Origin of the sequence: Nocardia sp. NPDC050710 (assembly GCF_040654375.1) — a bacterium.
Taxonomy (GTDB): Bacteria; Actinomycetota; Actinomycetes; order Mycobacteriales; family Mycobacteriaceae; genus Nocardia.
Genome location: NZ_JBFAHV010000020.1, coordinates 1 through 112,915, shown reverse-complemented (window position 1 = coordinate 112,915; position 112,915 = coordinate 1). Strand labels below are relative to the sequence as shown.

107 protein-coding genes, 3 tRNA genes and 5 pseudogenes (1 of these 115 cut by a window edge) are annotated in these 112,915 nt (G+C 66.0%); 50 read left to right on the top strand and 65 right to left on the bottom strand.

What is annotated here, in order from left to right:
* Positions 1-546 carry the 3' portion of a ferredoxin gene (locus AB0H61_RS28375; protein WP_357310356.1) on the top strand. The gene continues 33 nt to the left of window position 1, outside the view, so 546 of the gene's 579 nt are visible here — the last part of the coding sequence; the start codon falls outside the window, past its left edge; its stop codon occupies positions 544-546.
* A gap of 61 nt (positions 547-607) precedes the next feature.
* Here the strand turns inward: AB0H61_RS28375 and AB0H61_RS28370 are convergent, their stop codons facing one another.
* A complete protein-coding gene (locus AB0H61_RS28370; protein ID WP_357310354.1) occupies positions 608-1,555 on the bottom strand; it encodes a TetR family transcriptional regulator in 948 nt (315 codons plus the stop codon).
* A 515-nt stretch (positions 1,556-2,070) separates the two neighbouring features.
* Between AB0H61_RS28370 and AB0H61_RS28365 the strand changes: the two genes are divergently transcribed.
* Complete coding sequence (locus tag AB0H61_RS28365; protein ID WP_357310352.1) at positions 2,071-2,352, top strand: hypothetical protein; 282 nt, start codon at positions 2,071-2,073, stop codon at positions 2,350-2,352.
* 861 nt (positions 2,353-3,213) lie between these two features.
* Here AB0H61_RS28365 and AB0H61_RS28360 read toward each other — a convergent pair.
* Together AB0H61_RS28360 and AB0H61_RS28355 are read right to left on the bottom strand one after the other, a co-directional pair.
* Positions 3,214-3,693 carry a carboxymuconolactone decarboxylase family protein gene (locus AB0H61_RS28360; RefSeq protein WP_357310350.1) on the bottom strand — a complete coding sequence of 160 codons (480 nt, stop codon included), beginning with the start codon at positions 3,691-3,693 and terminating at the stop codon, positions 3,214-3,216.
* A complete protein-coding gene (locus AB0H61_RS28355) occupies positions 3,690-4,769 on the bottom strand; it encodes a dihydrodipicolinate reductase (RefSeq protein ID WP_357310347.1) in 1,080 nt (359 codons plus the stop codon). Before AB0H61_RS28355 ends, AB0H61_RS28360 begins: the two co-directional genes overlap by 4 nt.
* Positions 4,770-5,463: 694 nt before the next feature.
* Between AB0H61_RS28355 and AB0H61_RS28350 the strand changes: the two genes are divergently transcribed.
* Positions 5,464-6,675, top strand: coding sequence for a tetratricopeptide repeat protein (locus AB0H61_RS28350; protein WP_357310345.1), 1,212 nt, complete (start codon positions 5,464-5,466; stop codon positions 6,673-6,675).
* On the opposite strand, the gene AB0H61_RS28345 is transcribed toward AB0H61_RS28350, so the two are convergent.
* Positions 6,654-7,226 (bottom strand): NADAR family protein, encoded by a 573-nt coding sequence (locus AB0H61_RS28345; protein WP_357310343.1) that lies wholly within the window; start codon positions 7,224-7,226, stop codon positions 6,654-6,656. The genes AB0H61_RS28350 and AB0H61_RS28345 overlap by 22 nt on opposite strands.
* Before the next feature lie 456 nt (positions 7,227-7,682).
* On the opposite strand from AB0H61_RS28345, the gene erm reads away from it, so the two are divergent.
* Positions 7,683-8,486, top strand: a complete 804-nt coding sequence (gene erm, locus AB0H61_RS28340; RefSeq protein ID WP_357310341.1) for a 23S ribosomal RNA methyltransferase Erm — start codon at positions 7,683-7,685, stop codon at positions 8,484-8,486.
* Between the two features lie 187 nt (positions 8,487-8,673).
* On the opposite strand, the gene AB0H61_RS28335 is transcribed toward erm, so the two are convergent.
* Positions 8,674-10,695, bottom strand: a complete 2,022-nt coding sequence (locus tag AB0H61_RS28335) for an AMP-binding protein (RefSeq protein WP_357310495.1) — start codon at positions 10,693-10,695, stop codon at positions 8,674-8,676.
* Positions 10,696-10,979: 284 nt separating this feature from the next.
* Here AB0H61_RS28335 and AB0H61_RS28330 point away from each other — a divergent pair, with 284 nt between their 5' ends.
* The 4 genes from AB0H61_RS28330 (at position 10,980) to AB0H61_RS28315 (ending at position 13,703) form a co-directional block, all read left to right on the top strand.
* On the top strand, positions 10,980-11,201 hold the full coding sequence (locus AB0H61_RS28330; protein WP_357310338.1) for a hypothetical protein: 222 nt from the start codon (positions 10,980-10,982) through the stop codon (positions 11,199-11,201).
* On the top strand, positions 11,201-12,424 hold the full coding sequence (locus AB0H61_RS28325; protein WP_357310336.1) for a hypothetical protein: 1,224 nt from the start codon (positions 11,201-11,203) through the stop codon (positions 12,422-12,424). Before AB0H61_RS28330 ends, AB0H61_RS28325 begins: the two co-directional genes overlap by 1 nt.
* Positions 12,425-12,954: 530 nt before the next feature.
* Positions 12,955-13,302 (top strand): YcaO-like family protein, encoded by a 348-nt coding sequence (locus AB0H61_RS28320; protein ID WP_357310334.1) that lies wholly within the window; start codon positions 12,955-12,957, stop codon positions 13,300-13,302.
* A gap of 11 nt (positions 13,303-13,313) precedes the next feature.
* Positions 13,314-13,703, top strand: coding sequence for a hypothetical protein (locus tag AB0H61_RS28315; protein WP_357310332.1), 390 nt, complete (start codon positions 13,314-13,316; stop codon positions 13,701-13,703).
* A gap of 5 nt (positions 13,704-13,708) precedes the next feature.
* Here the strand turns inward: AB0H61_RS28315 and AB0H61_RS28310 are convergent, their stop codons facing one another.
* From AB0H61_RS28310 to AB0H61_RS28245, 14 genes are all read right to left on the bottom strand, one after another.
* Positions 13,709-14,464, bottom strand: coding sequence for an ABC transporter permease (locus AB0H61_RS28310; RefSeq protein ID WP_357310330.1), 756 nt, complete (start codon positions 14,462-14,464; stop codon positions 13,709-13,711).
* Complete coding sequence (locus AB0H61_RS28305) at positions 14,461-15,453, bottom strand: ATP-binding cassette domain-containing protein (RefSeq protein WP_357310328.1); 993 nt, start codon at positions 15,451-15,453, stop codon at positions 14,461-14,463. Before AB0H61_RS28305 ends, AB0H61_RS28310 begins: the two co-directional genes overlap by 4 nt.
* A 45-nt stretch (positions 15,454-15,498) precedes the next feature.
* Positions 15,499-16,254, bottom strand: a complete 756-nt coding sequence (locus AB0H61_RS28300; RefSeq protein WP_357310325.1) for a hypothetical protein — start codon at positions 16,252-16,254, stop codon at positions 15,499-15,501.
* Between the two features lie 8 nt (positions 16,255-16,262).
* Positions 16,263-17,990 (bottom strand): YcaO-like family protein, encoded by a 1,728-nt coding sequence (locus AB0H61_RS28295; RefSeq protein ID WP_357310323.1) that lies wholly within the window; start codon positions 17,988-17,990, stop codon positions 16,263-16,265.
* Positions 17,991-18,942: 952 nt separating this feature from the next.
* Entirely contained in the window at positions 18,943-19,821 is an 879-nt protein-coding gene (gene thpD / locus AB0H61_RS28290) for an ectoine hydroxylase (RefSeq protein WP_357310493.1), read from the bottom strand.
* 12 nt (positions 19,822-19,833) lie between these two features.
* Complete coding sequence (locus AB0H61_RS28285) at positions 19,834-20,229, bottom strand: ectoine synthase (RefSeq protein ID WP_357310321.1); 396 nt, start codon at positions 20,227-20,229, stop codon at positions 19,834-19,836.
* Entirely contained in the window at positions 20,226-21,536 is a 1,311-nt protein-coding gene (gene ectB / locus AB0H61_RS28280) for a diaminobutyrate--2-oxoglutarate transaminase (RefSeq protein WP_357310319.1), read from the bottom strand. The genes AB0H61_RS28285 and ectB overlap by 4 nt, the downstream gene beginning before the upstream one ends.
* Complete coding sequence (ectA, locus tag AB0H61_RS28275; protein ID WP_357310491.1) at positions 21,533-22,018, bottom strand: diaminobutyrate acetyltransferase; 486 nt, start codon at positions 22,016-22,018, stop codon at positions 21,533-21,535. Before ectA ends, ectB begins: the two co-directional genes overlap by 4 nt.
* Positions 22,019-22,241: 223 nt before the next feature.
* The gene (locus AB0H61_RS28270; protein WP_357310317.1) at positions 22,242-22,955 is read right to left on the bottom strand and encodes a response regulator transcription factor; all 714 of its coding nucleotides are present in this window, start codon (positions 22,953-22,955) and stop codon (positions 22,242-22,244) included.
* A 230-nt stretch (positions 22,956-23,185) separates the two neighbouring features.
* Positions 23,186-23,593: a hypothetical protein gene (locus AB0H61_RS28265; protein ID WP_357310315.1), complete on the bottom strand. Its 408-nt coding sequence runs from the start codon at positions 23,591-23,593 to the stop codon at positions 23,186-23,188.
* 501 nt (positions 23,594-24,094) lie between these two features.
* Positions 24,095-24,880 (bottom strand): RNA polymerase sigma factor SigF, encoded by a 786-nt coding sequence (locus AB0H61_RS28260; protein ID WP_357310312.1) that lies wholly within the window; start codon positions 24,878-24,880, stop codon positions 24,095-24,097.
* Positions 24,870-25,301: an anti-sigma factor gene (locus tag AB0H61_RS28255; RefSeq protein WP_357310310.1), complete on the bottom strand. Its 432-nt coding sequence runs from the start codon at positions 25,299-25,301 to the stop codon at positions 24,870-24,872. Before AB0H61_RS28255 ends, AB0H61_RS28260 begins: the two co-directional genes overlap by 11 nt.
* 134 nt (positions 25,302-25,435) lie before the next feature.
* Entirely contained in the window at positions 25,436-26,119 is a 684-nt protein-coding gene (locus AB0H61_RS28250) for a PAS and ANTAR domain-containing protein (protein WP_357310308.1), read from the bottom strand.
* A 69-nt stretch (positions 26,120-26,188) separates the two neighbouring features.
* On the bottom strand, positions 26,189-26,605 hold the full coding sequence (locus tag AB0H61_RS28245) for an STAS domain-containing protein (protein WP_357310306.1): 417 nt from the start codon (positions 26,603-26,605) through the stop codon (positions 26,189-26,191).
* Positions 26,606-26,784: 179 nt separating this feature from the next.
* Here AB0H61_RS28245 and AB0H61_RS28240 point away from each other — a divergent pair, with 179 nt between their 5' ends.
* Positions 26,785-27,999 (top strand): glycosyltransferase, encoded by a 1,215-nt coding sequence (locus tag AB0H61_RS28240; protein WP_357310303.1) that lies wholly within the window; start codon positions 26,785-26,787, stop codon positions 27,997-27,999.
* Between the two features lie 39 nt (positions 28,000-28,038).
* Here the strand turns inward: AB0H61_RS28240 and AB0H61_RS28235 are convergent, their stop codons facing one another.
* From AB0H61_RS28235 to AB0H61_RS28225, 3 genes and pseudogenes are all read right to left on the bottom strand, one after another.
* Complete coding sequence (locus AB0H61_RS28235) at positions 28,039-28,230, bottom strand: hypothetical protein (protein ID WP_357310301.1); 192 nt, start codon at positions 28,228-28,230, stop codon at positions 28,039-28,041.
* 246 nt (positions 28,231-28,476) lie between these two features.
* Positions 28,477-28,584: pseudogene (locus tag AB0H61_RS28230) on the bottom strand (SDR family NAD(P)-dependent oxidoreductase); the annotation flags it as partial.
* Positions 28,585-28,587: 3 nt separating this feature from the next.
* A complete protein-coding gene (locus AB0H61_RS28225) occupies positions 28,588-29,283 on the bottom strand; it encodes an NAD(P)H-binding protein (protein ID WP_357310299.1) in 696 nt (231 codons plus the stop codon).
* Positions 29,284-29,457: 174 nt separating this feature from the next.
* Here AB0H61_RS28225 and AB0H61_RS28220 point away from each other — a divergent pair, with 174 nt between their 5' ends.
* From AB0H61_RS28220 to AB0H61_RS28210, 3 genes are all read left to right on the top strand, one after another.
* Positions 29,458-30,354 (top strand): RNA polymerase sigma-70 factor, encoded by an 897-nt coding sequence (locus AB0H61_RS28220; RefSeq protein ID WP_357310489.1) that lies wholly within the window; start codon positions 29,458-29,460, stop codon positions 30,352-30,354.
* Positions 30,355-30,559: 205 nt separating this feature from the next.
* Positions 30,560-32,083, top strand: a complete 1,524-nt coding sequence (locus AB0H61_RS28215; protein ID WP_357310487.1) for a hypothetical protein — start codon at positions 30,560-30,562, stop codon at positions 32,081-32,083.
* A 70-nt stretch (positions 32,084-32,153) separates the two neighbouring features.
* Entirely contained in the window at positions 32,154-32,714 is a 561-nt protein-coding gene (locus AB0H61_RS28210; protein ID WP_357310485.1) for a DUF305 domain-containing protein, read from the top strand.
* A 3-nt stretch (positions 32,715-32,717) separates the two neighbouring features.
* Here AB0H61_RS28210 and AB0H61_RS28205 read toward each other — a convergent pair whose 3' ends face one another.
* The 13 genes from AB0H61_RS28205 to AB0H61_RS28145 all read right to left on the bottom strand — a co-directional run bounded on the left by AB0H61_RS28205 (position 32,718) and on the right by AB0H61_RS28145 (position 47,714).
* On the bottom strand, positions 32,718-33,221 hold the full coding sequence (locus AB0H61_RS28205) for an FHA domain-containing protein (RefSeq protein ID WP_357310297.1): 504 nt from the start codon (positions 33,219-33,221) through the stop codon (positions 32,718-32,720).
* Between the two features lie 180 nt (positions 33,222-33,401).
* Positions 33,402-34,688, bottom strand: coding sequence for a VWA domain-containing protein (locus tag AB0H61_RS28200; protein ID WP_357310295.1), 1,287 nt, complete (start codon positions 34,686-34,688; stop codon positions 33,402-33,404).
* A 22-nt stretch (positions 34,689-34,710) separates the two neighbouring features.
* Positions 34,711-36,015 carry a phosphatase gene (locus AB0H61_RS28195; RefSeq protein ID WP_357310292.1) on the bottom strand — a complete coding sequence of 435 codons (1,305 nt, stop codon included), beginning with the start codon at positions 36,013-36,015 and terminating at the stop codon, positions 34,711-34,713.
* A gap of 64 nt (positions 36,016-36,079) precedes the next feature.
* Positions 36,080-38,341 carry a tetratricopeptide repeat protein gene (locus AB0H61_RS28190; protein WP_357310483.1) on the bottom strand — a complete coding sequence of 754 codons (2,262 nt, stop codon included), beginning with the start codon at positions 38,339-38,341 and terminating at the stop codon, positions 36,080-36,082.
* A gap of 110 nt (positions 38,342-38,451) precedes the next feature.
* A complete protein-coding gene (locus AB0H61_RS28185; protein ID WP_357310290.1) occupies positions 38,452-39,627 on the bottom strand; it encodes a hypothetical protein in 1,176 nt (391 codons plus the stop codon).
* On the bottom strand, positions 39,624-40,604 hold the full coding sequence (locus AB0H61_RS28180) for a glutamate ABC transporter substrate-binding protein (protein WP_357310288.1): 981 nt from the start codon (positions 40,602-40,604) through the stop codon (positions 39,624-39,626). Before AB0H61_RS28180 ends, AB0H61_RS28185 begins: the two co-directional genes overlap by 4 nt.
* A gap of 84 nt (positions 40,605-40,688) precedes the next feature.
* Complete coding sequence (locus AB0H61_RS28175; protein ID WP_357310286.1) at positions 40,689-41,657, bottom strand: glutamate ABC transporter substrate-binding protein; 969 nt, start codon at positions 41,655-41,657, stop codon at positions 40,689-40,691.
* The gene (locus AB0H61_RS28170) at positions 41,654-42,925 is read right to left on the bottom strand and encodes a hypothetical protein (RefSeq protein WP_357310283.1); all 1,272 of its coding nucleotides are present in this window, start codon (positions 42,923-42,925) and stop codon (positions 41,654-41,656) included. The genes AB0H61_RS28175 and AB0H61_RS28170 overlap by 4 nt, the downstream gene beginning before the upstream one ends.
* Positions 42,926-43,071: 146 nt before the next feature.
* Complete coding sequence (locus tag AB0H61_RS28165; protein WP_357310281.1) at positions 43,072-44,961, bottom strand: CocE/NonD family hydrolase; 1,890 nt, start codon at positions 44,959-44,961, stop codon at positions 43,072-43,074.
* Between the two features lie 35 nt (positions 44,962-44,996).
* Positions 44,997-45,857, bottom strand: coding sequence for an SDR family oxidoreductase (locus AB0H61_RS28160; protein WP_357310278.1), 861 nt, complete (start codon positions 45,855-45,857; stop codon positions 44,997-44,999).
* Between the two features lie 108 nt (positions 45,858-45,965).
* Positions 45,966-46,631 carry a class I SAM-dependent methyltransferase gene (locus tag AB0H61_RS28155; RefSeq protein WP_357310276.1) on the bottom strand — a complete coding sequence of 222 codons (666 nt, stop codon included), beginning with the start codon at positions 46,629-46,631 and terminating at the stop codon, positions 45,966-45,968.
* Between the two features lie 38 nt (positions 46,632-46,669).
* The gene (locus tag AB0H61_RS28150; protein ID WP_357310274.1) at positions 46,670-47,191 is read right to left on the bottom strand and encodes a hypothetical protein; all 522 of its coding nucleotides are present in this window, start codon (positions 47,189-47,191) and stop codon (positions 46,670-46,672) included.
* Positions 47,192-47,261: 70 nt separating this feature from the next.
* Positions 47,262-47,714: an NUDIX domain-containing protein gene (locus AB0H61_RS28145; RefSeq protein WP_357310272.1), complete on the bottom strand. Its 453-nt coding sequence runs from the start codon at positions 47,712-47,714 to the stop codon at positions 47,262-47,264.
* 276 nt (positions 47,715-47,990) lie between these two features.
* Here AB0H61_RS28145 and AB0H61_RS28140 point away from each other — a divergent pair, with 276 nt between their 5' ends.
* On the top strand, positions 47,991-48,932 hold the full coding sequence (locus tag AB0H61_RS28140) for an acyl-ACP desaturase (RefSeq protein WP_357310270.1): 942 nt from the start codon (positions 47,991-47,993) through the stop codon (positions 48,930-48,932).
* Positions 48,933-49,009: 77 nt separating this feature from the next.
* On the opposite strand, the gene AB0H61_RS28135 is transcribed toward AB0H61_RS28140, so the two are convergent.
* Positions 49,010-49,909 carry an SDR family oxidoreductase gene (locus tag AB0H61_RS28135; protein ID WP_357310267.1) on the bottom strand — a complete coding sequence of 300 codons (900 nt, stop codon included), beginning with the start codon at positions 49,907-49,909 and terminating at the stop codon, positions 49,010-49,012.
* Positions 49,910-50,034: 125 nt separating this feature from the next.
* Between AB0H61_RS28135 and AB0H61_RS28130 the strand changes: the two genes are divergently transcribed.
* Positions 50,035-50,595, top strand: a complete 561-nt coding sequence (locus AB0H61_RS28130; protein ID WP_357310265.1) for a TetR family transcriptional regulator — start codon at positions 50,035-50,037, stop codon at positions 50,593-50,595.
* 33 nt (positions 50,596-50,628) lie between these two features.
* On the opposite strand, the gene AB0H61_RS28125 is transcribed toward AB0H61_RS28130, so the two are convergent.
* On the bottom strand, positions 50,629-51,528 hold the full coding sequence (locus AB0H61_RS28125) for a formylglycine-generating enzyme family protein (protein ID WP_357310481.1): 900 nt from the start codon (positions 51,526-51,528) through the stop codon (positions 50,629-50,631).
* A gap of 283 nt (positions 51,529-51,811) precedes the next feature.
* On the opposite strand from AB0H61_RS28125, the gene AB0H61_RS28120 reads away from it, so the two are divergent.
* Together AB0H61_RS28120 and AB0H61_RS28115 are read left to right on the top strand one after the other, a co-directional pair.
* The gene (locus AB0H61_RS28120) at positions 51,812-54,169 is read left to right on the top strand and encodes an arylsulfatase (RefSeq protein WP_357310263.1); all 2,358 of its coding nucleotides are present in this window, start codon (positions 51,812-51,814) and stop codon (positions 54,167-54,169) included.
* Positions 54,170-54,488: 319 nt separating this feature from the next.
* Positions 54,489-55,169, top strand: coding sequence for a hypothetical protein (locus tag AB0H61_RS28115; protein ID WP_357310260.1), 681 nt, complete (start codon positions 54,489-54,491; stop codon positions 55,167-55,169).
* Between the two features lie 19 nt (positions 55,170-55,188).
* Here the strand turns inward: AB0H61_RS28115 and AB0H61_RS28110 are convergent, their stop codons facing one another.
* Positions 55,189-55,809: a hypothetical protein gene (locus tag AB0H61_RS28110; protein WP_357310258.1), complete on the bottom strand. Its 621-nt coding sequence runs from the start codon at positions 55,807-55,809 to the stop codon at positions 55,189-55,191.
* Positions 55,810-55,881: 72 nt separating this feature from the next.
* Positions 55,882-56,325, bottom strand: coding sequence for an AraC family transcriptional regulator (locus tag AB0H61_RS28105; RefSeq protein WP_357310256.1), 444 nt, complete (start codon positions 56,323-56,325; stop codon positions 55,882-55,884).
* Positions 56,326-56,584: 259 nt separating this feature from the next.
* Between AB0H61_RS28105 and AB0H61_RS28100 the strand changes: the two genes are divergently transcribed.
* Entirely contained in the window at positions 56,585-57,496 is a 912-nt protein-coding gene (locus AB0H61_RS28100) for an alpha/beta hydrolase (RefSeq protein ID WP_357310254.1), read from the top strand.
* Positions 57,497-57,629: 133 nt separating this feature from the next.
* On the opposite strand, the gene AB0H61_RS28095 is transcribed toward AB0H61_RS28100, so the two are convergent.
* Both AB0H61_RS28095 and AB0H61_RS28090 read right to left on the bottom strand, forming a co-directional pair.
* Entirely contained in the window at positions 57,630-58,292 is a 663-nt protein-coding gene (locus tag AB0H61_RS28095; RefSeq protein ID WP_357310252.1) for a TetR/AcrR family transcriptional regulator, read from the bottom strand.
* Positions 58,289-58,894: a helix-turn-helix domain-containing protein gene (locus tag AB0H61_RS28090; RefSeq protein WP_357310249.1), complete on the bottom strand. Its 606-nt coding sequence runs from the start codon at positions 58,892-58,894 to the stop codon at positions 58,289-58,291. Before AB0H61_RS28090 ends, AB0H61_RS28095 begins: the two co-directional genes overlap by 4 nt.
* A gap of 578 nt (positions 58,895-59,472) precedes the next feature.
* Between AB0H61_RS28090 and AB0H61_RS28085 the strand changes: the two genes are divergently transcribed.
* From AB0H61_RS28085 to AB0H61_RS28050, 8 genes are read left to right on the top strand one after another with little or no spacing between them, the layout of a single operon-like run.
* Positions 59,473-60,348 carry an ABC transporter permease gene (locus tag AB0H61_RS28085; protein WP_357310247.1) on the top strand — a complete coding sequence of 292 codons (876 nt, stop codon included), beginning with the start codon at positions 59,473-59,475 and terminating at the stop codon, positions 60,346-60,348.
* Entirely contained in the window at positions 60,348-61,214 is an 867-nt protein-coding gene (locus tag AB0H61_RS28080; protein ID WP_357310245.1) for an ABC transporter permease, read from the top strand. Before AB0H61_RS28085 ends, AB0H61_RS28080 begins: the two co-directional genes overlap by 1 nt.
* Positions 61,178-62,260, top strand: a complete 1,083-nt coding sequence (locus AB0H61_RS28075; RefSeq protein ID WP_357310243.1) for an MlaD family protein — start codon at positions 61,178-61,180, stop codon at positions 62,258-62,260. Before AB0H61_RS28080 ends, AB0H61_RS28075 begins: the two co-directional genes overlap by 37 nt.
* Entirely contained in the window at positions 62,257-63,279 is a 1,023-nt protein-coding gene (locus tag AB0H61_RS28070; RefSeq protein WP_357310241.1) for an MlaD family protein, read from the top strand. Before AB0H61_RS28075 ends, AB0H61_RS28070 begins: the two co-directional genes overlap by 4 nt.
* A complete protein-coding gene (locus AB0H61_RS28065; RefSeq protein ID WP_357310238.1) occupies positions 63,276-64,289 on the top strand; it encodes an MlaD family protein in 1,014 nt (337 codons plus the stop codon). Before AB0H61_RS28070 ends, AB0H61_RS28065 begins: the two co-directional genes overlap by 4 nt.
* Position 64,290: 1 nt before the next feature.
* A complete protein-coding gene (locus AB0H61_RS28060) occupies positions 64,291-65,391 on the top strand; it encodes an MlaD family protein (protein WP_357310236.1) in 1,101 nt (366 codons plus the stop codon).
* 20 nt (positions 65,392-65,411) lie between these two features.
* The gene (locus AB0H61_RS28055; RefSeq protein ID WP_357310233.1) at positions 65,412-66,428 is read left to right on the top strand and encodes an MlaD family protein; all 1,017 of its coding nucleotides are present in this window, start codon (positions 65,412-65,414) and stop codon (positions 66,426-66,428) included.
* Complete coding sequence (locus tag AB0H61_RS28050; protein ID WP_357310231.1) at positions 66,425-67,396, top strand: MlaD family protein; 972 nt, start codon at positions 66,425-66,427, stop codon at positions 67,394-67,396. Before AB0H61_RS28055 ends, AB0H61_RS28050 begins: the two co-directional genes overlap by 4 nt.
* A 101-nt stretch (positions 67,397-67,497) precedes the next feature.
* On the opposite strand, the gene AB0H61_RS28045 is transcribed toward AB0H61_RS28050, so the two are convergent.
* Positions 67,498-68,187 (bottom strand): winged helix-turn-helix transcriptional regulator, encoded by a 690-nt coding sequence (locus AB0H61_RS28045; RefSeq protein WP_357310229.1) that lies wholly within the window; start codon positions 68,185-68,187, stop codon positions 67,498-67,500.
* A gap of 360 nt (positions 68,188-68,547) precedes the next feature.
* On the opposite strand from AB0H61_RS28045, the gene AB0H61_RS28040 reads away from it, so the two are divergent.
* Positions 68,548-68,976, top strand: a complete 429-nt coding sequence (locus tag AB0H61_RS28040; protein ID WP_357310228.1) for an organic hydroperoxide resistance protein — start codon at positions 68,548-68,550, stop codon at positions 68,974-68,976.
* 379 nt (positions 68,977-69,355) lie between these two features.
* On the opposite strand, the gene AB0H61_RS28035 is transcribed toward AB0H61_RS28040, so the two are convergent.
* Positions 69,356-70,354, bottom strand: a complete 999-nt coding sequence (locus tag AB0H61_RS28035; RefSeq protein WP_357310226.1) for a YafY family protein — start codon at positions 70,352-70,354, stop codon at positions 69,356-69,358.
* Positions 70,355-70,416: 62 nt separating this feature from the next.
* Between AB0H61_RS28035 and AB0H61_RS28030 the strand changes: the two are divergent.
* The 3 genes and pseudogenes from AB0H61_RS28030 to thrS form a co-directional block, all read left to right on the top strand.
* Positions 70,417-70,977: pseudogene (locus AB0H61_RS28030) on the top strand (DinB family protein); the annotation flags it as partial.
* Positions 70,978-71,001: 24 nt separating this feature from the next.
* Positions 71,002-71,394, top strand: coding sequence for a RidA family protein (locus tag AB0H61_RS28025; protein WP_357310479.1), 393 nt, complete (start codon positions 71,002-71,004; stop codon positions 71,392-71,394).
* A 230-nt stretch (positions 71,395-71,624) separates the two neighbouring features.
* Positions 71,625-72,842, top strand: coding sequence for a threonine--tRNA ligase (thrS, locus tag AB0H61_RS28020; RefSeq protein WP_357310223.1), 1,218 nt, complete (start codon positions 71,625-71,627; stop codon positions 72,840-72,842).
* Between the two features lie 188 nt (positions 72,843-73,030).
* On the opposite strand, the gene AB0H61_RS28015 is transcribed toward thrS, so the two are convergent.
* Positions 73,031-73,897 (bottom strand): hypothetical protein, encoded by an 867-nt coding sequence (locus tag AB0H61_RS28015; RefSeq protein ID WP_357310221.1) that lies wholly within the window; start codon positions 73,895-73,897, stop codon positions 73,031-73,033.
* Between the two features lie 18 nt (positions 73,898-73,915).
* Between AB0H61_RS28015 and AB0H61_RS28010 the strand changes: the two genes are divergently transcribed.
* Positions 73,916-74,113 carry a hypothetical protein gene (locus AB0H61_RS28010; RefSeq protein ID WP_357310219.1) on the top strand — a complete coding sequence of 66 codons (198 nt, stop codon included), beginning with the start codon at positions 73,916-73,918 and terminating at the stop codon, positions 74,111-74,113.
* A gap of 94 nt (positions 74,114-74,207) precedes the next feature.
* Here AB0H61_RS28010 and AB0H61_RS28005 read toward each other — a convergent pair whose 3' ends face one another.
* Positions 74,208-74,855 (bottom strand): pentapeptide repeat-containing protein, encoded by a 648-nt coding sequence (locus AB0H61_RS28005; protein ID WP_357310217.1) that lies wholly within the window; start codon positions 74,853-74,855, stop codon positions 74,208-74,210.
* A gap of 332 nt (positions 74,856-75,187) precedes the next feature.
* Between AB0H61_RS28005 and AB0H61_RS28000 the strand changes: the two genes are divergently transcribed.
* The gene (locus AB0H61_RS28000; RefSeq protein ID WP_357310215.1) at positions 75,188-76,147 is read left to right on the top strand and encodes a phosphatidylglycerol lysyltransferase domain-containing protein; all 960 of its coding nucleotides are present in this window, start codon (positions 75,188-75,190) and stop codon (positions 76,145-76,147) included.
* Positions 76,144-76,269: a hypothetical protein gene (locus AB0H61_RS27995; protein WP_357310212.1), complete on the top strand. Its 126-nt coding sequence runs from the start codon at positions 76,144-76,146 to the stop codon at positions 76,267-76,269. Before AB0H61_RS28000 ends, AB0H61_RS27995 begins: the two co-directional genes overlap by 4 nt.
* On the opposite strand, the gene AB0H61_RS27990 is transcribed toward AB0H61_RS27995, so the two are convergent.
* From AB0H61_RS27990 to AB0H61_RS27975, 4 genes are all read right to left on the bottom strand, one after another.
* A complete protein-coding gene (locus tag AB0H61_RS27990; protein WP_357310210.1) occupies positions 76,232-76,552 on the bottom strand; it encodes a hypothetical protein in 321 nt (106 codons plus the stop codon). The two genes, AB0H61_RS27995 and AB0H61_RS27990, sit on opposite strands and share 38 nt — an antisense overlap.
* Positions 76,553-76,603: 51 nt before the next feature.
* Entirely contained in the window at positions 76,604-77,500 is an 897-nt protein-coding gene (locus AB0H61_RS27985; protein WP_357310208.1) for a helix-turn-helix transcriptional regulator, read from the bottom strand.
* 200 nt (positions 77,501-77,700) lie between these two features.
* Entirely contained in the window at positions 77,701-78,816 is a 1,116-nt protein-coding gene (locus AB0H61_RS27980; protein WP_357310206.1) for an MAB_1171c family putative transporter, read from the bottom strand.
* A 166-nt stretch (positions 78,817-78,982) separates the two neighbouring features.
* Positions 78,983-79,222 carry a hypothetical protein gene (locus tag AB0H61_RS27975; RefSeq protein WP_357310204.1) on the bottom strand — a complete coding sequence of 80 codons (240 nt, stop codon included), beginning with the start codon at positions 79,220-79,222 and terminating at the stop codon, positions 78,983-78,985.
* A gap of 177 nt (positions 79,223-79,399) precedes the next feature.
* On the opposite strand from AB0H61_RS27975, the gene AB0H61_RS27970 reads away from it, so the two are divergent.
* The 5 genes and pseudogenes from AB0H61_RS27970 to AB0H61_RS27950 form a co-directional block, all read left to right on the top strand.
* Positions 79,400-80,566 carry a serine hydrolase domain-containing protein gene (locus AB0H61_RS27970; protein ID WP_357310201.1) on the top strand — a complete coding sequence of 389 codons (1,167 nt, stop codon included), beginning with the start codon at positions 79,400-79,402 and terminating at the stop codon, positions 80,564-80,566.
* Between the two features lie 276 nt (positions 80,567-80,842).
* Positions 80,843-80,919, top strand: a tRNA-Glu gene (locus AB0H61_RS27965).
* A 1-nt stretch (position 80,920) separates the two neighbouring features.
* Positions 80,921-80,991: transfer RNA gene (locus tag AB0H61_RS27960), tRNA-Val, on the top strand.
* Between the two features lie 41 nt (positions 80,992-81,032).
* Positions 81,033-81,105: transfer RNA gene (locus AB0H61_RS27955), tRNA-Lys, on the top strand.
* A gap of 374 nt (positions 81,106-81,479) precedes the next feature.
* A pseudogene (locus AB0H61_RS27950) lies at positions 81,480-81,741 on the top strand (hypothetical protein); the annotation flags it as partial.
* Positions 81,742-81,894: 153 nt separating this feature from the next.
* On the opposite strand, the gene AB0H61_RS27945 reads toward AB0H61_RS27950, so the two are convergent.
* Positions 81,895-82,668 carry an SDR family NAD(P)-dependent oxidoreductase gene (locus tag AB0H61_RS27945; RefSeq protein WP_357310199.1) on the bottom strand — a complete coding sequence of 258 codons (774 nt, stop codon included), beginning with the start codon at positions 82,666-82,668 and terminating at the stop codon, positions 81,895-81,897.
* A 168-nt stretch (positions 82,669-82,836) separates the two neighbouring features.
* Positions 82,837-83,124: a hypothetical protein gene (locus AB0H61_RS27940; protein ID WP_357310197.1), complete on the bottom strand. Its 288-nt coding sequence runs from the start codon at positions 83,122-83,124 to the stop codon at positions 82,837-82,839.
* Positions 83,125-83,194: 70 nt separating this feature from the next.
* Here AB0H61_RS27940 and AB0H61_RS27935 point away from each other — a divergent pair, with 70 nt between their 5' ends.
* A complete protein-coding gene (locus AB0H61_RS27935; RefSeq protein ID WP_357310195.1) occupies positions 83,195-83,650 on the top strand; it encodes a MarR family transcriptional regulator in 456 nt (151 codons plus the stop codon).
* 196 nt (positions 83,651-83,846) lie between these two features.
* Here the strand turns inward: AB0H61_RS27935 and AB0H61_RS27930 are convergent, their stop codons facing one another.
* Entirely contained in the window at positions 83,847-87,170 is a 3,324-nt protein-coding gene (locus AB0H61_RS27930) for a carboxyl transferase domain-containing protein (RefSeq protein WP_357310477.1), read from the bottom strand.
* A 50-nt stretch (positions 87,171-87,220) separates the two neighbouring features.
* On the opposite strand from AB0H61_RS27930, the gene AB0H61_RS27925 reads away from it, so the two are divergent.
* Positions 87,221-87,835 (top strand): helix-turn-helix domain-containing protein, encoded by a 615-nt coding sequence (locus AB0H61_RS27925; protein WP_357310193.1) that lies wholly within the window; start codon positions 87,221-87,223, stop codon positions 87,833-87,835.
* A gap of 61 nt (positions 87,836-87,896) precedes the next feature.
* Here AB0H61_RS27925 and AB0H61_RS27920 read toward each other — a convergent pair whose 3' ends face one another.
* The 4 genes from AB0H61_RS27920 to AB0H61_RS27905 form a co-directional block, all read right to left on the bottom strand.
* Complete coding sequence (locus AB0H61_RS27920) at positions 87,897-90,332, bottom strand: P-loop NTPase fold protein (protein ID WP_357310191.1); 2,436 nt, start codon at positions 90,330-90,332, stop codon at positions 87,897-87,899.
* 350 nt (positions 90,333-90,682) lie between these two features.
* Positions 90,683-91,567, bottom strand: a complete 885-nt coding sequence (locus AB0H61_RS27915; RefSeq protein WP_357310189.1) for a haloalkane dehalogenase — start codon at positions 91,565-91,567, stop codon at positions 90,683-90,685.
* 39 nt (positions 91,568-91,606) lie between these two features.
* Positions 91,607-92,035, bottom strand: a complete 429-nt coding sequence (locus AB0H61_RS27910; RefSeq protein WP_357310187.1) for a PPOX class F420-dependent oxidoreductase — start codon at positions 92,033-92,035, stop codon at positions 91,607-91,609.
* The gene (locus AB0H61_RS27905; protein ID WP_357310185.1) at positions 92,002-92,820 is read right to left on the bottom strand and encodes an NAD(P)H-binding protein; all 819 of its coding nucleotides are present in this window, start codon (positions 92,818-92,820) and stop codon (positions 92,002-92,004) included. Before AB0H61_RS27905 ends, AB0H61_RS27910 begins: the two co-directional genes overlap by 34 nt.
* An 88-nt stretch (positions 92,821-92,908) precedes the next feature.
* Between AB0H61_RS27905 and AB0H61_RS27900 the strand changes: the two genes are divergently transcribed.
* On the top strand, positions 92,909-93,298 hold the full coding sequence (locus AB0H61_RS27900) for a helix-turn-helix domain-containing protein (RefSeq protein WP_357310183.1): 390 nt from the start codon (positions 92,909-92,911) through the stop codon (positions 93,296-93,298).
* Between the two features lie 288 nt (positions 93,299-93,586).
* Here the strand turns inward: AB0H61_RS27900 and AB0H61_RS27895 are convergent, their stop codons facing one another.
* The gene (locus tag AB0H61_RS27895) at positions 93,587-94,600 is read right to left on the bottom strand and encodes a serine/threonine protein phosphatase (protein ID WP_357310180.1); all 1,014 of its coding nucleotides are present in this window, start codon (positions 94,598-94,600) and stop codon (positions 93,587-93,589) included.
* Positions 94,601-94,796: 196 nt separating this feature from the next.
* Entirely contained in the window at positions 94,797-96,308 is a 1,512-nt protein-coding gene (locus tag AB0H61_RS27890; protein WP_357310178.1) for an NAD(P)/FAD-dependent oxidoreductase, read from the bottom strand.
* A gap of 467 nt (positions 96,309-96,775) precedes the next feature.
* On the opposite strand from AB0H61_RS27890, the gene AB0H61_RS27885 reads away from it, so the two are divergent.
* Together AB0H61_RS27885 and AB0H61_RS27880 are read left to right on the top strand one after the other, a co-directional pair.
* Positions 96,776-98,191, top strand: coding sequence for an amino acid permease (locus tag AB0H61_RS27885; RefSeq protein WP_357310176.1), 1,416 nt, complete (start codon positions 96,776-96,778; stop codon positions 98,189-98,191).
* A gap of 158 nt (positions 98,192-98,349) precedes the next feature.
* A complete protein-coding gene (locus AB0H61_RS27880) occupies positions 98,350-98,757 on the top strand; it encodes a nuclear transport factor 2 family protein (protein WP_357310174.1) in 408 nt (135 codons plus the stop codon).
* A 167-nt stretch (positions 98,758-98,924) separates the two neighbouring features.
* Here the strand turns inward: AB0H61_RS27880 and AB0H61_RS27875 are convergent, their stop codons facing one another.
* Positions 98,925-100,310 (bottom strand): hypothetical protein, encoded by a 1,386-nt coding sequence (locus AB0H61_RS27875; protein ID WP_357310171.1) that lies wholly within the window; start codon positions 100,308-100,310, stop codon positions 98,925-98,927.
* A gap of 194 nt (positions 100,311-100,504) precedes the next feature.
* On the opposite strand from AB0H61_RS27875, the gene AB0H61_RS27870 reads away from it, so the two are divergent.
* Entirely contained in the window at positions 100,505-102,070 is a 1,566-nt protein-coding gene (locus AB0H61_RS27870) for an alpha/beta hydrolase (RefSeq protein WP_357310169.1), read from the top strand.
* 8 nt (positions 102,071-102,078) lie between these two features.
* Here AB0H61_RS27870 and AB0H61_RS27865 read toward each other — a convergent pair whose 3' ends face one another.
* Both AB0H61_RS27865 and AB0H61_RS27860 read right to left on the bottom strand, forming a co-directional pair.
* A complete protein-coding gene (locus AB0H61_RS27865) occupies positions 102,079-102,531 on the bottom strand; it encodes a pyridoxamine 5'-phosphate oxidase family protein (protein WP_357310167.1) in 453 nt (150 codons plus the stop codon).
* Positions 102,532-102,669: 138 nt separating this feature from the next.
* A complete protein-coding gene (locus AB0H61_RS27860) occupies positions 102,670-103,134 on the bottom strand; it encodes a hypothetical protein (protein ID WP_357310165.1) in 465 nt (154 codons plus the stop codon).
* Between the two features lie 100 nt (positions 103,135-103,234).
* Between AB0H61_RS27860 and AB0H61_RS27855 the strand changes: the two genes are divergently transcribed.
* The 4 genes and pseudogenes from AB0H61_RS27855 to AB0H61_RS27840 all read left to right on the top strand — a co-directional run bounded on the left by AB0H61_RS27855 (position 103,235) and on the right by AB0H61_RS27840 (position 106,089).
* Entirely contained in the window at positions 103,235-103,621 is a 387-nt protein-coding gene (locus tag AB0H61_RS27855) for a MerR family transcriptional regulator (RefSeq protein WP_357310163.1), read from the top strand.
* Between the two features lie 141 nt (positions 103,622-103,762).
* Positions 103,763-103,927 (top strand): annotated as a pseudogene (locus AB0H61_RS27850) (alkaline phosphatase); the annotation flags it as partial.
* Positions 103,928-103,967: 40 nt separating this feature from the next.
* Positions 103,968-105,413: an alkaline phosphatase D family protein gene (locus tag AB0H61_RS27845; protein ID WP_357310161.1), complete on the top strand. Its 1,446-nt coding sequence runs from the start codon at positions 103,968-103,970 to the stop codon at positions 105,411-105,413.
* 70 nt (positions 105,414-105,483) lie between these two features.
* Positions 105,484-106,089, top strand: coding sequence for an HAD hydrolase-like protein (locus AB0H61_RS27840; RefSeq protein ID WP_357310159.1), 606 nt, complete (start codon positions 105,484-105,486; stop codon positions 106,087-106,089).
* A 13-nt stretch (positions 106,090-106,102) separates the two neighbouring features.
* Here AB0H61_RS27840 and AB0H61_RS27835 read toward each other — a convergent pair whose 3' ends face one another.
* Positions 106,103-106,756, bottom strand: coding sequence for a TetR/AcrR family transcriptional regulator C-terminal domain-containing protein (locus AB0H61_RS27835; protein WP_357310157.1), 654 nt, complete (start codon positions 106,754-106,756; stop codon positions 106,103-106,105).
* A gap of 122 nt (positions 106,757-106,878) precedes the next feature.
* Here AB0H61_RS27835 and AB0H61_RS27830 point away from each other — a divergent pair, with 122 nt between their 5' ends.
* Entirely contained in the window at positions 106,879-108,027 is a 1,149-nt protein-coding gene (locus AB0H61_RS27830; protein WP_357310154.1) for an acyl-CoA dehydrogenase family protein, read from the top strand.
* Positions 108,028-108,077: 50 nt separating this feature from the next.
* Positions 108,078-108,830 (top strand): 3-oxoacyl-ACP reductase FabG, encoded by a 753-nt coding sequence (gene fabG / locus AB0H61_RS27825; protein WP_357310152.1) that lies wholly within the window; start codon positions 108,078-108,080, stop codon positions 108,828-108,830.
* 12 nt (positions 108,831-108,842) lie between these two features.
* On the opposite strand, the gene AB0H61_RS27820 is transcribed toward fabG, so the two are convergent.
* Positions 108,843-109,562, bottom strand: coding sequence for an SDR family NAD(P)-dependent oxidoreductase (locus AB0H61_RS27820; RefSeq protein WP_357310150.1), 720 nt, complete (start codon positions 109,560-109,562; stop codon positions 108,843-108,845).
* Between the two features lie 100 nt (positions 109,563-109,662).
* Here AB0H61_RS27820 and AB0H61_RS27815 point away from each other — a divergent pair.
* Positions 109,663-109,803: pseudogene (locus AB0H61_RS27815) on the top strand (transcriptional regulator); the annotation flags it as partial.
* Positions 109,804-110,276: 473 nt separating this feature from the next.
* Here the strand turns inward: AB0H61_RS27815 and AB0H61_RS27810 are convergent.
* On the bottom strand, positions 110,277-111,446 hold the full coding sequence (locus AB0H61_RS27810) for an SMI1/KNR4 family protein (RefSeq protein WP_357310148.1): 1,170 nt from the start codon (positions 111,444-111,446) through the stop codon (positions 110,277-110,279).
* 186 nt (positions 111,447-111,632) lie between these two features.
* Positions 111,633-112,586: an NAD(P)-dependent alcohol dehydrogenase gene (locus AB0H61_RS27805; protein ID WP_357310146.1), complete on the bottom strand. Its 954-nt coding sequence runs from the start codon at positions 112,584-112,586 to the stop codon at positions 111,633-111,635.
* Positions 112,587-112,915 lie beyond the last annotated feature (329 nt).

Sequence of the window (112,915 nt, the reverse complement as noted above, 5' to 3'; positions counted from 1 at the left end):
TCGGCATCGCTGAGGAATGCCGGCTGGGACGACGGCAGGCTGTTGGATCCCCCGGAAGATTATCTCCGCGGGATGTGGGAGAACCGGGATTGGCGTAACGTGCCCGGCCCGTTCTACGGCGCCCAGACCGACAACTGCTGGGCAGGTCGCCCGATCGCGCCCGACCACATCGTGTACGAAGACAGTTACGGCAGCGAGTTGGTGTTTCGTCAGCCACAGAACGCGTGGCAGACACAGTTGGTGCTGTCAGCGGCCTGGACAGACCCGTTCTTGTCGTATGCCTGTGATGGCGACGACCACTGGAACCTGGAACTGATACGCACATGGTGGGCCGAGCGCACGCAACTCCGAGCGTGGATTGATGCTGTCGAGAGCGGGTGGTCCGTCAGTCAAGACGCCCAGACCCGCGATGCCGCCAAGGGGCTGCGCGACTTCCGCGACTACTTGGACAACGGCCTTGAAACCCATCTGCGGGAATACGGATTCTGGCTCGAGAACCACCGACCTGCCCTGCCGGAGGAAACCCTACCTGACCTCGGTGACTGATCCCGATTGTCGAGCATCGCCTCAACCTCGAGGCGGGAATGCGTCACCGCTGTCGAAGTGGTCAGCGTATACCTCTGCGGGACTGCGGTATCGGTGGATCTTGTGGGGCGGGCCATGACGGCTCGGGCCGTGTGTGTCCGCGCATGATGTCGACGGCGAATTGCGCGTATTCGACGGCGATTTGTTGTTGAGAGACGGAGCCGCCCGGGTGGAACCACCGCGGCAGGGACGTGCACATGGTGGCGACAGCGCGGGCGGCTTCGCGTGGGTAGCGGGTGGTGAACTCGCCTGCCCGGATGCCGGCGGCAACTTGGTCATCGATCATTCGCTGAACGTCTATGCGCTGAGCAGCGACTCGGGAGCGGTTGGGTTCGTCGAGGCTGCGCATTTCGCTGGCCCCGATGAACGCGAGGTCACCACGGTACGCGTGGAACAGTGTGAGGGCTTCGACCATATTGGCAAATCGTTCGACCACGGTGACACCGTCGTCGCGGGCTGCCGGGATTCGCCAGTACAGATCGTCCATCCCGAGGTCGAATATGGCGACGAGTAGGTCTCGTTTACTGGGGTAGTAGTGGTAGATGCCGGCGACGCTCATACCGGCGTTGGCCGCGATACTTCTCATCGTCGCGCCGTGGTAGCCGGTCTGCAGAAGTGCTGCGATCGCCGCGTCGAGAGCAGGATCAAGTGTCAGGGGCTCGAAGGTGCGCCATGTCGGCCCGCTACCTGTCGACCGGGCGAGTGACGGGCCGGTGGCGTCGGCGGCTGATGGCGGCCGGGCGGCGAGGATGTCGACGGTGGCGACGCCGAGTTCGGCGGCGATCCGGTCGAGTCGGCCGACGGTCAGTGGTGTTTTGCCGTTCTCGATGGCACTGAGGGTTGCGGCGCTGACGCCGATATTGCGGGCCAGTTCGCGGAGCGAGACTCCAGCCGCCGTCCGAGCCCGGCGCACCAGATGACCCGCACCGGTGTCGCCGGGACCCTCGCTCACGATCGTATGTTCAGGCACACTGAACATGATACATCCCCCTTGCGCCGTCGTATTGCGGAAGTACCAGCGGATTGCTTGACATCCCCCCGAAGTGCAGTGACCATGGTCTCTACCTGAACGGCAACTTATCGAACGTACGGTGGATGTTCAGCTCACCTGGTACATGGAAGGATGCGTGATGGCCGAGACTCCGGCCCCGAGTGGTCTGCTGCTCGCCGATCGCGCGACCGCATCGGAGGTCGTCGGCCCGGCGGTCAACGCCGTGAGCGTCAGCGCGCCCGGCGCGTATGACTGGCGGTCCAGCCCTCTGCGCACAGGACTATCGCGATTAGACCTTCGCTACCATTCGCCGGTTCGCGCGCCACCGGCTTCGGAACGGCGGACACGTCGATCCAGTCCTCTGGCTTGCGGCGGGCCGCGGGTTGCCGGCGTCGTTCCTGGCGGGCAGGTAAATGCGATCCGTATGTTGCTGCCTCTTGCTATTACTGCTATCGCCGGAGGTGTCTCACACCAACTTGAATCAAGGATTGATCATGAATTCTCACGAAATAGATATCAACAGAGCCGGGTTTCATGCGGCTATGGAAGCCCTGATGATGGACGATCCCCACCCCGGTGATTACTTCGAAGACGCCAGTGATTACTTTCGGGATTGCCCATCACGATGGCTGCGGAGAGCGCTCTACGCGTATGAATGGGCAAAGCAGACCTACCTTACTCAGGATCCACGGCCGGGCGCCGCTCGTGAAGCTGTCCTACTTCATGAGGCTGGAGAGCTTCATAAGACTGGAGAGAAAGAAAGACGGACAGCGTGATGGCTGCGTGGAGTTGTTCGGTGTGTAACACCCGCATGTATGCGGAGTCCGACTACAGAAATGGTCATCATCGCGAGTGTGAGAATGGCATTGCCAAGCTGAATTCCGAAGATTTGGAAGCTCTGGCCCCGTGGCTCAATCCCCGCCCGTATCTCGATTCCCACCCGAGGGCAGAAATCGGGGGAGCCTAGGTCACGGCCCTGCGGCGCCAGTGGATGCCGAGCCGGTGGTAGCCGGACCGATCCTTGATGGATTCGACTCCAGGTGAGAGTGTGTGCCACTCTCGTCGTCCCGACAGTGGCGTCGGGTGGTTTACAACGGTGTGAACCTGGAGATGGCTCCGTTGGGGTGAAGCACGGAAGCCGGGCCGGTGGCATTCAGTCGGATCATCCGCAACCTCGAGCGAATCAGGGCGGACACAGCTGCGGGCGATCAATGCCGCGCGCAGACCTACGAAATCTTTGCCGGCTCCTGGGGAGCAATCGAAGAGATGCGCGCCCACCCCATCGGCGTGGCGTTGAATGAGACGCCCAAGTGCGTCGCATCGACCACGCTCACCGCGCCGCGCTGGGAGGACACGACCGTCCTCCCCCGTGACCTTGCGGCGGCCATCGGCAAGCTGAAGGCCAAGCGGGCGGGTGAGCTGCAGGTGCATGTACGACCACGACCCGCCCGAGACTCCCGACGACGAGCGGCTCCGGCTGATCTTCACCTGCTGTCACCCGGCGCTCGCGATTCAGGTTCGCGTGGCGGTGGAAGTCACGCAGGGGCGGTGGTCAGAAGAGTGTGTTGCGGACCCGACCACGTGCGCGGCCATCCGGGCGGGACAGGGGGCTGCGGCGGACGAGGTTCGCGCGGGCGTCAGTGTCCGGGCAGTACACAGGCGGTATCGAGTCCGAGTACGTGGTTGAGGCGGCCGAAGGCCAGCCAGGAGCCGATGCTCATGCTGAGCTCCACCACCTCGGTCTGGGTGTAGTGCTCGAACATCCGGCCCCAGAACTCTTCGTCCAGATTGTGGTGGTCGGTGGCGTAGCGCTCGGCGTATTCGGCGGCCAGCCGGGTGCGCTCGTCGAATAGTTCGGTGGTCTTCCATTCGGTCACGGCGTCGGCGAACTCCTCTTCGACCTTCTCGCCGTCGCGTTCGGTTCGCCAGTCCAGACAGAATATGCAGCCGTTGATCTGGGCGATGCGCAGCCGGGCCGCCTCGAATTCGCGCAGTCCGAGAGTGGAGTGTTCGTACACCGACAGCGAGAAGGCGGACGCTGCAATGCCGATGCCGGGCACCATTTCGCCCCAGACGTAACCGATCGGATCCTTGCCCTCGGGGAGGTCGATGATCATGGATGCTTCCTTCCGAGCTTGCCGACTGCTGGACGCAGTGGCACATCTAATGCGTCGTAGAGTCCGGGTTCGGCCTCGACCAGCCAGTCGATCGCGCTCACCAACCGGCCGACCGCCGTGGCGTTTCCGCCCGCGGAGCGGTTGCCGCCCTCGTCGGTGGCCTCCACGCTCACTTCTATGCGGGGACGGCCCTCGATGATCACCCGGTGCGCGCCGTCGCCGTCCGGCGGTGTCGGCCAGTCGGGCGCGCAGCTCGGGTGAATGCGGGTGACGTGTTCGATAATGATCCGGGGCTCGCCCTCGATAATGCCCTGCACCTCGAACCGCACCGCACCCTGCGTACCCGCCTCGAATTCACCCATATGCGCCGTCTGCACCGTGGCATCGAGTGCACGCCGGTCCAATGTCTCCCGGATCTCGTCGAGCTCGACGCCGAGTGCGCGGGCCATCAGTCGAATCTGCCCGCCCCACACCATGGTCGGCACCGACGGAAGCAGCATCGGCGGCTGATAGTCCATAGGCTGGCCCATGCCGACCAGGTAGCGCACCGAATCCGGCTGGTCGTAGGTGGAGTAGTCGAAGATTTCCTGGCAGCGGACGACATCGACGGTGCTGCCGAGTCCGCTGATCAGCAGTGGCAGCACATCATTGCCCCAGCCGGGGTCGACGCCGGAGACGAAAAGTGAACCGCCGCCCTCGGCGATGGCCGCCAGCACCGGGTCGCGCAGTTCGGGCGGGGCGCTGCGCGGATCGTAGAGCGCGTAGAGCGCCGGCGTCACCACTACCGCGCCCGCCCGGATGGCGATGAGGATATCGGCGAGTGCGGCGTCGGGCCGGATATCGCCGGAAGCCGCGTAGACCACCGCGCGCGGACCTGTCGCGAGCACCGCCTCGATGTCATCGGAGGCGGCGACCCCGAGTTCGTAGTCGAGTCCGGCCAGCGCGCCCGCATCGCGCCCGACCTTGTCGGGATTGTGTACCAGCACAGCCGTGAGTTCGAGCGCCGGATGGGCATCGACGGCACGGATGGCCGCACGGCCGACATTGCCGGTGCCCCAGACGAGCGTGGGGATCATCGAGTGAGCGTAGCAAGCGCTTGGTTTGGTGTCCGGGATATGTGTAATCCCACAGTGGCACTTCCGAACTCGGTGGGATCCACGCTGTTGTGTCGGACCGGATATGCCGCGAGGCGCACGACATCCTCGTCTTCCCAATCGAGGAGGCGCTCGGCAGAAGTCCTCGTCGATCGGCTACGCGATCGCACCCTGGCCGGTGCCTACGTTCCGAACCCGCGGCATCCGGAACTCCTGGTGGCCAAGGCGGATTCGGATACCACGGCCATGGCGGTGAACGCGCCTACCGCCATACCGGATCCGCGGTGTGTGCGCGGACCATGCGGCGGCCGAGGATGAGAAGGAGGAGGCCGTCGGAGTGTGACGCCCGAGTGGGCGCATCCGGGGATATGGGGTACAGTTAGCGTCCAGCACACCGCTCCTCGGTGTCCCGGCCGCTCGGCCCCTTCATTCTTTTCGGTAACTCACAGTTAGTGTAACTGCGGGTTACACTAACTGCGTCTCCGTGAATGTCTCTCGCGGCCACCCCGAAATCGCGTCCGGAGCTGGCGAAGAACTCATCTTCATAACAGTCCTGGTACCCAGGAGCCTCGGCGGCCGGATTGGGCACCCGAGTCGGTCCGCGGCGAGTAGGTTGTACCGCGCCGCACAGCGCAGACACGGGCGATTTGCATCGCGGAAAGGCGGGACGCGACCGATGAACGAGCCGTATTCACAATGGCGCGCCCGGAATTCGATCGACAACCTACCGCTCGCCGCCCGCTACCAGACCGCTGACCCGATCCGCTGGAACGGCAGCATGGTCTACCCGATGTACAGCGAGCAGTTCGGTCCGGAGCCCACGCTGCTCACGATGGCGCTGCTCTCCGCCGCACCGCCGACCGGGCTCCGGGGGCACGGGATCGGTCTGTCGGTGATCGACGGCTACATCGGCCTCGACGGCAGGCAATTGGGTGGGGTCGATGTGTGGGGTGACGCCCTGCACGGCGGTGTCACCTTCGAACTGACCCCGACCAGCTCCAACGCACTGTTCACGGTGACCCCGGTCTGGGTGGATGCGACGGGTGCGCAGAAATCGTGGACAGGCAATTACGGCATTCTGATCGAGGACATACCGGACGGCCGAATTGCCCTGTGGTGCAGCGTCGGAGAGGGTCCGCCGAACTTCGCCAACCTGGTCGTGGGGATGTCTACCGCCGCAACCCCGCCCGCGGTCGTCCCGCCTCGCCCGGTCGCGGTCGTCACACAACCGGCGATCCGTCAGGCCGCGCCGCCATCCCCGGGGCCCGCTAGAGATACCAACGGCAACCATCCGGTCGCCGCGTCATCGGATGAGCCCCCGGTTCCGGCCGGTGCCGCCGAGCGCAACATCTTCGTGGCCGAATCCGAATCCATTGCGACAATGCCGCATCGGTTCGGTGAGCAACTGCGGTCGCTTGCGGCGGCAACAGCCCCCGCCGTCTCGCAGACCAACGGTATCGCCGATGTGCTGACACCCGCGGATTCCCGGGCGCCCGAGCCCTGCGCCGCGCCACCCTGCGATGTGCAGCGACCCGTCGCGCCGTCGAACGAGCCGGACCCCGGTTATCGAGGCGCGCTCTACGACCTGGGTGTCGCCATGTACAGCCGCGGCGAAGAAGATCAGGCATGTGGTCTGTGGGCGCAGGCCGCCGCCGCCGGGCACGCCGCCGCAGCCTACGACCTGGGCGTGGTCCGATTCCGGCGGGGCGAAATGGATCAGGCCGAACATTGGTGGCGTACCGCCGCCGATCGACGGGAATCACGGGCGATGGCGGGGCTGGCGGAGTTGCTCGACCGGCAAGGCAACCACGCCGAGGCCCGGATGTGGCGCACCTGCGCCGCCGAGGAACAAGCCTCGGCGGCCGATCAGTCGGTGAGTTCGGGCTGAGCCGCCCGCAATTCGCCGCGCGCACACATCAACGCGAACCCGAGTAGATTCAGGCCGCGCCACTGCTCCGGGTCCGCGACGCGCGGATCGTCGGCGGCCAGCCCGATCCCCCAGATGCGGTCGACCGGGCTGGCCTCGACCAGTACCCGATCCCCGGTGCCGAGCAGATACTCGCTCAGCTCCGCATGCTGACCGAATTTGGCCACGCTGCCCGCCACCACGATCTCGAAACGGTGTGCGTTCCACGCGGTCTCGTCGAAGTCGCGAACCGTGCGCCCGAGATCTTTGGCCTGTTTGGGATGTTCCGCCGCGAGCACCTGCGCGGCGGTCTCGGTATCGCCGAACAGCATCGCCTTGCGCCACATCATGTAATGCTCGGCGCTGCCGAAGGTATTGCCCGACACCGTGAACGGCGCGGGCCACCACTGACTCAGACATCCCGGCCCGATGCTGCCGTCGCGCTGCGGTCGATGTCCCCAGAAATACAGATACTTCACCCGGTTACCCGCGTCGACGAAGTCGACCAGTTCATCGACCGAACGCACATTCATGGTCGGTAGTCTGCCCGATGCCAGGTATCGCGCGCCTCCCGATATCGTGACCCGAATAATCACTTTCGAATCGGAGCGAGAGCGCGATAGGTTGTCGGCATGGGTGGCAATCCAGGCTCGAACGGAGCGTGCGCGGTCTGCGCTTACTACGTGCGGCTGCGCACGGCGGCCTGGGCTCTGCCAGCGCACCGCACCGTTCCGATGCACCGCTGATCGAACACCGACGTAGGTCGGTGCGTCGACACCGGGCCGTGGCGTCCGTCGCATATCCCGATCCGTGAATATCAACGCCTGACGCATCTTCGACGCGACACCGAGGTCCGAACCGGATCGGTTCCGGACCGTCTCGCCGCGTCCCGGCTCTATTCGGACGGCTCCCGCCTTTACGCCGTGCTCTGGCATGGGTCCGGGCGAATCACACCTCCCTGATTCGACCACTCCATTCGGAGGACACCCATGTCCCGCAATCGTTCCCTTCCGCGTTCCCGCGCGCCGCGTGCCGGCAGCACCCGGCGGCGGCTATCCCAGAACTTCCTCACCAATCCGGCCATCGCGGCCCGACTGGTGCGTTCCTCCGGTGTCGGCCCGGGCGATCTGGTCGTCGAGATCGGTCCCGGCGACGGGATGCTGACCGGACGGCTGCTCGCCGCCGCGGGCCGTGTGCTGGCCTACGAAATCGACGGCCACTACGCGGCCCGGCTGCGCGGCCGTTACGCCAGTGACAGTCGAATCCGCTGCTACCACAGGGATTTCCGCTCGGTCGAGGCGCCACGGGAACCGTTCATCGTGGTGGCCAACGTCCCATTCGCGAGCACCACCGACATCGTGCGCTGGTGCTTCGCGGCGCGGCATCTGACCTCGGCGACGCTGCTCACCCAGCGCGAATTCGCCCGTAAACACGCGGGCGACTTCGGCCGTTGGAGCAAACTCGGTATCACCCACTGGCCGACCATCGCACTCGAGTTGGGTATCCGCATCGACCGTCACCACTTCCACCCGATCCCCCGGGTCGATGCCGCGGTCCTGCATCTGCATACCCGTGCGCAGCCACTGCTTCCGGCGCAGGCGCTGCCCGAGTATCGGCGCATGGTCGAACTCGGGTTCTCCGGCGTCGGCGGTTCGCTCGCAGCATCGCTGGCACGCGAATTTCCGTCCCGGTCGGTACGGGCGGCGTGCTCCGAGGCGGGGCTCGCCCTCGACGAGCCGGTGGGCCTGGTCTCGCCCGACCACTGGATCCGCCTGTATCGGGCACTGCACTGATCATGTCCGGTCCGCAATGGCCTGTGCTCGCCGACCTTCATTCCGGCCGAAGACATCCCCTCGGTCATTGTCGCGCTGCGTGTGCTCTGCGTCGGCAGCGCATCGGCCTTCATCGGCGTCTACTGGCTGTTCCGGATGCTGGAACAGGATCTGGCCGCATTCGAGCGCATTGCCGCGCGCTGATCCGCTACCCGGGCTGGACCAGGGTGCGCTTGAGGATCTTTCCGGTCGCGTTGCGCGGCAACGCATCAAGGAAGGTCACATCACGCGGCACGGAGAACCGGCTGAGCCGATGGCGGATGTAGTTGCGCACCATCTCGCGGTCCAACCCGGATCCCTCGCGGGTGACCACGAAGGCGGCGAGGCGCTGACCGAATTCCGTATCGGGGACGCCGACCACGGCTACCTCGCTCACCTGCGGCAAATGCGAGAGCGCCTCCTCCACCGGACGCGGGAAGACATTCTCGCCGCCGGAGATGATCATCTCGTCGTCGCGACCCGCCACGAATACCAATCCGTCGGCGTCGATGTAGCCGAGGTCGCCGGTGTCGAGCATGCCGCCGGATTCCGTGGGCGGGGCGGCGTCGGTGTAGCCGTCGAAGAGCATGTGGTTGTTCACAAAGATGCGTCCGGTTACCCCGCGCGGCACCGGGCGCAGGTCCTGGTCCAGCACCGCGAGTTTGGTGCCCAGCGGCGGCCTGCCCGCGGTGGTCGGCGCGGCCCGCAGGTCGGCCGGGTTGGCGATGGTGGCCCAGGAAACCTCCGTGGAGCCGTAGACGTTGTAGAGGATGTCGCCGAAGTTGTCCATGAATCGCAGCACGGTCGAACCGGTCAGCGGTGCACCGCAACTCGCCACGATACGCAGACTGGAGGTGTCGTACCTGGCCCGGATATGGACCGGGAGATCCAGAATCCGGTTCACCATGATCGGCACCACGACCATGGCGGTGATCCCGTGTTCGGCGATGAGCCGCAGGCACTCTTCGGCGTCGAAACGCTCGGTGAGTACCACACTCGCCCGGATCGGCGTGCTGATCTGCAACGCGGCCAGGCCCCAGGTGTGGAAGAGCGGGGCGGGGATCAGCATGATCTCGTCCATCCGGAAAGGTATGCGCGACAGCAGCGCGGCCACCGTGCCGAACCCCTTGGGCTGGGGCCTGCGGGCGCTTTTCGGCGTGCCACTGGTCCCGGAGGTGAGCACGATCAAGCGGCCCGGATCAGGGGGGCGGGTGAACGATGGTGCGTCCAGCGCTATCAGGTCGCCGACGGTGGCCGGACCGTGCTGGGTGGGTGGCGATGTGGAGTACCGGGGAATCTCCGGTGCGACGTACCGGAGCAGCGGATCGAACTCGTCGTCGCGGAAGATGCCCGCGAGTTCGTGCCGCTCCACCACCTCCCCGAGCTGGCGGGCCGACAGTCCCGTGTTGAGCAGTACCGCGTCGACACCCAATTTGCCCGCGGCGACCATACATTCGACCATCGCGGCGCTATTGCGCGACAGCAGTCCGATCGCGGTCCCCGTATCGAACCCCAGCGAGGCCAACGTCGCGGCCAGCCGGTGCGTCCGCTGATGCACCTCGGCGAAGGTGTAGCTGCCGTCGGCGTCGATCACCGCGGGCCGCTTCGGGGTGTACGCCGCGGCCGCCGCATAGCCACCGGCCAGGGTGAAGCCCCATTTGGCCAGTCCGCCCAGCTGTTTGAGTCCGCGGTCGGGTCGGTAGCTCCGCACCACACCGGTGCTCACCAATTGCCGCGCGATGCCGACCTGGAGCCGAGCCACCGAATCCTCGCCGTTGACCAGCACAGAGCTCGGCGCACCGAGGATGGCGTCGGCGATTCGGTCCAAACCGGCGCGGGTCCAGGCGATCACGTCGCTGCGTTCGCGCGCGGCGATGGCCGCGTGGACGCGGCTCGCGCCGATGAAGGTGACGGTGACGCGGGTCGCGTCCACCATGCCCTCCCCGACGCCGAGGACGCTGTCGCGCAGCCGGATCGAGGCGAAGCTGCCGACCCTCGGACACTGTGTTTCGAAAATTTCGTGTTCCCGCGCGACGACGAGATGGATAGGGGGTACGGTGATTTCGGTGTCGGAGACCCTCGCGCGAACCATCAGAACAACTTGCGTTTCTGTTGCTTCCGCGCGCTCGGAAGTCCCGACCCCCTGAAACATTCGCGAGTAGGTCGGCGGCTCCATGAGCAGATCCCACATCGCAACGCGGTCGACGGCGAATTCCGCATCGACAGTGATGACATCGGTAACCAACGGCGTGCATTTCTCCCTGGTCGGCCCGAAAGGCACGGGTCGGCTTGGTTCCGTATTTGTACCCATCGGTAACAGTAAGGTCAAGGTCCGGCCCGTTGCCGAAAGATTGCTATCCCTTCTTCGGTATTCACACCCCGATTCGGCCCCGTGACGCGGGTCGACCGGCACAATGTGATCTAGAAGGCCACGCCGCCAGTCGTATTGCCGTGGCCGCAGAACGCGGGAGAACCATGAGCGCCAGAGCCGAACTGGAACGCGAATTGGGTGGCCCGCTGGCCGCCCTCGACCTGCTCTCCGAGCAAGAGACCAGCGAATTGCTGGCCATGTTCCGGGACGCGCAGCGGGTCGAGACAGCCATGCTCACCGAGTCCGTCGACGGGCTGGTCGGCGCGCTGCCGTGGCCGTTGCGCACCGCGGCGAAGAAGATCATGTTCGGAAATCGGCTCGGCTGATGACCGAATTCGTCACCCGAGCGCAGATCGTGCTGCTGGCGCGGACACTGCACGTGCCGGCGGACCGACTCGCACATCTCGAGAAACTCGGCGCTACGCAGCTGCACGAACTGCAACAACGCATGGCGAGCGTGATTTTCGAAGAGCACGCCGCCACATTCAAGCGCCTCAGCATGTTGGTGCCCGTGGTGCCGCTGAGCATCTCGATTCCGCTCGTGCAGCGGATCGTGCCGCCGTTGATCGCGGGCCGAGCGGCGGGTGCGGTCGGTGTCGACCACCCGAAGAAGGCCGCGGATGCCGTGGGGATGCTGGATCCCGGTTTCGCGGCCGACTGCGCGCCCTATATCGACCCGCACACGGTCGGGGAACTGGCCGATGTGGCGCCACCGGAGCCGATCGCCCGCATCGCCGACGAACTGATGCGCCGCGCCGACTACGTCACCGCTGGACCGTTCCTCGCCTACGCCACACCGCAATTGATCCGGGCGGTGGAGACCGGCGTCCCGGACGACGAGGGCCTGATCCGATCGGCCGCCTACGCCTTCTCCGGCTCGAATATCAGCAGTATCGTGCGCGAGCTACTAGGCGGCCCCGCGCAACGGATCCCGCGGATAGCCCGAACCGTGCTGGCCGGATCCGCCGAGCTGCAGTTGGCCGCCGTCTCGGTCTTCGCGCGCTGCGATGAGGATGTGATCGCCTCGGTCGGCGATATCCTCTTCGATATCGGCGCTGCCGAGGACATCACCGCGATGGCGGCCGCCATCATCGATGCGGGCGCCGTCCCGGAACTGCTGCGCTTCGTGGGACATCTGAGTCCGTCCGCGCTCGATATTTTGGCCGCCAATCCGATCACCGCCGACGAGACCAGAATGGCGGCGGTGATCGCGGTGCTCGACGGCCGCGCCGAACCCGCGCTGTGGCGCGGTCTGGTGAATCTGTTGGAGCGCACCGCCGCCGGGCTGCAACGCGGCCTTATCCGGCAGGTTATCGCCCTGCCCGAGCCCACGCTGGTGGCGATGGCCGCGGCGGGTACCGCCGCCCACCTCTGGCCCTCGCTGCTACGCGTACTCGCCGACGCCGATATGGACTCGCAGACGCGCCTCGGTGAGATCTGGGCGAAACTGCCCCCCGAGGAACGCGATGCCGTCGAGCGGCGCGTCCACGAGCTACACCTCGATACGAGGCTGGCTACGCTCACCGTCACATTGAACATCTACGGCTGACCACCGCCGTGCGTGTTCCGAACGAGCGGAACGCGCACGTGCGGTCCTACACCAGGGTGAAGTCCCGGGCTGCGATATAGGTGGGACGCGGCGCCGGGGCCGCGAACGGCCCGCCATGGTGTTCTCCACTGGTCGAAACGCCAAGGGAAGGAAAGGATCTCTCGAGCGCAGAAGGGTAAGCATGTCCTGAAACGTCACGCGTCAGCGTTGGCGATAGCCTTTCACACCGCGTCCTCGCGTGGTCGCATCGCTCACCGGCAACTCCGGAAGCCGATCGGCCGCGCCCGGACGGCGCCGACGAGTTCTATCGCTCACGCGCGGACGGCCGGGTACCCCGCGCGCCACGCGAGCTCACGGCCGAACTCACGCCAGATCGAGCATATGCCGTAGGTCGCTGTCGAGATCTCGTGCGAACCGCGTGTGCGTCTTCCACGGCGGTGGAGGATGAAGCGTCGTGACAGCCCGCGTCTCTACCGACGCTCAACTCCTACACCGGTCGGATTCAGCCCGATGCCACTGCATTCAATCGATTGCGGTTCCTGACCGAACCTCGCACCACCATGCGCCCTGTTCCCGGACCGCCAGCGCGACTCCGCGACATCACCGATATGGCCGACGCGCTCACCACCATCGTGTCGATGCTCGAGGACAGCGGGATGGAAGCGATCATCATCGACATCACCGGCCCCGAACACACCGCGCAGGGCCTGCATTGTGCCCGAGCCATCGTCCCCGGTGCCGTTCCTCTGACGTTCGGCCACACCAATCGACGACTCGACGGAATCCCCCGGCTATTTTCCGCCCCTCACCGCCTCGGGTTCACCCAACGCTCCCTCACAACAGGAGAGCTGAACTCGGACCCGCACCCGTTCGCATGACACGAAGGACCATGATGCACTTCATCTTCCTCGGCTGGAAGCTCCACCAACTCGACCAATCGGTTACCTTCGACGAGCTCCGGCAGTGGGTGGCCGACAAAGCACGTGGCGACTTCACCGGCTTCCCCGGTGTCCGATTGAAAACCTGGGTGTCCAACGAAGACTCGGGTGTGTGGGGGGCGATCTACATCGTTGACGACCCCGACGCCGTGAGCATGGACAAACTGCCGCGGCTTCCCAACGGCAAGACCGGCCCGATCGGGGTGCCGCCGCACTTCTCGACCGGCTGGCTCGACGTCGAGACCACAGTCTTCGGCGGCAATGACCCCACCGAGTTGCCGCGGTTCGGGCTGGTGCCCGAAACCACGACTCCAGCGGATCGGTCATCACCCGAGAGCTGACGCTGTCAGGCTGCCACCCTGCGAAACGTGCGCGTTCCCCACCAGAGCGCAGCGCCCATGATCACGACCGCGAACGCACTTCCGCGGGCGATCACCTCCAGGTCGAAGGTCCCATCGAAACAGGTACGGACCGCATCGACGATGTGTTTGGTCGGCACGAGGTTGGCGATCACCTGCAGCCACGTCGGAGCCATCGTCATCGGCAGGAAGATGCCCGACAGGAGCACGAGGACCATATTGAGCCCCTGCGTAATCGGGGACATCGCGTTGGCGTCCTTCATCGTGAGCCCCAACGCACACGAGGCCGCGGTGACCGCCCCAGCCAACAACAGCACCAGCGTGAGCCCGGCCACGACACCGCCGAATGACGATCGCATACCCATCACGTAGCCGATCGCGATCAATGCCAATGCCTGGGCGGTCACCAGCGTCACTACCCGCAGTATCCGTCCGACCAACAGTGCGGTTCGGCTTGCCGGTGTCACTCGTTCCGCTTCGATGACACCGTCGTGCAACTCCGTGATCACGAGAAACCCGGCGAAAGTAGCACCGAAGATGGCTTGCATGACCAACATCCCCGGCACGAAGAACGCGTTCGGGTCGGTGGTGCCGAGTTGATCTGTCAGCGGTGACAGCAACGGGCCGAACGCCACCAAGTAGAGCGCCGGATTGCTCATCGTGACCAGCAGCCACCCCGGATAGCGCAACATGATCCGCAGCTGCCGCCGATAGACAATGAAACATTCACGGACGAATCTCATGCCGGCACACCTCCGGCCCGGTCCTCGCGAAGAGAGCGGCCGGTGAGCTGGAGAAACACGTTGTCCAAGGTCGGCGGGTGTATCGATACCGATCGCAATTCGACGCCAGCCTGCTCGAATTGCCGCATCAGTTGCTGCACGTTCGTCCGGCCGTGACCGACGCTGGCACGCACGCGATACCCCTCCACGCTGATATGGTCGCCGGACCCTGTGATGGTCGATATCACCGCTACCGTGTTCGCGACCATCGCCATGTCCATGACCTCCATATCGAGCGTCTCCTCTCCATGGCGGGCTTTTAGCGCTTGCGGTGTGTCGTCTGCGATGATCCGGCCATCGTCGATGACGATCACCCGGTCGCTGAGCGCGTCGGCCTCGTCCAGGTAGTGCGTTGTCAGCAGCACGGTGACCTGCCGCTCGGCGCGCAACCGGCGGATGTGGTCCCACAGGTTGGCGCGCGATTGCGGGTCGAGCCCAACCGTCGGTTCGTCGAGAATCATCAGCCGGGGGCCGTGCACCATCCCGATGGCGAGGTCGAGCCGACGACGCTGCCCACCGGACATGCTCTTGCACTGCCGGGCCTCCAGCCCCTCCAGATCGAGTTGCCCGAACAACACCCCGGCGCTTCGGTGCGCCTCCTTCTTCGAAAGCCCGTACAGCATCGCGTGATCGATCACCTCGTCGATCGCCGTGGCCGCGGCATTTGTCGCCCCGGCTTGGGATACATACCCGATGTTGCGGCGCACTTGACGAGAGTCGGTAGCGATGTCGAACCCGGCGACGAGCGCTTCCCCCGATGTCGGTCGAAGCAGTGTGGTCAGCATCCGCAACGTCGTCGTCTTCCCGGCCCCATTCGGGCCGAGGCAGGACACGATCTCCCCCTCCGCCACGTCGAACGTCACCCCTTTCACCGCATGGACCATCTCCGTGTCGTCACCGCGGCGCCGTCGGGGTTGGAAGATCCGTTCGAGTTCACGTGCCTTGATCATCGGCTGTCATTCCCCTCCATTCCTGGTTCATACGGGCTCGAGTGCTCAAAAGACGATGCGCGACAGCGCCAGTCGCCACGCCGTCCGCAGCACGGCTATGTCGGGCTCGGAGATGACGTTCCGGTCGAACCTCCAGCGAGCAGTCATCTCCGCTGCCCGGGCGTGCATCGTCACAGTCAGGCCGATGACCGGGACGGGGGCTCCCGTGCCTGCGCTTCGTGCCGCCACAGACCATTCGGACTCGCCCGGCGCCTGCTCACGATGGAATGTGAATGACACCGGCGGCTCGGGTAACGCTCGCAAGATCGGTCCCGTCACCGGATCCGTATTCCGCAGCACCTGGTACCCCACGCCCGCGTTGGGCACCTGGTCGAGTTGGCGGTCGATCTCCTCGATGACCGAATGAACGGCATACCGGTTTCCCCGGAATGCCGCGTCGACGTCGACGCCTTCCAGGACCAAGTTCACCGGGAACGTGGTGACACCGCCGATAACGGCGGTCCGGTCGGGATCACGGTGGTTGCCCGCGCTCGGGACGTTGATCACGATGGAAGCCTCTGCGGGCGCGTCAGTATCAGGTGTATGCCGCGACCGCACAATCGCCATCGTCAACGCTGCCAATGGTGCCCGCGACCCTGGCGTGACCTGGTCACGAGGCGACCAGGAGTAGGTCTCCACGTACTCGACCAGATCCGTCTCGGGTGCCCGCATGAACTGGTCCGGGGCGCACAAGGCGTGTTGCAGCAATGTAGCTGCCCAGTACGCCGACTCGTCGCGCCTGCTCGGTCCCTCTGCTGGCACCGACCCGATCACAAGCGGTTCCTCACGATTACGCGAACCAAGTGCGGCAGGACGGCGCTGACATGCGGGTCGTCGTCCAGTAACACGAACGCCGAGGTGTACCCATTGACGCGCAGGGTTCGAACCAGGTCGTCCTGCCGTACGGCTGCAGTCCGCTGGGGTTTTCGACGCGGTCCACGCAGGTGGGCGGGGAGGTCGGGCACCGTAGCGGGACGGTAATCCGGTTCATTGTGCTGGATCGACTGCTGATGCCTGGTCGCGCTGAGGATCCCGTCCTCGACCGCTTGTGCAAGGTCGACGCCGCATCCGTAGGCGACGGTGACCCCCTCCAGGAGGACCGCAACGACCGGTGCGCCGAGCACCTCCGTAAGGTCGAACAGCCGCACCGGCACACGCATTGCCCCCAGCGCCGACAGGCCGTAGCGGCCGAGCGCGCCGACCGATGCTGCGGCGTCGACCTCCGGGAACTGGTAGTGGTCGTGGCGGCTCAGTGACGCGATGGTGATTGAACGACAATGATCGAGCAATCCTGCGATGACCGCGTTCTCGAGGGTGTCACCATATGCGACACCAACCGGCGGCCGACTCGGAGTGCCTTCTGCTCCGACCTCGCAGGCAGCGGCCACGCTCATCGTGACCGGTGCCTGGTCGTCGAGGCTGTACGCCAACACGGACCCTTCGCGCGGAGCTGCCAGCGCGGCATACGTTCGCAACGCTGCACGCGCGGCGGCCAGACGCGCCGATCCGGTGTCCTTGCCGACACCGAAAACCCGAATCGATGCGCTGCTGGTCCCGGCCGGGTCGGTGACGAGCGATTCACTGATATGGAGGGGCAGTTGGGCGTGCGATCCCTCGCTGACGGTGCCGATGACACCAGCGCGGTCATCGATGATCGTGACGACCCGGCGAGCAAAGTCCTCGTCGTGCAACACAGGCGTCGACCGCACCGTTGCCAGGCGCTGCAGCAAGAATTCCGGATCACGCGGCCGCGGCGTCAGACGGAGTGGAAGGTGACGATGGGTTGTGGTCTCCAATGTTTCGGTATCGATCCGCGCGGGGCGGCAATCAGAACCGTCACGGTCGATCGATGTCGTGAACCGCGTCAACGTCCGGGACAGATAGGCGGCGACCGCGGCAACAGCAGCAGCCTCATAAGAACCCGACGGGGCCGCACAGTCGGCGGCATCCAACCGCGGACGTATTTCCATAAATGTGACACCGGGCGGGGCGATCCACACCCACGACCTTCCGACCGCCGCCAGCGTAAGTGGCACGTTCCGGCGTCGGCACCAGTGTTCAACAGCTGCGATGCTGTCGGTATCGGTGATCGGCAGGCAAGCAACCGCGCAGGCAGCGGGGAGGTCGACAGTGTCCAGCGCGGCGGTATCGACACACGTTGTCTCGATTCCGGAATCCCGGCAGGCCACAGCCGCCGCTTCGGCGATCGGACCAGTGCCGATGACGATCGCCGAGGCTCGCCGCAACGCACCGAGCACGGCAGTGGGGTTCGCATCGAAGTAGCCGATCAGATCGGATTCCGGATCATCGTGCGTGTGCATGTCGTCGGCTGCGATCTGTTGGACCAGCCCAAGGTCGACCAGCAGTGCAATCAGCTTCTCCGCGAAACGTCGATGTTGGTGCGGGAACGGCCTTGTGAGCTCACGTAGCGTGTTGTGCCCGTTGAGCAATGGGGTGAGTAGAGTCATCCAGTCGTCGGCGTCAGGGACGGTCCGCATGACGAATCCGCGGTGCGAGAGCACCGCGAGTCGATCGTCGGCGGCTACATAAAAGGCGTTCGTCCGCAGCCGCAACAGTGGTTCGCCTGTGCCGGTGTGGGATCGCGCTGTTTCGCGCTTCTCGCCTTCTCGCACTCCGGCTCGACTTGCCCTAGCCGTCATTTGCGCCTCGGCGCAGACATCCTGGGCTGCAGCTCCTCTGGTCTCCTCGTGCGCCCCGAACCGCGCGGGGGTGCCCCCAGTAGAGCTGTCGTCGGGAGATCGCCCGGCGTAATTCAGCACGTTCCCCTCCGGGCCGTCGCATCCGATGGTTCGCTGCGCCGCCTTCTAGCAATCCGCAGGGAACCAAACCCCAACTGGCGCATGTGGCCGACCACTTCATGGACATGGCATTGGTGCGGGGCTCGTCCGTCGTGCTGGCGGTTATCACCCGGTCCGGGGATCTGTCGTGCGTCGCGCCGCGCACAACAGACTTCTTCTCCAGCAGCGTGCCCTCCCACACCCGTGCCCGCACGACCTCGAGCCAGACGGGCACGTCTTCGCCGTCGAGAATGGGCGGGGCCGACTCGCGCCGCACGCATCCCCTGCAACGCCAGCCTGTGCTTCGCCGCCTCGACCGCCATCGCGTCCATGCTGACAGCTCGCCCCAAGCGAGCATCGTTGGTAACCAACGGTGAACCCCCCTCTGCTCCCCTCGGTCACCAAGCTATCACCGCCCACCGACATCGGCAGCTGAAATTTCTCGGGCGACGGGATCCCTCAGGTGGTGATCGCCCCTCAAAACCGCTGCTGTTCCTTGGCGCCAGAAGCGGGAGTTTCGGATCAACGGTGGATCCGATCTCGGTGTGGGCTAGTTGTTGCGGGTCATGACGTTGGTGACGCTCACCGTCACGTTGAACATCACCACGGCCGTGCGTGTTCCGAACAGACGGAACACGCACGGCGTGCGGTCCTACACCGAGGTGAAGTCCCGGGCCGCGATATAGGTGGGACGCGGCGCCGGGGCCGCGAACGGCTCCACCAAGGTGTTCTCCACGCTGTTGAACACCAGGAAGATATTCGAGCGCGGGAACGGCGTGATGTTGTTGGACGAGCCGTGCATGATGTTCGAGTCGAACAGCAGCGCCGAGCCGGCGCGTCCGGTGAACTGCACGATCCCGTGCCGGTTCGCCAGCTGCGCGATATCGGCCGGGGACGGCACCCCGATCTCCTGCTCCTGCAACGACTCCCGGTAGTGCTCCGCCGGTGTGCTGCCCTGGCACCCGACGAAAGTGCGATGCGAGCCGGGCATCACCATCAGGCTGCCGTTGACCGGATAGTTGTCGGTCAACGCGATGGACAGGCTCACCGCCCGCGGCGCCGGCATGCCGTCCTCCGCGTGCCAGGTTTCGAAATCCGAGTGCCAGTAGAAGCCGGTGCCGCGAAACCCGGGCATGTAGTTGATCCGGGTCTGGTGCAGATACACCTCCGAGCCGAGCACCTGTCTGGCCATTCCCGCGATCCGTGGTTCGCGGACCAGATCCGCGACCGCGGTGCTGAGCCGGTGCACCTCGAAGATCGAGCGCACCCGCCGTGAGGACTTCTCCACGATCAGCCGATCATCGTCGGTCAGGTCGGGATCCGCGGCGAGGCGGTCGATTTCGGCGCCGAACTCGGCCACTTCGCCCGGGGCCAGCAGGTCCTCGACGGCGGCGAAGCCATCGGTCCCGAACATCGCCAGTTCCGGACTCTGTACCGCATCCCACACCGTGGGATCGGGCCGCTCCAGGTGCGGACCCGGCTCACGCAGCCGGGTCGGATAGCGGTCGGCCACCTCGGACAACTGCTGCATTGTCATTCGCATTCACCCGGCCTGCGCGACGATCAGCGGGTAGACCCCGTCGCTGTCGTGGACCTCCTGCCCGGTGACCGGAGGATTGAACACACACATCATCCGCATCCGGGCGCGGGCGGTGAGGCGGTGTCGTTCGTGGTCGTCGAGCAGATACATCGAGCCGGGGGCGAGTTCGTAGGTGACGTCGTTGTCCAGATCGTGCAGCGTCCCTTCCCCCTCGATCAGCCATACCGCCTCCACGTGATGGCGGTAGTGGAACTCGTGTTCGGTGCCCGCGTCGATGGTGGTCTCGTGGAAGGAGAATCCGACGCCGTCGCCGCCGAGCACGATGCGCTTGCTGCGCCAGCCGCGCCCCTCGACATCGCGTTCGGTGCCGGTGATTTCGGCCGTGGTCCGTACGATCACGCCTGCTCACCGCCTTCCGCCGGGCCGCGGTGGTGCAGTCGGCCCCAGCCGGTGCTGACCGTGTCGATCGCGCCGGTCAACAGGTCGAGGCCGCGATCGATCTCCTCCTCGCTGACGGTCAACGGTGGCAACAGCTTCACCACCTCGTCGCTGGAACCGGAGGTCTCCACGAGCAGACCGCGTTCGAAGGCGACCTGGCACACCTTGCCCGCCTGCGACGGGTCGTCGAAGGCGATGCCGTGCACCAGCCCGCGGCCCCGGGTCGAGATGCCGGGGAAGTGCTCGGCGACCTGCGCCAGCGTCTGCCCGATCCGCATGCCCTTCGCCTCGGTCGCCGCTTGGAGCAGGTTATCGGACCAATAGTGTTGCAGCGCGGCCTGCGCGGTGACGAAGGCCGGGTTATTGCCGCGGAAGGTGCCGTTGTGCTCACCCGGCGTCCACTGGTCCAGCTCCGGCTTGAAAAGCACCAGCGCCATGGGCAATCCGTAGCCGCCGATCGACTTCGACAGCGTCACGATATCGGGCGTGATGCCCGCGACTTCGAAGGAGAAGAACGGACCGGTGCGTCCGCAGCCCATCTGGACGTCGTCCACGATCAGCAGGATCTCGCGCTCCGCGCAGAGCTCCGCCAGATGCCGAAGCCATTCCGCACGTGCGACATTCACGCCGCCCTCACCCTGTACGGTCTCCACGATGACTGCCGCGGGCCGGTCGAAACCGGAGGAGGAATCGTCGAGTACCCGCTCCATCCACTGGAAGTCCGCGGTGGTGTTGTCGAAGTAGCCGTCATAGGGCATATGCGCCGCGTGCACGAGCGGTACCCCCGCACCCGCTCGCTTGGCGGCATTGCCGGTCACCGAAAGCGCGCCGAGCGTCATGCCGTGGAAGGCGTTGGTGAAGCTCAGTACGGTCTCACGGCCGGTGATCTTGCGCGCCAGCTTCAGCGCCGCCTCCACCGCGTTGGCGCCGGTCGGGCCGGGAAACTGCACCTTGTAGTCCAGGCCGCGCGGGGCGAAGACGGTGTCGCGCAGCGTTTCCAGCAGCCCGCGCTTGGCCGCGGTCGACATATCCAGACCGTGCGTGATGCCGTCGCCCGCAATGTAATCCAGTAGCGGCTGTTTGAGCACCGGGTTGTTGTGGCCGTAGTTGAGCGCCCCCGCGCCCGCGAAGAAGTCGAGATATTCCTTACCGTCCTCGTCGCGCAGCCAGCTGCCCTTTGCGGTGGTGAACACCGCGGGCCACGCCCGGCAGTAGCCGCGGACATTCGATTCGAGCTGGTCGAAAATGGTGGTCTCGGCGGTGATCATCGACGTTCCTCCTGGTTGGGCGGGGTGATGCGATACAGGTCCTCGGCGGCGTGCCGGTCGGGGAAGACGCCCGGATCGAACAGCGGCTGCCGGGTCATCCGGGCGCCGCGGCGGCGGGCCACAGCGGCGAACATCGCGATCGACGCCGGATTGTCCGGCGAGACCGTGGTCTCGAGGGTCGAAACGCCGTGCGGGGCAACGGTGTCGAGAAGCTGTCGGATCAGTGCGGTCCCGGTGCCGCGCCCCTGTTCGGAGCGCTGGACCGCGACCTGCCAGACGAAGACCGTATCCGGCGACTGCGGACGCAGATAGCCGATGACGAAACCCACCACCCGGCCGTCCACCTCGGCGACCACGGAGGTGCCGGTGAAATCCCGGCACCACAGCAGGTAGGCGTAGCTCGAATTGGTGTCGAGCACATGCGAATCCTTCGCGATCCGCCAGATATCGGCGGCGTCGCCGACCCGTGGAGGTCGCAGCACCGTGGTGGCGAGCCGGTCGGATTCGAGCCTGGTCGAATCGATCGTTTCCGTGGACAAAGTTGGTAGTGACATACAACTCCCAGGTTGGGTCTGCAGTACTTGTCCAGGCTTACGAACCAACTTTGAGGTGAAGTGGTCGATCTCTTTGCGGTTGTATTACGAAATGATCACATCCGCAGGCGGCGGGCCATTTTTTGTGACGAGTTCAACGTTTGAAATGAGTTCAACGCTGAATGTCGAGTCGATATCCGAGTCCGCGGACGGTGACGACAATGCAGGGGGCGGAGGGGTCGCGCTCGATTTTGGTTCGGAGCCTGCGCATGTGGACGTCGACGATCCGTTCGTCGCCGAAAAATCCGTCGTCCCAGACTCGTTCGAGTAGCACCGTACGGCTCAGCACCCGGCCGGGGCTTTCCGCCAGTTCGCACAGCAGCCGAAATTCGGTGATGGTGAGCCGGATCTCCTCATCGCCGCGGCGCACCGCGCCGCCGTCGCGATCCAGTACCAGTGGCGCGTCGGAATGGGCGTCGAGGATGAGTTCCCTTGCCGCCGTTTCGCGTTCGGAGGTGAGCCGAGCCCGCCTGCGTAGCGCGCGCATCCGGGCGGAGATCTCCTTGATCTCGAACGGTTTGGTGACGTAGTCGTCGGCGCCCGCCTCCAATGCGGCCACCACGTCGTGGGTGTCATCGCGGGAACTGACCACGATGATCGGCACATCGTGTTCGCGCCGGATTTCGCGGATGCAGTCGAAACCGTCCATATCGCCGAGCATCAATTCGACGATCATCACATCGGGTGCGCCGTTGCTGCGCAGATGGGTGAGCGCACCTTCGGCCTCCTGGGCTTCGGCGACGTCGTAGCCCTCGTCTTCCATGGCCACCCGTAGTGTGCCCCGGACCTCTTCGTCGTCGTCCACGATCATCAGGTTGGCCGTCATGACCGCACCTCGCTGCGCACTCGAGACCTCATCCCTTGCAGACGCGCGGATGTGCGACGCGATGCGGAGATCGCATCCCCATACCGACGCGACATTCCGCTTTCCAGCAACTTGCCAAGCTACCGAATACCCGTACCGACCGTTCGGTAAACGGCGGGTATCGCCGCAGGTCAGCGCGGTGTGCGCGATGGGGCTATGGCCGAGGTTACACGATCGCGCAGTCCGGCTCATCAGTGGTCGGGTGGCCGTTCGAGTCGGTTGAAGTTGCTGCGACGGCCGTCGGGCCCCTGTTCCTGATATCGGAACTCGAGGCGGCCCGCATCGAAGGTGGCGAACCATTCATCCCAATCCACCGGCCGCAGCACGGCGCCGCCGTAACCGGGAAAGTCGAAGCGCAGGACACTGAGATGGCCGTTGTACTCGCTGCCCGGCATGGTGGCGGGTCGGGCGCCGCGCTGTTCGGCCCAGCGACGGATGACGTCGTGATTGCGGGTGACGTGGGTCCGGCCGGCATGCGTGGCCGACTCGGTGAGCTGCTTTTCGCCCGGCGGGTCGACGTGCTGGGCAGCGGGTAGCGATCGCGAGAAACCCGGCCCGGGGTGCGGATTCCGGGTGCTCGGCCGTCGCTGGTAATTCATGACGACCCTCCCTGAGCCCTGAATGACGTTATCCGGTTGGTTTCTGCGTACCCGGTGCGCGAAGTGGACAAACTCGGTCGCGGATGTGACCTGCGCCGCGAAAGTCCAGACCGTGAATACATCACGGTCCGGCGGGTTTGTCCGCCGTGGCCCGGGTACCCGGAACACATGATCGATATGCACGGATATGCCGCCCGACCGGAAGTTCATCCGGAATCGGGGCAGCCGGTGCCGCCGATCCCCGACCCCGTGCCCCCGGTGCCGACCCCGGATCCGGTACCGCCGGTGCCGGAACCCGATCCCGTGCCGACACCGACACCGTTTCCACCCCGACCGGACCCGGAACCCGTTCCGCCGATCCCGGAACCAGGCCCGCTCCCCACTCCAGAACCGGGGCGGTCGCTCCGCGATCCCCCCGCCGACGCCCGATCCGGGCCAGCCGCTGCCACCGGTACCGCCGCCCGTCGAACCGAACCCGCGCTGAGCGGGATATCCGGCACTTCAGTCCCGCAGCGCCTGCTCGCGCAATGAGGTGAGGGTGCGCGACAGGATCCGCGACACATGCATCTGGGAGACGCCGAGCACGTCGGCGATCTGGGACTGTGTCTTCGACTCGAAGAAGCGCATGATCAGCACCTGACGCTCCCGCTCGGGCAACTCTTCGATCAGCGGCCGTAGCGCCATGTAGTCCTCGACCAGGTGATAGGAGGGTTCCTCGGCGCCGAGGCTCTCCAACAGCGGCAGGGGCGCGTGCTCTATATCGTCGCTCGCCACCGCGTCGATGGACGTGGACTGGTAGGCGTTGCCCGCGATCAGCGCCTGGGTGACTTCGACCAGATCCACATCGAGTTCCGTGGCGATCTCGCGGGCCCGCGGCACCCGCCCCAACTGCTGCGACAGCCGCTCCACCGTCGGACCGATGCTGAGCTGAATCTCCTTGGTGCGCCGCGGTACTCGCACCGACCAGGTATTGTCCCGGAAGTGCCTGCGCACCTCGCCCATGATGGTGGGCACCGCGAAGGCCAGGAACGAGGAGCCGCGGCCGATATCGAATCGATCCGCGGCCTGCACCAGCCCCAGCCGCGCGACCTGCAACAGATCGTCGAAGGATTCACCGCGACCGGCGAATTTGCGCGCGATATGCTCGGCCAACGGCAGACACCGCTCGATCAGCTCCTCGCGCAGCTCCTCACGACGTGGATCATCCGGCTCCAAGGCCGCGATCTTCTCGAAGAGCGGCTCGATACTTTTGTAGCCGTCCCCCGCCGATCGCGACTCACCCGTCATCGACGGCCCCTCGTACCCAGCTGAAGTCCACCACCGTCGGGTAACCGCTCACCGCGGCGTCGAACGGCTCCTGCACCGCGGCGATCGAATCGGTCAGCGTCCGGACGATATGCCAGCCGAATCCGGCTTGCCCGACCACCGATTCCGAGGCCGCGATCGACGCGACGTGGACGAACATGCGGGCATCGTCATAGGTGAACCGACAGTCGAGATTGGTGCCCGGCACTGCGTCCAGGATGAGTGAAGTGGCCACCTCGTCCAGCGCGAGCCGGATATCGGTCACCTCGTCGAGCGCGAAATCCGCGATGAGAGAGATGGTTTCGGCGAGCGCGCGCAACATGGTCAGCTGCTCGAGCTGGGCAGGCACCCGCACCGCGATCGTCGTCGTCTTCGTCGAGGATTGGGATGTCCATTCCCCCATTACCCATCACCACCTTGTCTCACGCCGCCGGCACGGGCGGTCCGGAGCTGCTCACCGGCAGCCTGAATGCAGTGACCGCAACGTTTCCTCTGGAAAGCGCTTACCCGGTGCGGGTTTGACGAAACCCCGCCGGACTACTCGCGGGCGATTCGTTCGTGCGCGGTGAGTAAGAGATGGTCGAATTCGGTACGCAGGCCCACCGTCGACCGCACCACCGCGCCCATATCGGCGACCAGCTGTCCGGCCAGCGCCCGCAGCTTGACGTTGGTCTCCTGTGACCTCCAGCTGAGCACCCGAAACGCCTGGTCAGCGCTGATTCCGTAGACGAGCATCAATGCACCCTTGGCCTGCTCGATCACCGCGCGCGCCGCATACAGTTCGGGCAGGGTGTCGTCGAGGGTCTCCTGTCGGTGTTCCTCGAGGGTGTCGGTGACATCGATGTAGTAGCCCGCGGTGCCGACTACCCCGCCGTCGCCGCCGGATATCCGGTCGGCGACCACGATCACATGGTGCACCGTCCCCTCGGTGTCGATGATCCGGTGCCTGCTGGAGAACGGCTCGCCGTCATCGATGGTTTTCGCCAGCGCGCTGGCGATCTGGTCGTGATCCTCCGGGTGCTTATGCGTCAGGAGTAGCTCGGTGGTGGGCTCGATCGTGCCCGGCCGGTAGCCGTGCATCTGTGACACCTCCTCGGACCATTCCCAGCGCTGCTCCGCGAACCAGTACCGGAAACTGCCGGCATTCTGCGGTTTCCCGGTGCCGATCACCTGGCTCAACGCCAGCGATTCCTCCTGCGGAACCGATCCACTTTCCGTCACAGCGCAAGTATGCGGTCCGCCGTGACGGTCGGTGAGCGGATCGGCGGCACAGAGGACCAATGCCCCCACTTACGCGTCCAACGCGGCCCGTATCGAGGCGTACCTGCCGCATTGCGCGCGTACGCCGGTCACCTCGAGTGCGCGTTCCACGGCAGGGCGCCCCACCACTACCCGCACGTCGGTGCCGTGACACGCGGCGTTGTCGTGCGCCGCGAGCAGGGTCGCGGCGCACCGCAGACTCAGGAATCGGGCCGCACGCAGATCGACGACCACCGCATGGCAGCGCGTTCTCGTCGCGTGTTCGAGCGTGGCGTGGAATTCGGGCTGTGCGGTCGCATCGAGCTCGCCCTCCACATGAACGACGACGCGCCCCCGACGGCGAGCGACACGCTGAGCCCACATGCGGTAGTGGCGTGGCGGGCCGGATCCGTTCATGTGGGCGCCGTCGACCTGGCTCCGGAGTAAGGACAAGGACGTTACGGACATCACGAACCTCCCGGGAGGGGGTGGTCAGCTGTCGTCTCAACCTCGTTCCAGTGTGGCACGCTCGCACACTCCCGCCTACCCCCGGCGCAGCCACGCGGTGTTTGCATGCCGCCGACGCGGGCATATCGGGCACATGCCGCCGATGGCTCGGATCGAGTCGGATGAGAACGGAGTCAGCAGTGAAAATCGCCATGGTTTCCGCGCACGCCAGCCCGCTCGCCGAGCCAGGGAGTCCGGCGGCCGGCGGCCGGAACGTCCATGTCGCGGCGCTTTCCGCGGCGCTCGTGCGCGCCGGGCATCAGGTGACGGTGTACACCCGCCGCGATGATCCGCACATCCGGACCGAAGTGGTGACGCGCGAGGGTTACCTGGTCGTTCATGTGCCCGCGGGACCTCCGAAACCACTGCCGCGCGACCAGATCCTTCGGCATCTCGGGGAATTCGGTACTTTCCTGCGGCGGCACTGGTCACTGTATCCGGTGGATATGGTGCACGCCCACTTCTGGATTTCCGCTCTGGCGGCCGAGCTCGCGGCGCGTGAGCATCGGCTACCGGTGATCGTGTCCTTCCATGGACTCGGCACTGTCGTCCGCCGCCACGAGGGCTTGGCCGACACCAGCCCCCGGTCCAGGATTCGCTTCGAACGGCTCATCGCGCTGCGTGCCGCCCACGTGCTGGCCAGTTGTTCGGAAGAGGCGGCCGAGCTGGCTCGGATGGGTCTGCCGCGGTTGCGTGCCTCGATCGTGCCGGGCGGCGTCGACCCGGCCGCCTTCACCGGTGACGGATCGGCCGCGAGCACCGGTGCACGGCATCGTTTACTCGCGGTTGGTCGATTATCGCGGCGTAAGGGTTTCGAACTCGCGGTGCGGGCTCTGGCGGAGCTGCCCGGTACCGAGCTGGTGATCGCGGGCAGTGCCGTCGGCGATGCTCTCGACGACGATGCCGAGGGCAGGAGATTGCGCCGCATCGCGTCCGAATACGGCGTGCAGGAACGTTTCCGGCTGCTCGGGCCGGTATCGCATATCGGCATGCCACGGCTGTACCGCTCCGCGGATGTAGTGCTGTGCACCCCGCAATACGAACCATTCGGTTTGGTTCCGTTGGAGGCTATGGCATGCCGCCGACCGGTGGTGGCCACCGCGGTGGGCGGGATGCTGGATACCGTCGTCGACGGTGTCACCGGGCGACTCGTGGCCTCACCCGATCCGGACGGGATCGCGCGCGCGGTGCGACCGCTGCTCGAGGATCGGACGCTGCGCGAAACCTGGGGCGCCGCGGGCGATGACCGCGCCCGTAGCCGCTACGGCTGGGATCGGATCGCCGCCGCCACCCTGCACGCTTACCACCGCGTGGCGCCGGAACGCGCCGCGAAAGTCGTGGCCCCGGCGCGGTGAATGCGCGGGTGCGACCTCCGGTCGGCCGGAGCGCCAGTGTCACGGCGCGATCACCCAGGTCGCGAGGAACAACAGCGCCACCAGGCGCCCGGCCACCGCGCCTGTGGCTACATGGGTCGCGCCCTGAACCTGCTGCGCGCCCAGGACTACCCGGTCCGCGGCGAGGACGCCGCGCGACTGCCCCCGTTCGTGCGCGAGTACATCGGCCTGGACGGGAACTACAGTTCTCATCTGCCCGACTCTCATCTGCCCGACCTCGGTGGTGATCACCGGCCGCCGCGCGACCTCGGCGACTGAATCCTGTTGCTGCTCAGCGCTTGTCGCTCCATGCAAATCCAAGGAAGCTCGGGATGTGTCCTGGTAGAGAGTGATTCAAAAGTCGGTCACCGCCGTCCTGTTCTGGCAGATGTCCGCCCCATATCCCCCACCGCAGGAGCTGCTGTGCGGGGGGATGGGGCGGTCGTGTCACGCTGTTTCGACCTGCACGCCTTCCGCGGCCAGTCCGTGGGCAATGGCCGGGCCGATACCCCGGCTGGCGCCGGTGACGAGGGCGGTCTTACTGTTCAAGTGCAGATCCGTTGCGATCCTTTACTGTCGGGCCATTGCCTCGCGACGAATCCACTGGAACAGGGCGGGGTTGTCGACGATGGTGATGACGCTGACTACTGTGCGCCGGTAGCGGTCGTCGTCCAGCATGGCCAGCAGGCTTGCCGCCAGATCCACACGGGCGGTGAACCGTCCGTCGGCGTGGCCTTCGACGACGGTGTAGTCGGTGACCGACGGCAGGTGGTAGAGCCCACTCGGGCGCACGATCGTCCAGTCCAGATCGGTGGCGCGGATCAGTGTTTCCATTCGCCGCATGTCGTCATAGAGGGTTTTGCCCAGCACCCTCGTCACATACGGGAGCAGCACCCGGTTGAACAGGATCCCACCGTCGGAATACGGGTGTGGATCGACCCCGCTGGAGCTGACCACGGCGAGCCGACGCACCCGATGCCGCTGCATCGCTGCGACGATATTGGCCGCACCACGCGAATAGGTGTTGATCGGTTCCTTCCCGGCGGGTACCCCGAGCGTCGAAAGCACCGCATCCCGCTGCGCCACGGCAGCATCGACGGCGGCCGGATCGAGCACGTCGGCGCCGACCACCTCGAGCTGATCATGGTGCAGCGGAAACGATTCCGGCTGCCGGGTGACCGCGGTGACCTGATGCCCGGCGGTCAGTGCCTGACCGGTCAGTAGACGACCGGTGGGACCATTGGCGCCGAAGACGGTGATACGCATGACGATTGTCCTTCCTGGAAGCTGGAGCGGGTCCGAACATGAGTGCCCGACAGCCCCGGACCTGTGACGGCGCGGACCTGTGACGAGCGCCACCACGTCCGGGTGTCACAAACCGGTCGGGGATCGCCACTGATGCATGACATCGTCGACGAAGCCGACAGACAGGACCACACCATGAGCGACGGCGAACGCACCGCCCCTGCCACCGACGCCTTCGTCGCCCACCGCAACCTGCTGTTCACCGTTGCCTATGAGATGCTCGGCTCAGCCGCCGACGCCGAGGATGTCCTGCAGGAGACCTGGCTGCAATGGGCGGCCGTCGATCTCGACACGGTGCGCGATCAACGCGCCTTCCTGGTCACGATCACCTCCCGGCAGGCAATCCGGCGACTGCGCACCCTGGGTCGCCGCCGGGAGTCCTACGTGGGCCCCTGGCTGCCCGAGCCGCTGCTCACCACGCCCGACGTCGCCGAGGATATCGAGCTGGCCGATAACCTCTCGATGGCGATGCTGCTGGTGCTCGAAACGCTCGCCCCGACCGAGCGGGCGGTGTTCGTGCTGCGCGAAGTGTTCGGCATGGCCTACGACGAGATCGCGCACACCGTGGATAAAAGCCCAGCCGCAGTCCGCCAGATCGCCCACCGCGCTCGCGCACACGTCGCCGCGCGCAGGCCGCGCGGAGCCGTGACCGCAGTCGAGGCCCGGCACGCGCTCGGAGCATTCCAACGAGCAGTCGAAACCGGCGATCTACAGGACCTGCTCGACATCCTGGCCCCGGATGTCGTCTTCCTGGGCGACGGCGGCGGAGTCAAGCAGGCAACGCTGCGGCCCATCGTGGGCGCCGATCGCGTGATACGTGTGGTGAGCGGCGGCACGGGCTGGATGGGTGGGCCGGCCACGGCCGAACCCGCTCACGTCAACGGCTGGCCGGCACTGGTCATTCGACTGAACGGAGAGATCGACGGCGTCGTGGCGGTGCGGATCGACAACGGCCTGGTCACCGGGCTCTACTACGTGCGCAACCCCCACAAGCTCGAACACCTTCACCGGGAAACCGCACTGGACCGTTGACCCCGGGACGACCGGCCCGAAGCCCGTCGTCGCCCGTCGCGCCTGGCTCCCGCCCGCTGCGCTGAGTCAGGAAATGCTGAATTGCCTCGAGGAATCGCATCCGGTTGTAACGTGTTCTAAATCCGTCCTCCAGGAGGGGTTCGCCTGGTGGTGGCGCGGATGCGGCACATGTGACTTTGGGAGGGGTACTGTGGCAAGACTGTCGATGTTGACGGCCGTTGCGGCGCTTGCTGTCTCGTTTACCGTGGTGTTGCCGGTACCCGCTGACGCGGGTGTCTACAACTGGGCCGAGATCGAGCAGGACGCGGTTCCGCGCGCCGAATGCGGACCGGGTTCACTACCGGAGACCGGAATCCAAGGCGATGTGCCGACCGAGGATCGAGCCAGTGGCCGCAGTACGGCGGGCTACCGGTGCAATATCTCGCGCGTCGGCGGCTTGCAGCAGGACGGCGGCGGCATCCTGTCCGCGGTCTACGACCACTGCTCCTACACCGGAACCTTCTTCCCCGGCAATCTGATGAACGCCGCGGCCCCGGGCGTGCACGTCATCGATGCCGCCGACCCCGCCGACCCGGTGCACACGACCACCCTGAACGAGCCCGCCATGCTCGGCGGCACCTGGGAGAGCCTGAAGGTCAACACGACTCGTAAACTGCTCGCCGCCACCGCGGTCCCGGTCACCACCGGCACCGCGTACTTCTCCATCTACGACATCTCCGATTGCGCGCACCCCCGGCTGCTCAACCCGGGCCCCGGCACCGATCCGGCCATGCCGCTGCCATTCCTGTCACATGAGGGCGGGTTCTCCCCCGACGGCAATACCTACTGGGCCACCAGCACCAGCCCCGGCCTGATCACCGCCATCGATGTCCGCGATCCGAGCAATCCACGGGTGATCTGGCATGGCCTGCAGTCGATCACCGCACACGGCTTCGGCATCAGCCCCGACGGCAACCAGATGTACCTGTCGATCCAGAACGGGATCAACATTCTCGATATCAGCTCGATCCAACGGCGCGACCTGTATCCGGTGGTTCCGCAGATCGCCACTTACCACTGGGCCGACGGCTTCTTCAATCAGCATGCCGTGCCCGTCACCTATGGCGGCCGCCCGCATATCTTCGTCAGCGACGAGGCCGGATCCGGGGGCGTGAAGTTGATCGACGTAACCGACCCGGCTCGAGCCACCCGCGTCGCCACCGTCAAGCTCGAGATCAATACACCCGCCCGCATCGGCGACCACGCCCGCTCGGCGGCAGGCACCCCGTTCTTTTCCTACGACGCGCACTACTGCGTCGCCGATCGCCCCGCCGATCCCACCGCGCTGGCCTGTAGTTGGCTCGCCTCCGGGGTTCGTGTCTTCGATGTGCGTGATCCCGCCGACATCCGAGAGATCGCGTACTTCAATCCGCCCGCGCAGACCGGGCGGACATTCCAGCTCACCAATTCGGTGAATTCGGATGCGGCCTTCTTCGGCGTCCCGGTATGGAACTTCGTTCCGCTGGCGCGTGAACTGTTCGGCGGCAGACTGGAGCCCGGTGCGGCTATCGGCCCGCGCACCGGCATGGTCTTCAGCAGCGACCAGTCGGCTGATATGTGCCTGTCACCCCCGGTTTTCCAGGGCACCCAAATATGGACCACGTGCAGCGACAACGGTTTCATGGTGTTGCAACTCGAGAATGACGTCTACACCGCCCCCGCCGATCAGGAGCCGGTCCTTGGCTCCTGACAGCGCGTGGGTCCGCGCCAAGATATTGCCCATTGGGCTCGCGATCGTCTGCCTGATAGCCGTTGGGGCGATGGGGTTCTGGCTGCGCGAACCGTCGAGTGCCGACCCCGCCGCGATCCTGTCCGAGGTGGATATCGGCTTCGCCCAGGATATGTCGGTACACCATGAGCAGGCGGTGCTGCTGGCGCGCACCCTGCCTACGGACGCTAGCCCGCCGATCCGGGTCGTCGCGGATCGGATCCTTTTCGCACAGACCGCCGAAATCGCCCAAATGCGCGGGTGGCTACAACTTTTCGACCTGCCCGTCACGGTGGCCGAACCAATGCGGTGGATGGGTCACGACGGTCATCACACCGATGGTCATGGCCCGTCCATGCCGGGTATGGCCTCGACCGCGGAGATCTCCCGGCTGGCGGGGTTGCGCGGTACCGAGGCCGAGATCCTGTTCCTGCAGTTGATGATCCGGCATCACACGGGCGGCGTCGAAATGGCGCAGGCGGGATTCAATACCGGCTCCGCGCCCGCGGTGAAACGGGTTGCGCTGGATATGGTCAACGAACAGGGCAACGAGATCGGCCAGATGACGGCGTTACTCACCGCGCGTCGCGCCGAACCGCTCCCGTTCCCGTGACGTTCAGCTGGGCTCGGTGGACAGCGTGATAGTGGTCCAGGCGCCCAGGTGGATCCGGTCGCCGCTGCGCAGCGGGAACGGTGTGTCGGCGGGCAGGAGATCGTCACTGCCGTTGAGGCTGGTGCCGTTCGTGGAGCCGAGATCGGTGATGGTGAGTGCGGTCGGGGTCAGGTGCAGCATGGCGTGAGCTCGGGAGACGCCCGCGTCGGCGGGGGCGATGCCGAGATCGATATCGGGCCGCAGGCCCTGGGATATGCTGCGCTTGCCGATCAGGATGTCGGTGCCGTGCAGGATGATTCGGCGGGCCGGGAAGTAGGTCGGGAAGTCCACCTGATCGGCGTCCGGACCTTCGCGGGCGACGACACGGTCGTAGAAGTCGCGGTCGGCGGTGATGGTCGCCACCCAGGCGATGCGGCGCACCTCGGTGACCGTCTCCGGCTCCGGCCGGGGTTCGAGGACGGTCGGCTGCGCGTCACCAACGGTCGGAGGTGGCGTCTCACCGGGCACGCCCAGAGCCGAATCGTGACCGCAGGCCTCACAGAATCGGCCGCCGCTGGGCTGATGGCAGACCGGGCACAGCGGGACCTCTCCGGTCCCTGGGCTCGGCGATCCCTGGATCGGCAAACCACACACATCGCAGTAATCGGTCGCGAGCGACCGATGTCCGTCCGGACAGGTAACCATGTCTCACCGCTCCTTGCGGACCCGCTTCGTCTTGGTCGAGCGGGCATTGAGGGCCATTTCGTCGGCAGCCTCGACCGTACTGCGCAGCCGCACGGTGCCGTTGTGCTCATCCACGTCGACCACGCCGCGCAGCAGTTTGGCGGTGCTCTCGTTGCCGGATTCCGCGGCCAGCTCCACCGCACGCCGCAGCTTCGCCGTCGCGGTTTCCACATCGCCCTCCTGGCGGGCGGCCAAACCTTCCTGCACCGCCTGTGCCAATTCGGCCTGACCCGTGTAATGCGCAACGCGCCTGCTGATCCGGGCCGACAGTTCGGTCTCGGTGGTCCAGACCGCGCGGACCAGGCCCTGGCCCACCACCTCCTCGCCCGCCAGCACGCTGATCCGGGCGGCCAGCTTCTCCCGGCCCGGTGCGGCGGGTTCCACTCGGACCTGCACGTGGTAGTCGCGCTCCTCCGCGCCCCAGGCGCCGAGCGGGTACTCCCCCACCTGCCCGCCCGTCTCGGTGCGGCGCGCCGTGAGATCTTCGATGGCCGGCGCCACCTGCTTGACGAAGTGAACGGTCGCGCCCGCCGGTGTCCAGATCCGCAGTTTCAGCTCCGGGATGGCCTTCGCCATCGACGATTGCGCCATGGCCGCGAAGTCCTCCGCAAGGTGTGCGGGGTCCTTCACGATATCGACGGTACCGTGCAGCGCGGAGGCGATGGCGCGCAATTCCTCTACCCGCCAGTCGGTTCCGACGCCGCGACAGTCACAGGTGAACGCGCCCTCGGACTGCTGGATCTCGGCGGCCAGGGTCGCCGGATCCTCGTGCTCGTTCTTGCCGTCGGTGAGCAGGATGGCATGCACCATCGCGCCCTCGTGCTTCTTGGCGAGCTGGCGGGCCAGACCGAGCCAGGTACCCATCGCGGTGCCGCCCGACGGGCGCAGCTTGTCGAGATGTCGACGTGCCTCCGCTCGGGTAGTGCGATCGGCGGGCACCGACGGCACGTCGGTGGGGTAGATCAGCTTAGCCATGGAGGTGCCTTGCACGATGGCGAAGCGTGTGCCATCGGGCAGCACATCCAGCGCGGCAAGCGTGGCGCGTCGGGCGCCTTCGAATTTCTTGGCGGTGCCCATCGACCCGGAGCAGTCGATGATGAGGATTTCGACCCGCTCCGGTGGCGGTTCGGCCGCCACGAAATCGGCGCCGGTCTCCACGGTGACCACGGCGTCGACCGTGCCCGTGCCCTCGGCCAAATACTCGTTCTGGTCGACGGCGACCGAAACACCGTTGCTTACAGCAGAACTCACAGTCCTTCTCCTGACTGATCGATCACGGAATCGGGGCGACCGCGACGGTGATGTTGTCGCCGCCGCCGCTGCGCAGCGCGAACTCCACGAGTTCGCGGGCAGCCGACATGCGGTCGGCGCCGGTGGCCAGCGGCGCCAAGGCCGCCGCGTCCGGCTGGTAGTTCCACAGGCCGTCGCTGCACAGCAGCAGCACACCGGGGCCGGTGGTGCGGAAGGTTCGCACACAGGTGTCGGACCAGGGTTTCGGGCCGGAGTCGGCGCCGAGCCAGCGCAGCAGGGTGTGTGCGCGCGGATCGCGCATCGCGGATACCTCGTCCATCGCACCGGCATCCACCAGCGCCTGCGCATAGGAATCGTCGACGGTGAGCCGCCGCGAGGGCGGGTTGCCCGCGGCCTCCGAGGAGACCTCGGTGCGCAGCCAATATGCCCGGCTGTCACCGACATTCGCGACGGTGATCTCGACTACGTCGGTGCCGTACCCGCGCACGATCGCCGAGACGTAGGTGCACGAGGGCGCGTGACCCTCGATGACCGCGACATCGCGCACCGCCTGCGCCGCGCCCGCCAAACCCGCGAAGGCCGCCTCCGCGGGACTGCGCCCCTCCGCCAACGCGGCGAGGCAAGCGTCGACCCCCGCGCGGGAGGCCGCGCCCGAAGCCGCCTGCGGATCCTCCGAGGTGGAGACCCCGTCGCATACCGCGATCACGGTCGTCGCCGGGCGGCCCGTGGAATCGTCCAGCACGGCCGCTGCCACCGAATCCTCGTTGCGCGCATGGGCGATGCCCCGGTCGGTCGCGAGATACACCGCGCCGAGGTCGGCCTCGAACCGGTCCGGCTGCGCACGCAGCTGTCCGCAGCCGCGGCAGTAACCGTCGCTGTCGTACAGCTGTCCTCCGCAACCGTCGCAGGTTGTCGCCCGCTCCGGTTCGGGGCGCGGTAGCGCGACTCGACGCGCGCCGAGCTCGCGACCACACGCCTCGCAGTACCGATCGGCGGAGCCTACCGGCGCAGCGCAGCCCGGGCAGTGGGTCACCGCCACCGTGGTGGCGGGTGCGATCGGGTCGAGGCTCACGGTCGGGTTCACGTCGGTACTTTCGTGGATCGTCGGAATCGGTGTCTTTGCCGGTGTGAGCGGCGGGATGTGGGCGGTGGCCGGGGATGGCGCGGAGCGAACGCGCTCGATCCAGGTGGCGTAGGTCGGCGGGCCTTCATCGTCCTCCGCGGACTCCTCGGCAGGCCGGGGCTGCCGGGCGCCACGCTGTTGCTCGAAGGAAATGGTGGGCGCGTCAGGGGCCGAGGAACCCTCGGGGGAAGTCGGATCGGTCACCGCCGGACCTCGCCGTCGCTCGGTTCGATCGCGACCGACGGTGCGGTGCTGATGATTCGCTCGTTCACAGCGTCGTCCTCGGTCGAATGGAGTTGGCACGGTCCACCAGTTCGAACCGGGTCCACATATCGTCGGCTTCGCGGGCCAGATCGCGATAGCAGCGCTCCAGGCCGGTGCGCACGCCATCCGCGTCCAAACCGACTCCGAGCAGCGCGGTGTACTTCGCGGGCGCCTTACCTGCCTCGAGCCAGCCGAGGGCCGCGTCGAGCACCCGCATCCGCACTTGGGCGCCGCGGCGTTTGGAATCGATGGCGAGCCGCTCGACGCGTTCGCCCGCCGCACGCAGCACCGATTCGTCGAGCTCCGACGGAGCGCGCTCGGCGAGAATGGTTTCCACCGCGGCGATTCGGGCCTCGGTATAGAGGGCAGAGGTCGGTTCCACCTGATCCAGCGCGGTCACCGCGCCGTCGCGATCGCCGGCGGCTCGCCGCATGCGCGCCAGCCCGAATACCGCGCTGACGAAGCTGTGATCGGTTCGCCAGACGGTGTCGTAGTGACGTGCCGCCTGGCGCTTGTCGATGGCGTTGCGGTCACCATGGTCACCATGGTCACCGTCGATACCGGCCGCGGCCAGCTCGGCGACCGCCGCCATCGCGAGTTTCGGTGCGGCCTCACCGGGCAACGCCGTGCAGACGGCGTCGAATTCGGCATAGGCGCCGCGGAATTCGTGCCGCAGCAGCCGGGCTTGGCCGCGGTACCAGGCCAGTCGCCAGTCGCCAGGCAGCGTGTCGGCGAGTGCGTCCAGCCTGTGCATCGCATCGTCGGGATCGTCGATCTCCAGGGCGGCGCGGACCAAACGCAGCGGAATCTCCACGGATTCGGCCTGTCCGGTGACCACCGAGCGCAGGCCCGCCGCGAAGGCGGGTTCCAGCTCGGCCGGGGTGGTACCCGCGGTGGTCGCCAGCAGTGCCGCACCGGTGTCACCCGGATCGACGAGCGGAACCGGCAGCGCGGCAACGATACTCGACGGTTCGAGATCGGCGGCCGTGCCGACGCCGAATACCGCGCGTGGTGGGCCGAAGAAGGCCGACATGCCGGGGCGCGGCTGCCCGTCGTCGGTGGCGAGCACCTCTCGCAGGACACCGGTGAGCTGGTCCGACATCTCCTCCATCGAGGCGAACCTGGCGTCCGGATCGGGGTCGGTGGCGCGCAGCAGGAACCGATACAGCGAATCGTAGGTGGCCAGCGTCGGCTCGGTAGCGGGACCGGGAAGCGCGCCGAAATGCCCACCCTCCTGCGGGATCCGCAGGATCAGCACGGCGAGTGTGCGGCCCACCGTGTACACCTCGGTGGCGACGGTGGGACCGGTGTGCGCGATCTCCGGCGCTTGATAGCCGATGGTGCCGTAGATCGCGCTGGCCTGGTCGTCCATCGAGATGACAGCGCCGAGGTCGATCAGTTTCAGCTGCTCGTCGGTCTGCATGACATTGTCCGGCTTGAAATCACAATAGGCCAGATCGAGCGAATGCAGATAGCCGAGTGCGGGCAGCATCTCCAGGATGTAGGCGATGGCTTGGGCAGGCGGCAGATAGTCGCCGTCGGTGTCGCGCCTGCGACGCAGGATCTGCTTGAGGGAGGTGCCGCCGACGTACTCCATCACGATATAGCCGACCGCGACGCCGTCGGGCCCCATATGCTCGACGAAATTGAGGATCTTCACGATGCTCGGATGCTCGACCTCTGCGAGGAATCGCTTCTCCGCCATGGCCGCCGCCATCGCATCGAGGTCCCCCGAATTCAGCAGGCCCTTCAGCACCACCCAGCGATTGCTGACATTGCGATCGGTCGCGAGGTAGATCCAGCCGAGTCCGCCGTGCGCCAGGCACCCCGCCACCTCGTATTGCCCGCCGACCAGATCACCCTTGGACAGCTTGGGCGCGAAGGAGAATCGGGTGCCGCAGTGCGGGCAGAAGCCTTCGGCGCGCCCTGGACTGCCCTCGCGGCTGCGCCCCACCGGGCGTTCGCATTTGCCGCAGAATCGTTTCGACTCGGCGACCTGTGGGTCGGTCATGATCGCCGACATCGGGTCGATGCGCGGGATGCGCGGCACGTCCACCATGCCGGCGCCGAGCCGACCGCGCGCGCTGGATTTCGCGGAGGTGGACCGGCCGGTCCGCACCGACTGCCCGGACGTCCTGGTACTCGCCGTGGCCGCCGCCCTGGAGTTCGCGGAGGTGCTCGGTGGCGGTCCGGGCGCGGTGCCACAGGTATCGCAGTAGCCATCGGAAATCGTTCCGGTGCAGCCGGGCTCGGCGCAGGACCGCATCTCGGTGACGGCGGTCGATCCGGCGGGGGCGTTCGCCTCGGCGGGCGCGGTGCCACAGACCGCGCAGTAGCCGTCCTCGATTGTTCCGCCGCACCCGGGCTCGGCACAGATCATGGCTTCCTTCCCGCCTTCTCCCCGATGAGCTGCTGGTAGTCGGCGACCGCCCGGGTGGCGGCCGCCAGATCGCAGGGCCGACGTGCCAGCAATCCCTGCGCGATCCGACCGGATGCGAGCAGATCTCGATCCTCGCTGATCCCGAGCCGGGCCGCCTTGGCCTGGTAGGCGGCCAGCCGTCCGCGTAGTTCGGCGCGGCGATCGAGTAGCCCCTGGAACAGGTCCACCTCACCCGCCGCGCGGTCGGTCGCGGCGGCGATGCGGCCGCGGAGGTCGAGCAGCGCGACCGGCTCCTGCGCCAGCGTCGCCAGTTCGGCGGCGAGCGTCGAGGCCGCGTCCACGGGTGGTGGCAGCGGGCCGGTCCGGATCTTCGCCTCGACCTCGGCTCTGGCCCGTGCGGCACGATCCATGGTGTCGCGCAACGTTTCCCACTGTGTCCGCGTGTGGGCGACGGCCGCGGTCCAGTTCGCTGTGATCGCGGCGAGTTCGGTGAGCAGCGCGGATTCGCGTCGCAGCACCGCATCCAGTTCGGCGATGCGCGCATCGATCTCGGGTGCGGTGAGTGCCAGCGGATCGGTGGCCGAGCGGCGTAGCAACTCGGCGATGCCCTCCTCGACGGTACGCAATTCCCCCGGCACTTCCCCCGCCCGATCCAGTTGCTGCTGGAGTGGCGCCAGGCCGGACATGATCCGGTCGTTCACCGCGTCCACCGCGTCGAGGAACGCCGCGATCTGCGGGAAGGTGACGCGCATGCGGTCCAACGTATCGGCCAGCCCGACGAACAGCACGTGTTCGCTGGGTCCGGTGAGCGAACGCTGTGCCATCGGAATGGGCGTACGGGACACTTCATGCGGTCGCCCGCGCAGCAACCGGGTCAACTCAGCACGGGCACTGTCGTCGATGCGTGAGCGGGTGCCGCGCAATGCGCGTGCCGAATCCAGGATCACCTGCATCCGGCCGTAGTCCTGCCACATGAGTTCCAGCGCGTCGCGCACGGGTAGCCACCGCTGTTCGGTCAGCCCGGCGGGCGGGAAGCGGCGTACCAGTGTCAGGCCGGGGTGTTTGTCCAGCTCCAGCAGCGTGACGGTGATGTTGTCGAATTCCCTGGTGCGGAAGGACAATTCGGCATCGATCTCGGCGAGGGTGAGAATGGGCACGCGCGTCTCGCTCACCCGACGTACTTCGGCACCGGTGGTCCCGGCGAAGGCCCGAGCAGGGCGAGCCGGGTCTCGTACAGTCGCTGCCAGGTGCCGTCGCCGCGGATACGTTCCAGCACGGCATTGACGAAACGGACCAATTCCGGCTTGCCCTGCTGGATCCCGATCGCGTAAGCGTCATTGGCCAGTGCACCGCCGACCACTTCGAGGTTGTCGTCCTGGGCCGCCAGCCCGAACAGGATCGGCGCGTCGGTACTGACCGCGTCCACCTGTCCTTGCTGCAATGCGGCCAGGCAGTCGGTCCAGGTCGTCATGCCGATGACGGTCGGTCGCGCGGCGAGCGCGAACAACGGCTCCAGTGATGTGGTGCCGTGCACGCTACAGGTGCGCTTGCCGCCCAGGTCGGTCACCGAACGCAGTCCGGAATACTTCGTCACCAGCAGGCGCTGCTCGGAAATGTAATAGACGGTGGAGAAGTCGATTTCCTTGGCTCGTTCGCAGGTGGCGGAGAAGGTGCTCACCACCAGGTCGACCTTGTTGTCGCGCAACGCGCCGATGCGCTGTGCCGAACTCATCGGCTGTAGTTCGATCCGGTCCGGATCGCCGAAGAGGGCGCGCGCGATCTCCCTGGCCAGGTCGATGTCGAAGCCTTCCAGCACACCGGTTTTCGGGTTTCGGAATCCGAACATATAGCTGCCCTGGTCCACCCCGACCCGCACCCTGCCGTTCGCGACGATCGAGGCCATCGGCGAGCCCGCGGGCATCGCGCCCGGCGCGGGCAGCGATCCCGGCCGCAGGCTCGCGGTCGCGTCGCAGGACTGGTCGCCTCGCTGCCGTGGCGCGGCGGTGATCTCGGCCGCGCCCGGCGGCACCGGACGTACCGCCGCGACCGTCAGTTCGGTCGGAGTGGCGGGGCCAGCGTCGCAGGAGCAGGCACAGGCCGCGGTGGCGGCGAGTAGAATCGCCCAGCCCGGTCGGAATCGTTTGATCATGAGCACCCCCTGGACCGTGATCCTATGACGGCCGTCGGCTTTCGGTCGATCTCTGGGCGGGCGCGGAACGGCATCGGCACGGTGTCAATCCGTATACCGCGGTGCCGGTGGCGTCTGGGCGGGCCCGAGGGAGCTGAGCCGGTTATCGTAGATCCGCTGCCAGGTACCGTCGACCCGGACGCGCTCGAGCACACCGTTGACGAAGCGAACCAGATCGGGATTGCCCTTCGCCACCCCCACCGCGTAGGCGCCATTGCCGATCGCGTCGCCGACCACTTCGAGGTTGCGATCCTGAGCGATCAGGCCGGACAGGATGGGATCGTCGGCGCTGACCGCGTCCACGTGGCCCTGTTGCAGCGCGGCCAGGCAGTCGGTCCAGTTGGTGACGCCGAGCACGGTCAACCGTGTGGGCAGCGCGAACAGCGGGCCCGGTGCGGTAGTGCCTCGCGCCACGCAGACGCGTTTGCCACCGAGATCGTCCTCGGATCGGATACCGGAGTTCTTCGGCACCAGAATCCGTTGCGCCGCACGGTAGTAGACGGCGGAGAAATCGACTTCTTGGCGCCTCTGGCAGGTCGCGGAGAAGGTTCGGACGATGAGATCGACCTTGTTCTCGCGCAGCGAGGTGAGGCGCTCGGCCGCGGTGACCGACCGTAGCTCGACCTTGTCCGGATCGCCGAACAGCGCGCGGGCGATCTCTCGCGCGATGTCGATATCGAAGCCCTCCAGCTGGCCGGATGACGGGTTGCGGAAGCCGAAAAGGTAGGTGTTCTGGTCGACTCCGACACGCACCCGGCCGCGCGCCACGATCGCCGCCATCGGGGAACCCGCGGGCATCGCGCCGGGCCTGGGCAACGGGCCGGGGCGCAGGCTGGCCTCCGCATCGCAGTCGTCCTCGGACTGTGGCGGCGTAGTGATCTCGGTGAATTCCGGTGGCGCCGGGTCGACCACCGCCACCGGCGTTGGTTCGGGAACCGGAGTGGCGGAATCACATCCAGCGACGAAGAGACCCACCGCGGCCATCGCCGCGAGCGCGGGCAGCCCGCGGTTCACAGGAACTCCTTCAGCCGCGGCCACAACCCGACAACAACGGAGCCCGCCGCGCCGAGTAGGAGCAACAGTATGAGTGATGGGCTCCAGCCGAGTGCGTCACCCGCGGAATCGACGCCGTCACGCAGTTCGCGGCGCGTATCGGCGAGGTTGGTGCGCAACGTGTCGTCCAGAGCGGCGAAACGGGCCGCGGAACCGTCCGGGCCCGCGCCGATCGCCTGGTTCAGCGCGGCATTGAAATTGGCCGCTCGATAGGCCTCGACCTGCAATCGGTGACCCTCGGTCCAGCGGTCAAGGCTGGTGCGGGCGGCGGAGTCGGTGCCGAGTACGGCATCGACCCGGGTGCGCAGTCCGTCGATGTGGCCGGTGAAACTCTCTTCGCCCTGGGCGATGTCGCCCCGGATGATGAGTTGCAGCGTCTCGTCGGTTCTGGCCTGCTGGGCCAGAATTCGGGCTTGGGCCAGCGTTTCGAATTCCTTGCTCGCGCCGGAGTCACCGGTGTCGAGTGCGGTCGCAGCGATCGTGGTGGCGAGCAGGATCCACACCAACGCCAGCGCGCTCGCACCGGCTGCCCCGACCAGCCCGAGGTTGACCCGTCGATTGGTGCGCCGCATCAGCAGATACGACCCAGCACCGCAGGCGGCGAGGACGAGTAGCAGTAGTCCGATGGTGGTGAACGGCATCGCCGCGATATCGCGCTGTTCGGCGCGGACCGCGGCGAAACGGCTCTGGCTCAATTCTTCCGCGTTCTTCAGCAACGAATCCCGCATCAGTGCCGAGGCCTCGCGCAGATAGGCCGAGCCGACCGGGAAGCCCTGCCGGTTATTGGCCCGCGCGGTTTCGACCAGCCCGGTGAAGGCAGGCAATTCGGCGGATATGCGCGCGACGATCAGTCTGGTCTGCTCATCGGAGGCGCCCGCAGTGGCCTCGGCCAGTGCGCCCGCCGCGTCAGCGAGCGCCTGCTGGTAGCGGGCGCGCACCGCCGGCGTCTCGATGCCGCCGGAGAGGAAGGCCTCGGCGGCGGCCGCGTCGGCCGTCGACAGCGCGACGTAGAGGCGCTGGGCCGCGTAGGCCAGCGGCTCGGTCTGCTGGAGGACCCTGTCGTGGCGGGATATCTTGCCACTGAGCTGATTTGCACTGGTGAGACCCGCGAACAGGCATAACACCACCGAGACGATCACGACCGCGCCGATCGCACCGGGGGTGGTCCGACCGAAACGCCGCAGCCACACCGCCCCGTTCTGCATGGTCGCCGGAAGGCGAGGTCCCACACCGTCCCCCTTCGATCACCCGGCGGAGTCTCCGATCGCGATAGTACGGGAGGAGGGTGCCCTTCGCTGCCCATTGTCCCGGGGGCGGTGCGGCCGTTGGACTTTCGGTGCTTTGTGTTTACCGGCGGGTCGTTCGCGAGGCAGGGTCAGGGCGCGACGGCTTGGAAGCTCAGGTAGCCGGGATGGTCGGGATCGATGACGATGGACTGCCCCTTGATCTGGCGTCTCTTCCACGGCGGGATGAAGTGGCGCGGAAAGCTGGTGCGACTGATCGCGATCCGTAGCCGGTGCCCGGCCGCCAGTACCGCCTCGGTCGGGTTGATCTCGATATCGAGGTCGAATGGTTCGCCCGGGGTGAGCGGATGGGCGGTGTCCGCGGTGAGAGTGTGCAGCGGGAACAGCAATTCGCCGTCGACGTAATAGCTTTGTTCGGTATCGGTAGCTCGCAATGAGGACAGCAGCGCGCCGCGGGTGACGGGCACAGACGCGCCGTCCGGATGAACGTCGCATATCGTGACCGACCAGAACGCATCGGTGCCATCGGCCTCGGCGCGCAGGTGCAGGTTCATCGGACCGGTCAGCACCAGATCGGACTCGAGCGGCGCGGTCGTGAAGGTGACCGCGGTGGATTCGCTACGACGGTCGTCGGTGCCGAAGGGACGGCCGAACAGCAGGGTGACGCCCATGCTCATGACGGCACTGTTGTTGGAGACGGCACTGACCCTGCCGACCGGCAGCGGCATCCGGCACTCGACTTCGCTGGGCTTCGCCGACAATCCGGCGTCGATCGCGGCATGGGCCGCGGTTCCGGTTATCTCGCCGGTCAGGTAGAGCCTGCGCACCCGCGCCGCGGGATCGGGGAACTGTGCGCGCCGCACCCAGCGGCCGTCCCCCTGCCTGCGCACGGTGACGGGACCGTAATCGTCGATGCCGTTGTCGATGCCCTTGACCCAGCGGTCGAAAAATGCCGTTTGCAGTTCGTCCAGCGCCTGCGGATTGCCCGGGTCACCGAAGCCGGAGCCCGGGGTGAGATGGTAGGCGTCGTCGACCAGGATCTGTTTCGCGCCCCCGGATACCGGGATACGGTCGTACATCGAGAAATTCGAACGGTTGTAGACGTCGTGCCAGCCGCCGTGGATCCATGTGGGCACCGAAATCTCCTCGAAGCGAGGCAATTTCGCCGCCCACATGGGGTTGAGGTAGCCGTCGGGGTGCTCCTCGGTGACCCCGATGCGCATCGCCCGGCCCACCCAGCCCGAGCGGGTGGTCACCCGGTCGCGCAGGAACTTCCCGGCCAGCCCCTCTCGCAGTAGACCCGGAAGCGCTGGAAGCCACTTGCCGCTGTTGACCGCCAGGATCCACAGCAGCATGCCCGGGGTCGGTACGCCACCGGTGAGTCCGAGTTCGCGCACCGGGTTCTCACCCGCCTCGATGGCGAAGATCGCCTTCAGGCCCTCCGGGCGCCGCGCCGCCGTATGCAGTGCGGCGATCGCGCCATAGGACACCCCCATGACCGCGACATCGCCGTTGCACCAGGGCTGTTCGCGCACCCACGTGACCACCTCGGTGTAATCCCGCTGCTCGCGCGGACTGAAGAAATCCCACCCGCCGGTCGAGCTCCCGGTGCCGCGTACATCGACCATCAGGCCGACGTATCCGCGCTCGACCGCGGTGCGGTTGATCGCGGACGGTTCGAGCACCCCGCCCGCCGGGGTACGCAGGACATCGCGCGCGGTCATCACGGTGCGGTCGGAGGCGTCGAGGCGACCGGCCAGGGCGCGCAATGTGCGGTGCATCCGCATTCCGTGCCGGTTGATCATCTTGTTGTACGCGGTGAAATTGATAATGGCGGGTAGTGGTTCGGCGGTCGGGCCCGACGCGTCGCCCGGACGCAGGATATCGGCGCTGAGAATCGCGCCATCGGACATTGTGATCGGAACCGTGTTGCGGGCGAAGAGTTTCGGATACTCCACCGGCCCGATATCGAAGCGTGCGTGCGGCGCGGCCGCGGTGTAGGTGGACAGCGGCTCGGCCATGGCAATCCTTATCGACGTCGGTGTCGGGCGTTGACTTATCGTGCGGGCGTGGTGGAGGACTTGTCGAGGTAGCGATGCATTGCCCAGTTCATGCCGCGCATCGCGAGGCTGTACGAGGGCGGGAAGTAGCGCTGCGCCCAGTATCCGACCCGGATATCGGGCGAGGTGAAGACCATGTACCTATTGCGTTCCACCCCGCGCACAATGGTTTTCGCCGCCGCGTCCGGCGTGACGGCATGCCGTTTGAAGACCGACATCGCACGCTGGAAGGCCTCGGCCTCCCGGTTCACGCCCGCGATGTCGACGCTGTCGACCATCGGCGTCGCCATGGCGCCGGGGCAGACCAGGCTGACGCCGATCCGATGCCTGCGCAGATCGAAGCGCAGCACCTCCGAGACACCGCGCAGTCCGAACTTGCCCGCGCTGTAGGGCGCATGCCAGGGCAGTCCGAAAAGCCCGGCGGCCGAGGAGACGTTCACCAGGTGCCCGCCGCGGCCCGCGTCGATCATGCGGGGCACGAACTCCTCGATCACGTGGATCGGGCCCATCAGATCGATATCGATGGTGCGCCGCCACTGTGCGTGGGTCAGCCGCTCGACGGTGCCCCATGTGGCGATGCCCGCCACGTTCATGACGATGTCGACACTGTCCACCTCGGCATGTGCCTTGGCGGCGAGCGCGACCACGGCGGCGTGGTCGCTGACATCGGCGGCCGCCGCGAGATGCACCGTGGCGCCGGTGCCGCGCAATTCAGCGGCGGTCCGTTGCAGTCCTTCGTCATCGATATCGGTGAGGATCAGCGACGCGCCCTTGGCCGCGGCCGCCAGTGCGGTACTCCGACCGAGGCCGCTGGCCGCCCCGGTGATCAGGCAGCTCTTGCCGTCGAACTTCGTCATGGCATCGACCATAACGGTTCACGAACACTGTTGTCTATTTAACGAACCAAACCCGTCCCAGACGGATTCTCGATGATGATCGCGGACCGCACGTTGGAATCCGCTCCCCTACGCCTTGACCGCGGTGAACTGGGTGAGAGCGCCGTTGCGGGACAGCTGGATATGCGTCAGACCTGCTGCGTCCAGTCCCCGCGACAGGTCCATCACTGTGCTCGGTGGTCCGAAGACGCCGAGTCTCTGTAGCGCTCGGATCTGGAAGTCGTAGCGCCGCCGGACCCCCGCGACGACACAGCTGCCGACCAGCGAGCCGCCCGGTCGCAGAACGCGCGCGAGTGCCGCGATGGCCCCGGCCGGATCGGGCATGCAATGCAATCCGGCGAAGGTGACGACGAGATCGAATTCGGCTGCGGCGAAAGGCAATTCCACCACGTCTGCCCTGACGAATTCGATATCGGTGAGACCGTGGCGTTCGGCCACCCCCCGAGCCATCCGCAATTGCGCGCGCGAAATATCCGCGGCGACGTAACGCACCCGCCGTTCCGGATCGAGGCGACGCAGCGCGACACCGCCGCCGACCGGAAGGTCGAGCAGCGACGACCCGTCCGGCTGCTCGTTGATCACATCCATCGCGTCGTACATCAGGTTCGCGTCGATGCCCCACAGCGCCAGCGCCGCGGGACCTGCTACGGCCGGATGGTCGAGCACGAAGTCGTATCCCCGCGCGCCGATCGCGCCGAACACCGAGTTCTGCCACACCGCGGCCACATCGGGCATGCCCACCTCCGGAATGCGAGTCGGCTGTGACTGACACCCTAACTGTCACCGGTCCGCAGCGTCCGGCGCCATGGTTTGTCGGGACTTTTCTGTCCGGGCGATGGCTTCCGAAGGTACGTGGGGTCGATCGCCTCGCCCGGCTTCCAGAACGTGAGATGGTCGCGGGGGTGCGCTGCCAACCACTCCGCGAAGTGTGCGCTGGAGTGGATTCCACCGTCGGTGCCGTCGTCCGCCCGGTAATCGAGCCGCCAGTACAGGCCCTCGTCCACCTCGTCGAGGTAGTTCCCGAACCGCGCTTTTCGTCCGTTCTCCGCTACCGCGCACTCACGCAACACCGCGAATCCGTCCTCGATGCGCGGTTCATCGCAATAGATCTCCATGTCGATGTCAGGAGCCATGGCTAACTCGTAGGCGACCGCACCCACGAGCACAGGCGTTCCGAAGATCCCCCAACGCTCGAAGAGCCGTAAGCGGGCGAGAATTTCTTTGGCCTGTTCGACGCGTCGCCGGCTCTGCTCGAGGACATCGGGCAGGTTCTGCTCCTGACGGACTCCGCTCACATCGACGACGATACGGTCTTGCCACGCGGCCCGTGGCGGCCGAATCTCGCAGCTACCGTGCCGACAACGGTCACCGAGGGTAGTCCAGTAGTTTTCCCAGGAGTGCGCCCTGTCCGGCCTGTAGGACGTGCCCAGCCTCGAGGGGGGTCCAGAAGCATTCGAACCTGGTCGGTTCGCGCTCACCGTCGTGGTCCTCTCGGCTGAGCCAACGTTCCGGGGTGTCCTCGGAGAGTTCGAGGTGAAAGAAATGCCTGCGGTGGATTTCGAATCGGTACGGCCGTGCGTCGTAGTCGGCTTCGCCGAGCTTCCGCAGTACGGTGAACTCCGTCAACCCGGTCTCTTCGCGTGCTTCTCGCACGACCGCCGACTCCGGTGGCTCGCCCGGTCGGACGCTGCCCGCAGGTACTTGGATGCCGACCTCCTCCCAGGGATAGTCGATGTGTCGGAAGACCAGGAGTCGACCGTCGCGAACGACGTAGGCCAGTACCTTGTCCTTGATAACGGTGTCGATCCGATGAGGCATCGACAAACTATGCCCGGTGCGAAAGCGACCACGCACCTTGCTGATTGGGACTCACGGCCGATAGTTGTCCGATTCGGCCGCAGCACACGGTTTCGGGATTTTCCCGTTATCTCACCTCCCCCGATCGGTCGGCCGCTCAGTGAGTGGAACAGGTCAGATGCGCACCGAACCGATCCAGCTCGTCTAGGGTGTGGGTGCGGTGAAGGCCGCACAGTCAGTGATGCGTGAACAGCGGTACGTTCCGTGGTTGTTTTCCACCGAATCGAAAGGCGCTGCATGGCAAGGGACTTGACGCAACTCGAGCTTCTGACGGAGCTGGAGCCGGTCGTCGCGACCAATATCGACCGGCATTTGAATACAGCCAAGGAGTGGTGTCCGCACGATTACGTTCCCTGGGACGAGGGCCGCAACTTCGCGGCAATGGGTGGCGAGGATTGGGACCCCGAGCAGTCACGGCTCTCGGAAGTCGCCAAGGTCGCGATGATCACGAATCTGCTCACCGAAGACAACTTGCCTTCCTACCACCGAGTGATATCCGAGAACTTCTCTCGCGACGGTGCGTGGGGCACCTGGGTCGGCCGCTGGACCGCCGAGGAAAACCGCCACGCCATCGCCATGCGCGACTACCTCGTATGCACCCGCGCCGTCGATCCCGTCGCCTTGGAGAACGACCGGATGGTGCATATGACCCGCGGTGTACATCCGCCGGACACCTTCGGCGGTGTGCTCGATCAGGTCGCGTATGTGACTTTCCAGGAGCTGGCCACCCGGGTCAGCCATCGCAGCACAGGCCGAGTCTGCGACGACCCGGTCGCCGAACGCATGCTGCAACGCATCGCGGCCGATGAGAATCTGCACATGATGTTCTATCGCAACGTCGCCGGCGCCGCGTTCGACATCGCTCCCGACCAGACGATCGAGTCCGTGACCGCGATAGTCAAGACGTTCGCCATGCCGGGCACTGGTATGCCGAACTGGCGCCGCAATGGCGTGTTGATGGTCAAGCACGGGATCTACGACCTGCGCCAGCACCTGGATGAGGTCTTGTTGCCGGTCCTGCGAATCTGGAATGTCTTCAAACGCTCCGATTTCACCGCACGTGGTGAACGCAGCCGCGAAGAACTCGACGCGTACCTCGATAAACTCGGTCGCGACGTCATCCGATTCGAAGAACAACGCGCCCGCATCCTCGCCCGCGAGGCAGCGCGGGTCGGGTAGCTCTCCCGGACGTCACGAACACCCCGTGACTGTGGCGTCCTGTCCGGTGCTCGGTCACCCGTTACTCCCTCGACCCGTCAGGCGGAGGGAGTGCGGAAGTAGTGGCCTCGGTCGAGGTCGTCGATGAGCCCTGGACCGGTCGGCTGCCAGTCCAGAAGTTTGCGGGTCACGGCGCTCGACGCTCGGACGTCGACTCCGATGAAGCTGGCCAAAAAGCCGAAATGCTCGCCCGCCTCCTCCTCGGGGATCGAGGCCGACGGCAGGTTCAGATGGCGGCCGATCACTTCGGCGATGTCGCGGATCGGTACTCCCTCCTCCGCAACCGCATGCAGCACCGTTCCGGCCGGCGCCTGCAGCGCCAGTCGGAACAAGCGCGCGGCGTCGAGCCGGTGCACCGTGGGCCAGCAGGTGGATCCGTCGCCGAGGTAGCCGGAAACGCCTTTGTCTCGGGCGATGCCGACCAGGGCCGGGACGAAGCCGTGATCTCCTTCGCCGTGCACCGATGGAGGAAGTCGCAGAACCGATGAGCGCACGCCGCGCGTGGCGAGAGCTAGAGCCGCCTGCGCACCGGCGTTTCGAGGTGTCTCCGAGTCGGGAGCAGGCATGTCGTGCTCGGTCGCCACCCGCCCCGCCGGAAGTCCGAGCGTTCCGGAGGCGATAACGAAAGGCCGACCGGAGTTTTCGAGCGCCGCGCCGATCGTCTCGATTGCGCGTCGGTCCATGTGCGAGGCACCCACGTAGTCGGCAAAGTCGTGGTTGAACGCGAGGTGGATGACCCCGTCGGATGCGGCAGCGCCGTCCCGCAGGCTGTCGAGATCGTCGAGAGCACCGCGATGCACTGCCGCCCCGGCCGCGGTCAGGGCTGCGGCCGAGTTATCCGAGCGAGCGAGCCCGACGACCTCATGGCCTGCGCCCAAAAGCTCGGGAACCACTGCCGAGCCGATGAAACCGGATGCGCCGGTGACGAATACACGCATGGGAGAACCTCCAGGTGATCAGCTGGTCGAGGCTTCTGCCTCGCACCACGACAGTCTGATGTCAGTCACTGTCATCACTAACCATACATTCGATGTCAGTCACTGTCATCAGCTACGATCGTGACATGAGTCGATGGGAGCCGAACGCGCGCGGCCGACTCGAGCAGGCCGCGCTCGATCTCTACCTCGAGCACGGATTCGAACAGACCACAGTGGCGGAGATCGCCAGACGAGCCGGTCTCACGGAGCGAACGTTCTTCCGGCACTTCGCCGATAAGCGCGAGGTGCTGTTCTCCAACTCACTTCAGGAGCTTCTCGTCAGCACCATTGCCGGTGCCTCCGATTCCGCGGCGCCGATCGCCGCCGTCACCACCGCCCTCGAGGCTGCCGGTGCGCTGCTTCAGCAGCGCCGCGAACTCTCCCAGCGGCGCCAGGCCGTAATCGCCGCGAACGCGGGGCTGCAAGAGCGCGAGCTGATCAAACTCGCATCACTCGCCTCGGCTATGGCCGAGGCGTTGCGCGACCGTGGGGTCCGAGACCCCGCCGCGAGCCTCACCGCGGAGGTAGGAATCGCCGTCTTCAAGATCGCCTTCGAGCGCTGGATCAACGATCCGGACCAACCAGACCTGGCACAACTCGTCCGCAAGTCACTCGATGAACTCAAAGTCGTGACCGCACAGGCGTAATTCATCGGACATCGGATCCGTGCCCCGGCTACGTCACTCCCGAACTATCAGCCTGAAGCCGAGGTGGGAGGTCGATGTGTCGACGGCTTGCGCCATTCGTGCGGCCGGTCGGTATCGGCGGCAGTAGTTGGGTGCACACAGGTGCGATCCGCCTTTGATGACCTTTCGAGCGAATTGCGACTGTGCCGGGTCGCGGCTGCCCTCCCGTGTGCCGCCCCGTGGATTGGCGGTGACACAGCAGGTATGCGTGGGGGCTTGGTGCGCGGTGTACCAGTCGTGGGTCCACTCCCACACATTGCCGATCGTGTCCGCCAACCCGTACCCGTTGGGCGGGAACGCGCCGACCGGCGACGTCCCCTCGAATCCGTCCACGCGCGTGTTGTGATGGGGGAATTCACCGTGCCAAGTGTTTGCCATCACCGTGTTTCCGGGCTCGAACTCGTCGCCCCAGGCAAACTCGGTGCCGTCGAGACCCCCTCGGCAGGCGTACTCCCACTCCGCCTCGGTCGGCACGTCCTTGCCCGCCCAGTCGGCATACGCCGCAACGTCCTCCCAGGCCACATGTACCACCGGATGGTCCGGCCGCTTTCGTATGGAGCTGCCCGGGCCCTGTGGGTGTCGCCAGTCGGCGCCCGGAACCCAATGCCACCACCGGTAGGGTTGGTCGAGGCGCACCTGGCGATCGGGTTTGACGAACACAGAGGAGCCGGCGACGAGCAAGGCCGGGTCGGCATCGGGATAGTCGGCGGCCGCGGGGGGCCGTTCGGCGACGGTCACGTATCGGGTGCGGGAAGCGAACCGTGCGAATTCGGCGTTCGTCACCGGATGCGGATCGATCCAGAATCCATCGACCGACACCCGGTGCGCGGGCGCCTCCTCGGGATAGTCCATGTCCGAACCCATCGTGTATGTGCCGCCCTCGATCCACACCATTTGTCCGCGACGGCCCGACGGTGTGGACCGTGACGCTGCGATGGTCGAACTCACCGCGCCCACCTCACTCGTGCGTCTCGAAGACGGGCTCGGTAATCGGTCCGCCGGTAGCTCGTTCGCCGCTGCACTCATGCCGTCTCCACATTCCTGCTGATGAATGGCCTCGCAGTCCGTGATGTCAGTGTGCCCGTGAAGTAGCCGAAGTTTCTCACCCCACGCGGGTGATGTGACCGCTTCGGCGTCTCCCTAGCGTGGAGCGGGGGTTACACGTGAGGAGGAATGCATGCCAAATCCATTCCGCGGTGTGGTCAACCTCGACATCCGCGACTCGATCCCGGATTGGGGCCCGTACGAGCAGCCCAAGGCTCCGCCCGGTTCCCCGAATGTGCTGTACATCGTGCTCGACGACGTGGGCTTCGGCGCCATGGGTTGCTACGGCGGCCCGATCGAGACCCCGAATATCGACCGGATCGCCGCGAACGGGTTGCGCTACAGCCAGTGGCACACCACCGCCCTGTGCTCTCCGACCCGCTCCTGCCTGCTCACCGGCCGCAACCACACCACCAACGGCATGGCCTGCATCAGCGAGGCCGCGGTGGGCTTCCCCGGCGGCAATGGCCACATCCCTCCCGAATGCGCCACCCTTGCCGAGATCCTGGTCGAGCGGGGCTACAGCACCGCCATGGTCGGCAAGTGGCATTTGTGCGCCGAGGACGAGATGAACCTGGCGTCCACCAAGCGAAACTGGCCCATCGGCCGCGGCTTCGAGCGCTTCTACGGCTTCCTCGGCGCGGAGACCAACCAGTGGTACCCGGACCTGGTGCACGACAACCACCCCGTCGAGCAGCCGGCCACGCCTGAGCAGGGCTACCACTTCAGCGTCGACATCACCGACAAGGCCATCCAGTACATCGACGATGTCAAGGCGATTGCTCCGGACCGGCCGGTGTTCATGTACTACGCGCCGGGCTGCGCGCACGCTCCGCACCAAGTGCCGCGCGAATGGATCGAGCGTTACCGCGGCCGGTTCGACGCGGGGTACGAGGTGATGCGTGAGCAGACCCTGGCCAGGCAGAAGGAGATGGGGCTGGTCCCGCAGAACACCCAGCTCCCCCCGCTCAACCCGATCGGTACCCCCGAGACCCGCAGCGGGCCCGACGGTCAGCCGTTCCCGCCGCTGGACTACACCCGGCCCTGGGCCACCCTCTCCGACGACGAGCAGCGGCTCTTCGCCCGCATGGCCGAGGTGTACGCCGGCTTCCTCTCGCACTGCGACGACCAGATCGGCCGCCTGCTCTCGTACTTGGAGATGATCGAGGAGCTCGATAACACCATCATCGTGTTGGTCTCCGACAATGGAGCCAGCGGCGAGGGTGGCCCGGACGGCTCGGTCAATGAGAACAGGATGGCCAATAGCGTTCCGGACAACCTGGCCGAGAATATGGCCAAGCTGGACGAACTGGGCAGCCCCACGACCTACAACCACTACCCGAACGGGTGGGCGATGGCCTTCAACACCCCGTTCAAAATGTGGAAGCGATACTCGTTCAACGGCGGCACCTGCGACCCGTGCCTCATCTCCTGGCCCGCCGGGATCAAGGCCCACGGCGAGACCCGCGACCAGTACCACCACGCCGTCGACGTGGTGCCCACCTTGTTGGACTGCCTCGGCATCGAGCTTCCGGAAACGGTGAAGGGCCACGCCCAGACGCCGATTCAAGGGGTGAGCATGCGCTACAGCTTCGACGCGGCCAACATCCCGACCGCCAAGCACACCCAGTTCTATTCGATGCTCGGCGGCCGAGGCATCTGGCACGATGGCTGGAAGGCGGTCACCACCCACCCGACCCTCAGCGGGTGGAGCCATTTCCCCGATGACACCTGGGAGCTCTACCACACCGACCAGGATCGCGCCGAGCTCCACGATCTCGCCGCCGAGGAACCCGGCAAACTCGCCGAACTCATCGGCCTGTGGTTCTACGAGGCCGGCGCCAACCAGGCGTTCCCGCTCGACGACCGCTCCGGGGTCGAGATCATCACCACCCCACGTCCCCAGCTCGCGTCGCCGCGCAACCGTTATGTGTACCGTCCCGGCGGTGCCGAGGTGCCCGAGTCGGTCGCGGTCAATATCCGCAACCGTTCCTACTCGATCGGCGCGCTCGTCGACTTGCCCGGCCCGGGTGCGGCCGGGGTGCTGTTCTCCCACGGCGGCCGGTTCGGCGGACATGCCCTGTACATCAAGGACAACCGGCTGCACTACGTCTACAACTTCCTGGGCAGCGAGGAACAAAAGATCAGCGCGACCGAGGACCTGCCGACCGGTCAGAACCTGATCCTGGCCGCCTCCTTCGACAAGAAGAGCGAGGACCCGCCCGGCACCGCCCGAGGCATCCTCAGCCTCTACTACGGCGACCGTAAGGTCGGCGAGGGCCGGATCAAGACCCAGCCCGGAAAGTTCAGCATCGCGGGCGAGGGTCTGCATGCCGGCCGCGACAATGCGGAGGCAGTCACCGACGACTACCCCGGAACCTCCCCGTGGGCGTTCACCGGCGGGACCCTGCATCGGGTTGCTGTCGATGTCAGCGGTGAACCGTACGTCGACCTCGAACGCGAAGCCGTCGCAATGCTGTCACGCGAGTAGCGGTAGGGAACCGTTCATACCGATACGCGCCGACTCGACGATTCCCGAAACCATTGGATCCGTGCGGATCCCGGTGCAGTGGTTCACCTTCGACGTGTGTTCCGAGCAATACCGTCCGGCAGGCCGATGCGGCCTGCCGGACGCCCGTTCCGACCGAGGATGCCGATTCACCCGGAGCGGCAGTCGGCCCACCGCCTGGGTCGATCGATTGTCGGACGCGAACTCGCTTGGCTCGCCGTGGTTCCCGGCAACAGCCGTGCCACGGTGGTCGAGTGCGCGACGGTCTGCGCTGTCGGTGCTGGCTGTTAGGTTGCCGAGCATGGAGCTCGAACTACCGCCCCCGGATGTGTTGCTGGCGCGAATCGCGTTGGCCGACGTCATGTTCTGCGCGACGGTCGGAGTGGCATTCGAGGCCGAGGCCGTCAGCCGGGTGGACGGCGGCAGGCTGACCGTGGAAGACGGTGCGGGGAACTGGTTGTCGGTAGTGCGCTATCCCGGTGGTCGGGCGCTACTGTACGGCGGGGACGAGAGTAGTGAGGTCTGGGAACGGGACGCGCCCTACGATCCGCTCGCGGATGCACCGGACTGGGTCCGCTGTGCCGAACTGACCACCGCGCACCCCTGGCTCGACGACGATCCCGTCGGGTTCGTGCGTTGGTGGGAGGAGGGCATATGGCGGCGCACGCCGATCGACCTCGATGACGGCCTCTTCTGCGGTATCCGCTCCTACGCTGATGCCGAGGAGTTCGCGAGCAAGTTCAAAGGGCAAGCGGTCGACGCGTCCTGGTTGACCTTCGACTACGAGTCGCAGCAATTCCGCAGCGGTTCCGTTGAGCTCGCCGCCTTCGAGGCCCTGTGCGCGGCGGCGGGACGAGGCGCCGTCGGCCGCGAACAGCTCGACCTCCTCCCCGCCGCCATCCGCGACGCGGCGGGCGAGCACCTCTGGCGCGCCGGTGTAATTGTCGGCGCCCCCAAGGTCACCGAGCCGCTGGCCCAGTGAGATATCGCCTGACGAGGCGCTAAGGCCCGGGGCAGCGCTCGAGCCACCACCATCCGCCTGCCAGCTCCATCGTGGGGCAGATAGGATCACCGAATCCGTCATACGGCCCGGACTCGGGCGTTCCGGTGAAGTGCCCGTAGCCGATGGCGCCGTCGGGGATTCCGAGATAGTCGGGCACGAACCGTACTGGCTGTCCCCCATTGATTCCGATAACCGCCACCTTGCAGTTCGCCGAAACGAAGCACAGGTGGCTCGGTAGCTCGACACCGTAGTAGTCGCCTCGGCCACGCTCCGGCACCTCGACCGTAGCCACCGCGGCAAACGCCGGGCGCTCGAGCCAAAACCGGCTCCACACCGCGGCCTTGGGGTTGACGACACAGAAGATGGGTCCGCTGACCCCGATGAGTGCCAGCATCACGGTGGCCAGCACGGGCCACTGATGCATGTCGCGGCTGGCCTGCCACAGCGCGAGAGCCAGGAGAGCGATCAAGATCAGGAACGCCAGTGCGAGCACCGGAAGGGCGAGGAGCCAGAGCTGAGTCAGTATCCAGCCGCGATGCAGCGTTACGCCGAGCGCGACCAGGGTCAGGAGAGCGGCTGACAGGGGCGGCGCGGCGGACCGAAGCGTCTTGGCGAACACAACGGCAACCTATATCGGCGATGTGCGTGGTTCGCGCGGGAATTGTGGAGATGGCGTGTAGCCGGGCGGTCGTCAGGCTCCGGCGATTACCGGGGTTCGGGCGCGCGGGTCCGCGCCGCGGGCCCGGAATTCTTGGGGTGGACAGTCTTTCCATCGGCGGAAGGCGCGGATGAACGAGGCGGCCTCGGCGTAGCCGAGGTGCGCGGCGACCTGCTCGGTGGTCATATCGGTGTGGGTGAGCAGCTCCTCGGCCCTTGTCCGGCGCACCTCGTCGAGCAGTGCGCGGAATGAAGTGCCCTCTTCGTTGAGGCGTCGCGACAGTGTGCGTGGGCTCACGAATAGTTCACCGGCGACGCCGATCTGGTCCGGAATCGTGCCGGGGTTGCGGACCAGCAGGTTACGCACCGCCTCGGTCACTCCGGTGTCGGACCGGCGCAGGGGCGACGGGTGTGCGCTGGATGTGGTGCGGCGAAGATCCCGGTCGACCATGAGCTCGTATTCCTCGATGAAACGCATACCAGACGGTTGGCGAAATGTAGCAATGAGCGGCTCTCAGCATGGGCCGAACGAGAAATCTTCCGGCACTCGGCTTCGCCGAGAGCGGACGGGAGCCGCGATCGCGTGTTGTCACGCCATACTCATCCCGCGGACTCGAGGCCACCTGCTCCGGATACCGTTGGGTGACACTGACGTTTGTACTCATCAAGGCCTCAGCCGTTGTCCTGCACGAATGATCAGCAGCGTCCTGCGCTGCTCGCGGAAATGGGGAATTCGGGTGTCTTCTCGCCCAGGTAGTCAGCACGTCCAGCGGACGTCTGCGGTCGACGGGTTCCGGCTGGCGTACGACCGAATCGGGGCTGGAGCCCCGGTGGTTCTGCTGCACGGATGGCCCAGCGACAGAACCGAATACCGCGACGTGGTCCCGCTCTTGCCGATGCATGACGTCGTCGTGCCGGACCTGCGCGGCTTCGGCGCATCCGACAAGCACCTGGAGGCCCCTTCGACCCACTACAGCGCCGACGCGCAAGCACGCAGCATCATCGGACTCATCGAGGAATTGCAGCTGGACCGGCCCGTCCTCGGCGGGCATGACATCGGCAGCAGGATCGCGCTCGCGGTGGCGCTCCAGCGTCCAGATTTGATACGTGCACTCGTGCTTACGCCGCCGTTGCCGGGTATCGGCGAACGGATCCTATCCGTCGAAGCACAACGAGAGTTCTGGTATGTGTCGTTCAACCAGCTCCGGCTCGCCGACGAACTCATCGACGGCAAGGCCGACGCCGTCCGCGCCTTTCTGTTCCACTTCTGGTCGCACTGGTCCGGACCCGACTTCGTCCTTGCCGAAGATCATCTCGATCACCTTGTCTCCGTGTACTCCCAGCCGGGTGCATTCACCGCATCCCTAGCCTGGTACCGGGTCGGCACCGGAGGAGTCGCCCGCATCGCCGCCGAACGCGCGCCTGCCCCGGCCCAGCGCCTCGCCGTACCCACCACTGTGCTCTGGCCGGAGCATGACGTATTGTTCCCCAGCAGTTGGGCCGATCGGCTGACTCATTACTTCGCCGCGCTACACATCCATCACGTTGACGATGCGGGACACTTCATTCCACTGGAGAGCCCCCGAACGTTCGCCACCGCCCTGATCCAAGCCGCGACTCGAGGCACCGCTGCTCGAAACTCGCCGTGACAGGGTACGGACCGCCGACCAGGCGAATTCGTCGCTACACCTGTCGGATACGGGAACCGTGTCTCATCGGGCGGCGCGGAGTTCGGCCCTGACCGGGCAGTTCGGCTGCGAAAATCTTCGTGGCAGTGCCGATTCAGGGCTGATCGGCGAACAACTGTGTGATGAGCGCCAATATTCGCGTGTTGTCGAAACGATCCGGCTCGTCCAGGATGAGCCGGGCTGCGGTCTGGATCACCCCTTGCGTAATGTGCACCAGCACATCCAGATCCACCGGATCGCCCGCGGTCCCCCCACGATCCACCTGCCAGTCGGCGAATGCCCGGCACAGCGGTGCACTCAGCTCCTCCCTCGCCTTCTCGACGCGCTCACGCAGGATCGGTGGCACCCCGTCGATCGGGTAGTACACCAGGCGCCAGGTATCCGGCATGGCGCGCACTTCGTCGAGGAACCGTGCCAAACCGGCCGAGAGTGCCTCCGAGGGGACGAGATCCGCCCCGACAGGTGTCTCCGGATCGGTCTCGGAGACGGCTCGCACGACAGCCTCCCGCATCCGTGTCGTCTCCCGCTCGATCAGGTCGTGTAGCACTTCGTCTCGGCTGCCGAAGGAATCGTAAACCACCGGCCGGGTGACACCGCCGCGCTCGGCCACCGCGGCGATGCTCACATCGGCGAACCCGGATTCGACGACGATCTGCAGCGCGGTGTCCAGCAGTTGCTGCCGCCGGTCAGCCGGCTGTAACCGTTTGGCGTAGCGACGCCGGGCCGGTACGGACGTCTCGCGTTTCGCGGGGGTCATGACGCCGACCCCTGCCCGCCGATTCCGATGGCCGCGGCCACCCGGCGGACCAGCCAGCGCAGGGTATCGCCGATGGCGGTACGCCGCTCCGACCCGCCATCGGCCACGACCAGCCGTGCCGCGGTCTCGCTGGCGCTGATCGCCGCGTGACTCCACAACTCCGCGTCGATCTCACGATCGTTCATGGCGGCGAGCGCGGTCAGTACGAACTCGGCGCGTTCCCGAATGATGTTGCGGCCACGGTCGACCCGTTCATGCACCGAGGCGGGCACGCCGTCGGCGGGCATCAAGGCGAAGCGCCAAGTTTCGGGCGCGGACAGGACCAGGTCGAGGTAGACGTCGACCTGGTCCAAGGCCGTTGCGAGCAGGTCGGTACCGGGCCGGATCTCCATTGTCGCCGTTGCGGCCATATCCAGGACCCGGACCTCTTCGCGATCGATCAGCTCCTCGAAAAGTTCGTCGCGATCGCCGAATTCGGCGTACAGCGCGGGCCGGGTGAGACCCGCGGCTCGCGCGATGGCGTGCATGCTCGCGCTCGCGTACCCCTCGCGCAGGATGACGCCCCGCGCCGCATCGAGGATACGTTCGCGTCGGTCCGACATCATCTCCTCCGGGGCTCGCGGCAGTGTGGACCGCGCCGGCGCACGCAGCGGTACGCGGCGCGATTCGCTCCACGGTACCGCGACTGCGTGAGCCGATTCTCTGTGACCGCCTCCGCAATCCGCGATCTCGGCAATGTCTTACACGCATAACTCGTCGATGTCGGCACGACCTCGTGTCATCGCCGGGTAAACGGAACGCCCCTCAACGCCCGAGGCCCTCATATCATGCGCCGGAGCGGGTATCCCCCTGGGAAATCTATGCGATTACGGAAACGGGAATGGTTAACTTTACGCCGTTGTATTTGGCCGAAATGTGGTGCTAGCGTTGCCTATGTTGGTGGGGCGCGTCACAGTCTCATCCCATGCCGAAGGCGCCCCGGGGCAGCGGGACGAGCGGCAACCGGGTGGGAGCGAGTCGGATAGCAGCGTCATGTTCGGGCCTACCCGGGTCCGGAACTATCGATGCCGTGGCTCGCACCGCCACGCACAACCGAGCCGTCGAGATCTGCGGTGCGGGAAGGGGTTCTGTGTGCGGACCACCGAGGGTGATTCGCGACGCGGGACGTGAGGGAGGCTTCATGAAGGTTGCGGCACCGGCCCCGCAGCGGGCGGAACCGAGTACGGATCAGGGGGAATCGCCGACAACAACGCGGATCATCCGCGAGAATGTCAGCAGCACAGTGGTTTCCAGTGTGCGCACTTTCGGGCGCGCGGTCGATCTCGCGATCGAATCGGTGCGCGGCACCATCACCGACATCCTGGGCATGCGCTTCCAGTGGCACGAGATGCTGCGCCAGGCCTGGTATCTGGTCACCGTCACCGCATTGCCCGCGGTCTTGATGGCGGTTCCGTTCGGCGTGGTCGTCTCGGTGCAGGTCGGCAATCTGATACACCAACTCGGCGCGGATTCGATGATCGGAGCGGCGGGCGGGCTGGGCGTAATCCAACAGGGCGCCCCGATCGCGACCGGGCTGCTGCTCGGCGGTGCGGGCGCGTCGGCCATTGCCGCCGATCTCGGAGCGCGCACGGTGCGAGAGGAGATCGACGCGCTACGCACCATGGGCATCAGTCCGGTACACCGCCTCGTGATTCCGCGGGTCGTGGCAATGATGCTGGTCGCGCCGCTGCTGAATATCCTGATCATCTTCGTGGGCATCGTCTCCGGCTACGCGGTCGCGATCAGTGCCCAGAATGTGACGCCAGGCAGCTATTGGGCGACCTTCGGTTCGTTCGCGGTGGTCGCCGATGTGTGGATCTCGCTGGCCAAGGCCATGCTGTTCGGATTCCTGGTGGTCATCATCGCCTGCCAGCGCGGTCTGGAGGCTAGGGGTGGTCCGCGCGGAGTGGCCGACGGGGTGAATGCCGCCGTAGTGGTGTCGGTGGCCGCGATCATCGTGATCAACCTCGTCATCACCCAGGTCGTCGCGATGTTCCTGCCGCTGCGGGTGGCATGATGACGGCCACCCCCTACCGCCCGCGTGGGCTCGGCTGGGCGTATCGCATTGTCGAACACCGGGATCGAGTCTTCACCCCGATCGAGAACACCGGCTTCCTGCTCGGCTTCGTCTTCCAGGCGCTGTGGGCTATCCCGCTCACACTGCGCCGTTACCGGGCGCAGACGATGCGCACCATTACCGATATGACCTGGGGCCGAGGGTCGGTCATTGTCGGCGGCGGCACGGTGCCGATGCTGGTGGTGCTCGGCGTCGCCATGGGCGCGGGCGTCGGAATCCAATCCTTCGCCGCGCTCGATCTGATCGGGCTCGGACCGGTCACCGGCGTGGTGTCGGCGTTCGCGAACACCAGGGAGCTGGCCCCGATCGCGGCGGCCGTCGGATTCGCCGCTCAGGCAGGCTGCCGGATGACCGCCGAGATCGGTTCCATGCGCATCTCCGAGGAGATCGACGCCATCGAATCGCTAGGGCTGCGGTCGATTCCGTTCGTGGTGACGACCAGGGTCATCGCGGGCGCCATCGCGATCGTGCCGACCTTTCTGATCGCGTTGATCCTCAGCTACCTCGCCTGCTCGGCCGTGATCGTCCTGCTGCACGGCCAGGCAGGCGGGGTGTACGACCACTACTTCTTCCAGTTCACCAGCGGCTACGACGTACTCGCCGCGGTCGTCAAGATCCTGGTGTTCGGCGTCGCGATCATCCTGATCCATTGTTACTACGGCTTTTTCGCCTCCGGCGGGCCGGAGGGCGTCGGCATCGCGTCCGGACGGGCCGTGCGCGCCAGCTTCGTCGCCATCATCGGACTGGATATGGTGCTGACCATTCTGCTGTGGGGTATCAACTCCGCCATCGAATTCCCGGGGTGATCGCGGTGCCGAACTATGGACTTCCCGGTGTCACGATGGGCAAGCGTGGATGCCGCGTCGCGGGCTCGCTGGCGGTGGTGCTGGCGACCATCGCCGGATTCACATACCGGGCGAACCTCGATAACGCCGAACCCGGCCGGATCCAGCTGCAACTGCGCACCGAACAGGTCGGCGAGGGCGTCATACCCGGCACCCGGGTGCGCTACGACGGGGTGATGGTCGGCGAGATCACCGATATCACGGGTATCGGGCGGGGGCATCAGCTGATCACGCTGGATCTGGACAGGGACCAAACCGCAAGCCTCACCGACTCACTGACCGTCGACTACGCCCCGGAGAACCTGTTCGGTATCAGCGCGCTCACGCTGCGCCGCTCACCCGGCGGCGATCCGCTGCGCGCGGGCACGGTGATCGATCTGGCGGGAAAGGTCACCGATGTGACGATGGGCAGTCTGCTACGCGTTCTCACCGAAACCTCGACCGAAGTCTTGACACCGCAGCTCAGTCAACTGCTCGATACCTTCGGTGGTGAATTACGCGCCTACACACCGCTGCTCGAGGCGATGATCGCACTGAGCCGGGCCGTCGCCGACACCCAGCGGTACTCGCCGTCGTACCTGATCGACCAGTACGCGGCCTTCTTCCGCGGCGCGGGCGATTTCACCTCGGCCACCTTCCGGCTGCTCGACGCCATCATGAATATCGAGGTGTTCCTCAACGATCGGCCCCGCTATGACGCCACCATCGACATGGTGGTGTCGGGCGCGCTGCCCGCGATCGGAGCCGTAGGCGATGCCGCCCGCCGCCAGCTCTCCGGCTACACCGAGGCGATAACACCCTTGGTGGCCGCGCTGGCCGCGACGGTGCCCGATCCCGGACGCTCCCGTGCCGAGATCACCGAGTTGATCGACCGGCTGAACCGTATGTTCGTCGAAACCCCGGAAGGGCCCGCTGTCAATGTGGCGGTCACGCTGCGGGGTATGCCGGGGCTCGCGGTGCCGCTGCTCGGTCAGCAGGGCTACGCGGCGCTCGGGGGTACGCGATGACGACCCTTTCCATTCGCGCGGTGATCGTGCGGCTCGGACTGTTCGCGATCACCATGATCGCACTTCTGCTGGTGATCGTGCAGGCCATCACCCGGCCCATCGAGGGCGATACCCGTGCCTACACCGCCGAATTCACCGATGTCAGTGGGCTGAAGACCGGCGACGACGTGCGCATGTTCGGGGTCGGCGTCGGTAAGGTCACCGATATCGACCTGAAGGGCGTCCGCGCGGAGGTCCGCTTCACCGTGGCGCGGGACCGGCCGGTTTACGACGCCAGCATGATCGCCATCCGCTACCAGTCGCTGACCGGACAGCGCTACGTCGATATCAGACAACCGGACCGGCCCGGCGTCACACTGGCCGACGGTGCGTCGATCGGCGAGGCGAATACGGTGCCGTCGTTCGATATCACCCAGCTGTTCAACGGGCTACAGCCCGTACTCGCGGAGTTCTCCCCCGCCGCATTGAACCAGTTCACCGAAAGCGTTCTCGCGGTGATCGAGGGCAATGGTTCCGGCATCGGGCCGGCACTCGACGCGATCGACAAGCTCAGCCGGTACACCGCCGACCGGCAGGCAGTGATCTCCACCATCGTCGCCAACTTGTACACCATTTCCGACCGGATCGGTGGTCGCGCACCGCATCTGGTGACGCTGCTGCGTGGCATCGCCGAGGTGTTCACCGCGTTCCGGGCGAAGTTGGACGGCCTGCTCGACTTCGCCGCGGTCGCGCCGTCCGCGCTCGGCCCGCTCAATAGCCTGCTGGATACCCTCGGCTTCACCGAGAGCGCCAACCCGGACCTGCTCACCGATCTGCGACTGTTGTTCCCGGATCCGCAGGCGGCGCTGGATCTACTCGGCAGGTTGCCCGGACTGCTACAGGCGCTCAGCGCGACGTTGCCGCCCGCGGGCGCGCAGGCCGGTCAGGTCAGCATGACCTGCACCAAGGGCAATGCTCAACTCCCCCAGGTACTTTCCGTCCTGGTAGCCGGACAGCGGGTCGCGATATGCAACGGATGAAACGACCGATGAAGATGCTCGGGCCGCACCACGACCGCCACGAAGCAACCAAGAATCGCCGGGAATTCCGGCTCGGCGTAATCGGCGCGGCATTCCTCGCATTCCTGCTGGTGGTCACGGGGGTCATCTACCTGCTGCCGATCGGAAAGGCGACCTACACCGCCGATATCGCGGAGGCACAGTCGGTGAAGGTGGGTGACCAGGTACGCGTCGCGGGCATCACTGTCGGTGCGGTGACGAAGCTGGACCTGCGACCGGATCGGGTCCGGATGACGTTCACCGTGGAGCGCGAGGTCTTCCTCGGCGCCGAGACCACGCTGGAGATCCGCATGCTCACCGCGGTCGGCGGACACTATGTCGCCGCATTCCCCTCCGGCACAACGCCATTGGGGAAGTCGACGATCCCGGTCGATCGGGTGCGACTCCCCTACAGCCTGGTGCGCATCCTGCAGGATGCGGCCGCCCCGATCTCCCAGGTCGACGGCGACACAGTGCGCGCGAACCTCACCGCACTCCAGGAATCGCTCGCGACCAGCCCGGATTCGCTGCGTCGACTGGGCGCGGCGATGCAGTCCTTCGTTGGCATTCTCCAGCGCCAGAACACCGAGGTGTCGCGAGCGCTGGCGGTGATGGACGAGTACATGAAGACCGTCGACAGCAATAAGTCGCTGATCGGCACCTTCGTCCGCGAGATCGGCATGCTGCTGGTGCTCGGCCTGGATAAACGCGCCGAAATCGAAGTGGCGCTGACCATCGCGGCGCAACTGCTGTCCCGGCTGGCGGCGGTGGAGCCGTCCTGGCGTGAGGTGCTGGCCCCGCTGGCCGGGAAATTGCGTGAGTTGCTTCCGCAGTTGGAGGAATTGGGCGCGCAGCTCGATATCGCGATTCCCGCATGGAAGGACCTGCGGGACCGCCTGGTGGCGATGACGGCCTCCGGTGCGGGACCAGTCATCGATCAGTCGGCGCTGACTGCCGCGGTCTGCGTGCCGGTGCCGGGACGGGGGTGCTGAGATGAAACGATTATTGGCCGCACCGGGTTTCGTGACCGTGGTCGGCGCGGTGGTGCTGGCGGTGGTCACCGTCGTCGGATATCTGCTCGTGTTCGATCCGCTGAAGAAGACCGAGAGCTACTGCGCGATCATGCCGGACGCCATCGGCCTCTACCCCGGTAATCATGTGACGATGCTGGGCATTCCGGTCGGTACGGTCACCGCCATGCGCCCGGAGGGGACCGGCATCCGGGTCGAATTCGATATCGAGGTCGATCGGGCGCCACATGGGGAGGTCACCGCCACGACGGTCTCCGACACCCTGGTCGCCGATCGGAATCTCGCGGTGCTCGGCGAGGCGGCCGCACCCGGCCGCTGGAATCCCGGCACCTGCATCACCAAAACCTTCACACCCAAGAGCATCAGCGAAACGCTGCAAGGCTTTTCGAAGCTCGCGGCTCAACTGAACGGCGGTGACGACCCGGGCGACCGGAACCGGATCCGGGACAGTGTCACCGCCTTCGACCGGGCGACCGCGGGCACCGGCCCCGCGCTCAACGCATTGATCAAGGATCTGGGTGACGCATTGCGGGCACCGGACGCCGCTATCGACCACATCGGCGGTCTGCTGGATTCCTATGCGTCACTGGTCTCCAGCGTGGCAATGAACTGGGACGACATCACCACGGTCTTGCAGCGGGCGAGTACCGGCATCGCGTTCATCAACGACATCTGGAGTCGCGTCGTCCAGCTCATCGACTCACTGCTCGTCCTACTCCCCTGGCTCAATGGAATCGCGCGCGAATACGGTCGACCGCTGCTCGGTGCACTCGACGGCGCGCTGCCGGGGCTTCGCCTGCTGTCAGCGAATGTCGCATCGCTGCAACAGATAGTCGAGATGATCCCGCCGATTGTGCGGTCCTTCCAGCAGACGATCGATCCGGAATCCGGGAGTCCTCGGCTCACCTACGCGCCGCCGAAAGTGCCACTGCCGCAGGAGCAGGCCGACCAGATCTGCGCGGCGGTCAACGCGCTGTCACCCGGGCGGTGCTCCGATGCCGCGGACGGATTCCGTGTGACCGACCTGATCCCCATGGTGCTCGGAACGGCGGGTGTGCGATGAACCGGAGGATTTCCGTACCGGTGGCGACGGTCTTGCTACTGGCGGGATGCGGTTTCGACCCGTCGCAGGTGCCGGTGCCCGGTGCGACGCTATCCGGGCCCACCTATCAGGTCCGGATCGAGCTGGCAAACGCGCTGAATCTGCCCGCGCAGGCCAAGGTGGTCGCCAACGGCGCCCAGGTCGGCAGCCTGCGCGAGATGCGCGTGGTGGATCCCACGACGAGCGGGCCGGGGCGGGTGGATGCGGTGGTGGAGATCGCGGCCGCGGTCGAGCTACCGGTCACCACCACCGCGCAGCTGCGGCAGAACACCATTCTCGGTGACATCTACATCGGACTCACCACCCCGGCAACAGATTTCGATCGCACCATTCCGCCCGGCGGCACCATCCCACTGGATCGCACCCGGCCCGCGCTGCAGGTCGAGGACCTCTTGGCGGGCATGTCCACCTTCGTCGCGGGCGGGGCGATCCAGCAGATGCAGGAGATCATCGACCGGGTGAACGCGGTGCTGCCCGCGCAGCCCACCGAGACCTCGCGGATCTTCGAAGTGATCGGCCGCGATCTCGAGGACGTCGCCGCCGATATGGACTCCGTCGATCGCTTCCTCGACGCGATCCAGCGGGATCTCGCGGCGGTGCTGGACAACCCGCGCGAGGTGGACACCCTGCTGAGCGATCGTGGCGCGGTGGAGATTCCAGCCGACGCGAAGTCGCTGGTACTGACCCTGGGCGTGGTCGGCGGCCTCGGCATCATCGGTCACGCGCTGGCCTGGCTGGGGCCACTACTCGAAGCGGGTGACGCGACCGCCAAGGCGTTGGTTCCGCTATTGCTGGCGAATCGGCCGCTGGATCTGACCGCACCCTCCAATCTGAACCGTCTGGTGTCGCTCATCCGCGACACCATCATCCCGTTCGTGGAACGAGGGCCGAAGGTGAATGTCACCCGGATACAGATCGAGGGTGCGCCGCCCGTGGCCGCTGACGCACAGGTCGACAGCATCATCGCCACGTTGCGAATGATCGGGGTGGTCCGATGAAATTCAGTTCGATCGCCTCCCTCGGCGCCATCGGCGCCATATTCGTCATCGGCAGCAGCTATCTGAGTTTCGGTGTGGTGCGGGTAGATTGGTTCGTCGAGCAGACCTCCGCGACCATGGTGGTGCGGGACTCGGCAGGTCTGCTGCCACGGTCGAAGGTGCTGCTTTCCGGCCTGGAGATCGGGCAGGTAACCTCCGTGCGGCACGTAGGCGAGACGATCGAGATCGGATTCCGGTACGACGCCGACTATCACGTACCGGTGACCAGCACGGTGCGGATCGAGGCGCTGTCCGGGCTGGGCGAGCCCTATCTGGACTTTCGCCCGACCGCGCCGGGCGGGCCCTACCTGATCGACGGCGCCCGGCTGGATGCCGACCGGGTCGTGGCGCCGGTATCGATCCCCGAGGTGGCCCGCACCGCCACGCAGTTGTTACAGCAGGTCGATCCCGCCGCCGTCGGCTCCATCATCGACACCTTCACCACCGGTCTGGCGGGCACCGAAGCAGTCGTACCGCAATTATCCAGAGCCACCGATCTTTTGGCGGCAACACTGCTCAGCAGGACCGCACTGATCCGGGACATGCTGGTCGCGATGCAGGCGAACGCGACCGAGATGGCCTGGGGCGGTGACCAGCTCACCGAGGCCGCACCCGCGTGGACCGATTTCGGCCCGCGCGTGGCCCAGGTGGCGGACGCGATCGCGCGGGTGATCCGGATCGGCGACACCCCGGCCGATTACCTGACCGACACCGAGGAAATGATCGGTCTGGTGCCATTGGTCAACGAGCTGGCCGCCGAGATCGAAAAGCTCGGCCCGGACCTGCGGACCTTGCTACCGGTCTTCACGCCGTTGTTCGATCTCACCACCGGGATCATCGGACAGATCGATCTCGGCAGTCTGATCTCGCAGGCGCTGCACGCGACCGATCCGGACGGTGCGTTGCAGTTGCGGATTACTGTCAAATAGGGATCGGGTAGTAACGGCGCAAACGCGGGAGGTGTTGACCGCGTCCGCGTGTCGGTGCCCAGGTGCAGCTCGAGATCCGGAATATGCCGGACTGCCCGAACTTACCCCTGCTCCTGCTGGTCTGCCCTTCGGGCGGATGGTGGCGGCAGGTGAAACAGGTCTTTGATCCTGCGTAGGGCTTGGGCGTCACCGGTCGCGGACGCGACACCGGTTTCAATCGCCTCGGCGAACGTATTGCCTTGACTGGTCAGGCGGAGGAACTCCAGCTCACTGATAGTGATGATCGCGTCGGGGTGTTGAGCGGGTCCATGTAGTGTCTCGATCGTTTCGTCATCGATGCGGGCGTGGAAGACCTCATCGTCGATGCGGAACTCGTACACCGCGCGGAGTCCGGCGGCGGCCTCGGCATTGAAGCAGGCTCGAAGGCCGAGGACCGCCCAGCCCGGGTGGAACGTCTCGGTCGCGTGCGGTTCGCTCATCGCCCACTTCAGCCCCCATCGGGCCAGTGCCAGGATCGCGGGCTCGAGTTCCGCGCCCGCCTCGGTGAGGGCGTATGCGGGGGTACGAGCTGGGGGCGGGAGAATGATCTTTTCTGCCAGTCCCTCGCGTTCCAGATGTTTCAGGCGTGCGGCGAGCAGACCGGTGCCGAGACCGCGAAGACTGGCTTGCAGGTCGCTGAACCGTTTGGGGCCGGTCAACAGTTCGCGGATCAGCAGCAGCGTCCAGCGCTCGCCGACAAGATCGAGGGTGCGCGCGGTCGCGCAGTACTGGTTGTACGATCGCTGTTCCACTTCATCACTGTAGACCTCACGCTTCTCGTTCTTGAACAAGTGCGGAGGTCGGGAGCATGTCGGCGAGCACCTCCGGGTCGGTCAGCGTGCAGCAGCGGGATGACGCGGTCCCGGGTCCAGGGGCCGTGTATGAGAACGAACGTGGTCATTGGTGAATCTCCTTGCGCGGCAAGGGCAGAACCTGGTCGACGAATTCAGGCAACGCACCGCAGCGCCGGTTCGCCGCTTCCGGCCAGTCAGATCGGCGGCCCCATACGGCTTATCCTTTTCCGCAATCATCGGTACCAGATGCGAAACTATTGACTTCCTATTTTTGAAGTGCAAATGTTCTATTCTGTTACCTACGAAGGGAGTTCGAGGATGACCACTGCGCTGTACACGGCCGAGGCCCACGTCACCGGAGGCAGGGAGGGCCATGGCCGCACATCCGATGGGCGATTGGATCTGGACCTGCGTCAGCCCAAGGAACTGGGCGGCGACGGGGAGGGCGCAAATCCTGAGCAGCTCTTCGCGATTGGATACGCCGCTTGTTTCGGTACGACGCTCGCTCTGATCGGGCGGCGAGCCGGGCTCGAGGCGAGCGACGCGCTCATCGACTCGTCGGTGTCACTGGTCCCGATCGACGGCGGTCGTTTCGCGCTCGGCGTCGAACTGCGCATCACACTGCCCTCGGTCACCGGCGAACAGGCGATCGAACTGGTCGAAACGGCCCACCAGGTCTGCCCGTACTCCAACGCCACGCGAGACAATATCGATGTGGCACTGGTGGTCAACGGCACCGGGCTGTAACGCCCAGCGCCGCAGCTGTTCAGAACGGGGTGCCCCGGACGTGCAGCGGCTGGTAGCCGGTCGGCCCGAACCCGGCGAGTTCGATATCGATTGGCCCAGGCCGTGTTTCGAAAGTGGTTGAGGGCGGGCGACCTGCCTGCCCTCAACCGTGTCGTAGCCAATGAGGAGATCGTTCAGGGCAATAGGCTCCAAGATTCGGCTCGCGGGTTCATCACGGCCCCAACGGTTTACAACCTCGCCGCTGCCAGCGGATCTGGCCGACGAATTCACAGGCGGGGGCATGCCGATGCCAGCGCAACCGATACTGCGAGGTCAGCCTCGGTTCAGGACCGGGCCCAGGGCGGGAATAGCGAATCGGGCTGCTTGGCACATCCGCGGCTCATGACTGGTCGAGGTCCGACTCCGGTGAGTTCGTCGCACCGGCCGACATCAGTCTCTCGGCCAGTGCGCGACAGCGTCTTGCCAGCTCGGGAGGTTCGAGTACCTCGAAGTCGTGGCCCAGTAGGAGCACGTGCATGAGCACGATGTCCAGGTTGTCGGCGCCGCCGAGTACCTCGCAGTGGTCATCGTCTCGCCGTCGTACGACGGCCGCCGACGCCGAAATCTGCTCGCGCACAGTATCTGCCGACGCGTGCACGAGGAAGCGCGCCCGGTGTGGGTAGACCCGGCTCGCCACACCCTCCTGCACGTACGTCGCCGCGTCAGGTGCCGGGCGCGGGCGGAAGCGCCAGGTCCGCGCGGACACATCGGTCATCCTGTCGACGCGGAAGCTGCGCCAGCCGTCGCGATCGAGGTCGTAGGCAAGCAGATACCAACGGCGGTCGGAGGCGACCAGGCGGTAGGGCTCGACCTGCCGCTGTCGCACCTCGCTCTCGGTCGGGTACTCGAAGCGGGCCTCGACCTCGTCGCGGCAGGCTCTGGCCAGCGTCATGAGCATCTCGGGGTCGACCGGCGTGCGGCCCCCGCCGAACGACTCCACCGAGCCGGAGAGCGCGCGCACCTCGTGCCGCAACCGCGTGGGCAGTACTCGGTCGAGCTTGGTCAGCGCGCGGAGTGCGGCGTCCCCGGCGCCGGCGACCGCGCCACCCGCGCCGACGAGCAGCGATACCGCGGTGACGATCGCCTCCTCGTCGTCGAGAAGCAGCGGCGGCAGATCCTGCCCCGGGCCGAGCTGATAACCGCCGCCGACACCCTGGCTGGCATGCACCGGATAGCCGAGCGTGCGTAGCCGCTCGACATCGCGCCGCACCGTACGCGATGTGACTCCGAGCCGGTCGGCGAGTTCGGGGCCGGTCCAGACACGGCGTTGCTGCAACAGCCCGAGCAAGGTGAGCACCCGCTCTGTCGTACCTCGCTCATCACCGCTCGCCGCGTCCATATCGCCCATCCTGCCCCAAATAGCGGACCGATTCTGTCCGCTAGGCGTGTCAGGGTGGCGCCATGGATGTGAACGAACTCGATTGGAACCGGACGTTGCTCGAACAGTGGGAGTTCCACTGGAACCATCAGATCCGAGCCCGGCTCGACGGCCTCACCGACGACGAGTACTTCTGGTCGCCGGTGGCGGACGCCTGGAGCGTGTGGCCGCGCGGCAGCTCAACGGCGCCCATGCAGGTCGGAGCCGGGGAATTCACGATCGATTACGCCTTCCCCGAGCCGGTCCCCGCTGCCTTCACCACAATCGCCTGGCGTCTCGGCCACGTCATCGTCGGCGTGCTGGCGGCGCGCAATGCAGCACACTTCGGCGCGCCGGCGGTGTCGTACGAGACGTGGGAGTACGCGGGCGACGCGGCTACCGCGCTCGAGCAGCTCGAGACCCAGCTCGACATCTGGCTGGCCGGGGTGCGCGACCTCGGCGATGCCGGGCTCCGGGTCCCGGTCGGCGCGAAGGAGCCATTTCCCGAGTCGCCCATGGCTGATCTGGTGCTGCACATCCACCGCGAGCTGATCCACCACCTGTCCGAGATCTGCCTGTTGCGCGACCTCTACCTGCACACGAAACTCAGCGCGCCCGAAAGGAAAGTCATGACCGCGAAGACGACACACCTCGACCCCGAAGAGCTCCACAACAACCCTGCCTTCACTCAGGGCGTGATCGCGCCCGCTGCCCGCACGCTCTATGTCGGTGGTCAGCTCGGCACGGATAGCACCGGAAAAATGCTCGACGGTATCGAGGCGCAAACCGCTCAGGCAATGCGAAATGTGCTGACTGTGCTCGCTGCTGGAGGTACCGGTCCCGAGCATGTCGTCAAACTGAACATCTACCTCGTCGACGGGGTTGACGCACAGGTGGGATACGCGGCGTCACGATCGGTGTGGGGCGATCACCGCACAGCCATCACGGTCGTTTCCACCGCGGGACACGCTCGCCCGGGCGCGCTCGTGGAGATCGACGCAGTAGCGATTATCCCCGAATAGACGAATTCCCGAGTTGGCAGAACCCGGCTGGTTGGGCCCTACGGGAGTTCCGGACCCGTCATTGTGCTGCGCAATGTTGCGGGGGTAGCGTGCTGGGCGTGCAGCGCGCTTACTTCGCTACGACGCCGGACGACGTCCCGGCGCGCTGACTCTGTTCTGATCAAAGCCCCGGGCGGATGCCCGGGGCTTTCGCGTGTGGTCATCCGCCTTCGACTGGAAGGAAGACCCACATGTACGACCACCGGAAACTGGGCCGGGAACTCGGCCTGTTCGACACCGACCCACTGATCGGGGCCGGACTACCGTACTGGCTGCCCGACGGTGCGATCGTGCGCCACAGTCTCGAGGAATACATCCGCACCGCCGAACGACGAGCGGGCTACCAGCACGTGTACTCGCCGGTGCTCGGCAAACGAGAGCTGTATGAAATCTCCGGCCACTGGGCGCATTACAACGACGACATGTACCCGCCGATGGACGTTGGTGGTGAGCAGGTGGTGCTGCGTCCGAGCCTGTGTCCGCATCACGCGGTGATGTACCGGTCCCGTTCTCACAGTTACCGCGAACTGCCCCTGCGCATGGCCGAACTCGGCGCGATGTACCGCTCGGAACTGTCCGGTGTGCTCGGCGGGTTGACCCGAGTGCGATGCATCCAGCTCAACGACGCGCACATCTTCTGCACCCTCGACCAGGTCGCCGAGGAGGCCGCTGCCGCGCTGGCATTGATCGGCTCCGCATACCGGGCCATGGGAATCACCGGCGCTCGCTACCGGCTCTCGCTACCAGGAGCGAGTGGGAAATACGTTGCGGCACCGGATATGTGGCAGCGTGCGAGCAAGATTCTGAGCGAGGTGCTCGACCGGTCCGGCATGCCTTACGAGGCCGCCGAGGGCGAAGCCGCGTTCTATGGCCCGAAAATCGACATCCAGATCAGCGACCACGCCGGCCGCGAATCGACCCTGTCCACCGTGCAGGTCGACTTCCATCAACCCGAGCAGTTCGACCTGCACTATATCGGCGCCGACGGAGCCAAGCATCGGCCGGTTATGGTGCACCGCAGCATCATCGGCAGCGTCGAACGTGCGGTCGCACACCTGATCGAACATCACGGCGGGGCTTTCCCGGCATGGCTGGCCCCTGTTCAGGTAGTGGTGCTGCCAGTGTCCGATGCCCAGGAACCCGCCGCCGCCCAACTCCGCGACCAGTGTCTGAGCGCGGATCTGCGCGCACAGGCGGTGAATACCGAGGCAGGAAGCCTGGCGGCGCGGGTGCGCGAAACACGTCTGGCGCCATACCAGTTCATTCTCGGCCCGGCCGAAGTCTCCAGCGGGGGTGTGGCAGTACGACTGCGAGACGGACGTCGCCTACCCGCCCAAGCTGCCGGTGATGCCATCGCCCGAATCCGAGCACTGATCCAGGCCCACGACACCCGTTTGTGGGCCGATTGATACTTACCGGTGGCCCTGGGGCCACCGGTAGCACACTGCCTTGACGGCGCGCCGCGTTCGAAGGTGGCACACCGCCGAGGGCCGGACGGCGAAGTGCCATGTAGCACTGCGAGAACAGCACCACTCACCGCTGCGAGTCACAGGCTGAAACGGAGCGACCAACGAGATTCGGTGCTTGCCCGGGCATCCTATCGGTTCTGACTTAGCTCGGTGAGCGGCGCGCTCTCGGTAAAGCCGGTCCAATCGGAGGCAGCGGTGAGGGGAACTCGGGAAATGTGACCATGGTCCGGTTCGGCACGATGCTTCTTCCAGGCAGCGGCGCGGATTTTCGCGAAGTCCCAGAACAGATTGCCCCAGTAGTCGAGGTGATCTCGGCCTTCGGGCTGGTGGGGATCATGCTGCACGGTCCACCATCGTGTTTCGTTGAACCATTGGATGGCGCTGCTCTCACGCGCGTCCGCTGATCGGTAGCAGGCCACCACATACTTCCCGGGTCGCGACAGTCGCTGTAGGAGTTCCGTTCGGCCGACGTATCCGGGTGACTCGGCGTGGTGATCGACAATGACGAGCCACTTCGGTAAGACTGCACCCGCCAATGCGGAACTTCCTGGGGCATAGACGATTCCAGTGTTGGTGAGGCCCAGCTCATCGAGAATGGATTGTGAACTGGCCCCGGTCAGGTAGATCGCCATCCAGGAGATGCCGGATCGGTGCAGGCCGTTGATGTCGGATTCGGCAGACCCGGAACTGGTGCCTGCCACTCGTTGGGGTTCGAGGCCGCCGAGGCCCGATGATCCGATGTGTCCATGCTGCCGCGGAATCGGGCTGATGTGACCCGGTGCGATGGCGGCAAGATCGTGGCTGCCGCGGACCGAGACGAAGGTCAGAGCGTACTGATCTCCTTGCGTATCGATCTCGACCAACGCGGTACCGACCGCGAGGCTTCGCGCGCCGATGTACTCGAGTAGCTTTTCGACGTCCGTGCCGGGTTCGTAGGCTTCGAACTTCGCGCGTAGCGCCTTGGTCCAGCGCAGGCCCATTTCCGATGGGAACATGAACAACGATTTGAGGCCGTGAATGACTTCGTCGAGAGGCACTTTGACGTCCACCCGCACGATCTTCCGATCGGCCGCGAGCCGGATCAGCAACTCTTGGAGCGCTTCGTCGTCGTTAGCCTGACGACGTACCGCCCGGACATGGTCATCGCGTCCTGGAGCCAGGTACTCGACGATCCTGACAAAGGTATTGCGATCGTACTGCTGTCCCACTGATCTTTCTCCGATCCTTCAACCCGACACGTGCGATCAAGGTGCGGTCAGGGCGTTGCTCGGATATGGGGCACGCCCTGACCACTTCATCGATGGCTCAGGCGTCGGCGACGATGATGCCGGTGGCGCGGGCGAATGCCGGTGCCAGGTCCAGCAGTTGGAGCGGCGTGACGGTGGCCCCGCGTAATGCTTCCAGCCCGTCGGCGATGCCGATGCCGAGAGCGCCGCGCAGATCCACCTTCGTGAGTCGCGCCTTGTTCAGTAGTAGTCCATCCAGCCGCGAACCGGGGAAGGTGACATTGGTCAGGTTCGCACCGGCGAGATCGATGTCGCGCAGCACGCAGTCGACGAAGGTCACATCGCGTAGCGTCGCGGACCGGAGGTTGATCGAATCGAGTTTGCAGCCCTCGAACCGCATACGCCGTAGTACGGCACCGCCCGCGTCGACCCCCGCCAGCGCACCGGCGATCAACTCCGCGTCCTGCCAGGCGGTGTCGGCGAGTTCGGTGCCGATCCAGCGGACGTCGCGGCACCATACGTCGCGGAACCTGGTGTGACGCATACTCCCCCGGTTCATCGCGAAATCGGTGAAGGCCGATTCGGTGAACGTGGCATGTCGGACGTCCGCGTCGGAGACATCGATACCGCTCAGATGCGCGCAGTCGTAGTCCCCCTCCGGCTCGAGTTCGCCGTGGAAGGGTTCGAGGTAGCGCGCGTAAGGCAGGTCGGCCAGTTCACGAGGCATTCCCTTGACGTTACGGGCTCCCGCCGACAAGGACTCGCATCGATTGCATGCCCGACCCAGGCTCTCACCGCCCTCCTGATCCTTAGCCTAGGAAATGGTTTGACGGCGACGTTGGTTCTCCCATGAGACCGTTACGACGCATAGCCTTGTTCTGAGGGACATGATCATCCGGAGGGGCGCCATGACCACCCGGTGTATCGAGGAGGTGGCATGCCCGAGCCGCGCAAGACCGCTGTTCGACCGCCGCAGGCTACCGCCAGGTCGCCATTTCGGCCGCGCCGGCGCTGCGCCCGGTACTCACCATCGCGCTACTGCTGATCAGCATCGGACTGTTGTACGCGGCGAATCGGGCGGCACACGAAGGGCTGCACCGGGGATGGTTCGTCGCGGTATCGATCGCGGGGCTGTTCGTGGTGCGCGGACTGCATCTGTGCCGTCCGATCGCACTCTCGCACGTCACCGCTGCGGCGTTGATTCTGGCCTGCGCCAATATCGCCTATCGCGCCGAACACCCGTGGGTCGGGTTCGTCTTGCTGGCTTCGACCGGATTCGTCCTCATGTTGCCGCAGACGAGCAAACCGCAGCCCGAGCACCAGTACCGGGTGGCGGAACTGGTCGGGCGGACCGAGCACGATCCGCTGGCCACATTCGCGCTGCACTCGTTCAAGAGCTATTACTTCAATTCGGATTCGTCGGCCGCCATTGCCTACCGGACGCGTTTCGGGATCGCGGTGGTATCGGGCGATCCGATCGGTGAGCGCCGCGCATTCGCGCCGCTGCTGACCGAATTCTCCGAGTTCGCGGCCGAGCAGGGCTGGCGTATCGCGGTGCTCGGGGTGAGCCCGGAGCTGGCGGGCACGTGGCGGCGTCGGGCGGTGGAACATCGCGGTTTGCGTGCGATCCCGGTCGGGCGCGATGTGGTGATCGACGTCGACGACTTCGCCATGGTGGGCCGCGGCTTCCGAAACCTGCGCCAAGCCGTCAGCCGCACCAGAAACTTCGGCGTCACCACCGAGGTGACCAGTGAATCGGCGCTCACCGAGCCGCTGCGCGCCGAGCTTTTCGGCATCGTCGACGAGTGGCACACCGGTCGGCAGAGCCGCGGCTTCTCGATGATCCTGGACCATCTGCTGGACCGTCGCAATCCGGGGATGCCGGTGGTGTTGGCCCGGGGTGCGAACGGGCGGGTCGTCGCTTCCAGCGCTACGGAATGTCGGCGCGCGGTAGCGAAATCAGCCTCGACGTGCCGTGGCGGCGCAAGGATGCGCCGAACGGCCTGGATGAGCGCATGATCGAGGCACTGGTCGAAGCGTTCACCGAGGTCGAATTGCGCGGTGACAAAGCCTGCGGTCCGGCAAAGGTGCTGTACCGGCTGGTTATCGAGGACGCAGCGGGTCGTTCGGGCGCGGGGTGACGGGGCCACCGCCGAAGCGCCACACGAGCTGTACCGCGCCCTCGCCGACGTCGCGCACCAGCTGATCAAGTTCTGCGACAGCATGGCGCGCAAGTTGTACGAAGCCGCCACGGGGCTCGAACTCGAGCAATACATAGTGATCGGTATCGCCTGTGTGCTTGCGGCACAGTTGCTGTGGGATCTGGCGTTCGGCATCGCGGGTGTCCCGGCGGCGGTCGGCCATCGGGCCGCGGCCGATGCGGCGATGAAGCTGGCGTGGCGCGGTGATCGGCGGTGTGACCACGGGCGGGGTTCTATCGCGCCGAAAACTGGCAGGTGGCCTCGAGCTTTCCGATCAGCTACATGGTCGATCTGTTTCAGGTTCCCGAACCGAATCGATGTGCTTCGGCGACAAATATCTCGACAGGTCGATCGGGTCGGGTGCCAACCCCATCGCCCACGCAGCCGCGATAGACCTCAGCCGGTTTTGCAGGTCGGTATCTGCCACCCCGTCGATCAGTTTCACAGTTTGCGACAGCTTATGCTCGGACAACTTCAGCGACTGCTCCATTTCATGATCTGCCTGAATGCTGGACTTCAGCGAGCTCACTTCCTGTGTCAGATGTACCCGCGCACGGTTTGCGTGGACAGCGAACGCGCCCGCAGTCGTCGTGATCAGTACACCCGCGAGGGCTGTCACCACCGGAACGTAGCTCAAATCCGGATTCCCGACCTTGACGAGAGCCAGCACGCCCCCTCCCATGATGACCAAAGCGCCGGCCAGTGCGACACCGATGCTGATTCGGAACGTCATCCCGTACTGCTTCAACGATTCCTGCAGGAAGTCGAAGAAGAACTCTTGCTGGCGCTCTGCAAGGGTGGACGGCGTATCCACGACCTGCGGTTGACTGTGAACGATGACGCCGTAGTTGTCACCACTGATGTTGACCTGCGGCGCGCCGTGGAAGCGGGCAGCAGCATGGAGCGCCATGAGATGCATTGCCATGGGCTGGTCGACCCCATATACCGCCAGAAGTTCATGCAGCTGGGCAGCGTTTCTGGGAATTTTCGCTTCGTGGATCCAACCGTGCAGAGCGGTTCGCTTTATTCCAGTTCGTTCTTCGAGTTCCCGGAGGGTCAAACCTCGCTCTTTGTGAATTCGACTGAGTGCCGCGCCGAATTCCCGGCGGGCTGCGGCAGCGTCGTTAGCGCGACCGGGATCGTCGTCCCCTGCGACTTGTCCACTTGTCATTTGCGCCCCCTTCCATTGCGCAGATTTGAGGTCAGCGTAACTCGCCGAATCGTACAAACAGGGCGTGAGACGCTCTCCTGAACCTTGTGTCGCAGGTTCGAATCCCGACTAAGACCATGTCCCACGTCGCTGATTTCGCCTTCATCAGTTTCTTGAAGCCGGTGAGTGCGGCGGCCAGTGTCAGGAAGGCGCAGAAATGGTCAGCCGGCCGCGGCGGCACGCGCAGTCGGCCAGGCGCGAGCGAGGCTGAGTAACTGTTCGAGGTCGGTGTCGAAATCCCGTGCCAGGGTCAGTGATTTGGACAGTTTTCCCGACTCGGTCGGCGACGCCCCATCCTGTCTTGCCTTTGCGGCATGGGCGAGTTGAAGTGCGTATTCTGCCATCCACCGGCCCGATTCGGCCTGAACGACACCGGATCGACCGGGGGCGGCGGGGACGACACGAAAGTAGGGCGTCAGATGCAAAACCGCATCGCGGATCTCAACCGTCATCCGGAGGAGGCGAGCATCGGGATCGACCGCGCCGCTCTCGTCAGCGAGCACGATCTCCGGCACCGCTGCTGTGAGATCTCGCCATAGTGGTTGCAGCCGTCGGCAATGACGCCCGGTGCGGTCGAGTCCGGCGCTGGAGATCACCCGAATGACCAGCGGGACAGCGCAAACGATCGCAACAACAGCACCACACAGCGTGATGGCCGATTCGATCCGCGGCAATTGCGGACCGAGCGCAGGCCATCCGGTGAACGATTGCGTGATGCCGACGACCTCGGTGATCCAGGCATAGTTCAGGGCCAGGCCAATGCAATAGCCGACGACGCGCGGTCCGATCGAGAGATCGCCGAAAAGAACCTCACGAACGAACGTCATATAGATCGCCACGGTTCCGATCGTCAAGGGAATCGCGAAGAGAGTCCCGATGACAAATCCTTCCCAGCTAGCCGTGAATTCGACCGGTCGGCCCTCGTTTCTGGCGGGAGTTCCGGCGATGAGGATCAGCGCCGCCGCGACAACCGCCGCCAGACTCAACGCTCGCTGCCGTCGCAACACCGTGCCCATGTCGGCGTCGGGCGCCACCGCGCGCGCAATGGTGTAGAGGTGCGCGGACATCATGACAATGCTGCCGAGCGCAAGCTGATTCGCGAGGCTCGGTGTAAACGTACAGCGGTAAGCGAGTAGCGCGACGATGAACCACATCAGCAACCGATTGATGAGCTGATCGATCACCGTGTCCCTGACGATAACCAGTCGGCACAAGGTAACAGCCAGCAGACAACCGATTACCGGCCAGGCGATGATCCCGGTAATCGGAATCCACATCGTCGTACCCCCTCGATCCGTCAGCCTCGCTCGACCGAGCGTAGCGGCGCGACCCGAGTGGCTAGCCAACCACCGCCGACTCGGGTGTCCGATCGGCTGTCGCGATGGCTTCGCCCGGCGCTGACCTCCCTTGAGACCCTGTCTCACGTCGCTGATTTCGCCTTCTTCAGTTTCTTGAAGCCGGTGAGCGCGACGGCCAGTTCGGTGCGCAGCCGCCGAGCCTTGCGGTCTCGGGCGCGGCGGTGCGGGTGTCGGGTGAGGCCAGGTGGGCGAGTTCGGCGGTCCCCAGGTGCGCACCGGGTTTGGCGTCGAACACCTCGATCTCGGCGGTGTGGTGGGGGCATGTAGCCGATTGCTGCGTCGCGCTCGGCGTGGCTTCGGTAGCCGCCGCCATACCCTCACCCATGCTGCTGCCTGGCTGGTGCCCGCAGCACCCCCGAACCGGCTACCGGATCCATGTCGTCGAGCAAACCACTCTCGAGCCCAAAGGATTTCGCCTCCGATCCCACAAGAGCTCCACAACCCCTTCGTAGAGGCAGGGTTTGCGGGATCCAGGTCGATCGAAAGTGACATGCTGTCTCGCATGGCGATCGACGGAGTGGTTGCGAACGGGTACGAAGCGGTGCGGGCGGCGTTCGCCGCGAATTTCGCCGAACGGGGCGATATCGGTGCGGCGGTGTGCGTATATCGAGATGGTCGGCCCGTGGTGGATCTGTGGGGTGGATCCGCGGATCCGAACGGTGGCCGGGCCTGGGAGCGCGACACCATCCAGCTCGTCTACTCCTCGACCAAGGGTGTCACCACGACCGCGGCACATCTGCTCGCGCAGCGCGGCGACCTCGATTTCGACGCACCCGTTGTGCGGTACTGGCCGGAGTTCGCGGCGGCGGGCAAGGCCGAGATTCCGGTGCGGTGGTTGCTGAGTCATCAGGCGGGGCTCGCGGCGTTGGACAAGCCCGTGCCGCTCGCGGACGCGCTGGCCTGGCAGCCGATGGTCGAGGCACTCGCCGCCCAGACGCCGAACTGGACGCCCGGCACCGCACACGGATATCACGGCCGCACCTTCGGCTGGCTCGTCGGTGAGGTGATCCGCCGGGTCAGCGGTCGCAGCGTGGGGCAGTTCGTGGCCGAGGAGATCGCGGGTCCGCTCGGAATGGATTTCTTCATCGGGCTGCCCGAGGCCGAACGGCACCGGGTCAGCCGTCTGGTGTTCGCGCCCGCGGTCGACTTCGCGGCGGTGCCCGCGGAGCTGATTCCGGCCGGAATGCGCGATTTGGTCGCGGCGAAGTTGGATCCGAACTCGTTGGCCAATCGCGCCTTTCAGGTCACCGACCCCGCCGAGATCGACTTCGACTCCCCCGCCGTGCAAGCCGCCGAGATCCCGTCCAGCAATGGCATCGGCACCGCGCGCGGACTGGCGCGGCTCTACGCCTCGTTGATCGGCGAGGTCGACGGCATCCGCCTGCTCACCCCGGAAACCGTGGCCGCCGCCACCCGGGTACAGGCCGACGGGATCGACCGCGTGATTATGCTGCCCAATCGTTACGGCACCGGGTACATGCTGCCCACCGAAGGCTTACCCCTCGGCGGTGGCGCCTCCTTCGGTCATCCCGGACGCGGCGGTTCGGTGGCCTACGCGGACCCCTCGCACGGTATCGCCTTCGCCTACGTCACCAACTACATCATCGAAGGGGCATTGGATCTGCGCGCCCGCAGCTTGGTCGAGGCGCTGGATCGGGCGCTGAGCTGACTGCTCGGCAATATATAGCTTTCGCGATGCGCGGCGTCGGTGTTACCGTCGAAATTGCGAGATCGAGGAAGGATCCCCACCATGACCAGGTTTGCGAAATCCGAGCGCCGAGTGCGCGGGTTCGACGCTGCCGTGGAATTCGGTGGCGGAAAATCGATCTCGCCCTTCGGCGGTAGTGGCGAGCGTTCCGCGGGCGGTTCGTGACCCGGGTTCACCTCCTGAGTCATCGGGTCGCTCCACCGGCACAACGCTCGGGAGCGGCCCTTTTTCTTGCGCGGCGCAGTTGCTCTGGTTGGCATGGGCAGCCTGACTTTCATTCAGGAAGTTCGTCGGTTCGACTCCGATCTGCGTCACGCCCGTTTAGTTCAGTGGGAGAACACCTCTTTTACACGGAGGATGCGGGAGTTCGATTCTCTCAACGGGTACGTATCTCAGCTCAGTCGGCAGAGCGCCCGGTTGACTGGGAGCTCCTATAGCTCAATTGGTAGAGCAGCTGACTTTTAATCAGCGGGTTGTGGGTTCGAGTCCTACTGGGAGCACAGGCGACGGCCTCACCGGGCATCGCGGCGGGACTTGCGGGTGGCGCGCCGCGTGCGCATCACATAACCGGGAGAAGGCGGCGTCCAGCCGAGTTGGGTGGCGGTCCCGAGGTCGTATGTGCCTTCACCGGCATGATCGAAAACGAACGCACGTCGGCACCGGCAACGCCGCCCGGCACATCACAGACCGATTCGGCCTCCGCGACGATCTCGCGCGCTGACGGAGGTCGCCGTAGTATTCGCCGACGAGGGCCTGTCCACCTACACCCCTGCCACAGATCAGCACACCACCTGCGTGGCATTGCCCAGGATCTCGTCGAGCACGTACTGTGCTTCGCGTCTGATCGTGACGATCACCTTGGTGCCCGCACCCGAAACGCGACCTGATCTACGCCAACGAGGGAGCCTTCAGGGCCCGGCACCGGGAGGATCAGAAAGGGCAGGCGTGGCGCCCGACCTTGGCCACGAACGCGGTAATCGCCTGGACCACAGAGTATTACGGCTTGGCGGGACCGTGCTGGCGCACATCTCGCGGCGCACAGCGAGAACATCAATTTCTTCGGCGCCATCGAGGTCGACATCGACGCCGAACTCGGCCCCACCGGTTCCCGGCCGCTGCGGGTACGCACCCTCTTCCGATCGGTGTCCGGTCGCGGTGTGCTTCGGGAGCGGCTGCCCGATAAGACCCTCAGCGACATGCGATCTCGCCTGACCGCCAAGGGACTCACTCGCCCGTGGGCCTCATCATGGCTGTTTACACCACTGCCCTGGAGTGGTTCCAGGACCGCCTTACCAAGGCAGCGGGCCGTCCGCGCTGAAGAAGCCGGCGGTTGGCCCGTCCGCGCCGATCGTGGCCAGCCGCACCACGACCGCCGCGCCCTGCGCGGGGGTGAGGTGTCCGGTGTGGTTGTTACTGTCGGTGTCGACGTATCCGGGGGCGACGGCGTTGACGAGGACGCTGTCCTTGCGTAGCTCGTTGGCATACTGCACGGTCAGCGCGCTCAGCGCGGATTTGGAGGGATTGTAGGCGGCCGACGGCAGCAGTGTCGCGAAGGGGCCGTCCGGGTCGCTGGTCAGGGTCAGCGACGCGGCGTGGCTGCTGACATTGACAATGCGCGGTGCCGGTGACCGCCGCAACAACGGCAGCATGGCGTTGGTCACCGCGATCACCCCGAAGACGTTGGTTTCGAACACCGCCCGGACCATATCCAGATCCACGGTGCTGGGAGCCTGGTCGTAGGCATCTTGTGGGGAAACCTGTCCGGAACCAGTTATGCCGGCATTGTTGATCAGGACGTCGAGGTGGCCGAATCGCTGCTCGACCTGTCTCGCGGCCGCCTGGACGGCGGTCGGATCGGTGACGTCCAGAGTGACCGCGTGCACGTCGCCGCGCGCCGCGCGCATCGCCGCGGCGGCGTCCTCTCCGCGCTGCGCGTCTCGGGCACCGATCAGCACCGTCATGCCCCGGGCGGCCAGCTGCTGGGCGACTGCGTGCCCGATTCCCTTATTCGCGCCTGTCACCAGCGCGACATTCTGGTTGGTGTGTGTGGTCTGCTCGCTCATTGGGAAGCTCCTTGCCGTGGGGGTTGTTTGTTCTTCGAGCGCGGTCGTTTCGTGATGCTTGCGGGGGTGGCTACGGCGATTTGCTCATCGGGCACTGGACCTCGAGGGATCGTGATCGAGTGCGAGGTGGCGGGTTTCGTCCGGCTCCGCGCAAACAGTGCTCGGGAATCAGCGCATGCTCACTGTGACCTCGCCGCTGTAGGTCTCCCGCGTGTTGACGATCGGCGGCGGCAGCTGCCCGAGCGTTTCCCGCATGCCGCTCATTCCGTCGAAGAATTCCTGCTGTGAGGTCCACAGCTGGGTTACGACGACCGTTTCCTCATCCGGCGTCATCACGTCGAACGAGAGAAAGCCGCCCTGTTTGCTCAGCGCTGATCCGGTGGCCTCCCCGCGCTGCACCTCCAGTGCCACGTTGGTCGGGTCCAGCTTGAAGATCGCCACTACCAGGTACGCCATCCTGCAATTCCTTTCGGTATACCGATATGTTCGGTAGGCCGAACTATACGGTAGAGCTACGATCTTGTCCATGACCGAGATCCGCCTACTGCCCGGCCTTTCGCTGACCCACACGCCAGCCGATCCGGCCGAGGAGGCGTGGCTGCTGATCGCCGAGGTCTCGGCGTTGCGAACCGGCCGCTGGATGACAGAAGCGGCGGAGGTGGGATTGACCGCAGTGCAAGCCCGAGCGCTGGTAGCGCTGGATCCACAGGCGCCGGCCAAGATGGGGGTTCTCGGGTCCGCACTGTGCATCGACCGGGCGTCACTGACCGAGCTTGTGGATCAGCTCGAGGACCGCAGCTACGTGGAGCGGCAGGCCTCACCGCAGGACCGGCGAGTGAAGGTCCTCGCCGTCACGCCGACGGGCGTGGCTGCCCGCGAACGCTTGATCGAAGCCCTCATCACACCGGATCCTGCGCTCGACCGGCTGTCTGGCGAGCAACTCGATGTTGTTGTCACGGCACTGCGCCAGGTGCTGGCCTGACCACGAGCCTGATCCGCAGCCAGGTGCGGATCAGGCATCCCGAGCGAGCTGGGACGGACCCGCACCCGTACTCGCCGACAGACTGATCAACCGGCGAGGCTGGTCGTGGGACAAATATCAGAACTGGCTCCCGGCGACCGCCCCCGACGCCCTGTGACGATAGCGCCTCGGCCTCACCTCTAGCGGCGCGACACGATCAGCGCAGGGTGCGCAACCAGCGGCGGGTGTCGGCGGGGTCGATGACGTCGTCGAGTTCGAGAACCGTTGCGGCGGTGAGGGCCTTGCCCTGGGCGTAGGCCAGCTGGACCAGGCTGTCGAAGGCTTCGCGCTGCTTCTCGGGGTCTGCGATGGCGGCGAGTTCCTTGGCGAAACCCAGCCGGACCGCACCTTCCAATCCCATGCCGCCGATTTCGCCGGTGGGCCAGGCGATGACGAAACGCGGAGCACGGAAGGAACCGGCGGCCATGGCTTGCGCGCCCAGACCGTAACCCTTCCGGAGGATGACGGTGCCCCACGGGACCGACAGACCCGCCGCGTCGATGAACAGGCGACTGAACTTCGTGACGGTGGCGTGGGTTTCTGCCTCGGGTCCGACCATGAAACCCGGTGTGTCGCAGAGCGAAACGATCGGAAGCCCGTGCGCGTCACACAGGCGCAGGAACATGCTGAGCTTATCGGCGGCGGGTGCGTCGATGGCGCCACCCAAGTGCTGGCAGTCATTGGCGATCAGCCCGAACGGGCGACCCTCCACCCGAACCAGCGCGGTGACGATGCCGACCCCCCAGTCGCGGCGCAGTTCCAGAACCGAGCCGATATCGGCGACGGATTCGATGGCCGCGCGGATATCGAAGGCGCGCAACCGGTTCTCCGGCACCACGTGCCGCGCCACCCGCGGATCGGGCGCATCCCAGTTGTCCAAGGACCCTTGGAAGTACGCGAGATAGCGGCGGGCGATGTCCGCGGCGTCGGCCTCATCGGCGGCCACGATATGTACGACACCGTTGCGCCGCTGCACATCGATCGGGCCGATATCCTCCGGCTTGTACACGCCGAGCCCGCCGCCTTCGATCATGGCGGGCCCGCCCATGCCGATATTCGCATCGGGGGTCGCAATCACCACGTCGCAGATGCCGAGCAGCGCCGCATTACCCGCGAAACAGCGTCCGGAGACGATGCCTATCAATGGAACCCGGCCGGAGAGCGCGCCCATGGCTCGGAAGGTGGTGACATCGAGCCCGGAGATGCCGGGATAGTCGGTGTCCCCCGGCCTGCCACCACCGCCTTCGGTGTAGAACACCACCGGCAGCCGCTGCTCGCGCGCCAGTTCCAGCATGCGGTCGGTCTTGACGTGGTTGCGCATCCCCTGGGTGCCCGCCAGCACCATGTAGTCGTAGGACATGACGACCGCGCGGGCGGCCTGCGCGCCGAACCGGTCGGCATTGATGGTGGCCACGCCCGCGATCAACCCGTCCGCGGGGGTGTTCGCGATCAGATCCTCGGGAGTGCGCCGGGCGCGCTGCGCCGCCACCGCGAGCGCCCCGTATTCGACGAAGCTGTCGTCGTCCACCAGATCGGCGATATTCTCCCGCGCCGTGCGCCGACCCAGCCGGTGCCGTTTGGCCACCGCCTCGGTGCGCGCCGCGTCCAGACCGATCCGGTGCCGCTCCCACACCTCGGCCAGATCGGCGCGAATCGCGTCGAGATCGATCGCCTCGGTAGCGGCCGCGGCACCATCGTGGTCCGCCGACTCCCAGATGACCAGCGGCGCATGTGGATCGACGGTATCGCCCGGCGACACCACATGCCGCAGTACCCGCAGCGGCTCCTCCGCCCGCACCACGTGCTGCATCTTCATCGCTTCCAGAACCGCTACCTCGCCGCCCGCCGCGACCACCGCTCCGGGCTCGACCAGGCTCACCACGGTCGCCCCCATCGGCGATCGCAGTGCCGCTGTGTCATCGGGGAGTTCCACTTCGATACGCACAGCAGTGTTTTCGCCCGGCTCCAGCTCGCGATGCGTCGCCGGGCTGTAGTCGGCGGCCTTGCGGACGAGCTCCGCCACCCGGTTCTCGAACCACGCGGTGGTCACCGCGGCGGTGTCGTTCTCGATGTGATGCGACTCCCGCTGGTCGTTCACCACCGAGGCGAGTTCGTCCAGGACCGCGCGCAGCAGTGCGACATTCGTGTCGACACCGTCGATTACCGTTTCCGCCAGCGCGTCCGCGCAACGACGCAATGCGGCGGGATAGGTCGGGCCGCGGGCGATGATCTTCGCCAGGAGCGAATCGAACTGTGCGCCCTGCCGCATGCCGGGGTGGGCGGCGGTGTCGACCCGCACGCCGGTCCCGGTCGGGGCGGCGAAGTGGGCGAGAAGGCCGGTGCTGGGCAGCACTTCCCCACCGGCGGTCACGATTTCGGCGTTCACCCGAGCCTGTACCGCGTATCCCCTGGTCGCGACCGCAGGGAAACGGGATTCGGAAGGATCGGCTGATACGCCGCCGTCCGGCGTGTCGGTGGCAGGTGATCCGTCGGCGGCCGTGAACGTATCCGGCTGTGCGAGACCGAGTTCAGCGAGGTCCAGCCCTCGGGCGAGGTCGAACTGAATCGCGACGAGGTCGAGTCCGGTCACCTCCTCGGTGACGGTGTGCTCGACCTGTAGCCGAGGATTCACCTCCAGAAACCACGCGTCCGTTCCGCTGACCAGGAACTCGACGGTGATCACACCCTTGCAACGCACCGATTCGGCGAGTTCTACCGCATCGCAATGCAATCGGTCGCGCAATGCCGCGGTGAGATTCGGGGCCGGCGCGATCTCCACGAGCTTCTGTCTGCGACGCTGCACACTGCAATCGCGATCTCCGACGGCGACCGCGGTCTTGCCATCCGCGACGATCTGCACCTCGATATGCCGTGCGCCGGGCACCAGCGCCTCGGCGTAGACGCTGTCGCTGCCGAAACCGGCCAGCGCCTCGGCCCGGCAACGTTCATAGGATTCGGCCAGGCGCTCGGGGTCACGCACCAGCCGCATGCCACGGCCACCGCCGCCCGCGGCCGCTTTCACCATGACACCGTCCGGATAGCGGTCGAGCAGGGCGGCGATCTCGTCGAGTCCGGCGTTGGCGCCGGTCGCGGGCAGTACCCGCACTCCGGCGCGCTCCGCTGCCGCCCGTGCGGTGACCTTATCGCCGAAGGTGCGCAGCACATCCGGTGCCGGACCGACGAAGACGAGCTCGGCCGCCGCGCAGGCGGTTGCCAAATCGGCGCTCTCGCTGAGGAATCCGTAGCCCGGATGAACCAATGCGCTACTACCCGCCTTGCGCGCCGCGTGCACCACCGCGGCCACATCGAGGTATCCGGCGGCTCCCTTGCCCGGCAGCTGCACGGCATCATCGGCGAGCCGCACGTGCATCGCCTCCCGCTCGTCTCCCGTATGCACCGCGAGCGTCTCGTACCCGCGCTCACGGGCGGCCCGGAGCACCCGGACCGCGATCTCACCTCGGTTCACCACGACAACGCGCATACCCGCCAGTCTCGTTGACATTGACGTCAACGTCAACCAGCATAAGAGTCGTGACCCAATCCACCTGGTCGGTCCGGGCGGCGCGCGAACGCTCGCATACCGACCGCCACCGCGCCCTGCTCGACGCGGCCGCCCGCGTCTTCGCCACCCGTGGCTACGCGAACACCACCGTTGCGGCCATCACCGCCGAAGCGGGCGTCTCCCGGGCCACCATGTACGTCTATTTCGCCTCGAAAGAGGAGATTTTCCACGCCCTGGCCATCCGGGTCCGCGACGACTTCCTCGCCGCCCAAGAACCGGCACTGACCACGGACGACCCTCGCGAAATCCTGCGCGCGACCATCGAATCCTTCGCTGTGGCCGTGCATGCCGCGGGCCCCCTGCTACGCCTGATCGACGAACGCGGCGCGGTGGACCCCCACCTCACGACCCTGGCAGAGGAGATCGCGGAACGTCCCGTCCGCCGCTTCGCCCGATACTTGGAACGCCAACTCGAGGCGGGCGCGATAACCCTGCCGGCCCCACCCCGCATCATCGCCGAAACCATCGGCTACGCACTCACCAGTGGGACCTTGCACCGCCAGGCCGAAACACCCTCCGCGCGCGCCGATTACCTGCACCAGATGCAGAAGGTTGCCGAGTCTCTGCTCGGCCTGGCAGGTTGACCACGGACGTCACTTGGTACTTCCAGTGCGGACGGGGCCGAACTGCTGAATTCGAATGAGCCTACAGCTTGGACTGCTCGACAGCGGGATATTTGGCTCCGCAACACTGTCGGATGAGCGCCGGCGTCAGCGGACCGCCGTCTGTCGACATGACAACACCGCGCAACTCGGTTAGCGCTGCGGCAGTGCGCAATTCCTCGGGGAAATGATCAGAGCGCCACAGCGGATCCGCGATACCGGCCACCGCTTCCGGATGGTCGGCCAGGTGGTGCGCGATATTCGGCCATCGCACGCTGATCAGACACCAGAGCGCGAGTGTATCCGGGTTCGGATGGGCATCTTCGAGGAATCGGATCGACCGGATGATGCTATACGTGTTGACGAACTTCTTCGCTGACCGCGGATTGTGTCCGATGACCTCGGAGAACTTCCGGAGGGTATGTTCCGTACGCCGACGTTCGGAGCTCCGCGACATGGCTGTGACGATTTGACGCGCGCGCCCTTCTTCCAGTTCCTGCAATCGATCCAGCATGCTTTGCCGCAATTCTTCCGGTGACGGCTCGGCTTGGCGGGTGCGCGGCCGCGTTCGCGCCATCAAACGGCCGAGACGGCCCGGGCGTGGATCGTTGTCGGGCTCGGCAGTCGGCGGCTCCGATGGAAAAGCCTGCGCCGCAGTCGCTTCGGTCGATGCGGCGATTCTGAGCATATTGTCGAGAAAGGACGATCGGGCCGTACCGGTCAGCGCGGGCATCGGGATCGTGAGCTGAAACAGCTTGTCCAGGAATAAGTAACCCAGCGGCCGCCCGAGGTCTGCCGACATATCCACAAATGAATCATGCGCGCATTCGTAGCTGCGCCGTAACCACATGCCATCAGCCGCGATGACGAAGTAGGCAGCCCGGCGTTGGCCGGCTGCGCCTCCCACGCTCCGAACCAACGTCTGGATCATGTCGAGGAACTCGACGACATATTCCTTCGCGCAGCGATCGAGATCATCGATGAAGAAGACCACCGGTTTGTCGGAGCGATCGATTAGCCATCGGAAGTGCACGGCGATCTCAGACATCGGGTTGACTTGGGTTTGCTCGAAGAGCCGGGCGCCCCGTATGGAATCCCACAGGAGTAGACGCGCAGCGAAATATGCTCCTGTCCACACCGCGCCGAGCACCGTGATTGCCGCCGCCGCTATGCGCGCCAACGATAACCAGTTCGCGGCCGTCGAGTCCTTGGGGTAGATGAAATAGCCGACGACGACGGCGAGGAGGATCGTGAACGCGAGGGCGGTCGCATAGGTGGCCCCGGTCCGTCGCATTCGCTCGACCGATTCCGTCAAACGGAACCACGGGCGCACCCACCAACTCCGCCCTGTCGCCACCTCCGCTCGCAGTGTTGTCAGCAATGACCACCATGCGGGGGCCAATCGCGACTGCTGCCACGCGTCGAAGCGGACAACCCGAAAGTATCCGTCCAGTCGCGTCTCGAGCAGGTTCAGCAAGGTACTCTTACCGCTTCCCCACGGACCATCGATATGCATCAGAAACGACGTCGTGGGCTGCGACGTGTGAGTCTCGGTCAGGCGCATCGATATGACCGTCGCAATCGGACCCCGATGCAGTAGATCGGTCACCGCCGGTGCGTCGTGGGACCACTCGATATCGTCGCCTACGGGTTCATCGACGTGGTCGGGCGTCGGTTCGATGGTGTGCCCGCCGACGTCGGCAGGTGTCGGCTCCCCGAGCGGACGTTCAGATTCTCTCGACGGATCGTAGGCCGGGTTCCGGATCAGACCGACGTCGTCTCCAATCCTCGAACTCGTTTGCATCCGCAGAGGACTTTGGTGGCCGAGGGCTCTCATAGAGGCTGCGACATTAGCGTAAATAGCATCGACAGTAAGGATTTCGGACCCGCCCGGGATTCCTTGCGACAGAGTTCTGAGCAACTCGCCGGTGAATGCCGTGTACGGGCTGCCGCTCGAGTAGTACGAGTGTTCATTGGGCGCGGATGACGCGAGAACGACTGATCCGAGAGCCGCTGTCGCCGTGACGGCGACACGGGCGGGACCCGAATCGCTGATCGAGTCACGGCTGAATGCTCTTGCGCTGTAGCTGCAATCGAGAATGATGATCCGAAATACGGCCCGACTCCGAAGTAGCGTCTCGCGGATCTCCTGATACGGCAGACTCGTCCATCTCATGTGGGCGGGGTCCGTACGTGGCAACCCGAGATACAACCCGCCTCGCTCATCGACCAGGCCGTGGCCGGCGAAATAGATCAGCAGGACGTCGTCGGCGTTGTCGGCCGCTTCCACTAGTGCGGTGGAGACCGTCAGGGGATCAGCCGGGTCGATCACCGTGGTAGTAGGTAGTTCATTGCCGGTGAGGAGTCCAGCGAGGTCGTGCACGTTGTTGGCAATCGCCGGTATGTCGGCGAGCTTCTCGTACCGTCCGCAACCGATCAGTACCGCTTGCGACCGCAGCGGATCGGGCAGTCTGGGCATGCGCACCCCCATGCTCTGGAATCACCACGACAATTGGCAGTGGGGACGCTACCGCCTCATGACAGCGGGTCGCCATTCTTCCGCCGCGCGGCGCGGGTAGTGGTGCAGCCGAACGGAATCCGGCGCTTGCGCCGTCATGCTCCGGGAGGTTGATCCCGCAGCATGACGTAAGTGGTTGTGGCCGTCGCTGTTTCTTGCCGGATCCGCTGTTGGCGTTGGTCGCGGCAGTCGATGGAATCCGCTGGCGAAACCTGAAGTCGCCGTGCTGCTCTATTCAGGCGGGGCGGGTGTCAGGCGTTGAGTGCCGGGGAACCGGAGTGTCGGTCAGTGACCCGGTTGCTCGGACATGGCTAGCTGCGGCTGCCATGGCCATCTGCTCGCAGGTTGTGCTTGTCCAGCCAGGAGGTGATGGCGGTGGCGATCGCTTCGGGATGATCTTCCGGAGTGTGGTGGCCAGCGATGAGATCGTGTTCGGCGATTTCGATACCGGCGATGTTGGCGGCGCACCATGCGTTGAGTTCTGGTCCCATCATTGATCCGGGGCCGGGTTGGAAGGTGAGCAGCAGCTTGGGGACCTCGGCACTGGTCGTCAGCCAGTTGTCGTACCGTTCGATTCTGGCCACGATGTCGGCTGGTTCCCCGCCTAGTGGCATCGCACGCGCCCACTGCAGCAGCGGTATTCGACTCTCTCGGGTCGGGTATGGCTTGCGGTAGGTGTCGAGATCTTCCATCGCGAGGGGGATGGCGACGCCGCCGGGCAGTATTTCGATGAACATGTTCTGGTCGAGCATCATCGCCTCGCCCGTACCCGGGGTCTTGATGGATTCGAACAGTTCACGCCCGGCTTCGGGGAATTCCTGCCAAGACATAGGCTTCACGATCGTCTCGGTGAAAGCGATGCCGCGCACCCGGCCGGGATGGCGGGCTGCCCAGTCGAAGGCGAGTGCGCCGCCCCAGTCATGTCCGATCAGGATGACGTCGTCCAGGCCGAGAGCGTCGAACCATGCGTCGAGGTATCGAGAGTGATCGTCGAAGGTGTAGGCGATATCCGGTTTGCCCGAGTTCCCCATCCCGATCAGGTCGGGAGCCAGCCTGCGGCCGGGGTCGCCGACGGCCGGAAGGATGTTCCGCCACAGGTACGAGGAGGTGGGGTTGCCGTGCAGGAAGATCAGCGGCACACCGGTGCCGATGTCCTGGTAGAAGATCGTCGAGTCAATGACGTCTGCGACAGGCATGTGCTTTCTCCGTGTTCAGATTTGGTTCGACCATCGAGGTCAGATGTTGAGGGCCGTGACGCGGTCCACCGCGATCGTGATGACGACCCGCCCAGGCGGGTCGGGCGGCGACGACTGATAGCGCCTGGCGTACCGGGAGACGCCGTCAGCCACCTCGCGCGCATCGTTGGACACGGTCGCCGTGCCCTCGAGCGTGATCCAGCGAAAACCGTCCGCTTGGCACAGGGCGACGCGGCTGCCCGGGTTCGCCGCCAGGTTGCGGGCCTTGCGCGAGGAGCCGACCGTCATGACCCGGGCCAGCCCCAGGTCACCCGCCCAGGTGAAGCGAACCGGCGCAGCGTGCAGTGAGCCGTCCGGCCGTATGGTCGTCAATGTGGCAGACAGCGGTTCGGCCAAGAAGGCCTCGGCCGAGGCCGACAGCGGCTTCCGGCCGGTCACTTGAACGCTGTAATGCTGCGTGACACCCATTCGGCGAAGGTGCGGGGTGGGCGTCCGAGGAGCCGTTCGATATCGGGGCTGACGGCCCGCTCGGCGGCAGACGGTGTGCCGAGCGCGCCAAGTGTGGCGTCCACGACCGCCTCGGGCATGTACCTCAGCATCTGGGTCCGCGCTTCCGCGCGGCTCTGCTCGACGAACCGCACCGACTCGCCCAGTGCGGCACTGATCGCCGCGGCCTGCTGGCGGGGTGAGATCGGTTCCGGCCCGGTCAGCGTATAGATGTTGCCCTGGTGTCGTGGCTCGCGCAGCGCGATGGCGGCTACCTCGGCGATGTCGGCCGGGTCGACGGCCGGGATTGCGACATCACCGAACGGTGCCGCGACCACCCGCTGTGTACGGACCATATCGGCCCATTGAAGCGAGTTGGAGTCGAAGTTGCCCGGCCGCAGCATCGTCCATTCCAGACCTGACTGCTCGACAGCGTCTTCCAGCACCGAAGGGTGTCGTCCCGTGCCAACGCCATGGGACGACAACAGCACCACGCGCGGAACATCGGCCGCCCGCACGACGTCGAGGACGGCATGGATATTGCCGTTCGCCATGAAGTCCGGGGAGGTGAGCAGAAATAACACCGCAGCTCCCTGGAGGGCTGGCTCGAGGCTCTGCGGCTCGGCCAAGTCGGCCTGGTGATGCCGGACTCCCGCCGGTACCCCGATCTCGCTCCGGGACACGGCGATCACCGGCTCACCAGCCCGGACGAGTGCCCGCACGAGCGGCTGTCCGACATTTCCGGTCGCTCCCGTCACCACAATCATCTCGGTCTCCTATTCCGCGATCGTTCAACGCACTCGGCGACGCTACTATCCGGGAGCTAGTAGGTACCTAGAGGAAAGTGGATTTCAGGTGACCGAGACCACATCGCAGGTCCCTCCGGAACTGGCTTGCCCAATCGCTCCGGTGGTCGATCTCGTCTTCAGCCGCTGGACCACGCCGATTCTGTGGACGCTCAACGAGTTCGGGCGGCAACGGTTCAGCGAGCTGGAACGCCGCATCACAACGATCACGCCCAAGGTCCTGACGCAGCGGCTCCGGCAACTGGAACGCGACGGGCTTGTCGTGCGCACCTATCACCCCGAGGTCCCACCCCGGGTGGAGTACGAGATCAGCGCACTGGGGCGCAGCCTGGCACCACTTTTCGCAACACTCGCCGAATGGTCGGTCAACCTGGACAAGGTCGATCAGGCCCGACAGGACTACGACGCCCGCGACCGGGCCTCTCACCGTCGAACCTGATCCGAAGGAGTGGTAGTGATCCGGTGTTTCGGCACCGGAATGAACGTTCGCGCGGAATCCGGCGTCAGCGCCGGATTCCGTTCCCGGCCTACAAGAACGCCGAGCAGTTCGAACGCTGACACATCAGCGCGGTTGAGGAAGAGCCCGGTTCCTGGCCTGGCTCGATGAGCGCGGCACCCAGCTCAGTGAGTGCACCCAGGCCGATATCAACCTCTGGCACGCCCAGGCCCTCAGTTGGTGTGTAATGGCAGAACGCCGAAAGGCGTTGCCGCGCAGCGCGTATTGACACTATCGCGTATAACCAGCCGGGTATTCCGCGTGGATGTCGCCGCCGAACAATTTCCAGTAGAAGGCGTTCATCTTCGCGGCGGCAGGTGCGTGCCGGACCAGGATCGCGGCCACGACCGGCGGCACGTCGTCTGGGATGTGACCAGTGGCGCACCGGAGTACGTACTCATTGCGGGCGACGGGGCCGCCGCTGGTCGGCATCGGTATTCCGCAGACGTCGGTCACCAGCCAGTTGACCAGTCGCATGGCGGCGTAGTCGGCGTCATGAGTGGCGTGGCGTTCGGCGAAGTCGCGCTCGGCGGGCGAGAGGTCGAAATGCGGCGAGGTAGCCAGCCCGAAGTCGCTGAGATAGATCCGCTCCCCATCGCTGCGCAGGTTGCCGAAGTGCCAATCCATGTGCAGCAGCTCCCGATCGTCCAGGAACGCCACAATCTCTGAAAACTGCCGCTCGACGGTGGCTGCCTTGCCGGCCGGGTTCTCGCGCAGCCAGTCCGACATCGGGTGCGGGATGTATTCGCAGAACAGCACGAGGCTCGACGGTGCAGCGGCCAGCGCTTCGAGTCGGGCACGCACGGCTGGACTGCCGCCCTGGGCGGCAACCACCGTGTCGATGTCGGCATGTTCGGCCGCGACCGGCGACCGGCCGGGCAGAACCCGCCAGTGGTAGAGCATCGGGAACGACTGCGTCTCACCAGCCAGAACGCCATCGGTGACAACGACGTTCGCAGCGAGCTCACGCCATGCGTTGAAACTCGGGCCGCCGATACCGTACTGGCAGAACACTGGCAGGTCGAACAGGTTCGCGGTGGAGCCCCAATGAGCGAGCTCTCGATCGGTCAGCGGGACGCGCTTGGCGAACACTGGCACGCCGTCGGCGTCGAGGACTGCCGAGCCGCCGCCCACTCCCACACTGTTGGACCGACCCGTGGCCATGAGCTCGCCGAGCTCAATGTCGTTGTGAGAAGCCAGGAAAGCCGACAGTCTCTGGTGGCGGTCGCTCCTGGCGGCAGTCATCGCACGATTCTGCCACCACCGGGTGGTCGACCGCTTGTGGTGAGGCAGTCCAAGGAAACCGGCCACGACTCAACGAGGTGATCCGGGGAGTACAGACCAGTTGAATACGGTCCTTACCAGTCACTACCCCATGGCGAACTCATCTGCGCCGCAAGTAGATTCGTGCTGACAACCGCCGCGCGGCCCGTTGATGTGGTCAGGCGGTGCGGGTGCCGAGGAGGGTGGGCTCGGTTTCGCCGGTCTGGTCGTCGGTCCGGCCGAAGGTGAGCACCCCGTCTTCCAGCGGCTCTTTGCGGAGCAGTTTGCGATCGCGGAAGTAGTTGTTGATGACCTGCCACGGGCCGCGGGTGCCCTGCCGGGGCATGACGGCGTCGCCGCGCTGGATGTAGCCGGAGGTCAGCGCGCCGCCCATGACCGAGTCGGCGCCGCGGTCACCCTCGCGGCCGACGGCGACGACCCGGGTGTAGCCCCTGTCCCGCATGTGATTGAGCACGCGGCAGAAGTATTCGGCGGCGAGGTCGGCCTTCAGCGTCCAGGAGGCGTTGGTGTAGCCGAGGACCATCAGCATATTGGGGATGTCGTTGAGCAACGCGCCCTTGTAGACGACACGCTCGCGGGTCACGACCGGCTCGCCGTCCACCTCGAGGGTCGCGCCGCCGAGCATCTGCACGCGCAGACCGGTCGCGCTGATCACGATATCGGCGGGCAGTTCCTCGCCGGACTCCAGGCGAATGCCGGTTTCGGTGAAGGTGGCGATGCGATCGGTGACGATGGACGCTTTCCCGCTACGCAGCACCTTGAACAGGTCGCCGTTGGGGACGACGCAGAGGCGTTGATCCCACGGGTTGTAGGACGGGGTGAAATGGCGCATATCGATATCGGATCCGACCTGCATGCGGACCGCGCCGAGCAGCAGCTTCTTGGCGGCCTCGGGATTGGTGCGGGACAGTTGGAAACTGGCCCGCTGCAAGGCGATATTGCGGGCCCGGCCGAGGCGGTACGCGATCTTCGCGGGCACCTTGGTCAGTTTCATGCCGACCGCGACGGGGTCGTCGGCGGGCAGCGCGGTGATGTAGGTGGGTGAGCGCTGCAGCATGGTGACGTGCGCGGCATCCTCGGCCATGGCGGGGATCAGGGTGATGGCGGTGGCGCCGCTGCCGATGACCACGACACGCTTACCGCGGTAGTCGAGGTCCTCCGGCCAGTGCTGCGGGTGCACGATCTGCCCGCCGAAGTCCTTCTCACCGGGGAACTCGGGGCGATATCCATTGTCGTAGTCGTAGTAGCCGGTACAGCCGACCAAGAAGTTGCTGGTGAAGACCTCGGTGACGCCGGTCTGCTCATCGAGCGCTTCGACCGTCCAGATGCCTTCCACGCTGGACCAGCGCGCCGTGGTCACCCGGCGGCCGAAGTGGATGTGTTCGGTGACGCCGTACTCGGCGGCGGTGTCCTCGACGTACTGGCGGATATGCGGGCCGTCGGCGAGCACCTTGGTGCCGTTCCACGGCCGGAAGCCGTAGCCGAAGGTGTACATATCCGAGTCGGAGCGAATGCCCGGGTAACGGAATAGATCCCACGTTCCGCCGATGGCGCTGCGGCGCTCGAGGATCGCATAGCTGCGTCCGGTCTGCTCGCGTGTCAGATGACAGGCCATGCCGATTCCGGACAGGCCCGCGCCGATGATCAGTACGTCGACATGCCGCGTCATTGAGGTACTCGTTTCGTCTGGTCTCACCCGGGCGCCCTCGGCCGAGCTCTTGCAGATTACATGTTATCGCCAGTTACGTCTAGTTCTGCCAGCGGGTGATGCAAGAGTTGAACCGCGTCGGTTTCAAACCGTGACCGCAATCGTCGGGGCAGCCGCCGAGGCCAACGGCTTCGAAACGAAGCCAACCCCGACCGGCGCCAATATTCCCAGCCGCGGGTAGAGCGGAGCGGCTCGGCTGCAACCTGCCACGGCGTTCGGACGGACGCACTCGACGACCCTGCCGAATGCTGATATGCGGGTGGGGTCGGTTGCTGCCGGTGCATTGTCGCAGGCACTGCAACACCCCAGTTAACGGTCTGGTCGTGGTTGTGGCGACAATGGTCTGTCGGGTTCGGCCCTACCGGGCGGCCCGACAGACCATTTTCTTAGCGGAGGCGAGGGTGATCGCTCGCCTCGGGAGGAACTCGATGACCAGCGCACCAGACCGGCGGTGGCGCCGCCGCATGCCCGATGACGCGACACCGGCGGGGGGTGCGGCGCTCAAGCGCAGCCTCGGCCGGGTCGATCTGACGGCGATGGGGGTCGGCACCATCGTCGGAGCGGGCATCTTCGTCATCACGGGTGTCGCGGCGGCGGAGAAGGCCGGTCCATCGATTGTGCTGTCCTTCGTACTGGCAGGCACGGTGTGCGTCCTGGTGGCGCTCTGTTACAGCGAACTGGCCGCGATGGTGCCGGTCTCGGGCAGCGCCTACACCTACACGTACGCCACCCTCGGCGAAGGTCCAGCGTTCCTCGTCGGGTGGAATCTGCTGCTCGAATTCGTCATAGCGGGTGCGGCGGTCGCCATCGGCTGGTCCGGCACCACGGTTTCCGCCCTGAACTCGATATTCGGGATCACGCTGCCCACCGCCATTACTGCGGGGCCCGCGGAGGGCGGCATCGTGAATCTGCCCGCGGTGCTGATCATCGCGGCGATCGTGGCGGTGCTGGTCGGCGAAGTGACGCTGACCGCGCGCATCACCAAGGCGCTGGTCGCGGTGACCATCGGCGTGTTGGTGCTGGTCGTCGCGGTCGGTGCGCCCCACATCGATCCCGGCAATTGGGTGCCCTTCGCCCCGTTCGGCTGGAGCGGCGTCATCGGTGGGGCCGCCATCGCCTTCTTCGCATTCCTGGGCTTCGATGTGGTCGCGGCGTCGGCAGAGGAAGCGCGCAGCCCCAAGCGCGATGTGCCGTTCGCCATCATCGGCACGGTGCTCATCGCGACCCTGCTGTACGCGCTGGTCAGCTTGGTACTCACCGGCGTGGCGCCCTTCGAGTCGCTGAACAACGGCGCACCCATCGCCACCGCCTTCGGCGCGCTGAGTATCGGCTGGATCGGCAATGTCATCATCATCGCCTCGATCATCGCTCTCACCAAGGGGCTGCTGCTGATCGTCTACGCCCAGGTCCGGCTGAGCTTCGCGATGTGCCGCGACGGGCTGCTGCCGCAACACCTGGCCGCCACCGGCAAGCGAGCCACCCCGGTCCGGCTGACACTCGTGCTCGGCGTCTGCTGCGCGGCCATCGCGGGACTGCTGCCCATCGATATCGTGGTCGAGCTGGTGAATATCGGCGCGCTGTCGGCGTTCGCGGTGGTCTGCGTCGGTGTACTGGTGCTGCGCAGGCTGGAGCCGACTCGGGAACGCCCTTTCCGGACCCCGCTGGTCCCGCTGGTGCCGATCCTGGCGCTGGCTGGTTGTGCGCTGATGGCGTTTACGCTGGACGGACTGACCTGGGTGCGGTTCGCGGTCTGGGTCGCCATCGGTGTGGCGGTGTACCTGGGCTACGGCCGCAGGCATTCGGTCTTCGAGGCGACGCGAGTCGCGGTTTCCGTCGAACGGTAGATACTCGGCGATCGATGCCGGGCAGATTGGGAGAAGGCACGAAATCGGTGCGCCCGGAACCTGTTTCATTGCGCGCCGGTGCGGTTTTCGGCACGCTCTCTGGAAAGCTGCGGCCCGCGCACCCTTCAGCGGCCGTACGGAAAGGACGACGAGTCGATATGTCCGATGACGAGAAGCAGATCCGAGTACTGATCGAACGGTGGGCGGCGGCGGTCCACGCGGGCGATATCGCGGGAACCCTCGCCGACCACGCCCCCGACATCGTGATGTTCGACGTGCCGCCACCCAACGAGGGTGTGCGCGGCATCGACGCGTACCGGGATGTCTGGCCCGGCTTCTTCGACTGGCAGGCACAGGGCGCGACCTTCGATATCGTCTCACTCGATATCGAGGTGGGTGGCGATGTGGCGTTCGCATACGCGCTGGTGCTGTGCGGCACCGCCGAGGAGTTCGCCCGCGATCCGGCGCGACGCCTCCGGCTCACCTTGGGACTGCGCAAACAGCAGGAGCGTTGGATCGTGGTGCACGAGCATCACAGCTTCCCGTTGGACCTCGCGGAGTCCTGAACCGCCCGACAGCGGCGTTCGATGCGAACGTGCATTGCGTGCATCGAATCCGGTATCACCCTGCTGCGCAGCAGTTTTCGGCTGCGCCGACGAGGACGGCACCGAGTGCATCCGGAGTTCCACGTGAATCACGCGATACACCGGGCGCATTCGGTCGCGGGTGTGACTCAGCGCGTATAGCGGTGCTTCACGCCGACCGGAAAGTAGTCCGGATCCCCCGCGGGACGGAGCTCGACATGCGGTAGGTGCCGTTCGGCCGGGACGTAATTCGCGTACTCGCTATTGCGCCGCAGCAGCTCATCCCGGACGGACTCGGCGACCAGCCGGGTCCGCTCGGCCGTATTCGACGCGTCGGGAGCCAGTTCGACGGTGACGCGCAGCAGTACGTCACGGTCCGCGTCCTCCCACGCCTCGAGCACGAATTTCCCGGTCACCCAATCGCTGATCGCGGGCCGCTCCAGCCCGATCGTCACCGTCTCGGGAAAGACGTTTGCACCGAAGACCGATACCGCGTGGAAGGACCGCCCGAATACGTAGACGAACGGCAACTCGGGGCCCTCGCCCGGCTCGAAACCGTGTGCCCGGCAGAAGTCCCGCAGCCGCTCGAAGGGAATCACGCCGCCATCGTCGGCGAGGTGGTATCGAATCAGCGGTACCCCGGAGTCGGCGGTGAATACCAGTGTGCCGTCGACCGTTTCGAAGTATCGATCGGCCGGGTCGTACTGCAACAGCGTCGGCAGCCGCTCGCTGCCGAACAACTCCCGCGCCGCCACGGGCCGGTCGGCGAGGAAACGCCGGATGCGCACACTCAGCGGGGTCTCGTTGCCGAGCACCCCGGCGTCGGCGGTGCCGTACAGCGCCGCCACATCCCGCTCCGGATCGAGCGCCGCGCGCACGCCCATCAGATCGCGCCACTGCTCGCTGATCACTTCGCCGGCCAGCACCAGCTTCACCTCGTACCGCGACCAGTCCAGGCCCGCGCGCAGACCCGAGTCGATCACATCCTTGAGGAACGGCGGATACCCGAAAAGCACTACCTGGTCGAAGAATTCGCCGAGCTCCGGTACTACCCGCAGGATCTCGGCCTTGTTGTTGCCCGGCGCGATGATCGTCAGCGGCAATTCGGCGGCGAGTCCCCGCAGACAATCCACCGTATACAGCCCGCCGACCCAGGTGCCGAGCGGAAAACATACGACCGCGAGGGTGCCGCGCTCGGCGACGCCGAAGCGGTCGACCAGCACCTGCCGGAACCGCGCGGTGGCGGCCGCTTCGTCCGCGGCGGAACGCGGCCAGAAGGTCGGCGTCCCGGTCGATCCCGACGATACGGCGATCAGATCGCACCCGGTCAGGTCCCCGCCCCTGCACCGCTGCGGCAGCCCGTAGCGCCGGTGATAGTTGTCCTTGGTGACCAGCGGTAGCCGTGCGAATCCGGCCGCGTCGACGACATCGCCCGCATCGATGCCGTGCTCGTCGAGGAACTTTCGGTAGGCGGGAACGGTGGCCGCGGTCCGCTGGAACAGTGCCAGCAGGTCGGGGAACGGATCGGAGGCCATAGCGCGAGTCGGCCTTTCTACGAGGCGGGCAGGCGTCGCATTTCAAACTACCGCCGCCACAGCTGGGCTCGCGAGGATCCGGAAGATCGGCGCATGCCGGAACGGGTTGTCGCAACACATATCGGCCATTTCCGGAGATACTCGAAGGGGGCAGATCTGTCGCTGTCCGGCAAGCTCGGCGGAGGGGGAGGAGAATGCGACGTCCGTTCGCTCTAGCGGCGGCATTGTCGACCGTCGTACTCATCGTGACGGGTTGCGCGACGGTGGACGGCAACCCCGTTCCGTCACCACCACCGCTGCCGACACTGGCCGCCTATATGTCTCAACGCGTCGAGTGGCAACCCTGCCCGAAGGATCCCGGTGCCGAGTGCGGTGCGATCCGGATCCCGGTCGACTACGAAGACCCCGGCGCGATGGCCATCAGCATGCCGCTGATCCGGCTGCCCGCGACCAACCGGGCAGCCCGCATCGGCGTGCTCACCATCAATCCCGGCGGGCCGGGCGAATCCGGATATCAGCAGGTTCTCGCCGCGCTCGACCCGCACGACACCGGCCTGCGCAAATTCCGCGTCCGCTACGACCTGGTCGGGTTCGACCCGCGCGGCGTCGGCCGTACGGCGGGCATCAGCTGCCTCGACGATCGGGCGACCGATGCCTACCTGGCCACCGATTTCACGCCGACCACCCCGGAGCAGCTGCGCACGGTCGCCGACGCACACCGCCGCTATTCCGGGGCCTGCCTGCGTAACAGCGGCAAACTGCTGGGTTTGGTGGGCACCGAATTCGTCGCCAGGGATATGGACATCATGCGATCCGCACTCGGCGAGGAGAAGCTGAACTACCTCGGCTTCTCCTACGGCACTGTGATCGGGCAGTACTACGCCGAACAATTCCCGAACCGGGTCGGCCGGATGTTACTGGACTCCGTCGACGATCCGAGCTTTCACACCGATCGCTGGGAACCCGAAAGCGACTATCAGCCTGATCCCGAGCCACTCGCACCACGTGACCAGGTGGTCTATGACATGCTCGCCACCTGCGCGGCGCGCGCCGACTGCCCACTCGGCCGGGACGCGGCGGCGGCGATGAAGTCGCTGCGCGAACTCATCGATCGAATCGATAAGCAGCCCATTCCGGTCTCCGATGGGCGCACACTCGGCTCGAATCTGGCGTTGATCGGCCTGTTCGAAGCGACGTACGACGAGAGCTATCAGCACCGATTCGAGCAGGCCATCGTGGATGCGCAGCGCGGCGACGGGACGGGGCTCGCCAGGCTGGCCGACCGGTACGTGGGACGCGACGAGAAAGGCAAATTCTCCAGCTCCGACCCGGCGTTCTGGGCGGTCCAGTGCGCCAACGACGACCCGAGGGCCTACCGCTCGCTGACCGAGGATCAGATTCTCGATGAGCTGAGCAGGCGAGCGGGACGTCACGCGGTGAACTCGCCGTTGTTCGGCGCGAATCGCGTATTCAGCACGCCGGTATGCCTGTTCTGGCCGGTTCCGCCGACCATGGAATCGCATGCCGTGCGGGCGGAGGGAGCCCCGACCATCGTGCTGGTGAACAACACCGCCGATCCCGCCACACCGCTGGAAGACGCGGAGAAGGTGGCGGCCACGCTGGCCGATGCCGTGCTGGTGGTCAACGAGCACGACGGGCATATCGCTTTCGACAACGGCTCGGAGTGCGTCGACGGGATCGTGCTCGGCTTCCTATTCGACGGCGTGCTGCCCGCACGCGGAACCCGCTGCCGCAATTGATGATTCGGCTATCTACCGGCGAGTGCGAGAAGGCGGTCCGGGATGATCGTAATGAGCATTCGGGCCCGCCCGAGATCCCGCTGCGCCGCTCCGGGTGCGATCCGATCGTCGATGTACTTCTCCCGAATTCGGCTGGTCCACATGCCATTCGGATCCTCCGCGAGCCGGGCGTCACCTATCACCCGGATCTGCCGGTTCGGACGCTCGCCGTCGGGCCGTAGTCCGGCCTCGCGGTCGATGACCAGCCCGACCCGTGGATTCGCCCGGATGCGATGCAGGTGCGGGCGTTCCGCGAAACTGGTCAGCCGGAAGGCTCCGCGGTCCCAGAGAAACCAGATCGGCGTGACATGCGGGTATCCCGACGCGTCGATCGTCGCCAGATGCGCGACGAGGTCATCGGCCAAGAGCTCCGCGATCTCAGCCGGGCGTAGCGGACGCATGGGTAGGACACTCCGATCCATGTATCGAACATGTATTCGAATACTACCGCGAATCCTCATGCCTTGGTATTGCGCGCCGCGTTGTGCGTGGCGTGTTGCCCGGCCCCGAACCCCATCAACGCGGCCGGGCGTCGCCCACCCGGCCGCGATCGTGAACGGCTACCCGCCGAGTTCGGCGCCGCCGTCTTTCACGAGCGCGCCGAACCCGTCGAACCTCGAGGACTGACGTCGATCGTCGAAGGTCATACCCGAGGCGATCGTGCGCTCGCGCAGCACCTCGACACTGCCGAACACGGTCCGCGGCAATTGGACGTACTCGTCCAGGAACGCGCTCGCATTCGCCGGACCGACCACATCCCACACCACTGTCGCGTCGACGACGGTGACCGACATCCGCAGGAACGGGCAGCACCCGGCCTCGGCATCGGCCTGCCGCCGCACCCGCGCCTCGACATCACCGTCCTCGCGGAACCGCCAGCGCACGCCCCACTCGGTGCGCTCACCACCGAGGAACCCCGCACCGAACAACCCCCGATAGACCTCCATCATCGCCTGCTCGTCGGCGCCGGGCCTGATCGTGCACACGATGGGCGCCTCGTCCGGGATCTCGTAGCTATCGGTCATCGCGTCCGTTTCTCGTTCTCAATGTGGTGACCTGTCACCGACAACGGTAAACTCTGGACTCGGGTCCAGAGTCAAGACCTGATCTCGAAAGAGGCACTCCATGAAGATCGGCCAAATCGCCGAACAGGCAGGCGTAACCGTCGACACCGTCCGCTACTACGAACGCCGCGGCATCCTGCCCACCCCACACCGAGAACCGTCCGGATACCGCCGCTACGGACCCGACGCCGCCGACCGGATCAAACTGACGAAATCCCTCCAAGCACTAGGATTCACCCTCGATGAAGTCGTCGACGCCCTGGGCGGCCTCGACGCCGGCGACGCCACGTGCGCCAACCAACGCTGGCGACTCGAACAGGTCATCGGCCGCATCGACAGCCAACTCGCCCACCTCCAGCAGGTCCGCGACAGCGCGATGGCCGTGCTCGAAGCCACTCACACCGGCCGATGCCCCCACTGCTCCAACCAACCGACCACACCTGGCTGACTCGGCACAACCACCAAGACCTACCGCTGGAACCCAAAACAGTCCCTCTGACAACGGATTACACCAAATCCGTTGTTTCTACGCGGGTTCTACCGGAACCCCGAATCGGAGAGAATGCCTCGATTCGATCTACCCTGAGATATGGGCCTGTCTCGGCGGCAGTTGTTGCGGATCGGAGCCGCCGGATCGGCGGCGGTGCTGGCCGGTGCCGCGACAGCGAGCAGTGCGCGGTATCTCGCGCCGCGCTGGTTGGGCGACCCGTTCTCACTGGGGGTGGCCTCGGGCGATCCGACCTCGGACGGTGTGGTCCTGTGGACACGGTTGGCGCCGGATCCGCTCCTGCCGGGTGGCCTCGGCGGCGCTGGCGCCCGTCACCGTCGAATACGAAGTGGCGCACGACGAGAACTTCCGTCAGGTCGTGACGCGCGGAACCGCTATCGCGACACGGGAACTCGCGCACAGCGTGCACCCCGAGGTGCGGGGACTGGAGCCGGATCGATGGTATTTCTACCGGTTCAGAGCCGGTTCGGCGATTTCCCCGGTCGGACGGACCCGGACGGCTCTCCCGATTGGGCAACCCACCGCGCGCATGCGTTTCGCCTTCGCCTCCTGTCAATCGTGGAGTTCCGGCTACTTCACCGCCCACGAACATCTCAGCGCCGAGGACCTCGATCTCGTTGTACACCTCGGTGACTACATCTACGAGAAGACGTTCGTGCGCGGGCGCGAGGGCATGGTGCTCGAGCCGTCACTGCGTGACGAGGCCGTCGACCTCGCCGGATACCGGCTGCTCTACGCGCAGAGCAAGGCCGAACGGCCGCTTCAGGCCGCACACGCGGCCTTCCCCTGGCTGGTCACCATGGACGATCACGAGGTCGACAACAATTGGGCGGGTGGCAGTCCCGGAGTCGGCCTCGATATCTGGGCCATTCCCCCATTGTTCCGCCGCCGCAGGGCCGCCGCCTTCCAAGCCATGTACGAACATCAACCGATGCGGCTGGCGCAACTCCCCGCGGGGCCGTCGATGCGACTGCACCGCCGGTACGCCTTCGGTGATCTGGCGGAGATCACGATGCTCGATACCAGACAGTTCCGCAACGACCAGGTCTGCGGCGACGGTGGGCTGGTCGCGGATTGCGCCGAGCGGTTCGCCACCGATCGCACGATACTCGGTGCGCAACAACGTGATTGGTTGATCGACGGTCTCGCTCACTCCCCCGCCCGCTGGCAGATCCTCGGCAACCAAGTGGCGATGGGCCAAGCCGACTACGACGTCGGGCCCGGTGTGGCCGTCGGCACCGACTCCTGGGACGGATACGTCGCCGACCGCAATACCGTCCTCGGCGCCGCCGCAGATCGCGGCGTGGACAACCTGGTCGTGATCACCGGCGATCGGCACCAGAACTGCGCCGCGAATCTGCGCCGCGATTACGCGGATGCCGAATCGCCGGTCGTGGCGTCGGAGTTCATCGGAACATCCATAACCACCGGTCGAGACGGCGCCGATATGAACGAGACCGGACGCACGCTGCTCGCCGCGAACCCCGACCTGAAATTCTTCAACGCGCAACGCGGATATGTGCGGGTCGAACTCGACCACGGGGTGTGGCGCAGTGATTTTCGTGTCGTGCCGTACGTCCGCAAACCCGGCGCACCCATCGCTACGCGGGCCAGTTTCGTGGTGGAGGACGGCGTACCCGGCGTCACCGAGGCATGGCGGCCCGACGAACCGATCGATCGGGCCTCAGGGGTCGGTGCGGGACAGGCGGCTCCACCGACCTCCGGCCGATGAGCTGGAGGCGGGTTCCGGGATCCCGGTTGCCGATGGGCCGGGGCGACGGAGTGGTCGATAGGGTCTACCTGTGACGCTGACGGTGGGCTTCGACCTCGATATGACGCTGATCGACTCGCGCCCGGGGGTCGCGCGGGCCATCGATCAGCTGGCCGTCGAGTTCGATATGCCGTTGGACGGCGAGAAGTTCTCGACCCGGTTGGGTCCGCCGCTGGCCGTGCTGCTTGCCGACGCCGGCGCGCCCGCGGAGCTCGTCCCCACTCTTGTCACCCGCTATCGCGAGTTGTACCCGTCGCTGGTGCCGACCATCCCGCCGATGCCGGGCGCGGACGCCGCACTCGACGCGGTCATCGCCCGCGGTGGGCGCATCCTGGTCGTCACCGGCAAACATCAACCGCATGCGCAGCTGCATGTCGACGAGCTCGGCTGGAAGGTCGACCATCTGGCGGGCGATCTGTGGTCCGCGGGTAAAGCAGCCGCGCTCGCCACATACGGGGCGAGTGTCTTCGTCGGAGATCACGAGGGCGATATGCGCGGCGCCCGCGCGGCCGACGTCGTCGCGGTCGGCGTCACCACCGGGCCGTGTACCGCCGAGGAACTGCACGAGGCGGGCGCGGACGTCATCCTGACCGATCTGATGGAGTTCCCCGGCTGGCTGGCCGACTTCGCGGCCTGAACCCCGGCCAGGACTACGATCGGGGCGCGTTCGGTGCCGTGCCGAGCGCTTCGAAGCGCAGCGTCAATCCGTCCAGCAAGGCTCGCAGCCCGGTTTCGAAGGCGGCGTCGTCGATCTCGCGCTGCTTGCCCGACAGCAGGTGGGCCTCGTCGAGGTGTGGGTAGACGCCCCGGTAGACGGACGCGTCATCGGGAAAACCGCCCGCGAAGGAACCGAGGGTGGATCCGGTGACGAAGAATCGCATGAGCGCGCCCACCTGGGTAGCTTCGCGGCGTGGCCAACCGGCGGCCACCAGACCGCCGAAGACGGCATCGGCTTGACGCAGGGCATTGGGACGTCGACCCATGCCCTGATTCAACGCCGGAACGAGCTTCGGATGGGCGGCGAGAGCGGCGCGATAAGACCTGGCCCAGGTCCGCAGGGCGCGGTACCAGTCGGCGTCGCCGGTGAACATCGAGAGATCCACGGTGCCCAGGACCGTGTCGACCATGGCATCGAGCAGCTCATCCTTGGTCGCGACGTGGTTGTACAACGATGGTCCCTGTACCCCCAGTTCGGTGGCGAGCCTGCGGATCGACACGGCTTCGAGCCCCTCGGCGTCGACCAGGGCCAGTGCGGCCGCCACGATGCGGTCGCGACTGAGCAGTGGCTTTCGCGGTCTTCCCACTTTCACCTCCTCGTCGGGCGCTTCGTACGCCGCGACATCGAGTCCGGCCAAGAAACTTGCGCCGTTAGTTTAACGCCATTAGCCTGGCGGCCAACTACCACCGTTAGTTTATTGGAGCTGCCGTGAACCTCGAACTCTCCGACGAACAGTCCGCCGCCCAGCGCATGGCGGCGGATTTCGTCGAACGCGAGATCGCCCCACATGCCGCGGCATGGGATCAGGCCGAATCGGTGGACCCCGGAATCGTCCGCAGACTCGGCGAACTCGGATTCCTCGGGCTCACCATTCCCGAAGAGTTCGGCGGCAGCGGCGGCGACCACCTCACCTACTGCCTGGTCCTGGAGGAATTGGGGCGCGGCGATTCCGCGGTGCGCGGCATCGTCTCGGTATCACTCGGGCTGGTGGCCAAGTCCATCCATCACTTCGGCACCGACGAGCAAAAGCACATCTGGCTGCCGCGACTCACCACCGGCACCGCACTCGGCTGCTTCGCACTCACCGAACCGGGCACGGGATCCGACGCCGCGCAATTACAGACCCGGGCGATGCGCGACGGCGACGACTGGGTGCTGTCCGGCACGAAGATCTTCATTACGAACGGCACCTGGGCCGATATCGCGTTGGTCTTCGCCCGCACCGGCGAAGCGGGTCACCGCGGTATCACCGCCTTCCTGGTCCCCACCGACTCCCCCGGCTTCACCGCCCGCACCATCCACGGCAAACTCGGGCTGCGCGGACAGGCCACCGCCGAACTCGTACTCGACGGTGTGCGGGTGCCGGACAGCGCCCGATTGCACAGCGAGGGCAAGGGTTTCAGCGTGGCGATGGCGGCGCTGGCCAAGGGCCGGATGTCGGTGGCGGCGGGCTGCGTCGGAATCGCCCAGGCCTGCCTCGACGCCGCGGTCGGGTATGCCACGCAGCGTGAACAGTTCGGCAAGCCGATCGCCGGGCACCAGCTGGTACAGGAACTGCTCGCCGATATCGCACTCGATGTGGACGCGGCCCGCCTCCTCGTCTGGCGTGTCGCCGATTTGATCGACCGCGGTGCGGACTTCGCCGTCGAATCGTCGAAGGCGAAGCTGTTCGCCAGCGAGGCCGCCGTGCGGTCGGCGGATCGGGCGCTCCAGGTATTCGGCGGATACGGCTATATCGACGAGTTCCCGGTCGGCAAATACCTGCGTGACGCCAAGGTCATGACCCTGTACGAGGGCACCAGCCAGATCCAGAAGTTGCTGATCGGGCGGTCATTGACCGGTATCAGCGCATTCTGAGGGCGTCGGGCACCGCCGCACGTCCGCAATATCCATCGAGGAGCGAAACGATGAACCGATTCACCGACCGAACCGCCGTCGTCACCGGCGCGGCACAGGGCATCGGCGCGGCTACCGCGCTGCGGTTGGCGGCCGAGGGCGCGCGCGTCGCGGTACTCGACCGCAACGCACCCGACGACACCGCTGAACAGATCGTCGCCGCGGGCGGTGACGCGCGCGCCTACGTCTGCGATGTCACCGACCGCGGCTCGGTGCGCGACGTATTCGCCCGGATCGCAACGGATCTCGGTGGGCCGCACATTCTGGTGAACAATGCCGGAATCACCCGCGACGACCTGTTCTTCCGGCTCTCCGAGGACGATTGGGAGTCGGTGCTCTCGGTGAATCTGACCGGCGTCTTCCACTGCACCCAGGCCGCGCAGAAGTACATGGTCGCCCAGAAATACGGCAAGATTGTATCGCTGTCCAGCCGCTCCGCCCTCGGCAATCGCGGCCAGGCCAATTACGCCGCGGCCAAGGCCGGGATCCAGGGCCTCACCGCGACCCTGGCTATCGAACTCGGCGCGTACAACATCACCGTCAACGCGGTCGCGCCCGGCTACATCGCCACCGCCATGACCGCCGCCACCGCCGACCGCGTCGGCATGTCGGCGGCGGACCACCAGGAGGCCGTGGCGGCTCGCACACCGCTCGGCCGGGTCGGGCTTCCAGAGGAGGTGGCCTCGGTCATCGCATTCCTTGCCAGTGACGATGCCTCCTACGTCAGCGGTCAGACGCTGTACGTCAACGGCGGCGCCCGCTGAACAGGCCCACGCTCACCAGGGCACCGGACCGACTCGATCGAAGAATCCGCAGGTCGGTCCGTCCGGGCCGATCGAGGCGAGTCCGACAATCGCATCGGTACCCTCGGTAACGGTCTGGAGGCCGGAGTTGTTGTTCAGATCCGTTGCGGTGTAGCCCGGGTCGACGGCATTGATGCGGAACTCCGGCAGCGCCCGCGCATACTGCGAGGTGATCGCGAGCAATGCCGTCTTCGACGACGGATACGGCAGCCCGAGCAGGGTGGATTCGATGCGCTCCGGGTCGGAGGTGCGACTCAGTGAGCCGATTCCGCTGGAGACCATGACAATCCGCGGTACGGCGGCGGCACGCAGCAGCGGAAGGAAGGCGTGGGTTACCTCGACGACGCCGAATACGTTGGTTTCGAATACCTCCCGGAAATCGGCGGCGACGCACTCCGGCGGTGCCGCGAAGGTGCCGCCGATGGCCGCGTTGTTCACGAGTACATCCAGGTGGTCGGTGCGTTCGCGGACCGCCGCGACCGCGGCGGCCACGGATTCGGCGGAGGTGACATCCAGGTGCACGAATTCGACATCAGCGCCGGACTCGGCCAATTCGGCGGCGGCCGTCTTACCGCGGTCGGCGTCACGTGCGGCGAGGAAGACCCGCCAGCCCTTCGCCGCCAGACTGCGGACCGTCTCCCGGCCCAATCCCTTGTTCGCCCCGGTGACCAGGGCCGTGGTGGTGGAATTCATGATCCGAGCCTCGCCCGGCCTTCGACGCCTCGCCAGGGCGGGCAACTCCTGGGATCGGCGGTACCACCCCATCCGGGCCGAGCTGCGGCATCATCGAGCCATGGACCGCACCGAGCTCGCCGCACTGCTGCGACAGGCGCGTGCCCGGATCGGACCGCGCGATGTCGGATTGCCTGCCGGGCCGCGCCGTCAGGTGGCCGGGCTGCGACGCGAGGAAGTCGCGCAGCTCGCCGGGGTGACATATCGGTTACGCACTCCTTAAACGCTCGCCTGAGCCGGTGAGCGGTGGCAGGTGGGCGTGAGCGGAAAGTCTCACGCAGGTGGCGTGGTCGCGGCGCGCCGGATCCCGCCGAGCCGGTCGGTGGACGACATTGTTCGCCGCGTCCACGGCGGAGACGGCCCGTTGCCCCTCACCGAGCCCGCCAGCTGCCACGCTGGCGTGCTCGTTGCAGGCCAGCGGTTTCGGCCACGAATCCCCGAACTCACGTCAGCCGCTGGGCGATTCCGTCCGGTCCGAAGCGGCCAGCGCTGGGCTATGGAAGATCAACTGGCCCTACTCCTCTGGGTCGGCCAAACCCACCAAATTGCCGATGAGCGTGCTATCCGGCGTGGTCGCAGATGATCCGCGGGCCGGTGCGGGTGTGCGGTCAGGACCGAGTTGTCGCCCGGTTGCACGCAACCGATGAAGGAACCGATTCGGTCAGCCTCGCCGGGTCAGCGGCCGCTGCGCGGTTGACTCAACAGCGCGCGGCCGCGTTCCGGGGTGAGGCTGTACGCCAGCACCGGGTCGGCGAGCAACGCGACCGGGGCGATGTGATCTGGCGTACGGGGCTGCCAATGCGCCATCGCGGCCTCGAGCGCATGCCACAGCGCCGCCGGGTCGGAGTGGTGTTGCGCGAGCGCCTTTCGTACCGCAGCGTCGAATGCTTGGTTACCGTAGGAGAGCTGGGAGCCGGGCTCCTGCACCCGGGCCCGGTGCCCGTCGATGGCACGTTTGATCTCGCCCCCGGGGTCGTCGACGATCTGGGCAACGTCGAGCGCGGAGGCATACCAGGGTTCTTTGTGTGCGTGTTGCAGGAACATGCATGGCACGAACTCGTCGGTGAACAGTGGACCGGTGAAGAATCCCTCCGGAACGGGTGCCAGCGGTAGCACACGCGAAAGGATCCGGGAGGCATCGTAGGGGGAAGAGGTGCTGAGGAACATCTGGAGCTGGGTTTGTAAGACCGTGGCGCGTGACTGGCCGAAATGCTGGGCTTTCTCCAGGGCCGCCATGGCTGTGTCGATGTCCCCGGAAAGGGCTTCGCCTCGTGCCTGTTCGGCCACCAGATCCCAGCTGTCACGGGTTTTGCCCGCCGGCTGACGTATTCGATGAAGGCTTTGGTACTCCGCTTCCATGAGGGCAGTGAACGACGGATACCGCTGCGGGAACTCCCCCCAGGAAAACACGCTGTAGGCGGCCCACTCGCCGTTCTCGTCGCGGTCGGCCGGGTCGAGGAACAGGACTCCGACGTCGGCGTACAGCGAGATCAGCAGCCCGCGACTGAACGGGTTACCCGGCGCGTCGACCGGTGGCTCGGTGATCAGGTCGGCCCAGGACTCCCAGGAGGGTTCGAGGTCACGCAGCCATCCCAGATTGGTGGTGTCACGCATCTTCCGCACGAATTCCCCGGCATGGCGCCATCCATCGGTGGTCAGCAGGAAGCTGCGATAGGAGGGCGGCAACCGCAGGCCGAGGCGCTGCTCGACCGCGGCGACGTCGGCCTCGGCGGCCGGGGCGTACCCGAGCCAGCGCTGCCGCACCACCTCGGGATCCAACTCATCAGGATCTCTGCTGGCGATCCATTCCTCGCTCCACAGCTCCAACCACGGTCTCCAGTTCATTCCATGAACGCTACGACCAGCCGCCGACAAGTTCGGCATGGGTGCAGGCCGAGATCGTGGTGAGGAGAGGTACTGGCCCTTCTTCGACATATCCGCAAATGCCGCCTACCGCGCTGAGCGAAGCGGCCACGTCGTGGTAGCCAGCGGGCCAGACCGGTTGCGGCTCACAACATCCGGTGGTGCCGATCAGCGGATCTCGACCACCACTTTGCCCAGGGCGCGTCCCGCACCGACGTGGGCCAGCGCATTCGCGGTCTCGTCGAGGGGGAAACTGCGGTCGATGTGGATACCGATCCGTCCCGCGACACACGACTCCGCGAGGGGTGTGAAGTGCGCGGGCCCTTCCTTCACCGCGAGGACCCCGAGCCCGCGGCCGGTCACCATTCCGGCGACCACTCCGACCGTCGTCAACCGCAGCAACGCGCGCGTGGTGCCGCCGACGCAGCGGTACCGGCCGCCACGCGCGACCGACCTGCGATAAGCGAAGACCGACCGGTGGGCGACGAGGTCGAGTACCCGGTCGTACGGTCCGGTTCGGGTGAAGTCCTCAGCGCGATAGTCGATGACCTCGTCGGCGCCGAGCGTGCGCATGAACGCCAGTTTGGCGGCGTTGTCCACCCCGGTCACATGCGCCCCGGCACTCTTGGCCAACTGGATCGCAAACGCTCCGGACCCGCCGCCCGCTCCGTTGATCAACACCGACATACCGGCTGCGATGCCGGCGGTGCCCTGCAGTGCTATCGCCCCCGCCTGTGGCAGCGTCGACGCCTCGGCGAAGCTCAGCGACGCCGGTTTGTGAGCCAGCGCCGATTCAGGAACAACGGCATATTCCGCGAACCCGCCCTTGAGCATGAGATTGTCGCCGTAGACCTCGTCACCCGGTGCGAACAGTGTGACCTCGGAGCCGACGACTTCGACCCGTCCGGCGATATCGGATCCGAGAACCGGGGGTCTGGGTGCCCGGAGCCCGCCGATGCGCGAATACAGCGGCGTCCCCCGCAGTGTCTCCCAGTCGGAGAGGTTGATCGACGTCGCGTGCACCTGGACGAGCACCTGTTTCGGCCCTGGGGAAGGCGCTGGGACCTCCGCGATCGACAGCACCTCGGGGCCGCCGTAGCGGTCGTACACGACGGCCCTCATGCGATTCCAGCACCGAGGATCGAGCGACAGCCTGACACACGACAAACTCTAGTCGGCGGGCCGCCCCGCGACCGGCGAACTGTGCGTCGGCATTCGGCGCGACTCGCCGAACCCTCTCCCGCACACCAGCAACGTCCTGCATTACCGCGTGACGCGCGGGTCCGACAGGCCACGCGAAACACCCCAAAGATCTAACGGGCCGAGACTATCTCGACATCCACCAACGCACTGAAATGCCGATGTGAGGGTTGTGCGGGGTACGTGGAACCGATCGGTCGGGGTTTGGCTATTGCATCATCTGGATGTGTGGGTGCTCAGGTGATGTCGGG

Bases quoted from the DNA above. Each gene is read 5' to 3' on its own strand.
- AB0H61_RS27855 (WP_357310163.1), top strand. From the start codon at position 103,235: ATGAAGATCGGCCAAATCGCCGAACAGGCAGGCGTAACCGTCGACACC.
- AB0H61_RS28355 (WP_357310347.1), bottom strand. From the start codon at position 4,769: ATGATCCCCACGCTCGTCTGGGGCACCGGCAATGTCGGCCGTGCGGCC.
- AB0H61_RS28120 (WP_357310263.1), top strand. From the start codon at position 51,812: ATGCCAAATCCATTCCGCGGTGTGGTCAACCTCGACATCCGCGACTCG.
- AB0H61_RS28245 (WP_357310306.1), bottom strand. From the start codon at position 26,605: ATGTCCGTAACGTCCTTGTCCTTACTCCGGAGCCAGGTCGACGGCGCC.
- AB0H61_RS27875 (WP_357310171.1), bottom strand. From the start codon at position 100,310: ATGGCCTCCGATCCGTTCCCCGACCTGCTGGCACTGTTCCAGCGGACC.
- AB0H61_RS28105 (WP_357310256.1), bottom strand. From the start codon at position 56,325: ATGCGTTTCATCGAGGAATACGAGCTCATGGTCGACCGGGATCTTCGC.
- AB0H61_RS27905 (WP_357310185.1), bottom strand. From the start codon at position 92,820: ATGATTGTGGTGACGGGAGCGACCGGAAATGTCGGACAGCCGCTCGTG.
- AB0H61_RS27985 (WP_357310208.1), bottom strand. From the start codon at position 77,500: ATGACAAGTGGACAAGTCGCAGGGGACGACGATCCCGGTCGCGCTAAC.
- AB0H61_RS28135 (WP_357310267.1), bottom strand. From the start codon at position 49,909: ATGCGTGTATTCGTCACCGGCGCATCCGGTTTCATCGGCTCGGCAGTG.
- AB0H61_RS27880 (WP_357310174.1), top strand. From the start codon at position 98,350: ATGTCCGATGACGAGAAGCAGATCCGAGTACTGATCGAACGGTGGGCG.
- AB0H61_RS28180 (WP_357310288.1), bottom strand. From the start codon at position 40,604: ATGATCAAACGATTCCGACCGGGCTGGGCGATTCTACTCGCCGCCACC.
- AB0H61_RS28360 (WP_357310350.1), bottom strand. From the start codon at position 3,693: ATGATCATCGACCTCCCCGAGGGCAAGGATCCGATCGGTTACGTCTGG.
- AB0H61_RS28035 (WP_357310226.1), bottom strand. From the start codon at position 70,354: ATGGACGCGGCGAGCGGTGATGAGCGAGGTACGACAGAGCGGGTGCTC.
- AB0H61_RS27980 (WP_357310206.1), bottom strand. From the start codon at position 78,816: ATGTGGATTCCGATTACCGGGATCATCGCCTGGCCGGTAATCGGTTGT.
- AB0H61_RS27930 (WP_357310477.1), bottom strand. From the start codon at position 87,170: ATGCGCGTTGTCGTGGTGAACCGAGGTGAGATCGCGGTCCGGGTGCTC.
- AB0H61_RS27910 (WP_357310187.1), bottom strand. From the start codon at position 92,035: ATGGGTGTCACGCAGCATTACAGCGTTCAAGTGACCGGCCGGAAGCCG.
- AB0H61_RS28210 (WP_357310485.1), top strand. From the start codon at position 32,154: ATGGGGTTCTGGCTGCGCGAACCGTCGAGTGCCGACCCCGCCGCGATC.
- AB0H61_RS28015 (WP_357310221.1), bottom strand. From the start codon at position 73,897: ATGTTCCCATCGGAAATGGGCCTGCGCTGGACCAAGGCGCTACGCGCG.
- AB0H61_RS28060 (WP_357310236.1), top strand. From the start codon at position 64,291: ATGAAACGATTATTGGCCGCACCGGGTTTCGTGACCGTGGTCGGCGCG.
- AB0H61_RS27890 (WP_357310178.1), bottom strand. From the start codon at position 96,308: ATGACGCGGCATGTCGACGTACTGATCATCGGCGCGGGCCTGTCCGGA.
- AB0H61_RS28255 (WP_357310310.1), bottom strand. From the start codon at position 25,301: ATGGGGGAATGGACATCCCAATCCTCGACGAAGACGACGACGATCGCG.
- AB0H61_RS28130 (WP_357310265.1), top strand. From the start codon at position 50,035: ATGAGTCGATGGGAGCCGAACGCGCGCGGCCGACTCGAGCAGGCCGCG.
- AB0H61_RS28235 (WP_357310301.1), bottom strand. From the start codon at position 28,230: ATGAGAACTGTAGTTCCCGTCCAGGCCGATGTACTCGCGCACGAACGG.
- AB0H61_RS27915 (WP_357310189.1), bottom strand. From the start codon at position 91,567: ATGCCTGTCGCAGACGTCATTGACTCGACGATCTTCTACCAGGACATC.
- AB0H61_RS28085 (WP_357310247.1), top strand. From the start codon at position 59,473: ATGAAGGTTGCGGCACCGGCCCCGCAGCGGGCGGAACCGAGTACGGAT.
- AB0H61_RS28050 (WP_357310231.1), top strand. From the start codon at position 66,425: ATGAAATTCAGTTCGATCGCCTCCCTCGGCGCCATCGGCGCCATATTC.
- AB0H61_RS28095 (WP_357310252.1), bottom strand. From the start codon at position 58,292: ATGACCCCCGCGAAACGCGAGACGTCCGTACCGGCCCGGCGTCGCTAC.
- ectB (WP_357310319.1), bottom strand. From the start codon at position 21,536: ATGATCACCGCCGAGACCACCATTTTCGACCAGCTCGAATCGAATGTC.
- AB0H61_RS28005 (WP_357310217.1), bottom strand. From the start codon at position 74,855: ATGCCTCGTGAACTGGCCGACCTGCCTTACGCGCGCTACCTCGAACCC.
- AB0H61_RS28140 (WP_357310270.1), top strand. From the start codon at position 47,991: ATGGCAAGGGACTTGACGCAACTCGAGCTTCTGACGGAGCTGGAGCCG.
- AB0H61_RS28350 (WP_357310345.1), top strand. From the start codon at position 5,464: ATGAACGAGCCGTATTCACAATGGCGCGCCCGGAATTCGATCGACAAC.
- AB0H61_RS27940 (WP_357310197.1), bottom strand. From the start codon at position 83,124: ATGGCGTACCTGGTAGTGGCGATCTTCAAGCTGGACCCGACCAACGTG.
- AB0H61_RS27945 (WP_357310199.1), bottom strand. From the start codon at position 82,668: ATGAGCGAGCAGACCACACACACCAACCAGAATGTCGCGCTGGTGACA.
- AB0H61_RS28330 (WP_357310338.1), top strand. From the start codon at position 10,980: ATGAGCGCCAGAGCCGAACTGGAACGCGAATTGGGTGGCCCGCTGGCC.
- AB0H61_RS28090 (WP_357310249.1), bottom strand. From the start codon at position 58,894: ATGTCGGACCGACGCGAACGTATCCTCGATGCGGCGCGGGGCGTCATC.
- AB0H61_RS27820 (WP_357310150.1), bottom strand. From the start codon at position 109,562: ATGAATTCCACCACCACGGCCCTGGTCACCGGGGCGAACAAGGGATTG.
- AB0H61_RS28335 (WP_357310495.1), bottom strand. From the start codon at position 10,695: ATGTGGGATCTGCTCATGGAGCCGCCGACCTACTCGCGAATGTTTCAG.
- AB0H61_RS27995 (WP_357310212.1), top strand. From the start codon at position 76,144: ATGATCGAGGCACTGGTCGAAGCGTTCACCGAGGTCGAATTGCGCGGT.
- AB0H61_RS28215 (WP_357310487.1), top strand. From the start codon at position 30,560: ATGTTGACGGCCGTTGCGGCGCTTGCTGTCTCGTTTACCGTGGTGTTG.
- AB0H61_RS28345 (WP_357310343.1), bottom strand. From the start codon at position 7,226: ATGAATGTGCGTTCGGTCGATGAACTGGTCGACTTCGTCGACGCGGGT.
- AB0H61_RS28145 (WP_357310272.1), bottom strand. From the start codon at position 47,714: ATGCCTCATCGGATCGACACCGTTATCAAGGACAAGGTACTGGCCTAC.
- AB0H61_RS28265 (WP_357310315.1), bottom strand. From the start codon at position 23,593: ATGAATTACCAGCGACGGCCGAGCACCCGGAATCCGCACCCCGGGCCG.
- thrS (WP_357310223.1), top strand. From the start codon at position 71,625: ATGTACGACCACCGGAAACTGGGCCGGGAACTCGGCCTGTTCGACACC.
- AB0H61_RS28310 (WP_357310330.1), bottom strand. From the start codon at position 14,464: ATGAGATTCGTCCGTGAATGTTTCATTGTCTATCGGCGGCAGCTGCGG.
- AB0H61_RS28220 (WP_357310489.1), top strand. From the start codon at position 29,458: ATGAGCGACGGCGAACGCACCGCCCCTGCCACCGACGCCTTCGTCGCC.
- AB0H61_RS27935 (WP_357310195.1), top strand. From the start codon at position 83,195: ATGACCGAGATCCGCCTACTGCCCGGCCTTTCGCTGACCCACACGCCA.
- AB0H61_RS28065 (WP_357310238.1), top strand. From the start codon at position 63,276: ATGAAACGACCGATGAAGATGCTCGGGCCGCACCACGACCGCCACGAA.
- AB0H61_RS27870 (WP_357310169.1), top strand. From the start codon at position 100,505: ATGCGACGTCCGTTCGCTCTAGCGGCGGCATTGTCGACCGTCGTACTC.
- AB0H61_RS28115 (WP_357310260.1), top strand. From the start codon at position 54,489: ATGGAGCTCGAACTACCGCCCCCGGATGTGTTGCTGGCGCGAATCGCG.
- AB0H61_RS28155 (WP_357310276.1), bottom strand. From the start codon at position 46,631: ATGCCCGATGTGGCCGCGGTGTGGCAGAACTCGGTGTTCGGCGCGATC.
- AB0H61_RS27860 (WP_357310165.1), bottom strand. From the start codon at position 103,134: ATGACCGATAGCTACGAGATCCCGGACGAGGCGCCCATCGTGTGCACG.
- AB0H61_RS27865 (WP_357310167.1), bottom strand. From the start codon at position 102,531: ATGGATCGGAGTGTCCTACCCATGCGTCCGCTACGCCCGGCTGAGATC.
- AB0H61_RS28260 (WP_357310312.1), bottom strand. From the start codon at position 24,880: ATGACGGGTGAGTCGCGATCGGCGGGGGACGGCTACAAAAGTATCGAG.
- AB0H61_RS28165 (WP_357310281.1), bottom strand. From the start codon at position 44,961: ATGGCCGAGCCGCTGTCCACCTACACCGCGGCCGCGCCGCACGCACGC.
- AB0H61_RS28070 (WP_357310241.1), top strand. From the start codon at position 62,257: ATGACGACCCTTTCCATTCGCGCGGTGATCGTGCGGCTCGGACTGTTC.
- AB0H61_RS28305 (WP_357310328.1), bottom strand. From the start codon at position 15,453: ATGATCAAGGCACGTGAACTCGAACGGATCTTCCAACCCCGACGGCGC.
- AB0H61_RS28295 (WP_357310323.1), bottom strand. From the start codon at position 17,990: ATGCGGACCGTCCCTGACGCCGACGACTGGATGACTCTACTCACCCCA.
- AB0H61_RS28025 (WP_357310479.1), top strand. From the start codon at position 71,002: ATGACCGCGAAGACGACACACCTCGACCCCGAAGAGCTCCACAACAAC.
- AB0H61_RS27895 (WP_357310180.1), bottom strand. From the start codon at position 94,600: ATGACTGCCGCCAGGAGCGACCGCCACCAGAGACTGTCGGCTTTCCTG.
- AB0H61_RS28080 (WP_357310245.1), top strand. From the start codon at position 60,348: ATGACGGCCACCCCCTACCGCCCGCGTGGGCTCGGCTGGGCGTATCGC.
- AB0H61_RS28315 (WP_357310332.1), top strand. From the start codon at position 13,314: ATGATGCACTTCATCTTCCTCGGCTGGAAGCTCCACCAACTCGACCAA.
- AB0H61_RS28270 (WP_357310317.1), bottom strand. From the start codon at position 22,955: ATGACGGCCAACCTGATGATCGTGGACGACGACGAAGAGGTCCGGGGC.
- AB0H61_RS27975 (WP_357310204.1), bottom strand. From the start codon at position 79,222: ATGGGTGAGGGTATGGCGGCGGCTACCGAAGCCACGCCGAGCGCGACG.
- AB0H61_RS27810 (WP_357310148.1), bottom strand. From the start codon at position 111,446: ATGAACTGGAGACCGTGGTTGGAGCTGTGGAGCGAGGAATGGATCGCC.
- AB0H61_RS28160 (WP_357310278.1), bottom strand. From the start codon at position 45,857: ATGACGAAGTTCGACGGCAAGAGCTGCCTGATCACCGGGGCGGCCAGC.
- AB0H61_RS27920 (WP_357310191.1), bottom strand. From the start codon at position 90,332: ATGCCCAGACTGCCCGATCCGCTGCGGTCGCAAGCGGTACTGATCGGT.
- AB0H61_RS28040 (WP_357310228.1), top strand. From the start codon at position 68,548: ATGACCACTGCGCTGTACACGGCCGAGGCCCACGTCACCGGAGGCAGG.
- AB0H61_RS27805 (WP_357310146.1), bottom strand. From the start codon at position 112,586: ATGAGGGCCGTCGTGTACGACCGCTACGGCGGCCCCGAGGTGCTGTCG.
- AB0H61_RS28125 (WP_357310481.1), bottom strand. From the start codon at position 51,528: ATGGTGTGGATCGAGGGCGGCACATACACGATGGGTTCGGACATGGAC.
- AB0H61_RS28325 (WP_357310336.1), top strand. From the start codon at position 11,201: ATGACCGAATTCGTCACCCGAGCGCAGATCGTGCTGCTGGCGCGGACA.
- fabG (WP_357310152.1), top strand. From the start codon at position 108,078: ATGAACCGATTCACCGACCGAACCGCCGTCGTCACCGGCGCGGCACAG.
- AB0H61_RS28190 (WP_357310483.1), bottom strand. From the start codon at position 38,341: ATGCGGTCCTGCGCCGAGCCCGGCTGCACCGGAACGATTTCCGATGGC.
- AB0H61_RS27970 (WP_357310201.1), top strand. From the start codon at position 79,400: ATGGCGATCGACGGAGTGGTTGCGAACGGGTACGAAGCGGTGCGGGCG.
- AB0H61_RS28225 (WP_357310299.1), bottom strand. From the start codon at position 29,283: ATGCGTATCACCGTCTTCGGCGCCAATGGTCCCACCGGTCGTCTACTG.
- thpD (WP_357310493.1), bottom strand. From the start codon at position 19,821: ATGCAGCAGTTGTCCGAGGTGGCCGACCGCTATCCGACCCGGCTGCGT.
- AB0H61_RS28365 (WP_357310352.1), top strand. From the start codon at position 2,071: ATGAATTCTCACGAAATAGATATCAACAGAGCCGGGTTTCATGCGGCT.
- erm (WP_357310341.1), top strand. From the start codon at position 7,683: ATGTCCCGCAATCGTTCCCTTCCGCGTTCCCGCGCGCCGCGTGCCGGC.
- AB0H61_RS27885 (WP_357310176.1), top strand. From the start codon at position 96,776: ATGACCAGCGCACCAGACCGGCGGTGGCGCCGCCGCATGCCCGATGAC.